Here is an 89,250-nt window from a genome sequence, read left to right as displayed (position 1 = left end):
GATCAATCCGGACGGCACCATCACCTTCGTGCCGAATGCCAACTTCAACGGCACCACGACGGTCACCTACACGATCAGCGACGGCAACGGCGGCACCTCGACCGCGACCGTCACGATCGGGGTTGCGCCGGTCAATGACGCGCCGGTCGACGGCAATGAAACGGCGATCACCACCGATCAGCCGGTCACCATCGACGTGCTGGCAAATGCGTCCGACCCGGATGGCGATCCGCTGACCGTGATCGAGGCGAGCGCCGATGTCGGCACCGTCACCATCAACCCGGATGGCACCCTCACCTACACGCCGGCGCCGGGCTTCACCGGCACGGCGACGGTCACCTACGTGATCAGCGACGGCAATGGCGGGTTCGTCACCTCGACCGTCACCATCCAGGTCGGCGCCTATATCGGCACCGACGTCAACGCGCTGCTCGAAGGCGATCCGTTCTCGAACGGCTTCGGTCCGTACATCGGCCTCCCGGCGAACGACGATACGCTGGATGGCGGATACGGTTTCGAAGGCGTGCCGCTGATCATCAGCGATACGGTCAATTCGTTCCGCTCGCTGAACTCGCTGCCGCCGCTCTATGGCGAACGGCCGCTGCTCGACAGCGTCAACGGGATCCGTTCGCTAAGCGGGCTCGGCGACCTGTCCGGTGCGGACATGCCGGTGATGCAGGTGGTCGAATATCTCGACAGCCTGCGCGACTATCGCTCCGATATCGACCGCCTGTTCGACCCGCAGCTGGGCGACTTCGTGATCGAGACGCTGACCGGTTTCTCGGTCCGCTCGCTCGAAGCGCAGGAAGCAGGCCTCATGATAGAAAGCGTCTCGCGCGACGACGTGCTCTACGTCGAGATGCGCGACGTCGGGGCGGACAGCGACCCGCGCTTCACCCGCTTCGCAGTGATCGGCGCGGACGGCGCGGCGCTGCCCGACTGGATCCGCGTGGACCAGCGCGGGCTGGCCATCATCGAACGGCCCGTCGGCCTCGACGAACTGCACCTCGTCATCATCGGCTATCGCGAGGACGGCACCCAGGTGCGCGTGCCCGTGGTGATCCAGGGCGAGACCGGCGAAATCCAGCTCGACGGTGCCATTCAGGGCGACAAGCTCTCGCACGCACAGACTCTCGGCAAGGCCACCGCGGATGCCCGCGATGGCGCCACCAACGAACAGCAGCGGCTGCTGGCCGCATTCGGCGAATAACGGAGTGGGCAAGATGAATACGATCAAACTTCTGGGCGGCGTCTCGGTCGCCATGCTGCTGTCGGCCTGTGCCGTCACGCCCGAACCGCTGACTCCCAGCGACCTGTCGGCGACTGCCGAACGGTTGCAGCGCGAAGTCGCCGCGAATCAGGAACCGGTCGCCGGTTCGATCGACCTCTACGAAGCGATGGCGCGCGCGCTGAAGTACAATCTCGACTACAAGGTCGCGATGATGGAGGAGGCGCTCAAGGCGCGTGAGGCCGACCTCAAGACCTACGACATGCTTCCGCAACTGGTCGCCAATGCAGGTTACGCCGGCCGCGCCAATTATTCCGGCGCAAGCTCGCTCTCGCTGATTTCCGGGCGCCAGTCGCTCGAACCGTCGACTTCGGCGGAAAAGGACATCTTCGCGGCCGACCTGTCGCTCAGCTGGGACGTGCTCGATTTCGGCCTGTCGAAAATTCGCGCCGAACAGGCCGCCGACCAGACGCTGATCGCGGAAGAGCGCCGCCGCAAGGTCGCCGGCCGCGTGATCGAGGAAGTCCGGACCGCCTACTGGCGCGCGGTCAGCGCCCAGCGCCTGCTCGACAAGCTCGGCCAGCTCGAAGGTTCGGTTTCCGAAACGCTCAGCAACAGCCAGCGGCTGGCGGAACGCCGCGTTTCGGCTCCGCTGACCGCGCTGACCTACCAGCGCGAACTCATCGACATTCAGGGCAACATCCGTGGCCTCCAGCGCGAGCTTGTCATCGCCAAGGCGCAGCTTGCGGCGCTGATGAACCTCGAGCCCGGAACCCAGTTCGAACTGGTGATGCCCGACCGCGGCGTTGCCATGCCGCAGGTTGGCTACAGCGCTGACGACATGATGCTTTCGGCGCTGCGGAATCGCCCGGAATTGCGGGAGGTCGCCTACCTCCAGCGGATCAACACGAAGGAACTGGATGCCGCCGCGCTTTCCGTCCTGCCGAACCTGCGCGGTTTCATCGGGCTCAATTACGATTCCAACGACTTCCTGTATAACAACGACTGGCTGAACTACGGTGCCCGCGCGAGCTGGAACGTGCTCAACCTGTTCCGCCTTCCGGCCCAGAAGCGTGCCATCAATGCAGAAGGCGACCTCGTGCGGCAGCGCGAGCTGGCGCTGGCGATGGCAGTGATGACGCAGGTGCACGTTGCCCGCGCACAGCTCGGCCACCGGATGCTCGAACTGGAGACGGCGCAGCAGTCGAACGACGTGCAGAACAAGATCCTGCGCCAGATCGACGGCGGATACCGCGCCGGTTCCATGAGCAAGCAGACCATGCTGCGCGAAGAGATGAACACGCTCGTCTCCGAAGTGAAGTACGACATCGCTTACGCCGAGGCGCAGAACGCCTATGCGAACCTCTACGCAGCCATCGGGCTTGATTCTTTCGGCCCGGATGTCACTGGCAGGGAAGATGTCGCCACGCTGGCAAACTCGCTGCGTGGCCTGTGGGATCGCAGGGCCAGCGCGCCGACGGTCGAGTGATAGGAACAACCTTCGATGGACGAGCCTTTCGTCGACGATAACGAAGCGACAACCGACAAGCCCGCCAACTGGAAATGGCTTGCCGGTGGGCTCGGGCTGATCGCGCTGGTGACGGCGGGGTATCTGTTCGCGGCCGGTGCCGACGGCGAAAGCTGGGGCGGTCAGGCGGACGAGGCCGACACCGTTGCCGAAGCCGAAGCGGTCCCCCCGCCGGTCGCCAAGCCGGTCGAGGAACAGAAGCTCGAAGCGCGCGGCGTGCTGCAATCGGCGAACGAGGCGACGATCGCCTCGCGCATCACGGCGCGCATCACGTCCATGCCCTACAAGGTCGGCTCGCGCTTCGGGCGCGGGGCGGTGCTGGCGCAGTTCGACTGCAGCCAGACGACCGCACAGCTGCGCGCCGCCGAAGCGGCCAGCGCGGCTTACCAGAAGACCTACGAAACAAATGTCGAGCTGGACCAGTACGAGGCGATCGGCACCAATGAAGTCGCCGTCTCCAAGGCCAATCTGGGCAAGGCGCAGGCAGAGGCGTCGGCGATCCGCGCATCGCTGAACGACTGCTCCGTCCGCGCGCCGTTCTCCGGCACCGTGGTCGAGGAAATCGCGCATCAGGGCGAAGTCGCGGCCAGCGGCCAGCCGATGATGAAAATCCAGAGCGGCGGCTCACTGGAAGCAGAGCTTATCGTGCCGAGCTCCTGGCTCACCTGGCTCACTCCCGGCGTCAAGTACCGCTTCGTGATCGACGAAACCGGCGAGGAAGTCGTCGGCTCGGTCAAGCGGCTGGGCGCATCCGTCGATCCGGTCAGCAAGACGATCCGTATCACCGGCGACGTCAGCCCCGGCGAAGGACTGGTCCTGCCCGGCATGAGCGGCACCGCCACTTTCGAGAAGCCCAAGCCCGCACCAAAGGAAACGCCCGCCGCCGAAAAGGCGGACAAGCCCGCCAATGGCTAGTCGCCAGCCCAAGGTGACAATCGACGCGGGTCAGGCGGCGACCGCCGCGGGTGCCCCTGCGCCCGATAGCGGACAGGCGGGCGGCACATCGCTCGTCCAGCTGTTGCAGTTCGAAGGCGACATTCGCCGACCGAAAGAGGTGATGGAACTGCTGTTCCTGCTCGCCAACGACACGCGTCGGGTGGTGCCTTACGACCAGCTGTTCATCATGCGCCAGGCGCGCATCGGCTCCGGCTTCGAAGTCGCGGCGGTGTCCAGCCTGCCGACCGTCGATCGCAACTCTCCGCTGATACAGGGCGTGGAGCGCACGCTTGACGAGTTTCTGGCGAAGAACGGCTCGTCTGCTCCGGCCCGCTTGCGCTGCCGTGGCGACGAGAACGATCTCGCGCTGCAGGAATACCCCTTCCCCAACTGGTACTGGCAACCGTTCCACGATGCCGACGGCCAGGTCTTCGGCGGAATGCTGTTCGCGCGCGAAAAGAACTTTGCCGACAATGACGAAGGCCGAATCGCCCGCGTCGGTGAAACAGCAAGCCACGCATGGCGCGCGCTGACGGGCGGCAAGCCCGTGCAGCGGATCCGCAAGCCGACCTCGCGCGAGAAGAAGGCGCTGCTGATCGCGCTCGTCATCGCATTGCTGTTTCCCGTCCGCCTGACCGCCATCGCCCCGGTAGAGGTGGTCGCAGCACGTCCCTTCGCGCTGACCGCACCGATCAACGGCGTCATCTCGCGCGTCGAAGTGGTGCCCAATGCGCCCGTGCGGCAGGGACAGCCGCTGGTGCGCTTCGACGACCTGAAGCTTTCGAACGAAGTCGATATCGCGCGCGAACGTGTCGCCGTCGCCGAAGCGCGCGCCGAACGCGCCAACAGCGAAGCGTTCGACGACCAGTCGCTTGCCCGCGAAATCTCGGTATCGCGCAGCGAACTGGAACTGGCCCGCGCGGACCTCGCCTACGCGCAGCAAATGGCCCAGCGCAGCGCCATTGCCGCACCGCGCAATGGGATGGCGATCTTCTCCGATCGCCGCGATCTCGAAGGGCGCGCGGTGCAGATTGGCGATCCGATCATGCAGATCGCCGATCCCGACGACGTCGTGTTCCGTATCGACCTGCCCGCCAAGGAACAGCTCAGCCTCAAGCCCGGCGGCCCTGTCGAGGTGTTCCTCGATTCCCAGCCGCTGTGGGCGATCAACGCGAAGCTCGAAACCGCCAGCTATCAGGCACGCATGACGCCAGAGGGGGTGATGGCCTTCGCCCTGACCGCGCGCGCGACCGACGGCTCGGCCCGGATCGGATCGCGCGGCACCGCCAAGGTCAGCGGCCGCTGGGTACCGCTGTTCTATTCGCTGCTGCGGCGCCCGATCGCATCGTTCCGGCAGACACTGGGCATCTAGGCCCGTGGCAAGCATCCCCGCCCTTCCCGCAGCGCCCGGTCCCGGCCTTCCCGGCCTGCGGCAGGAGCTGCGCATCGACCGCGGCGAACCCCAGCGTACCGGCGCGCCCAGCTGGACCGTGTTCGATCCGGTCGGCTACAAGTACTACCAGCTCGGCAAGGTCGAATTCCTCATCCTGTCGCACTGGGCCGACGAAACCTTGGCAGACCTCAAGCCCGCTTTAGCTAGCGAGGGATTGTCCGCAACAGAGGCGGAAGACGCCTTCAACGAGGTCATCCAGTTCGCCATGCAGCACAACCTCGTGCTGCGCCCGGCCGAGGACACGGCCCGCGCCTTCACCGCCCAACGCAATGCGATGAAGAAGACCTGGTGGCGCTGGCTGGTGGAAAATTACCTCTTCGTCCGCATCCCGCTGGTGAAGCCCGCAGGCTTTCTCGCGCGGACGCGGCACCGGGTGGACTTCCTGTACACGCCGGCGAGCGCGGTCGTTTTCGCGCTGCTCGCTTTCACGGGCCTATTGCTGGTGGCGAAGCAGTGGGACGCCTTCGTCGCGTCTTTCCTCTACTTCTTCAATCCGCAGGGCTTTGTCGCCTATGTGCTGGGCATCGCCTGCGTGAAGGTGCTGCACGAACTGGGCCACGCCTACACCGCGACCCGATACGGCTGCCGCGTGCCGGCGATGGGTGTCGCCTTCCTGGTGATGATGCCCGTGCTCTACACCGACACCACCGGCGCGTGGCGCATCCGCTCGCGCCGCAAGCGGTTGATGGTCGATTGCGCGGGCATGATGACCGAGATGATGGTGGCCACCATCGCCACGCTCGCATGGGTGTTCCTGCCCGAAGGAACGCTGCGCAGCGTTGCGTTCGTGCTGGCGACGACGAGTTGGGCGATGAGCCTGCTGGTCAACGTCAATCCCTTCATGCGGTTCGATGGCTATTACGTTCTTTCCGACGCGACCAACCTGCCCAACCTCCAGCCGCGTGGCTTCGCTCTGGCGCGCTGGAAGCTGCGCGAATGGCTGTTCGCGCTGGGCGAGCCTGCGCCGGAGGCCCTGCCGCGCCGCACCGTCGCGTGGATGGTCGTCTATGCCTACCTCACCTGGATATACCGCCTGGTGCTGTTCGTCGGCATCGCGCTGCTGGTCTATCATATGTTCTTCAAGGCGCTGGGCATCCTGCTGTTCGTGGTCGAGATCGGCGCCTTCATCGCGCGGCCGGTCTTTCTCGAACTGAAGGAATGGCACGCAAGGCGCGGGACCATCGCGCGTTCGCCCCGTGCGCGGACGCTCGGATTCGTGCTGCTGGCATTGGCAGTTCTGGTTTTGCTGCCGATCGACCGCCACGTCGAGGCACCGGCCGTTCTCGATGCGCGGGTCAATCAGCCACTGGTCGCAGGCGATCCCGCGATCGTGGAGGAAGTCCTCGTCCACAATGGCCAGCGCGTGGCCGCTGGCGCCCCGCTGATGCGGCTGCGCCTGCCGAACGTCGACCAGCAACTCGCCGCCGCGCAGTTGCGCCTCGCGCAGGTTCGCACGCAGGAAGGGCGCGCGACCTCGGATCAGGAGGATCGCGCCAATTTGCAAGTGCTCGGTCGCGAACGGGCCACGCTGGAGGCGGAGATCGCGGGCCTGAACTCGCAACAGGACGGGCTGGTCCTGCGGGCGCCGGTCAGCGGCCTCGTCACCGATATCCCGCGCGAGGTTCGTCCCGGCATATGGGTCTCGGCCCAGCACGAACTGGGCCGCATCGTCACGCCGGGCGACGTCGATGTGCAGGCCTTCGTGGCCGAAGAGGACATCTGGCGCATCGCGCCCGGCGCTGGCGCGATGTTCGTGTCCGACGATGCCGCTTCGCGCTCCACGCGTCTGCGTGTGAGCGAGGTCGCCAGCATTGCGAGCGAGCGGCTTGACCAGCCGATCCTTGCGTCGACGCAGGGCGGCCCGATCGCGGTCGAGGATGGCGGGCGCGATGAAGAGGCTCGCCCGCGCGAACCGGTCTATCGGGTGGGGCTCTCGCCGGTCGCCACCGGCACGGAGCGCCGCGTGGAACACACGACCACGGGCCGGGTCCAGATCGATGCCCGCGCCGCGAGCCCGGCGATGCGGTTCTTCAATCACGTATCCTCGGTGCTGCGCTCGGTCCTCTGACCGGCGGCAGCGGTCGTCATTCCACCGGCTTGCTGGAATCGAGCAGGTCGGGCCTGCCATCACTCGTCGCGGCGCGTTCGCGGGCGACCATGTCGGCGATCTCGTCGCGCGGGGCCACATCCTCCTGCGTGTCGGATGGTGCCGCGGAACGGGGCGCGGGCGCGGGTGAGGCCTGCCCCGCCGACTTGCCCGACGCCTCGATATTCTCGAACGGCAACGGTCCGGTGCGCGGGTCGAAGCGCAGGCGATAGATCGGCTCCGGCAGGCCGAAACCGCCATCCTCCAGCGCCCGCTTCACGTCCGCGATGGTGCGGCTTTTCGCGCGGTACCAGTCGGCATCGCGCTGATCGACCCAGCCCAGGAACTGGATCACGATATTGGAATCGCCCACTTGCACCGTGCGCGCTTCGGGGGCCGGATCGCTCAGCAGATAAGGCAGCGCGGCCATCGTTTCGCGCCCCAGCCGCCGCGCGGCGTCGGGATCGTCATCTGCATCGATACCCAGTTCGAAATCGAACCGGCGGTTGGGGTTGGTGGTGTAATTGAGGATTACCGCCTTGAAGACCTGCGCGTTCGGAATGCGCAGGTGGTTGCCATCCAGCGTCATCAGGATTGTCGCGCGGCTGGTCAGGCGGATCACCCTGCCTTCCCGGTCGTCGATCAGCACATGGTCGTTGGCACGGAACGGCTGGCGCAGCGACAGGAACAGCGAGGCGACGTAATTCTCCACCGTGTCGCGCATCGCGAAACCCAGCGCGAGCCCTATGACGCCCGCCCCGCCCAGCACCGCGCCAAGCAGGGTTCCCGCCCCGATCATGTCGAGACCGACCAGCAGACCGCCGACGACGAAGGCGAAGCGGATCGCGCTGCGAATGAGGTCGGAGAGGAAGCTGTTAGGCGCCAGCCGGTGCCAGATCCCCGCGAAGCTGGCGATGAGGTAACCGAACCCTGCGATGACCAATGCCACCACCAGCGCGGCCAGCGCCAGCGGCGCCATGTCGATCCAGCCGGACACGCGATCCTTGAAACCGCTCAACGCACCAATGCCGCTGTCGACGGAAGTGTCGCGCTCGATGCCGTTCTGCACTGTGACCACACCGGACACGCGCGAGGCGATCTCTTCCGCGCGGGCGATGTCTTCGCGTTCCGGCACGGTGCCGGACAACGACACTACGCCTGCATCGACTTCCAGCGTGACGTCGGCAAGCGCCGGTATCTCGGCAAAGATGCCGCGCAGGCGACCCGCTATGCGGTCGTCCGCGCCCGCGTCCGCTTCGGCGTCGATCGTTGCGGAAGGTGGCGCGGGCGTCGCTTCCGCTTCCGTATCGGGCGCGGAGGGCAGAAGCGCGTGGGCCGGCCCGGCGGAGAGAATGGCCAGCGCCAGCAGCAGCGCGCTCCACAACCGCATTGTCATTCGCCCGCAATCCTCATGCCGTCGATCCGCAAGGTCGGTACCGCGAGCGCTTTCCATGTTTCGAGATCGTCCGCCGGGACGAGCGCCGCGAACATATCGATAAGATTACCGGCAATGGTGAACTCCGCCACCGGCCCCGCGATCTCGCCGCCACGGATGCGGTAACCCGCCGCACCGCGGCTGTAGTCGCCGGTCACGGAATTGACGCCCTGCCCGATAAGTTCGGTCACGAAGACGCCGTCCTCGATATCGGCCATCAGCTCTTGCCGCGAGACGGTTCCGGGTCGAAGCGTCACGTTGCTGACTCCGATGCCCGCCGCGCCTGCCGATCCGCGCGAGGCGTGGCCGGTGGGCGCGATGCCGAGTTGCTCCGCGGCGGAGAGGTTGGTCAGCCAGCCCGTGGGGGCGCCCGCATCGACGAGCACGCGGTCCGCGGTCGGCAAGCCTTCGCCGTCGAAGGGGCGGGAACGCAGCCCGCGCTTGCGATGGGGTTCCTCGACCACGTGGATGCCACTGTCGAACAGGGTTTCGCCCATGCGTTCGAGCAGGAAGGTGCTGCGCCGCGCTGCTGCCGCCCCGCTCATCGCGCCGATCAGATGGCCTATCAGGCTCGCCCCGATGCGCGTGTCGAAGACGACCGGCATGGAGCCGCTCTTGAGCCGCCCGGAACCGAGCCGCGCGACCGTGCGCCGCGCCGCCTCGCGCCCGATATCGGCGGGCGCAGGCAGATCCTCCCGGTGGCGGGCCGCGCGCTGTTCGTAATCGCGCTGCTTGTCGCTGCCGCTGCCGCCGACGAGGCTGCAACCGATGACGTGGCTAGTTCCCGCCAGTTCGCCGACGAAGCCTTCGCTGGTGGCGATGGCGAGCCGCGCGCTGGAATATTCGCAACCCGCGCCGTCGCTGTTGGTTACGCCTTCGACGGCGCGGCCCGCGTCCTCGGCCTCTTCCGCGGCGGCACGCAATTCCTCCGGCGATGGTTCACGCGGGTCGGCAGCATCGCAATCGGCAAAGGGCGGCTGCGCCAGTTCGTCGGGGCGGGCGAGGCGGGCGTAAGGGTCTTCGGGCGCAGCCCTGGCCATGGCTACGGCGCGCTCCACCACTTCGGCCAGGTCCGCCTGCTGCCCGCTCAAATTGATCGACGCCGTGCGCGTCCCGACAAAGACGCGCAGGCCCAGTTCGTCCTCTTCGGAGCGCGATACGTCCTCCAGCGCTCCCAACCGCACGGAGACGCCCAGCGAGCGCGAGGAATGGGCAACCGCTTCGGCCGCATCGGCCCCTGCCTTGCGGGCGAGGTCGATAAGGCGGGCGCAGGTATCGGTGAGATCGGTGGTTGTCGTCACGGCAGTGGTTTCGTTCATGCCACCGCCCATCGCGCGCCTTGCAGCGCGTGGCAAGGTATCTCGCCCGTCAGGTCAGCCGAACGAGGCGAGGCCGGAGAAGATCGCGGTGAGCAGGAAAGGCAGGCCGATCGCCATGAGCCAGAGTCCGGTGAGATCGCGGCGAAAGCGGGAGCCGAGCCGAGGATCGTCCGCCTGCTCCGTGCCGATTGCAGCCCAGCGCTTCTCGAACGTCCGCAAGGCGGGGATGATGCCGCCCACCAGCACGATCAGCGAGAGAAACGGCAGGATCGACCCGCCCAGCCCCTTGATCGCGCTCATGGTCACGAAGATGTGGAGCCCGGTATAGACCAGCAGGGCGTAGGCGACATGGTCGCTCATGCGGCGGGCGTAGTCATGCTTGCGCGCCTCGCGCTGCTGCGCCCGGGTGTCGAATGCGGTGCTTGCGGCGACCTTGTCCATGTCGAGTCTCTCCCACTCTCTATTTGTCGCGAGTATTTCACCACTTGTCGCAGCAATCAAGTCCGCCCGGTGTCCGTCCCGCCGTGATGCGCGGAATGGCCATGCAGGAATCCTGCCAGTCGATGGTTTCGGGGGGTTCTCGTTAAGTTGCGATTTGCTAAGAGGCGCAGGATGAGTGCGCTCGACAACCCTCCCCCGGCCGGTCCGCAAACCGGCACCGGTACGCTGGACCAGCTGGCGCAGGTATCCGAGGACCTGCCCGCAAATGCCGCGCCGCCGATCCCGCAGGGCGGGCTGGAAGTCGTCTCCATCGCCAAGAGCTACGACAAGCGCAGCGTGCTGACCGATATCTCGCTGACCGTCGGCAAGGGCGAGGTGCTCGGTCTGCTCGGCCCCAACGGCGCGGGCAAGACGACCTGCTTCTATTCGATCATGGGCCTCGTAAAGCCCGATTCGGGCCGCATCCTGATGGACGGCGAGGACGTGACCCGCCTGCCGATGTATCGCCGCGCGATCCTGGGTCTCGGATACCTGCCGCAGGAGACCAGCATCTTTCGCGGCATGACGGTGGAACAGAACATCGACTGCGTGCTGCAGATGGTGGAACCCGACAAGCAGGTCCGCGCCAGCGAGCTGGAACGCCTGCTCGAAGAATTCGGCCTCACCCGCCTGCGCGAAAGTCCGGCGATGGCGCTGTCGGGCGGGGAACGTCGCCGCTGCGAAATCGCCCGCGCGCTGGCGGCCAAGCCGTCGATCATGCTTCTGGACGAACCCTTTGCCGGGATCGACCCGCTCTCCATCGGCGACATTCGCGATCTGGTGAAGGACCTGAAGCAGCGTGGCATCGGTGTGCTGATCACCGATCACAACGTGCGCGAGACGCTCGACATCGTGGACCGCGCCTGCATCATCTACGGTGGACAGGTGCTGTTTGCCGGAAGCCCGCAGGAACTCGTCGCTGACGAGAACGTGCGTCGCCTGTACCTGGGTGAAGGCTTCACGCTGTGAGGCACGGCGGAGGATAACGATGGCGCTCGGTCCCAGGCTCGACCTGCGGCAATCGCAATCGCTGGTGATGACGCCCCAGCTGCAGCAGGCGATCAAGCTGCTGGCGCTGTCCAATCTGGAAATCGAGACGTTCATCGGCGAAGCGCTGGAAAGCAATCCGCTGCTCGAAGCAGGCGAACAGCGGGTCGAGGATGCGCCCGAACCCGCCGCCGATGCTGCCGAAATTCACGATTCCACACCCGGAGACGGCGACGCCGCGCTCGACATCGATCCCGATTCCCTGGACCGGGACCGGGATACGGGCGACTGGTCGGCGGCGTCCGGTTCCGGCGGCATGAGCGACGATCTGCCGTCCATCGAGGACCGCGCCGAACGCTCGGAGACGCTGGCCGAACATCTCTACGCCCAGCTGGGGGCCGTCGCGCCGGACCCGCGCTGCGAGTTCATCGCCCACTATCTGATCGGCCTGCTCGACGAGGCAGGCTACCTCGCGACGCCGTTGCGCGGCGTGGCGCTGGATCTGCAGGCCGGCATCGACGACGTCGAGGCCGCGCTGGTCGTGGTCCAGAGCCTCGATCCGGCAGGTGTGGGCGCGCGCAGCCTTTCGGAATGTCTCGCCCTGCAGGCGAAGGAAGCCGACCGCTACGATCCCTGCATGGCGCGGCTGATCGACAATCTCGACCTGGTCGCGCGCGGCGATTTCAACCGGCTCAAGCGGATGTGCGACGTCGATGACGAGGATTTCGCCGAAATGCTGGTCGAACTGCGCGGTTACGATCCCAAGCCGGGCCTTGCCTTCGGACAGGGCGAGGCGAGTGCGGTGGTGCCCGATATTCTGCTCGACCGCGCAGCCCGGGGAGATGGCTGGGACATTCGCATCAACGAGGCGACCTTGCCGCGGCTGGTCGTCAATCGCAGCTATTACCTCGAACTGCGCGAAGGCTGTACCGACAAGGCATCGAAGGGCTGGCTGAGCGAAAAACTGGCCGACGCCAGCTGGCTTATCAAGGCGCTCGACCAGCGGCAGAAAACCATCCTCAAGGTCGCGGGCGAGATCGTGACGCAGCAGGCGGCCTTCTTCCGCGCCGGCGTATCGGGGCTGAGACCACTGACGTTGAAGACCGTGGCCGAAGCGATCGATATGCACGAAAGCACCGTCAGCCGCGTCACCTCCAACAAGTTTCTGCACTGCGAACGCGGGACCTTCGAACTGAAGTACTTCTTTACGTCCGGCGTGGGCAGCGCAGACGGCGAAGGTGCGTCGTCCGAAACTGTGAAGGCGCGCATCAAGGCGCTGTGCGATGGGGAGGACCCCCGCAAGATCCTGTCCGACGACAGCTTGGTGGACCTGCTCAAGGCCGAAGGGTTCGACATCGCCCGGCGCACGGTCGCCAAGTATCGCGAGGCGATGGGCATCGGTTCATCGGTCCAGCGGCGGCGCCAGAAGAAGCTGGCGGGCGCACTTTAACCACGCCGCCGCAGCCTGTGGATAAGTGTTGCTCAAAAGACTCAAGCATTCCGCCATTCCAAGGCTTTACGGCTTATTAACCTTTTTCCTTCAGACCTTGTGTGGTTAATGACTGTCAACACCCCTTTAGAGGGGGTTACCACAGGGGCACACGGGGGAACTACCATGCGGGTACTGCTGATCGAGGACGAGCCGACAACGGCACGCGCCATTGAGCTGATGCTTACCACCGAAGGCTTCAACGTCTACTCGACCGACCTGGGCGAGGAAGGCTTGGACCTTGGAAAGCTGTATGACTACGACATCATCCTGCTCGATCTGAACCTGCCGGATATGCACGGCTACGACGTTTTAAAGAAGCTGCGCGTCGCCAAGGTGCAGACGCCGGTGCTGATCCTGTCGGGCATTTCGGAAATGGATTCCAAGATCCGCAGCTTCGGCTTCGGTGCGGACGATTACGTGACCAAGCCGTTCCACCGCGACGAGCTGGTCGCGCGCATCCACGCCGTGGTGCGCCGGTCCAAGGGCCACAGCCAGAGCGTGATTCGCACCGGCAAGCTGGCGGTGAACCTCGATGCCAAGACCGTCGAAGTCGACGGCGCACGCGTTCACCTGACGGGCAAGGAGTACGCCATGCTGGAGCTGCTTTCGCTCCGCAAGGGCACCACGCTGACCAAGGAAATGTTCCTCAACCACCTGTATGGCGGGATGGACGAACCCGAACTCAAGATCATCGACGTTTTCATCTGCAAACTCCGCAAGAAGCTGTCGAATGCTTCGGGCGGAGAAAACTATATTGAAACCGTCTGGGGTCGCGGTTATGTTCTGAGGGATTCAGAGGAAAAGGCTGAAGCCGCCTGATCGGGCTTACCGGTCGAAGGTTTCAATTTTCAGACCCCAAAATTCCCCCCCGCGGCCTCGGCCACGGGGGGTTTTTTGATGGAGTTCTGCGGGGCGTTCAGCGTCCGTCTCTCCCGAATGGACCGGGACTGTACGAAACGTATAGATACAAGTCGCGCTAAGGCGGGCAGTTTGTACCGACAATTCCGACGCCTACGGAGAATCGGTCCCATGCAAGTTTCCGCAAGCACCAGCGCTTCCGCAAGCAGGCCCGTTCAACGCGACAACGCCAATGCCAGCGATGTCCAATACACCGTCCGGCGCGGCGATACGCTGGGCGCGATCGCGCAGCGCTTCGGCACAGATGTGTCGGCCCTGGTCGCGCGCAACGGAATCCGCAACGCCAATCTAATTTATCCGGGGCAGCGGCTGACCATTCCTTCTGCCGGGATGCAATTTGCCATCGTCGCGCGCGGTGATACGCTCGCCGGAATCGCTGCGCAGAGCGGCGTCTCCGTGGCGCAGATCGTCGCCGCCAATCCGCAGATCAGGAACGCCAACCTCATCTTTCCCGGAGACCGCGTCGCGATCCCGGCCGGCACGACGACCGCGCCCGCGACATCGCCGCGCGAGCCTTCTGCGCCGCGCGCTGTGGATCCCGTCGGCGAAACCCGGCTTTCCGGCGGAACATTGCGCCTCACTCAGACCGACATCGTCAATATCAAGAAGACCTTGCAGACCGAATGGGTCCAGACTGCGGGCGACGCGCAGGCGCACGGCATCATCGACACCATCCTCAATCGCACGGCATCCGGCCGCTGGGGGGACAGCGTTTCCGACGTCGTCAATGCGCGGTATCAATTCTCGGATATCAACGGACCCGTATCGTGGGGCAACAACCGGACCTCGGTCGAGCAGATCCCGATGTCGAGGGTGAGCGGGCGGGTCGATCGCCTGGTCGACGCCTATCTGGCAGAACGCGCCGGCGGGCGGCCCTCCTCGATCGGCACGCATCTCAACTACGCGAACCCCCACTACTCGAGTCCGCGCAATCTCGGCTGGATCATGGCGCTGGACGGTCCCGTGCTCGGAAGCGGGCGCGCAATCCATCGTCACGGTACCACGCCCGATCTGGAGCGCCACCGCCCCGATGCCTTTGCCCTCGCTCTGCCGGGTACTGCCGCGACCGCCCCGCCCGCAGCGGGGCCGGCGCTTCCGAACCGTCCTTTCGACGGGCGCGCCGTAGCCGCGGCCAACGGCGTGGAAATCAAGGGAGCATCCGTGAACATCTCCCGGCTCCAGCCCGAAATGGCGCCCGTCATCACAGCAGTCGCCGATGCAGCCCGCCAGCTCGGCCTTCCAACGCCTGTCATCACATCGGGCAATGACAGCAGACATTCGAGCGGCTCGCTGCACTACAGCAACGCCGCACTCGATTTCCGCGGGCGGAACATTTCGATTGCGCAAGGCAATGCGCTGCGCGAAGCGGTACAGCGGGCACTGGGGCCCGAATACGACGTCCTGTTCGAGACGTTTCCGGACAGCAACAACAACCATCTCCATGTGGAGTTCGACCCGAATTGACCACGCCGCACCCCTGTCGCCTGTTGCTCGCCGGGACACTTGCCTGCCTGACCATCGCAGCTTGCGATGCGCCCGACGCGGCTGTGGCGGCGGATGACGAACAGGGCCAGGTCGCGAATGCCGGAACATCGCTGGCCGCGCCCGGCACGAGTAGCGGGACTGTCGCCGGAACGGCGGGCGGGTTGGAAAGCGCGCAAGGCGACAGCCCGCTCGGTCATACCGGCACGCCAACGCAGCCGACGAGCGAGGGTCTGTTCGCCGCGAATTCCCGTGTGCTCGGCAAGCGCGATCGCCAGATGGTCGGCGGCGCGGCCTGCGAAATCACCTTCACCTATCCCGACTACCCGCCGCAGATCGTGATCTGGGAAGAACCCTGCAAAGCAGTCGACGCGCGCATCATGCGCCAGCCGCAGCTCGAGGAGTTCAATCGGTGGGAGCGGATCGACGAATACGGCCGCAAGGCCATCGCGGAGCGCACGGGCGGCGATGTACTCTATGTCGGCGGAAGCTTCTCTGCCTCGGTTTTCCCGATGGACTACAACCAACTGCCATTCGAGATTGCCGTCGCCGACTGAGCTTCGCGCGCTGGACGCGGGCGGCGAAGTTTTCTAACCGCCCGCCGCATGACCGCGCACAAACCCGGCGATCCGACCACGCTCAACCGACTCTACGGCCGGAGCCAGGGCAAGCCCCTGCGCGCCGGGCAGCAGGAACTGGTCGAACGGTTGCTGCCGCAGATCGCCGTTCCCGCCGACGGTCCCGTCACGGCTGACCGGCTGTTCGGCCACGACTGCCCGCTGCACTTCGAAATCGGCTTCGGGGCAGGCGAACACCTCGCCTATCGCGCGGACATGCTGCCCGACCACGGCTTCATCGGGGCGGAACCCTTCCTCAACGGGGTCGCCGGCGCGCTCGGCCATATCCGCGATGGCGGGCTTGCCAACATCAGGTTGCAGCATGGCGACGCGCTGGACGTGTTGCAGCGCATTCCCGACGGGTCGCTGAGTTTCGTCTACCTGCTCCACCCCGACCCTTGGCCCAAGGCCCGCCATGCAAAGCGGCGCATGATGAACGATGGGCCGGTCGATCTGATCGCGCGCAAGCTCAAGCCCGGCGGGGAGTTTCGCTTCGGCACCGATCACGCGGTCTACCTGCGCCATGCGCTGATGGTGATGCGGCGCTTCACCACGGCTGCCGAGGGACCGTTCGAATGGCTCGTCGAAAACCGGGACAGCTGGCATAATCGCCCCAGCGGATGGTGCGAGACGCGTTACGAGCACAAGGCCCGCACGGTTTTCGGGCACGAAGTCTGGTATTTCCGCTTTCGCAGGCGATAGCCTTTTCACAATAGACAACAGGCGCTTGGAATCTCACAAGCGGGCCTGACGCGACTCCGCCATCTTGCGAGCCGCGCTTTCGAGGTGCTGCCGATGCGCTGCGGATTTCTGCCGATATGATCGCTGCCTTCGTGGCGGAAAATTCCGCCGTGATCGGGCTGGTCGTGCTGCTTGGCCTGTTCATCGCATTCGCGCTCGAACGGCGCCCGCCGGTCGTCGTCGCCGTGTTCGGCGCAGCGCTGCTGATGGTCCTGCAATTCCTGTCCCCTGATGAGATGCTGGGGGTGTTCGGAAACTCCGCGCCGATCACGATTGCCGCCATGTTCATCCTCTCGGGCGCGCTGCTGCGGACGGGCGCGCTGGAGGGCGTTTCCGGCTGGGTCATCCGGCGCACCTTGCGAAAGCCACGGCGCGCGCTGGGCGAAATCGTCGGCGGCACGTTGTTCGCTTCTGCCTTCATGAACAACACGCCGGTGGTGATCGTGATGATCCCGATCGTCCGGCGGCTGGGGCGGGTACTCAAGATCCCGGCCACCCGCCTGCTCATCCCGGTCAGCTACCTCACCATCCTCGGCGGCACGCTGACCCTGATCGGCACCTCGACCAATCTGCTGGTCAACGGCGTCGCGCAGGAAGCGGGGCTGGAGCCGTTCGGCATATTCGAGATCACCGGTGTCGGCATCGCAAGCGCGGTCGCAGGGCTGCTGGTGATCGCGGTGCTCGGCCCCCTGCTGCTGCCCAGCCGCGGCCCGCGCAACATGGACGAAGAGCGAGAGAGTGACGTGTATCTCTCGCAGCTGACCCTGACCGAGGACAGCAAGTTGATCGGGCGGCGGCTGTCGAACACGCCGGTGTTCCGCCGGCCCGGCCTCGGCTTCCTCGCCCGCCTGAACGGTCGCGGGCTGGAACGCAACGGCGTGGGCGACGAGGTGCTTGAGGCGGGCCATAGCTACGTCGTGTCCGCCACGCCGGAGGAACTCGCATCCCTGGCAGAAGCAGCGGATTTCCGCACTGGGCTTGTCGGTATCGGCGGAGGCATCACCACCCGCACCGACGGCCGGCCCGAAGACCTCGTGATCGTGGAAGCGGTCGTCTCCGCCTCGCACCCCGTCATCGGGCGGAGGCTGGCGGAGATACCGATGCTGTCGCGCCTGAAGGTGCGCGTGCTCGGCCTGTCGCGACCCCGGCACCTCGCTGGCCCCACCCTGGCCGACGTACGGGTTCGCGCAGGCGACCGGCTGCTGATCGCCGCGACGCCCGATGCCGCGCAGGCGATCCAGGCGAATGTCCAGCTGACCGACGTCGCGCAAAGCACCATCCGGTCCTTCCGCCGGAGCAAGGCACCGCTCGCCATAGCGACGCTGGCGGCTGTGGTGATCGGCGCGGCGGCGTTCGGCCTGCCGATAGAAGCGATGGCGATCATGGGCGTCGCGCTGGTGCTGCTGACGCGCTGCCTCGAACCGGACGAGGCTTGGTCCAGCCTCGATGGCAATACGCTGGTGCTGATCTTCGGGATGCTCGCCTTCGGCAAGGGACTCGACAATGCCGGTACCATCGAACTGATCGTCGACTGGCTGCAACCTCTGATGGGCAAGGGTTCGCCGATCCTGACGCTGATCGTCATCTACGCCGTCACTAGCCTGCTGACCGAAATCGTCACCAACAATGCCGTGGCCGTCATCATGACGCCCATCGCGATCGCGCTGGCTCAGGCCGCCGGCATCGACCCCCGACCGCTGGTGATCGCGGTGATGTTCGGAGCGAGCGCCAGCTTCGCGACGCCCATCGGCTACCAGACCAACACGCTGGTCTACGGCGCAGCGAACTACCGCTTCACCGACTTCCTCAAGATCGGCGTGCCGATGAACCTGGGCGTCGGTGCGGCTGTCTGTGCGGTGCTTTCGACGATGCTGTAACGGTTTCGGAACGCCTTGCGTGGCGGCGCGCTGTTGCCATGAACCACGACCGCGAAAGGCATTTCACATGAGCAAGACCATCGTCATCCTGGGCGCATCGCGCGGCATCGGCCTCGGCCTTGCGAAGACCTTTCTCGAACGGGGCTGGAACGTGGTGGCGAGCGAGCGTTCGCGCAGCGACGAGCTCCATGCGCTGGACGACGACAGCTTGCGCATCGTGACCTGCGACGTGACCGAGCCGGAAAGCTACGCCGATCTCGGGCTGGAAGACGGCTCGGTTGACGTGTTGCTGGTCAATGCCGGCATTTCGGGCGCGAAGCACCAGTCGGCCTCGCAAGCCACGGCGGACGAGGTCGCGCACGTGATGATGACCAATGCCTACGGCCCGACGCGAGCGGCCAGGACGCTGCTGGGTGCGGTGCGCGACGGTGGGACAGTCGCCTTCATGTCGTCGCTGATGGGGTCCATCACCGACAGCTCCGGCGGCTACGAACTCTACCGCGCCAGCAAGGCCGCGCTCAACATGCTCGCCAAGGGCGTGGCGGAGCAGGATGCGAAGGGCCGCGACATCGAAGTGCTCGCCCTGCATCCCGGCTGGGTGCAGACCGACATGGGCGGTCCGAACGCAACGCTGACCATAGAACAGAGCGTCACCGGCCTGGCCGACGTAATGGAAGCGTCCGGTGGCGGCGGCTTCCGCTACGTCGATTACAGCGGCAAGGAACTTCCGTTCTAGGCGATCAGCCCACGACCCCGGCGCTCGCCAGCACGGCAAGCGTCAGCACGTCGGGCGCGATGGCGGTCATCGGGGCGATCTGCACCGGCTTCTCCATGCCCACCATCATCGGTCCGATGGTGGAAGCACCCGCCAGTTCGCGCAGCAGCTTGGCCGACAGGTTCGCCGATTGCAGGCCCGGCATGATCAACACGTTGGCAGGCGCCGAGAGGCGGCTGAACGGGTAGAGCGCCATGACCTTCGGATTGAGCGCGGCGTCAGGTGCCATTTCGCCTTCGTATTCGAAGCCCACGTCCTCTGCATCGAGAATGGCGACGGCTTCGCGGATGTTCTCCAGCCATTTGCCGCTGGGATTGCCGAACGTCGAATAGGACAGGAAGGCAACGCGCGGATCGTGGCCCAGCCGCCGCGCGACTGCCGCGGTTTCCTTGGCGATATGCGCCAGCTCTGCCGAACTCGGCCGTTCGTTGATCGTCGTATCGGCAAGGAAGACGGTGTAGTTCTGCCCGATCATCAGGTGGATGCCGAAGGGCACCGCACCGGGCTTGGGATCGAGCACGAGGTTCACCTCGCGCGCCGTCTGCGCGAAGGGGCGCGTAAGCCCCGAAATCATCGCGTCGCCATGGCCCATGGCGACCAGCAACGCGGCGTAGATGTTGCGTTCCTGATTGACCATGCGGCGCACGTCACGTTCCGTGTAGCCGCGCCGCTTGAGGCGTTCGTAAAGGTAGTCGACCATCGCCGGCACCTTTTCGCTGATCGCGGAGTTCTCGATCTCGAAACTGCCGGGATCGGACACGCCGAGCATGTGCAGCTTGTCGACCACGGCCTTGGTCCGGCCAACCAGGATCGGTGTGCCGTAACCGAAGTCGCGGAACTGGATCGCCGCGCGCAGCACAACGTCCTCTTCCGCTTCGGCGAAGACGACACGCTTGGGATTGGCCTTGGCATCCTCGTAAACGCGGGTGAGCACCGAGGTCGTCGGGTTGAGCCGCGCTTTCAGCGACACGCGATAGGCGTCGAAATCCGCGATCGGATCCTGCGCCACGCCCGAATCCATCGCTGCCTTCGCAACGGCGGAAGACACGACTTCCATCAGGCGCGGGTCGAACGGCGCGGGGATGATGTAGTCGGTACCGAACTTGTGATTGACGCCGTAAGCTGCGGCGACTTCTTCCGGCACGCGTTCGCGCGCGAGGGCGGCGATGGCCTGAGCGGCGGCGATCTTCATTTCTTCGTTGATGGCGGTCGCCCGCACGTCGAGCGCGCCGCGGAAGATGAAGGGGAAGCCAAGCACGTTGTTGACCTGGTTCGGATAGTCGCTGCGCCCGGTCGCGATGATCGCGTCGGGGCGTACGGCCTTGGCATCCTCAGGCCGGATTTCCGGATCGGGGTTGGCCATGGCGAAGATGATCGGGCGCTCGGCCATGTGCTCGACCCACTCGGGCTTGAGCGCACCGGCGGCCGACAGGCCGAGGAAGACGTCGGCGCCCTTCAGCGCTTCTTCCAGGCTGCGTGCCTCGGTTTCCACCGCGTGCGCGCTCTTCCACTGGTCGACATTGTCGCGACCGGGATAGATCGGGCCGGACCGATCGCACACGATCACGTTCTCGTGCCGAACGCCCATCGCCTTTATCAGCGCGGTACAGGCGAGCGCCGAGGCGCCCGCGCCGTTCACCACCATCTTGACGGTGTCGAGGTCGCGGCCCGTCAGGTGGCACGCATTGATCAGGCCAGCAGCGGAAATGATCGCGGTGCCGTGCTGGTCGTCGTGCATGACCGGGATGTTCATCCGGTCGCGCAGCGCCTGCTCGATCACGAAACATTCGGGCGCGGCAATGTCTTCTAGGTTGATGCCACCAAAGGTCGGCTCCATCAGGGCGACCGCTTCGATGAACTTGTCCGGATCCTCGGTGTCGAGTTCGATGTCGATCGAATCGACGTCGGCGAACCGCTTGAACAGCACCGCCTTGCCTTCCATCACCGGCTTCGACGCAAGCGCGCCGAGATTGCCCATGCCGAGGATCGCGGTGCCGTTGGAAATCACGGCCACCAGGTTGGAGCGCGCGGTGTATTTCGCTGCATTGGCCGGATCGTCGGCAATCGCCTGCACGGGCGCCGCCACGCCGGGCGAGTACGCCAGGCTGAGGTCGCGCTGCGTGACCACGGGCTTGCTCGGCACGATCTCGATCTTACCGGGCCTAATCGTCTCGTGATAAAACAAAGCTTCGCGTGTGGTGAAGCGGGTAGTTTCGTTCTCGTCCAAGCGATGCTCCTGTATCCGGTGCCGCCCCTAACCCAGCAACCGCGCAAACGGTAGGGGAAACCTTCGCCTGCGCCCTTTGCGCGAATCGATGCCGCGGCGCTACGCCCGCTGACACGATGGCCAGCGGCAATTCTTCCGGGGCGACCCCCATGATGGCGCAGTACCATGCGCTGAAGGAGCAGGCGGGCGAGTGCCTGCTGTTCTACCGCATGGGCGACTTCTTCGAACTGTTCTTCGACGATGCGAAGACAGCGGCGCAAATCCTCGACATTGCGCTGACCACGCGGGGCGAACACGGCGGCGCGCCTGTGCCAATGTGCGGCGTGCCGGTGCATTCGGCGGAAAGCTATCTTGCGCGCCTGATCCGCGCAGGCTGCCGCGTCGCGATTGCCGAGCAGGTGGAAACGCCGGACGAAGCCAAGGCCCGCGCCAAACGCGATGGCACGCCCAGTTCGAAGGCGCTGGTCGCGCGCGACATCGTGCGCTTCGTCACGGCGGGAACGCTGACCGAGGAAGCCCTGCTCGAACCGCGCCGCGCCAATGTGCTGGCGGCGGTGTGCGATCTGCGCAGCGGTATCGGCATCGCCTCGGTCGATATTTCCACCGGGCGGATGCAGCTGGAGGAATGCGACGCTGGCCGCGTCGCCGCAGCGCTGGCCCGGCTCGGCGCGAGCGAGACCGTGGCGCCCGACGACATGGCCGACGCACCGGAAGACGCGATTGCCCGGCCGCGCGGCGATTTCGCCAGCGATGGCGGGGAAGCGCGACTGAAGGCCATCCACGGCGTCGCCACGCTCGATGGCTTCGGCAGCTTCTCACGCGCAATGCTGGCGGCGGCGGGCGGGCTGATCGCCTATCTCGACCATGCGGGACGCGGCAAGCTGCCGCTGCTGCTGCCCCCGGAAATGCGCGCAGGCGAAGCGCACATGGCGATGGACGCAGCAACCCGCGCCAGCCTCGAAATCCTCGAAGCGCAAGGCGGCGGGCGCGCGGGCAGCCTGATCGCGAGCGTGGATCGCTGCGTCACCGGCGCGGGCGCGCGACTGCTGGCAGAAGACCTCGCCGCCCCGCTCGCCAACAAGCCCGGCATCGAGGCGCGGCTGGCGCTGGTGCAATATGTGCACGAGGACAGCCTGCTGCGCGGCGACCTGCGCGCCGTGATGAAGGGGCTGCCGGACATCGGCCGCGCGCTGGGGCGTGTGGTGGCCGGCCGCGGAAGCCCGCGCGACCTCGGCCAGATCCGCGACGGCCTGTCCGAAGCGCGGCGGCTGCGCGACCATCTGTCGAAGCGCGAAGCGCGCCCCGCCATGCTCGACGCGCTGCTGCCCGATCTTTCCGGTCACGGCGCGCTGGTCGACCTGCTGTCGCGCGCGTTGGTCCCGTCCCCGCCGACCGAGCGGCAGAACGGCGGCTTCATTGCGGAAGGCTACGACGCGGCGCTCGACGAATTGCGTGCCATGTCGGGCAGCGCGCGGCGCGCCATCGCTGCAATGGAAGCGCGATACCGGGCGGACACCGGCATCGCCTCGCTCAAGATCAAGCACAATGGCGTTCTCGGCTACTTCATCGAGGTGTCGGCGAAGCACGGCGATGCCTTGATGGCCCCCGACAGCGGCTTCACCCACCGCCAGACCATGGCCAATGCGGTTCGCTTCAATTCGCTGCAACTGCATGAGGAAGCCAGCCGCATCGCCGAGGCTGGCGGACGCGCGCTGGCCGCGGAGGAGGCGCATTTCGAAGAACTGGTGGAAGCGGTCGTGGCCGCGCGCATCGCCATCGCAGCCACGGCCGCGGCGCTTGCCCGGATCGACGTCGCCTGCGGTCAGGCAGAGCGCGCGGCAGAGGGTGGCTGGTGCCTGCCGCAAGTGGTGGATCACGCCTGTCTCGAAGTGACCGGCGGACGGCATCCGGTGGTGGAGACCGCGTTGGCCAAGACTGGTGAGCGGTTCGTGGCGAACGATTGCAGGCTCGGTCCGGACGATCGGCTGTGGCTGGTTGGCGGGCCGAACATGGGCGGCAAATCGACCTTCCTGCGGCAGAACGCGCTGATCGTCCTCCTGGCGCAGGCGGGCGGATACGTGCCGGCGGAAGCTGCGCGCATCGGGCTGGTCGACCGCTTGTTCAGCCGTGTCGGCGCCTCCGACAATCTGGCGCGCGGACGTTCCACCTTCATGGTCGAGATGGTCGAGACCGCCGCCATCCTCTCGCAGGCGACGGAGCGCAGCTTCGTTATCCTCGACGAGGTCGGTCGCGGGACTTCCACTTACGATGGTCTTGCACTCGCGTGGGCCGTGGCCGAGGCCGTGCATGAGAGCAACCGCAGCCGCTGCCTGTTCGCGACGCATTACCACGAAATGGCCCGGCTGGCCGAAAGCTGCGAGGCTTTGTCGCTGCACCATGTGCGCGCGCGCGAGTGGAAGGGCGATCTGGTGCTGCTGCACGAAGTCGCGACCGGCCCGGCGGACCGGAGCTACGGCCTTGCCGTCGCCAAGCTCGCCGGTGTTCCTCCGCAGGTCGTCGCGCGTGCCGACGCGGTGCTGGCCAAGCTGGAGAAAGGCAAGGCCGAAACAGGCGGTCTGGCAGCCGGGCTGGGCGATCTCCCGCTGTTTGCGGCGACGGCCGTCCCGACCGGGAAAGCGCGCAACCAGTTGCGCGAAAAGCTCGACAGCATCGATGCCGACGCACTCTCCCCGCGCGATGCGCTGGAATTGCTTTACGACCTCAAGCGCCTGTCGGCTTCAACCGAAGGTTAAACCTTTCGCGCTACCACTCCCCGCGTGAGCGGAACCGAACTCAAGATGCGCGGACCGGCACTGCTGTTCGCAGCGGCCGTGGTGGGCATGACCGCCTTCCTGGCGAGCGACGACGGCGTGCTGGAGCGCGCTGCCGGAGGAAAGGACGCGCCCAAAATCGTCGAAGGCCCGCAATCCGCAGGCAAGCCCGTCGCCGCGCCGAGGCCTTCTCCCTCGCCCGCGATCATCGAAGGCGATGGCAATGGCGGATGGACCGAAGACGGAGTGGACAACGCAGAGGGTTACGATCCGACCCCGGCGGAATGGTCCGACGACGGTGACGATAACAGCGACAGCAACGAAACCGAGCTGATCGAGCCGGACGTTATGGTCGAGGATGCACCGGGCGAACTCGGCGGTTCGGCCCTGCCCCCCGGCATCTAGGGAACCTTCCCGCGCGCGACCTGTCTTATCTGAAGGGCATGAGCGACAAGGATTCCAACGAACTCGCGGTAGAACGCACCGATCTGGCCGAAGATCGCACGGTCCAGGCGACCGAGCGCACGTTCGCCGGATGGATGCGGACGGCTTTTGCCGCCATCGGCATCGGCCTTGCCTTTCGGGCCGTGTTCGGGGAATTCGACCCGCCCTGGCTCGCGAAGGCCATCGCCACATTGTTCGTGATACTTGGCGCGACGATTGCGTGGACGGCTTATGGCCGGGCCTGCCGGACGTTCCGGCAACTCTCGACGCACCATGTCGACACGCCGAACATACCCAACATTCGCTGGATGAGCTGGTCGATCATCGTCGCCGCGCTGGTGCTGATCGCGGGCTTCTGGCTGCTCAACGACGGCAATCTCGCCGCCGAGTGAACAGCCAGAGGCGCGAAGGCGGCTAACTGTCGTCCTTCTCGAATTCGGCGTCGTGGCCTTCGCCATACTTGCCGGCGTCATCGTCGTGATTAGGCTCGCCGCGATAGGCACCCATGTCGATCCGGCCAGAGCTTTCCATATCGCGCATGTGATCGACGGTATCCTGCGTGGAATCGCCCATCAGGCCGCTCTTGTTCGGTCCCTTGGTGCTTTCCGTGGGGCTGCCGGTATCTTCGGTCAGCGCCTGCGCCTGCTTGGCAACTTCCTGCGCCTGGCTGCGGTGGTCGTCCTGCTCGTCATTATGCGTTTCGGGGGCGAGATCCGCCTGACGCTGCTCCTGGCTCAGGCCGTCTTCGTTCTTCTTGTCGGTCATTTCCGGTACTCCTTTGCCCCTTCAACGAGCGGCAAAGGCGCGCGGTTCCACGACCTCAGCGGTTCGCGCCCGGAGTCCAGAGCACGTCGCCCGCACCGCCGGCATTGATCGCGCGAGCCATGACGAAAAGGCAATCGGACAGGCGGTTGACGTAGGTCAGCGCCGCGGGATTTACCGGCTCCGCATCGGCGAGCGCGGCGAGCGCCCGCTCGGCCCGGCGCACGCAGGCGCGCGCGACATGGACACGCGCCGCCGCCTCGCTGCCGCCCGGCAGGATGAAGCTGGTGAGCGGGTGCATTGCCGCATTCATCGCATCGATGCGGGCTTCCAGCCAGTCGGTCTGCGAGGGCACCATGCGCAGGACCATTTCGGACGGTTCGAAGTCAGCCCCGCCCACATCCCCCAGCGGCGTGGCGATATCGGCGCCGCAGTCGAACAGGTCGTTCTGTATGCGGGTCAGCATCTCGGCATACTCGCCTTCCAGCGCGACGACCGCCAACCCGATGGCACTGTTCGCCTCGTCCACAACGCCGATCGCTTCGAACCGCGGATCGAATTTCGCCCGGCGAGAGCCATCGACCAGGCCGCTGGTGCCGTCGTCCCCGGTGCGGGTGTAGATCTTGTTGAGTTTTACCATCTGCCGGCAGCTATCGACCGAAGCGGGGGTTCGCAATAGCGACCGCCTTCACGCAATTGCCCGGCAACGTGATGAAAGCCTGACGAAGAGACGTGCGGGACCGATATGGAGGAAGATTAGTCAGTCTAGCTGTTGAGCGCGAGCAGAACGGCAACCACCACGATTGCCAGCGCCTGGTACTTGATACGCGCAAACATCGCCTTGTTCTGACGCAGCTGCATTTCCGTCGCGCCATCGCCCGGCGTCTCCAGATCGGCCTTCGACGTCTGCAAAAAGGCGACGATGCCGCGGATGAGCTGGAACAGGGCTGCCGCCATCAGCGCGATGAGCAGGATGATGAGGATTGCGTTCATGGCGACTATCTAGGGATTGCCGAGCGAAATGTCAGCGGGCAATTGCTGCAACCGCAGTTGCCGGGCGAGCAATTCACCGTCGTCACCGGCCAGCCGCCGCTCCGTAAGTCCCCAGCCCAGCTCTCCCGAGCCGCGCCGCTTGGCAAGTTTGCGGCCTTCCCGGTCCAGAAGCAGGGGATGGTGGTGCCAATGCGGCACCGGCAGATCGAGCAGCGCCTGCAGCAGGCGGTGGACATGGGTGCTTGCAAACAGGTCGGCCCCCCGCGTCACCAGCGTAACGCCGTCCGCGGCATCGTCGAGCGTCGCGGCGAGGTGATAGCTGGCGGGCAGATCCTTGCGGACCAGGACGACGTCGCCCATCGCCAGCGGGTTGGCCTTCTGCACTCCGGCGAGCGCGTCTTCCCATGTGAGTGGCCCCGTCAACTCCAGCGCCCTCGCGACGTCGAGGCGCCAGGCCGCGCCTTCCGGATCGACCGCGCGGTGGCGGCAGGTGCCCGGATAAAGCGGCCCGCCATCGCTATCGCGCGCTGTCGCTGCGGCCGCGATCTCCGCGCGGGTGCAGCAACACGGGTAGAGAAGGCCTTGTCCACGCAGTCGCTCCGCCGCTTCGGCATAGCGCTCCAGCCGCCCAGACTGCGCGGCGACTTCTTCCCATTCGAGCCCGAGCCACGCCAGGTCGGCACGAAACTGCTCCGCCAGTTCGGGTCGGCTGCGGGGGCCGTCGATATCCTCGATCCGCAGCAGGAAGCGCCCGCCCGCATCCTTCGCCAGATCGTGCGCGACGATGGCTGACCATGCGTGGCCCAGATGAAGGGGGCCATTGGGGCTTGGGGCGAAGCGGGTCACGATCATTTCGCCATCGCCATAGCGCATCTGGCCGCAACTCGCCGCAATTCCTGTGGATTTGCCTTTTGTCACAGGCTTGACGCTTTCCCGCGCAAATGCTCCCCTGCCGTCATCGGAGGGGACCCGAACTTATGTTCAAAGCCGATCTGATCGAACGCCAGGCCCGTTTCCGCAGTGCGGAAGGCGATCCGTCGCGCAGCCTCGACAGCTGTCCGGCGCTGGTGCTCAATGCGGATTACACGCCGCTTTCCTATTACCCGCTCAGCCTTTGGCCCTGGCAGACCGCCATCAAGGCCGTCTTCCTGGAGCGGGTCGACATCGTCGCGAGTTACGAGCGCGCGGTTCACTCACCCACGCTCGACATGCAGGTGCCGAGCGTGATCGCGCTGCGCCAGTACGTCCGCCCGAGCGAATTTCCCGCCTTCACCCGCTTCAACCTGTTCCTGCGCGACAGCTTTGCCTGCCAGTATTGCGGCAGCGGGAAGGATCTTACCTTCGACCACGTCATACCCCGGCGACTTGGCGGCAAGACGAGCTGGGAAAACATCGCCACGGCCTGCGCGCCGTGCAACATGAAGAAGGGCGGACGCACGCCGCAACAGGCGCATATGCAACTGCACCTGCGCCCGATCCGGCCGACCAGCTGGCAGTTGCAGCAGCGCGGCAAGAGCTTCCCGCCCAATTACCTTCACGAAACCTGGCGCGACTGGCTCTACTGGGACATCGAGTTGGAAGAGTAGCGCATACGAAAAAGGCGCCGCCCGCGGGCAGCGCCTTGTTTCCGTTCCGTCAGGATGGCTGCTTAGCAGTTGCCCTGTACGCCGTCGGCGCAGTCACCGACCGATTCGACGTCTTCGCCGAGGCCATCAATCGTGTTGCAAGCCGGCAGCAGAATGGCCGAGCCGCTGAGTGCGAGAATTGCCAGAAGCTTCTTCATAGGGGTTCTCCGTTGATGCAGACTGCATGGGGTCGCGCCAGCAGCATGGTGTCACGTTAACGCGCGGACAAACCGCTGGTTCCGCTGGGGTTCATCCCGGCGGCGTGGCGTCACGTAACGGCGGAGCGCTCAGCGAAGCGCGGCTCGCGCCATTCCCCCGTGTCGAGAATATCGCGCAGCGCCTCCACCGCGCGGGCGCATTCGGCGAAGCGCAGATAGGCCGGGGCGAAACCGAAGCGCAGGATGTCGGGGGCGCGGAAGTCTCCGATTACGCCGCGCGCGATCAGGGCCTGGCTCAGTTCGTAGGCGTTGGCGTGACGGAAACTCAGCTGGCTGCCGCGTTTCAGCGGGTCGGTCGGGCTGACAAGCGGCAGGTCGATGCCGGCTGCGTCCATACACTGCCGGAAGAATTCGCTGAGGTTGCGCGACTTGTCCCACAATGCGGTCACGCCGATGCGGGCGATCAGATCGACGCCTTCCTCCAGCGCTGCGAGGCCGAGGATCGGCGGCGTTCCGCATTGTAGCTGCTTTGCGCCCGCAGCCGGGGCATAGTCGTCGGAAAAGGCGAACGGCTGCGCGTGGCCGAACCAACCGGTCAGCGGTTGCTGAAGCTGCGCGTGGTGCCGTTCCGCGACATAGGCGAAGGCTGGCGCGCCCGGCCCGCCGCAGAGATACTTGTAGCCGCAACCGACCGCGAAATCCGCCTGTGCCGCGTTCAGTTCGACCGGCAGCGCCCCGACCGAATGCGACAGATCCCACAGCACCAGCGCACCCGCATCGTGCGCGGCTCGCGTTAGTGCGGCCATGTCATGCATCGCGCCGGTCTTGTAGTGAACGTGGGTGAGCAGCAGCAGCGCGACGTCATCGTTCAGCGCATCGACCAGTTGCCCGCGTTCCGCCAGGCGCCGCTCGGCCAAGCCCTGCGCCTCCAGTCCGGCGATCATGTAGAGGTCTGTCGGGAAATTGCCCGGTTCGGACAGCACCACCTTGCGCCCCGGCCGCATCGCGAGAGCGGCGGCGATCAGCTTGAACAGGTTTACCGAGGTCGAATCGCAGGCGATGACTTCGTGCGGTGCGGCTCCGATCAAAGGGGCGATCTTGCCGCCGATGCGCTGCGGCCAGTTTACCCATTCGGCATCGTTCCAGCTGCGGATCAGCCCTTCGCCCCATTCCTCGCGCACCAGCCGTTCCATCCGGGCAGGCGTCGATTTCGGCAGGCAACCGAGGGAATTGCCGTCGAGATAGACGACCACCTCCGGCACGGCGAACTGGTCGCGCCAGTGTGCCAGCGCGTCAGCGGCGTCGAGGCGTTCGGCCTTGTCCAGCATCACAAATCCCTCAGCACCGCACGGACCGGGGAGGCATCGCCGCCCACGATGGGCAGCGGCAGGGCGATCAGCTCGTACCGGCCCGCAGGCACGTCATCGAGCACCAGCCCTTCCAGCACCCGCATGTCCGCCGCCAGCACTGCCAGATGCGCATCCATGCTCTTGCTGTCCTGCGGATCGAGCGATGGGCCGTCCATCCCGATCAGGACCACTCCCGCCTCGGCCAGCGCCGCGACGGTGGCAGGCGCAATTGCCGAATGTTCTTCCTGCCATGCCTCGTGCGGAAACGCATCGTAGGTGCGAAACAGCACCCGGCGCGCACCATCCAGCGCCGGCAGATGGCGCGGTTCGACCAGCGCCCCGCACCCGCGCGCGTCGACCACCAGGCACTCGCCCAGGAACGGCTCCAGAGGCACGGTCGCGATGTCGGGCGCGCTCGCAGAATAATGCAGCGGCGCGTCGGCATGGGCGCCCGTGTGGGTCGACAGGGTCAGCTTCGACACGTTGACCGGCGACCCTGCGCCCATGTCCCACGTCGCCTGACCGGAGAACGGCGTGTCGCCCGGCCACACCGGGACGCCCGGATGGAGCCGCTGCGAGATGTCCCGGATGCGCCGTTCCGCCATCAGATCGCCGTCCTCACGCTGAGCAGTTCGGGGAAGAACACCTGCTTCAGCACGCCTGCGAGATAAGGCACCCCCGGCGTGCCCCCGGTCCCGGTCTTGAAGCCGATGATACGCTCCACCGTCTTCAGGTGCCCGAAGCGCCAGCGCTGGAAATGGTATTCCAGATCGACCAGTTTCTCGGCCAGTTCATACAGATCCCAATAAGTTTCCGGCGCGCGATAGACCTGCGCCCATGCGGCCTCCACCTGCACCGATGGTTCCCAAGGGGCTGTCACTTCGCGTTGCAGCACGGACTGGGGAATGGCGAAGCCACGCCGCGCGAGCAGGCGCACCGTCTCGTCATAAAGGCTTGGCCGGGCCAGCTCGTCGCGCAGCTGCTGCGCCACCTGCGGCACGGCCTCGTGCATCGTCACCATGTCGGGATTGCGGCCGCCGAGCAGGAATTCCATCAGGCGATACTGCGCGGACTGGAAGCCGCTCGAATTGCCGAGATGCGGGCGCACGGTCGAATAATCGTGCGGTGTCATGGTGCTGAGAACGTCCCAGCTCTGAATGAGCTGACCCTGCGCGCGTGCCACCCGGGCGAGTTGCTTGAATGCGGGCCGCAGATCGTCCGCGATCACGCATTTGCGCGCTTCCATCAACTCGTGAAGGCACAGCTTCAGCCACAACTCGCTCGCCTGGTGGACGATGATGAACAGCATCTCGTCATGCGCGCCGGACAGGGGATGTTGCGCGGACAGGATGCGATCGAGATCGAGGTAGGACGAATAGGTGACGTCTGCATCGGTGGCTTTGTCGCGCGGAACTGTCATGCCCCCGGCCCTAGCGCGAAAGGTGCAATTGTAACTACCCCTCAATCACGCGGGTCTGCGGGTGGTGCTTGTCGAGATGCTTCTTGATGATCCGCAGGTTCTTGCTGTTGGAACGGTACACGAAGTCGAACAGGTCGCCGGCGACTGGCACTGCACCGAGGAGCGAGTCGAACGCGATGTGGCCGCCCATGCGCCAGAGCTGCCATTTCGGCAGGCCGAGGTTGCGCGCTTCCCAAACGATGTAGGCACCCATCGCCGCGGTGATGAAATCGCCGACCACCGGCACCAGGCCGACGATCGAGTCCAGCCCCACAGGCACGCGCGTGCCCGGAATGACGAAGCTGCGTTCGAGCAACTGCTCCATCGCCTCGATCCGCTTGCGGATGGAAACCGGGTCGGTCCCCACCGGTATTTCCGGCATCATCGGCCGGGGGCGTTGCGGATCTGGCATGAAACGGTGGCTCCTCTCTCCCGCCCTATCTGGGCATTTCGGCAAGCGGCGGCAAGGGATGGAAGGCCCAGATGTTACCGGCAAACCCTGTCACGTCTCCGCGAACCAGCGACCAGCGTATCGGCGCGCCGAGCGGGATGAACACATTGGTCGCATCGAACTGCACCTGCGCCTCGCCCAGCAGGCGGCGGCGTTCGGTATCGTCGGCGGTCCCGACCGATTGCTTTACCAGTGCATCGGCGGCCTGCGAACAGGCCCCGCGCGCCACGCTGCAATTGAACTGGTTGAGGAACCATCGCGCCCCGCCGAACCGCGCCACCCTGTCGCGAAGAACGAGATCGGCACTTGCGACATCGGCGGCACGTTGCGCCGGAACTCCGATTGCCAGCCATTGCTCGGCCAGTTGCGCGAACATGATGTCGGAACCCGGCCCTTCCGGCAAATAGACCCGCAACGGCCCAACGGAGCCACCACCCGCCCGGAAATTCGCGATTCGCGCAGCGGCAGTGCCGCGACGTGCATCGAGAGCGATGCCGTCCCAGCGCGGCGGAACGCTCGTCAGGGCAGTGGGCACCACGCTGGTAGCCGACACCCAGCCGCCGATGGAGAACGGCGCGATCAGGGCTTCCCGGTCGAGCGCGAGCGATAGCGCCTCGCGCGTTGAGGCATCGCCCAGCACCCCTTCCGCCCGCACGACGTGGAGGCCGAAGAGCCCGATCGCCGGATCGAGGCGGACGGTCCCGCGCGAAAGCGGTCCGACCTCTGCCAGCGGCAGGTCCGACAGCGAACCGCCCAGCACGATATCCGCCTCCCCGTCCTTGAACCGCGCGGTCGCGGCCTCACTATCGCCGACGAACAGAGCGATCCTTCGCACCCGGTTGCGCCAGCCGTCCTCGGTCGGCAGGCCGCGCCGTTCGGGCGCCGCCATGTCAAGGGCGCGTTGCCCCTGCGGTGGGGCGTACAGGGTCATCGGAATCGAATCGGTGCCGGTCGGGGTCAGCGCCATTTCCGGCTGGGCGAGCAGTTGCAGGAAATCGGGCACCGGACTCGACAGGCGGAACTCGATCACGCCTTCGGCCATCGTGCGAACTTCGCGCACCGGAGCCAGGTCGAGCCCCAGCGAAGTTCCGTCCAGCGCGCGCAACCGGTCGCGAATGACGCCGCGGACGCTGTCGGCGGTCAGCGCCCGGCCATCGGGCCAGTCGCCATCGCGCAGGCGGAAGACATAGCTGCGGCCTTCGTCGGTCACGATCCAGCGGTCGGCAAGGCCGGGGGCGACCAGCCCTTCGGGATCGAGCGTGACCAGCCCCACGCTCTGCGCTGCGCGAAGATGCTGTGCCGCGCCGGAAAGGCGCAGGCCGGAGGCGTAGGTGCTGTCCGCCTCTCCGATCAGCGCAACTTCGAGAGGTCCGTCGTTGCCGCCCGAGCAGGCCGCAAGCAGGGCGCACAAGAGAGCAGGAAGGACGAAGCGACGCATTGCCGGCCGTCCTAGCACCGGCGCGGCGTCAGGTCAGTGGCGAAGTGGTCGCGAAACCGCGAAAGAATCAGACCTTGCGGAGCTTGGCCGGATCGGGCGCTTCGAATTTTGCCGTGGGCACGCGCAGGAAGCGCGGCGTCGTCTCGCCAGTCGCGGCACCGGGATTGGAGCGAACGAGGTCAGGGTCGATTTCCTGGGAAAAGGCAACGCCGAAGCGCGAGCCTTCGACCCATGCGACGGTCGAATCGATCGCGTCGATATTCTTGAGCTTCACGGAGATGCGCTCGCCGCGAACCACGTGCAGGCCATCGCCATCAGCCATCATGCCGCCCGGCGACAAATTGCGGACCTTCAGGCGATGCTGGCGGCCGTTGTGCTCGACTTCCGCGAACAGGAAGAAGCTGCTGCGGTTGACCTGCCTGGTGTCGACGCTGCTCATTGTCCTGCGGTCCTCAAATCTCGGCTTTCGTTTGCAGTTCGGGCTTTGGACAGTGCCTTAGACCCTGTTGGCAAACAAAGGTTTAACCGTGATCGCAAGATTTGCCAGCGGGCGCGGGCGGCAGCGTCCACCCGCTGCGCTCAGTCGTCGCGGCTGATGCGTTCTTTGCGCTCATGCGCCTGCTGCGCTTCCACGGTCATCGTCGCAATCGGCCGCGCGATCAGGCGCTGGAGGCCGATCGGGTCGCCGGTGACCACGCAATAGCCATATTCGCCTTCGTCGATGCGGCGGATCGCGGCGTCGATCTTGGCGATCAGCTTGCGCTGGCGGTCGCGGGTACGCAGTTCGATCGACCAGTCGGTTTCGCTCGACGCGCGGTCGTTCAGGTCGGAATCGCGGATCGGGCCGTCCTGCAACGATTGCAGCGTATTGTCGGCTTCCGTGTGAATATCGCGCTTCCAGTCCTTCAGCAGCTGGCGAAAATATTCGAGCTGCGCTTCGGACATGTATTCTTCGTCGGCCGCGGGCACGTAGCCGCCGTTACCCGCAGCCGGGCGGTGATCGGTTTCGGTCGATTTCGCGCTATTGGACGCCGAGGGCATCGCTTGCTTCTCCACCACATCGCCGTGATTTCCGTAAGGGCAACACCCCTTCGCAAACCGACCGGCGCGCCGCCCCCCGGCGGCTCGCGGCGGCCTATACGGACAGGCGCGGACCATCACAAGCGGACAATGGAAAAGGCCCCTAATCCTTGCCCGATTAAGGGCAGCCTAACGGCATTTGTGCGACTTGAACTTGCGAAATGGCAAGTATCGTTAACGGTTTGCTTACCATCTTGCGGAAGAACGGGGGTCGAAGGCGGCTGGGGGGCTGCCCGACATTTGGGGGTAAAAGATCATGCAACTCGTACAAATCACCGCTGCCGAACCGGCCACGATCATCAATGCCGATGGCGATCTGTCCATTGCCGGCTATCTTTCCGCCGCTGCCGACGGCTGCATCGAATCGCACTATCACCTCGGCGTCGCCTATTCGACGGGCAGCCATGGCCTGTCCTGCGATCTGATCGAAGCGCACAAGTGGTTCAATCTCGCCGCGACGCAGGGCCACGAAGAAGCCGCCTGGTGCCGTGCCGACGTGTCGGACGAGATGACCGCCCGCGAGATCGCAGAGGCCCAGCGCCGCGCCCGCGAATGGCTGTCCGCCATCAGCCGCCGCGCTGCCTGAACCTTCAGCCCTTGCGGAAGGGCGTGCGCGCGCTGAGGTAATTGCGGTCCGCCGCGATGCCCTCACGCTCCCGCACCAGGAACTCCGCCACCGCGCTGCGAAAGCCGGGATCGGCGATCCAGTGGGCGGACCGGGTCTGCACCGGCTCGTAACCGCGCGCCAGCTTGTGGCCGCCCTGCGCGCCCGCCTCGACCCGGTCGAGGCCGAGCGCAATCGCACTCTCTATGGCGCGGTAATAGCACAGCTCGAAATGCAGGAAGGGCTTGTGCAGCTTGCAACCCCAGTAGCGCCCGTAGAGCGCGTCCGGCCCGACGAAATTGAGCGCGCCGGCAATCGGCTCTCCGTCGTATAGCGCGAGATATAACAGCACCGCGTCGCCCATCCGCTCGCCGAACAGGTCGAACGCCTCACGCGTCAGATACGGGCTGCCCCATTTGCGCGATCCGGTATCCTGGTAGAATTCCCAGAACGCATCCCAATGCGTATCGTGTATTTCCGGCCCGCGCAGGGAGACAATCTCGACCCCGTCCTGCGCCGCGGCCCGTTCCTTGCGGACCGCCTTGCGCTTGCGTGACGACAGCTCGGCGAGAAACGCGTCGAAATCGGCGTATCCGCGGTTGGTCCAGTGGAACTGGATGTCGCTGCGGATCAGCCAGCCCGCATCCTCGAACAGCGGCAACTGCTCCGCCTCGACGAAGGTCGCGTGGGCGGAGGAAAAGCGATTGGCAGCGCAAATCTGCTCGGCAGCCTGCAGCAGCGGCTTGCCCAGCACGTCGTCGGCCAGCAGCAGGCGCTTGCCCGTCGCAGGCGTGAAAGGCGCGGCGATCTGGAGCTTGGGATAATAGTCGCCCCCGGCCCGCTCCCACGCGTCGGCCCAGCTGTGATCGAACACATATTCGCCCTGACTGTGTCCCTTGGCATAGCTCGGCATGGCGGCGACGAGGCGGCCCGCGTCGTCCTCGATCACGATCGGCGCGCTCTGCCAGCCGGTGCCGGGTCCGACGCTGCCCGAATCCTCCAGCGCCGTCAGGAAGGCGTGACTGGTGAAGGGGTTGCCATCGTTCAGCGCATCCCACGCTGACGCGTCGATCTCACCTACGGAAGAGACGAGGCGCGCGGTGTAGGAAGAGTCGGCCATATGAGCCGATGATAGGGATTCATCCGCCGATTGCGAGCCGCGCGCCGCTCAGCCCAGCCCGGCCCCCTCGGCAATCGGCGCATCGGCGTACTCGCCTGCAATCTCGGCCAACGCGGGCGAGCGCACCGTCCAGGTCAGCAGCGGCAATCCCCGCGCGCGCTGGGCGGCGGCAAATCCGCTCGGCAGGTCGCGCACATCGTAAGCCAGAAAGTGCGGCCGAGCGTGCCAAAGCGCGGAATGGCGGCTGAGCCTGCCCTGGAAGCTGCGCGCGTTCTCTTCCGTCACCACCAGCCCGCGCAAGACGCGCGGCGCGCGGGTGGAGAACCAGCGGCCAACGCGCGGGTCGAAGCTCATGATCGCCACGGGGCCGCGATAGCCTTCCAGTGCCCGGCGCACGGCCTTGCACAGCGTATTGGGCCGCCTCTCCCGCCGCGACTTTATCTCGATCAGCAAGGGCACCTTGCCGGCCACCTGCCGGAGCAGGTCTTCGAGCGAGGGCACCGTGCCCGACTGCTGGTTCAGCCGGATTGCGGACATTTCCTCCAGCGAACGCTCCGCCACGGCACCGGTTTGGTCCGTCAGCCGTTCCAGCGTCCAGTCGTGGAAGACGGCTGCCCGGCCGTCGCGCGTCAGTTGCACATCGCATTCGATACCATGACCCGCCGCGATCGCCGCCGCGAAAGCAGGGGTGGAATTCTCCAGCGCCTGTTCGCCATGCAGACCGCGATGAGCGTAAATGGTCCCGCCCATCCAGCCGACTCTGGCCGGATCGGGCGCGGGCGCGCGCAGCCGGTCGAGCCAGCCGAGCATCGCTGCCTCAGTCCTTCAGCTTCACCACCGTGTCGACCTCCACCGCCGCGCCGAGCGGCAGGTCGGGCACGCCCACGGCGGCGCGCGCATGCTTGCCCGCATCGCCGAACACCTCGACCATAAGGTCGCTCGCGCCATTGGCGATCTTGGGCTGATCGTGGAAATTCGCGACCGAGTTGACGAACACGCCGAGCTTCACGATCCGCTCCACCAAGTCGAGCGAGCCGAGTTCCTTGTGAAGCTGCGAGAGCACCATCAGCCCGCAGGCGCGCGCGGCGGCCTGTCCGCGTTCCATGCCGACATCCTCGCCCATCCGACCGCTCACGAGGGAGCCGTCGATAAAGGGCAACTGGCCGGAGACATACGCGAAACCGCCTGCGACCACGACGGGCACATAACTTGCCACCGGCGCGGCGGCGGGGGGCAGGATGATGCCAAGGTCGGAAAGCCGGTCGGCGATGCTCATGTCACGTTTTCCTCTTCCAGTTGCGCCAGCAGCCAGGGCAAAGCCTCGTCCCAGGTGTCGATGCGCGCTTCCGCATTGCCGGAGATATGCGCGCAATCGATCGCCGGAGCAATCGAGGGCTCGCCGCAGAAATGCAGCGTGGTGATGCCCGGCGCGTGTTCGCGGGCGGAACGGTGATGCTGGGCCAGGTCGTCGATGAAGATCGCGCGGCTCGGCGCGTATTCTTCGACGATGGCTTTCAGCGCCGGGCCTTTCGGCCCCTGATTGGTGAACACCCGTGCATCGATCCCGTGGCCGGCAAGCTGGTCGATACGCATGTCGCGGTGGCGGTCGTGAAGGTTGGTCAGGATGACCACATCGGCCTTCTCGCCCAGCGCGCCCATCGCCTCCACAGAGCCGGTGATCGGATGCTGGCGATGCATTTCGGTGTCGAAGAAACCGCGCAGCAGGCCCCAGATTTCCTTTTCTCCGACCTGCTCGCCGCTGTCCTTCCAGCGCATCGCTTCTGCGAAATTGTTGCCTTTCAGCTCGAAATCGACGCCTTGGCTTTCGCAGAGCCAGTCGCGGAAAGGCGCGATCATGTGCAGCAGCACTTCGTCGCAATCGGAAATGATCAGCGGGCGGCTCATGCGGACAGCTCCTGTGCGGCGGCGGCAAGCGTTGCGGGCGCGACATCGAGCGCTTCGGCCGCGCCGATGAGGTCGGGTTCGTGATTGGCGAGGAATTCCAGCACCGCGCCGATCACGGCGGGTTCGCGCAGCCCGGCGCGCAGGGCGTCCGGCGTCAGCCCGGTCAGCGTCAGCAAACGCTCGGCCCGGTCCTCGTCCTGCAACACCCAGCCCAGTGCGCCGAGGCCGAGCGCCATCGGGTCGGTGGCGGCGGCGGGGGACGAAGAGGACGCGCGAATTGTCACGAGGGGGCGGCTTACCTAAGGATGTGGGCGGAAGGAAATGTGCCAGTGGCAAAGAGAATCCTGGTTGTCGAGGACAACGATCTCAACCGCAAGCTGTTCTGCGACGTGCTTAAGGCGGGCGGCCACACGGTCGAGCCTTGCGCCGACGGGCAGGAAGCCTTCGCCCGTGCGCGCGATTTCGTGCCGCACCTGATCATCATGGACATCCAGTTGCCCAATGTCTCCGGCCTCGACCTGATCGCCCAGATCAAGGGCGACGCGACGCTGCGGCAGATCCCCGTCCTCGCCGTTACCGCCTACGCGGGCAAGGGCGACGAGGACCGTGTGCGCGATGCAGGCGCGGAATCCTACCTCGCCAAGCCTGTCTCCATCGGGCCCTTCATGGCGGCGGTGAACGGATTGCTGCAACCGGCGCAAGCTTGACTTTTGTCGCCCCAGCCCGCTTGTGCGCGGCTTGTCGCCCCACTCTCAGGAGCACCCTAGACCAATGGACAAATCCGCCGTCGACGCGCGCATTCGCGACCTGATCGAGCCTTTCAACAAGAAAGGCATCGCGATCACCGACACCACCAGCTTCCAGAACGACCTGGAATTCGACAGCCTGACGGTGATGGATTTCGTCGCTGCGATCGAGGATGAGTTCGACATCATCATCTCGATGAACCAGCAGGCGGAGATCGAGACCTACGGGCAGCTGGTCGACGCCGTGTGCAAGCTGGCAGGCGACTGAGGCAGGCATGAGCGAAGGCATCAGTCAGCCCGACCAGCCGCAGGACGTCGCGGGAGACAGCTCGGCCCCGGCGGGCGACCTGTTGAGCAAGTTCGATCCGCTGATCAAGCAGCGCGAGGATCTGCTGGCGGCGGGATACGAAGACCCGTTTAACCTGGTGATGGAGAAGGTCCTCTCCCCCACCCGCGCGATCTGCAACGGGCGCGACACGATCCTGCTCGGCACCTACAATTACATGGGCATGACCTTCGACCCCGACGTGATCGAGGCCGGGCAGCAGGCGCTTGCCACGTTCGGGTCGGGCACCACCGGCAGCCGCGTTCTGAACGGGACGTATCAGGGCCACAAGGAGTGCGAGGACGCGCTGAAAGAGTTCTACGCCATGGACCACGCCATGGTGTTCTCGACCGGCTATCAGGCGAACCTCGGCATCATCTCCACCATCGCGGGCAAGGGCGACTACATCGTCCTCGACATCGACAGCCACGCCAGCATCTGGGACGGGTGCGCGCTGGGCAATGCCGAAGTCGTACCGTTCAAGCACAACGACATCGAAGCGATGGAAAAGCGGCTGAAGCGCATTCCCGAAGGCGCGGGCAAGCTGGTCGTGCTGGAAGGCGTGTATTCGATGCTCGGCGATGTCGCGCCGCTCAAGGAAATGGTCCGCATCGCCAAGGAAAACGGCGCGATGGTGCTGGTCGACGAAGCGCACTCGATGGGCTTCATCGGCGAAAACGGGCGCGGCGTGGTGGAAGATGCGGGCGTGATCGACGACGTCGATTTCATCATCGGCACCTTTTCCAAGAGCGTCGGAACGGTCGGGGGCTTCTGCGTCTCCAACCACCCGAAGTTCGAGATCATGCGGCTGGTGTGCCGCCCCTATGTCTTCACCGCCTCGCTCCCGCCGAGCGTGGTCGCCACCGCCGCGACCAGTATCCGCAAGCTGATGCACGGCAGCGAAAAGCGTGCCCATCTCTGGGAAAATTCCAAGCGCTTGCACGGCGGGCTTAAGGCGCTGGGCTTCGAGCTTGGCACGGACGAGCCGCAAAGCGCGATCGTGGCCGTCATCATGCCCGATCTGGAGCGGGGCGCGGCGATGTGGGAAGCGCTGCTGAAGGAAGGGCTCTACGTCAACCTTGCGCGTCCGCCGGCGACACCCGCTAACATGACCCTGCTGCGGTGCTCGCTCTGCGCCGAGCACAGCGAGGAAGAGGTGACGATGATCCTCGGCATGTTCGAGCGTGCGGGACTGGCAGTGGGAATCATCGGCTAGGAACACTCCGGCCCTCTCCTGCGTCTATCGGGCAAAGGAGAATACGATGAAGACCACCAACACCGGCACCGCGAAATACGAAGGCCTCGGCAAGGGCGGGAAAGGCCATGTCTCGACCGGCTCAGGCGCGCTGGCCGATCAGCCCTACGGCTTCCAGACGCGCTTCGAAGACGCGGCGGGGACCAATCCGGAGGAACTTATCGCTGCCGCCCATGCGAGCTGCTTCACCATGGCGCTTTCGTTCAAGCTGGCCGATGCCGGTCATGAGGACGGCACGGTTGAAACCGATGCCGTAGTCACTCTGGAAAAGGACGGTGACGGCTTCACCGTGACCAAGTCGGCCCTTTCGACCAGGGCGAAGGTGCCCGGCCTCGATCAGGCGAAGTTCGAGGAACTGGCCGCCGACGCAAAGGCGAATTGCCCGATTTCCAAATTGCTCAACGCCGAGATCACGCTGGAAACCAGCTTCGAAGTCTAGGCGTTCGCCGGTTCCGATGCGGTGGCGGGCAAGTCGCACTGGCTTCCCGCCGCCTCGTCCGTCCCGCCGCCGAGCTGCGTCAGGGCGATGAAACCGCCGACGACCAGAACGACGAAAATCGTGGTGAGCGTGCCGAGATACTCGTCGATGATCCGCTTGATCGGCGCACCGAACAGGCGAAACAGGATCCCCACCGTCATGAAGATCAGCGCGCGGCCTGCCAGGCTCGCGAGCAGGAACGGCAGGATCGGCATCTCCATGAAGCCCGCCGTAATCGTCAGCAGCTTGAACGGCACCGGTGTCGCCGCGGCGATGATGACTGCGATTACGCCGTATTCCTCGAACGTACACTGCGCGGCGGGGAAACTTTCCGTCAGGCCGAGCGCCGCGATCAGCGGTTCGCCTACGGTATCGTACAGGCCCCAGCCGATCGCATAGCCGAACATCGCGCCTGCCACGGAGGCAAGCGTTGCGACACCTGCAAACCTGATCGCCTTCTTCGGTTCGGCAAGACACATCAGACCGAGCAGCGGGTGCGGCGGGATCGGGAAGAAACTCGACTCCATGAAGGAGAACAGGGCAAGCCACCAGACGGCATGGGGGTGTGCCGCCTTTTCCATGGTCCATTCGTAAAGGCCGCGCAGCCACTTCATCGGGTTCGTCTCCGTAGGAGCGGCGGCGGTTAGAGCAGCAGATGCGACCGCACAAGCGCCTTCGTTTAACCTGATTGGCACTTTTCTATTGACATCGTCACGCTGTTTGGTTAGAGAAACGGAACATCGCGAAATACCGATTCGATACGGGCGGCCCGCCGGCAAGGCGCTCCGCCCGTTTTCGCGTCTGCCGTGTGCAGGCGATACGCAGGAGGGCACATCATGGCGCGCAGCAAGCGAACCACCACCGGTGAGCGAAAAAAGCTCAGTCCCCACTGGCCGAAACATTTTCTCGAGGCTCTGGCGCAGACCTCCAACGTTACCAAGGCTGCCGAGGCGGCGGGCGCCGACCCGAGCGTCGCTTACAGGCGCCGCCGCACGGACCACCTTTTCGCCCGCGCATGGCACGCGGCGCTCGTCGAAGGGTACGAACACCTGGAAATGGACCTGCTCTCCCGGCTCCGCTCCGGCGAGGCGAAGGACGGACCGAAGCACGACAACGGAGCCGCGCTGCGCCTGCTGGCCCTGCATCGAGACACGATGGCGCAGGAACACGCCCAGCGCCGCAACATGGACGTCATCGCCGCCCGCGCGCTGATCGAACAGAAGCTCGACGAACTGCGCAGCCGCGTGCTGGCGCGGCGCGATGCGATGGAGGGCGAATGAGCGCCGAAGACCCCTTCGCCTTCGCGGGTGACGCAAGCGATGCCGATATTCACGACTTCAGCGAGACTCTCGACGAAGAGACGCTGTTCAGCCTTGCCCGATACTGGGACGGGCACTTTCCACTGTTCGCCCACGATGGCCAGCGCACGCCGCAGGGCGACTGGCGCATCTGGATGGTCATGGGAGGGCGCGGCTTCGGCAAGACCCGTGCCGGGGCCGAGTACGTCCGCGCGATCGCAGAGGGCGACCGCTTCGCGCGGATCGCGCTTGTCGGCGCAACGCTTGGCGAGGCGCGGCGGGTGATGATCGAGGGAGACAGTGGGCTGATCCAGTGTGCCCCGCCCGAACAGCGCCCCGAATTCGAGCCCTCGCTGAACCGCCTCACCTGGCCCAATGGCGCGCAAGCCTTCGTCTATTCGGCTGCGGAACCGGAGGCGCTGAGAGGCCCGCAACACAGCCACGCTGACTGGTCAGGCCCAGAAGGAATATACGGTCAATCAGGCCATCGCGCTGACCGACGCGCTGCTGCAGCCCGTGGTGCATGGACACGCCGACGCCCCGCCCTCAGGCGCTGCCGAAGGGGACGCATGGATCGTCGGCCCTTCCCCCGAAGGAGCTGGAGCGATCAGCCAGGCGCACTCGCCGTCCTTACCGAAAACGAGTGGAGATTCGTAAACCCGGTGGAGCGGATGCAGATATTCGATTCCACCGCAGGCAGCATCGCAGTCTGGCGCGACGGAGCGTGGTGGTGGCCCCAAGCCGTGACCTCTCCCACTGGCGGCGGAACGATAGATGCAGAGGCGCGCGCGGCGCTCGGGGCGCTGCAGGACGAGCTTCGCGCGGCTGGCATCCTGCCGACTTAGGGAGCTTTTCGCGGCACGCACCGTTGAAGAAGGCGAAACCGTTACCTTGTCGCAAAAGGATAAATGCATGCGCGCTCTCGCTCTCTTTCTCGCCGCCACGACTGCCCTCCCCCTGGCCGCCTGTGCCGACTACGGTTCGCTTTCCACAGAGCGGATCGGCAGCGCGCAGATGAAGTTCGCCAACGGATTGCCCGCAGGCACCGTGCAAATGTTTCGCAATGGCGACAATGTGCAGGTCACGGGCGCGCTGGCAGGTCTTTCTGCCGGAACCCATGCTGTCCACCTGCATACGACCGGCACCTGCACGGCGCCCGATTTCACCTCTGCCGGTGGCCATCTGAACCCGGAAGGCAATACCCATGGATCGCAGAGTCCGGGTGGCGCGCACTTGGGCGACATGCCGAACTTCACCGTCACCGCAAACGGAGCGGGCACATTCAATACGACGCTTGACGGGAGCTATTCTGAAGCCGTCGCGGCATTGTTCGATAACGATGGAACCGCGGTCGTGGTCCACGCCGGGGCTGACGATTATCGCACCGATCCCGCGGGCGACGCCGGCAGCCGGGTGGCCTGCGGCGTCGTGACGCAAGGCTGATCTCTCAGGCGGCGTAGCGGGTGGTGTCCGCCACCCCCGCTTCGTCGAAACCCTTGCGCCGAAGACGGCAGGAATCGCACAGTCCGCAGGCTAGCCCGCCGGGCTGCGGATCATAGCATGACCAACTCATCGCCGGATCGAGGCCGAGGCGGGCACATTCGCGCGCGATATCCGCCTTTGTCATATGCTGGAGCGGTGCGTGGATCGTAAATCCCGCGCCCTCGTCGCCCGCCTTGGTGCCGAGGCGAGCGGTCTCCGCGAAACTGGCTATGAATTCCGGGCGGCAATCGGGATATCCCGAATAATCCAGCGCATTGACCCCTATAAAGATGTCGCGCCCTCCGCTCGCTTCGGCGAATGCCGTGGTCAGTGACAAGAAGACGAGATTGCGCGCCGGAACGTAGGTGACCGGAATGTCCGCGCCCACCCCGTCCTTTGGAACGTCGATATCATCCGTCAGCGCAGAGCCGCCGAACTGTCGCAGGTCGAGTGGCAGTACGACGTGGCGCGATGCGCCGAGCATTGCGGCGATGGCTCTGGCCGATTCCAGTTCGCGACGATGGCGCTGGCCGTAATCGACGCTCAAGGCGTGCAGTTCGAAGCCCGCCTCTATCGCAAGAGCGGCGACCACCATCGAATCGAGGCCGCCCGACAGAAGCACTGCGGCTGCGCGTTTGTTGTCCGGTGTATTCGGCATGGCTGCGCAACTAGGCCGCAGCCGCAACTCGATCAAGCGTCAGCGGCAAGTTCCCGTAAGCCGGGCTTCGGCAGAGAAATGGAACGGGGCGCCGTCCTCGATACCCTGGCTTTCGATCTGGACGATCTCCCGGGTTTCGCGCTTGATCGTGGTGCTGCCGGATCCATGTCCCTCGCAGCTGTAATTGACGGTGGCGGTGCCGCCTTCGTCATTGACGACGAACGTGCGACATCTTGCGCCCTGGTGGCGCAGCTTCACCAGCTCGCGGCCGGTTTTCACGCAAAGTTTGCGTGGGGCACCGCCGTTACGGAACCGCAAGGTCCACTCGCCGCTTGCCAGCGAAGCAATGGTGCGGCCTTCCACCGGCTGCGCGGCAGACGCCGCGATCGATAAGCCGGCGCCCAGCACGACAGCCGTGCCCAAGCCGATCGCTGTCTTAATCCTGAGTCGCATATTCGTTCTTTCCGGAGTGTCCGCAGCATAGCATCAATTCGATGATGCGGACAGTAACACCGCAATCTTTGCCAAAAACTACATGGTGAGAGTAAATTCGCGGCTACAGAAAGCGCAATCGACGACAACGTTCCCGCCATCGTTGCGCATTTCCTTCTGTTCCGCTTCGGGAAAACGGCGGACGACGTCTTCGAAATGTGCGATCGAGCACCGGCATCCTCGGGTGATCGAAGCGCCTTTCAGCGTCCGAACTTCCTCCTCCTCGTGAAACAACCGCCAGACAAGGGCTTCCATCGTCAGGGCAGGATCGACAAGTTCCTCGTGCCGCAATGAGCCTCCCATCACCGCGACATGTTCCCATTCGGGGTGGTCAAGCTTGACGTGGAGTCGCTCGCGGCCCTCTTCGCCCTCGGCTAGATGCTGGAGGAGCATCCCCCCTGCCACGGTTCCCGCATCGCTGCTGCGCACTCCCACGCGAATGAGCGTCGGCACCTGTTCGGACTGAGCGAAATAGTTTTCGACCGCCTCGGCCAGGGAACGGCCTTCGAGCGGGACGATTCCCTGATACCGATTGCCGGTGGAAGGCACGTCGAACGTGACGGCGAGATAACCTTCCCCGAACAGGGATTGCAGCGTGGGGTTGCCGCCTACGTCGGCCAGCGCATCAGCATCGTGATCGACGTAGCCGCGCAGTTCGCCGTCGCGGTAGTCCACCACCAACAGGTTTACCGCCCCGCCCGTGGCCTGCGCCTGCATCGTCAGCTGCGCCCCTTCGCCCTTCAGGAGCCCACCGACCAGCGCGCCGAGCACCAGGGCTTCGGCCAGCAGCTGCCTGACTGCTGGTGGATAGTCGTGTGCGGCAAGGATAGTATCGAGCACCGGCCCCAGGCGCACCGCGCGGCCGCGCGCGTTTCGCTGCGGCAGCGTGAAGCCCAGCAGCCGGTCCTCGTGCGTTTCGCCGTCTTCGATCAGATAGTCGTCTTCCATGGCCCGCCATATGGGGGCGCGCCACGGGATTGGTAAGACGTCAGCCGATCACAGCAGACCGAAGCACCACAGCAGGACCGACTTCTGAGCGTGAATGCGGTTCTCGGCCTCGTCGAAGACCACCGATTGCGGTCCTTCGAAGACTTCTTCGCTGACCTCGTCGCCGACATGGGCAGGCAGGCAATGGAGAAACTTCGCATCCGGCGCAGCTCGGGCCATCAGCTTCGCATCGACCCGGAACGGCTCCATCGCGGCGAGCTTGTTGTGAACGTGCTCCTGCCCCATCGAAACCCAGGTGTCGGTCACGACGACATCGGCCCCGCTTGCCGCTTCTTCGGCATTGTTGGTCAGGGTTACCTTGCACCCGGCGGCCCGTGCCATCGCGACGAATTCGGCCTCCGGCTCGTAGCCCTGCGGCGTGCCGATCCTGACGTTGAACTTCATCAGCGAAGCCGCCTCCAGAATGGAGTGCAGCACGTTGTTGCCATCCCCCAGCCATGCCACTTCGAGGCCGGGCAGCGCCTTGCCATGCTCGATAGCGGTCAACAGGTCAGCGACGATCTGGCAGGGGTGCGACCGGTCGGTCAGACCATTGATCACCGGTACACCGGCGTGGCGCGCCATTTCCTCTACCTTGGCGTGATCGTCGGTGCGGATCATGATGGCGTCGCACATCCGCCCCAGTACGCGCGCGGTATCGGCAATGCTTTCCCCCCGCCCGAGCTGGCTGCTTGCTGCATCCAGGATCAGCGCGCTGCCGCCAAGCTGCCGCATTGCCATGTCGAAGCTGACACGGGTGCGGGTGGAGCTTTTCTCGAAGATCATCGCGAGCACGCGGCCTTCCAGCGGGCGGTCCGCGTCGGGCTTGCCCTTCGGCCAGTCCGCGCGCGCTGCCTTGCGGTCGATCGCGTCATTGATCATCGCCGCGATCGCGTCTCCGCCGGCGTCCGACAGGTCGAGAAAGTGCCGCACCGCCATCACGCCGCCTTTGCGTGCGCGTAACTGGCGGCACCTGCGGAAAGCTTGTCGAAGAACTCGTCGATTTCCGCGTCTCCGATCACCAGCGGCGGGAGAACGCGCAGCGTGTTGTCGCCGGCCGCAACGGTCAGCAACTGGTGATTGTCGCGCAGGTGGACGAAGAAGGGCCGGCTTTCGACCTTCATCTTGAGGCCCAGCATCAGACCTTTGCCGCGCACGAGTTCGAACAGGTCGGGATAGTTGCCGATGAACTGTTCCAGCCGACTGCGAATGCGCTCACCCTTCTCGCGCACTTCGGCGAGGAAGGCGTCGTTGGCCACCACGTCCATCACCGCGCTGCCCGCCGCCATGGCGAGCGGGTTGCCGCCATAGGTCGATCCGTGCGTGCCAAAGGTCATGCCGCGCGCGGCTTTCTCGGTCGCGAGACAGGCACCGAGCGGAAAACCGCCGCCAATGCCCTTGGCCGTCGCGAGGATGTCCGGCTCGATGCCGTACTGTTCGTAGGCGTAGAGCGTGCCGGTCCGTGCGACACCGCACTGCACCTCGTCCAGCACCAGCATCAGATCGTGCTCATCGGCCAGGGCGCGCAGACCTTGCATGAAGCCCTCGGATGCCGGGCGGATGCCGCCCTCGCCCTGGATCGGCTCGACAAGGAAGCCAGCGGTGCGCGGACCGATCAACGCCTTGGCCGCTTCCAGATCGTCGAACTCGCAATATTTGAACCCGGCGAGCAGCGGCGCGAAGCCGTGGTGCATCTTTTCCTGATTCGACGCGCTGATCGTCGCCATGGTCCGACCATGGAACGCGTTCTTGAAGGTGATGATTTCGAAGCGCTCGGCATCACCTTCGTCGCCCGCATTCTGGTGATAGGCGCGCGCCGTCTTGATCGCCGCTTCGACCGCCTCGGCGCCCGAATTGGTGAAGAACACCGTGTCGGCGAACGTATGATCGACCAGCGTCTGCGCCAGCTTCTCGCCTTGCGGGCTGCCGTAGAGGTTGCTGACGTGCATCAGCGTTTCCGCCTGGCGCTGGATCGCACCGATCAGACCGGGGTGGGAATGGCCCAGAAGGTTTACGGCAATGCCGCTGGCGAAATCAAGATAGCGCGTGCCATCCTCGTCGATCAGATGGCAGTGCTCTCCGCGCACGGGGCGGACGCCGCACCGGGGGTATACGGGCATCAGCGGAGCGATCGACATGGGCTTGGTCCTTCGTGAAGTCGTGAATTTCGTGTCAGGTGAAACGAGAAATGGCGGCTAGCGAGCCATAGCATCGCGAGCCGCCATTTCTAGCGTTGTGTCCGCCGCCGCAAGCGCGGTCGGCGCGGCAGGATCGGGTCAGCCCTGTACGGGGACCAGGTTCACTGCCGAATGCTTGCCTCGTCGGTCGACTTCGATGTCGAACTCGTAACGTTCGCCTTCGTTGAGGCCCGACAGACCCGAGCGTTCGACCGCGCTGATGTGCACGAAAGCATCGGGCGCGCCATCGTCGCGCACGATGAAGCCGAAGCCCTTCATCGAGTTGAAGAACTTGACCGTGCCGGCCGCCTTCTCACCGGTCAGCTCGCGCTGCGGCGCTGCGGGCCGGCTTTCGACCGCAATGACGTCACCGACGACCTGCAGGTCGGCAGCAGAGACCTTCCCGCCACGATCGACGAGATTGAACTGCAGCTCCTGCCCTTCGGCGAGGCCTTCGAGGCCCGCACGTTCGACCTGGCTGATGTGGACGAACACGTCCTCGCCGCCTTCGTCGCGCTGGATGAAGCCGAAGCCCTTCTGGGTGTTGAAGAACTTTACCTTGCCCTGGCCGGTACCGACGACCTGTGCGGGCATACCGCGGGGCGCGCCGCCACCGGCACCGCCCCGGTTGCCGCCGCCGAAGCCGCCGCGGTCGCCACCGCCGCCGCCGCCGCCATAGCCGCCGCGCGGGCCGCGATCACCGCCGCCGCCACCGAATCGGTCGCCGCCGCCGCCGCCGAAGCGATCGTTATTGCCGCCGCCGAACCGGTCGTTGTTACCGCCGCCGAAGTCGCCGCCGCCCTGGTAGAACGGATCGAAGCCCTCTTCACCGAAACCGTCGCGCTTGTCGCGCCCACGCCGGCGCCCTTTATCGTAACCCATGAACCTAAAACAAACCTTCGCTCCGCCCTGTAAGAACTCGTCACGAAGCCGGGCGAAGAGCTTCGAAACCTCGGGCCGATAGGCGAAATTTGGCCGCCGGACCCTTCCCTCGGCTGGTGGCTATAGCGCATCATCTTGTGCAGAGCGAACGTTTTAAGCGCAACTGTCGCGCGCCCTGTCCGCGCGATGCGTGCACGAAGGTGCTTGAACCGCGTGAATCGCTGCGCCAAAACTGGCGGCAATGGACATCATGCCTCTCCTATCGGACCCCGCCGCCTGGGCGGCATTGCTGACCCTGATCGCACTCGAGGTGATTCTGGGAATCGACAATCTGATCTTCATCGCGATCCTGTCCAACAAGCTGCCCGAACACCAGCAACAGCGCGCGCGTCGGATCGGCCTCAGCCTCGCGCTGATTATGCGAATCGGTCTGCTGTTGCTGATCGGCTGGCTGGTGACCTTGCAGACCCCTCTGTTCGATCTCGGCATCGTGGGGACAGAGAACCAGTATGGCGAACCCAGTTTCGAAACCGCCTTTTCGGGCCGTGACCTGATCCTGCTGGCAGGCGGCCTGTTCCTGCTGTGGAAGGCGACCAAGGAAATCCACCATTCGATGGTACCGGAAGACAATTCCGGCGACCTTCTCGACAAGACGCCCGGCGTGGCGGACGCGGTCAAGGCCAGCTTCGGCGCCGTGATCGCGCAAATCGTCGCCATCGACCTGGTCTTCAGCGTCGATTCGATCCTGACCGCCGTCGGGATGACGGATGACATCCCGATCATGGTGACGGCAGTCGTCATCACGGTCGGCATCATGATGGTCGCGGCCGATCCGCTGGCGAGGTTCATCGAAGCCAATCCCACGCTGGTGATGCTGGCTCTCGCCTTCCTCGTGATGATCGGGCTGGTCCTGATCGCAGACGGCTTCGGCTTCCACGTGCCCAAGGGTTACATCTACGTCGCCATGGGCTTCTCGGTCGGAGTGGAAATCCTCAACATGGTGCAACGCCGCCGCAAGATCGCGAAGAACGCCGCGGCATGACCGATTTTCGCGCCCTGTCCGAGACCATGCTCGCCAGCCCGCAGATCACCCCTGCCGATGTGGCAGAGGCGAAGGCGCAGGGCGTGACGCTGATCGTCAACAACCGTCCCGACGGTGAAGAGCCCGGCCAGACCCCCGGTGCCGAAATCGAAGCTGCCGCGCGCGAGGCGGGCCTCGAATACATCGCCATCCCGGTTACCAGCGCGGGCTTCAGCGAGCCGCAGGTCGCGGCGCTGGAGGAGGCGCTGGCGCAGGCGGAAGGCAAGGTGCTGGGCTATTGCCGTTCGGGCACGCGTTCCACGCTCTTGTGGTCGCTGGCACAAACGCGCGGCGGCGAAGACCCGCAGGCTGTCGCCGCGGCGGCGGCCAGCGCAGGATACGACGTGTCCCCCATTCGCCCGGCGATGGACATGTTTGCCGGACGGGCGCAATCCGAAGACCCGTCCTAAGGCTGACCTACTTGCGGTAATCGAGCGGCGGGTCGCGATCCCCGAGGAGGGAGCGGTACTCGTACCCCTTGCCGCGCGACGCTTCGAATTCGGCCCGCGCCTGTGTCCGCAACGCCTCGTTGGAGAACAGCTCGATCGCGGCCAGAGTCATGGCTTCCGCGGCCACCTGCGCGCCTTTGAAGCCGATTGTCGTGCCGCTGGCGGCCGCGGATTGCCAGCTATGCGCGCTGGTGCCCGGCACCCATGCAGCGGTCCGCACGCCCACTGTCGGCGTGGCCCAGCTGACGTCGCCCACGTCGGTCGAGCCGTAGCCGAGCGACTTCTCGTAGGGCTGGATCTGCGCCGCGCTTTCCAGAGGCTTAGCCGCATCGCCAAGGCTTTCGGACAGCTTGGCAGCGAACGCCCGCTCCTGCGCCGTATAATCGACGCCGCCGACCTGCCGCAGCTTCGTGTCCATCATCTTTGCCAGCGTCTCGTTCACCAGCAGCGGGTTGTTGCCGTGGATGATCTCCCATTCGACCTGCGTTCCCGTGCCGAGCGCAGCGCCGCGCGCGATATTCTCCAGCCGCTCCCACATCGCCTCCACCTCGCCGGTCTCGGAATGGCGGACGTAGTAGAAGACCTCGGCGAAGTCGGGGATGACATTGGGGGCGCTGCCGCCTTCGGTGATGACGTAATGGATGCGCGAATCCATGGTCGTGTGTTCGCGCATCATGTTGGCCATGATGTTCATCGCCTCCACCCCGTCGAGGGCGGAGCGCCCGCGTTCCGGCGCGCCGGCGGCATGGGCGGACTTTCCGCGAAAACGGAACTTGGCGGAGCGATTGGCAAGGCTGGTCTGCGCCGCGGCGCTGTTCTCGTCATCGGCGTGCCAGTGGATGGCGAAGTCGACATCGTCGAACAGCCCGTCGCGTACCATGTAGACCTTGCCCGAACCGCCTTCTTCCGCAGGCGTGCCGTACAGCCGGACCCGCCCCGGCGTGCCGCTGAGTTCGAGCCAGTTCTTCACCGCGATCGCCGCGCTGAGCGACCCGGCACCGAAGAGATTGTGTCCGCAGGCATGGGCGGCGGCGGCATCGCCACGCTCTTCGCGCACCGGCTCGTCAGTCTGCGAAATGCCGGGCAAGGCGTCCATTTCCGCGAGAATGGCGATGACCGGGCCGCCCTTCCCCCATTCCCCGACGAAAGCGGTCGGGATGCCCGCGACACCGGTTTCGACGGCAAAGCCTTCCGCCTTCAGCTGCGACTGAAGCAGCGCGCTCGATCGTTGCTCCTGATAGCCGACTTCCGCGAATTCCCAGATCTGGCGAGCAACCTCGGCCGTGCGGCCGGCTTCCGCTTCGGCCAGGGCAGCGCCGTCTGCGGACTGTGCCTGCAATGCGCTGGCAGACAGGGTTGCCGTTACGGCAAGCATGGTGGCAGCGGTCTTGAGCATCGTATCCTCCCGTTATCGCGCCAGTTCTACCGCACTCATCCCTCTCGGCAAGGCTCGACGGGCCTGCCGGCCTGTGCCAGCATGCGTCATGGCCACTGCCGCACAAATGCTGGGTTCGCTGCTCGCGATTCTCGCGCTGGCGTGGCTCGCGCAGCATTGGCAGCTTGGCGGGGACAGCCGCATCATTGACGACGCGCATGCCCGCACGCTGGCACAAGAGGCGCTTTGCGGCTTCGATCCGGTGGAAGTCGCCGTCGACCGTGCCGGACAGGGTGCGCTGCTGCGGGACGGTGCGAACCGTGTGCTCCTCCTTCGCAAACACGGCTCCCACTTCGCTGCGCGGCTGCTCGATTCGGAGAGCGAGGCGCGGCTGGACCGACACCTGCTCACCATCACCCCGGCGGAGCGAACCTTCGGCAGCGTGACCTTCGATCTGGGCGATGCGGCGGCGCACTGGGCCGCGCAATTCCGCCACGTCGGGAAGCCCGCCCATGCTTGACTTCAACCCCATCGACTATGCCGTGCCCGCCTTCGTGCTGCTGGTACTGCTCGAAATGCTGTGGGCTCGGCGGCGCAAGCCCGATGCGTATGAACCGCGCGACACGCTGGTCAGCCTCGCCTTCGGGCTGGGCAGCACGGTGGCGGGCATCGCCTTCGGGGGGTTGATCCTCGCTCTCTCGCTTTGGCTGTACGACTATCGCCTGCTGACCGTCGGGTGGGCGTGGTGGGCATGGCCATTGTGTTTCGTGCTCGACGATCTGGCCTATTACGCCTTCCACCACAGCGCGCACCGCGTGCGGTGGTTCTGGGCGAGCCACGTGAACCACCATTCGAGCCAGCATTACAATCTCTCCACCGCGCTGCGGCAGACCTGGACGGGCTTTTTCGCGGCGTCGTTCGTCTTCCGGTTGCCGCTGATCCTGATCGGATTTCACCCGGTGATGCTGGCGATCTGCGCGGGCTTCAACCTGATCTACCAGTTCTGGATCCATACGGAGGCGATCGGTCGGATGCCGCGCTGGTTCGAAGCGGTTATGAACACGCCGAGCCATCACCGCGTCCACCACGCGACCAATCCGCTCTACCTCGACCGCAATTATGCCGGCGTCTTCATTGTATGGGACAGGATGTTCGGCACCTTCCAGCCGGAGCTGGACGAGGAGCGGGCACGCTACGGCATCGTCCATCAGCTGGGCAGTTTCAACCTGCTGTGGGCCGCCTTTCACGAATGGATAGGCATTGCGCGCGACCTGCGCCGCGCGCCGTGGCGGCACAAGCTGTCCTACCTCTGGCGGCCGCCGGGGTGGAGCCATGACGACAGCCGCGAGGGGTCCGAGGCGATCCGCGCGCGCTGGATGGAGAGAACGGGTCGCTGACAGCGGTCCAGAGGAGAGAGCAGATGGACGAATTCGACATCATCGTGATCGGCGGCGGCAGCGGCGGCAGCGCGGTCGCGGGGCGGCTGGCCGAGGACGGCTCGCGCTCGGTCTGCCTGCTGGAGGCCGGGGGTCGCAACAACACCATGCTGGTCAAGACGCCCGGCTTCATGCCCTTCCTGCGCGGCGACGTGAACTATCGGTACGAAACGGTGCCGCAGAAGGGTCTGAACGGGCGCATCGGGTACCAGCCGCGCGGCAAGGGACTGGGCGGATCGAGCGCCATCAACGCGATGATCTACATCCGCGGCAATCGGTGGGACTACGACAACTGGGCGCAGCTTGGCTGCACCGGCTGGGCCTATGATGACGTGCTGCCCTACTTCCGTAAGGCCGAGCACAACGTGCGCGGCGCCGACGAATACCACGGCTACGACGGCCCGCTGTGGGTGTCCGACCAGAAATGGATCAACCCTGCCAGCCAGGCCTTCGTCGACGGTGCAGCGGCCTTGCAACTGCCGGTCAGCACCGACTTCAACGGCGAGAAACAGGCGGGCTTCGGCGTTTACCAGGTGACCCAGCGCATGGGTGAACGGTGGTCGGCGGCGCGCGCATATGTCGAGCCGATCAGAGGACGGCGCAATCTCGACATCCGCATCGGCGTGACCGTGCAGAAACTGGAGATCACCGACGGACGCGTCACCGGCGTCACCTACAAGGTCGGCAAGCGCGAGCGGACGATCACCGCGCGCGGCGGCGTGGTCTTGTGCGCGGGCGCGTTCAACACGCCGCAGATCATGATGCTGTCCGGCATCGGTCCGGCGGAGCACTTGCGCGAACATGCCATCGACGTGCTGGCGGACCGCGCGGCAGTCGGCTCCGACCTGCAGGATCACCCGGACTACGTCTCCGCCTTCGCAACGGAAAGCGACGAAACCATCGGCGATAGCCTGAAAGGCACGCTTCGCATGGCCAAGGCCATCGTCGAACACCGCCGCAAGCGCACCGGCATCATGACCACGCCCTATGCCGAAGCCGGCGGGTTCTGGAAGGTCATGGACGACGCCCCCGCTCCCGACGTGCAATGGCACTTCGTCCCCGCGATGCTGGAGGATCACGGGCGCGAAAAGGTGAAGGGCCACGGCTTCTCCCTTCACGCCTGCGTCCTGCGCCCGGAAAGTCGCGGCACGGTTCGGCTGGCCACGCGCGAGGCTGGCGATGCGCCGCTGATCGATCCCAATTTCCTCGACGACGACCGCGACATGGCAGTGCTGCGCGAAGGCGTGAGGCTGTCGCATCGCATCGTGGACACGCCGCCGCTCAATGCTTTCGGCCCGACCGACCGCCACCCCGTCGATTTGCAGGACGATGCCGCGCTCGACGAGATGATCCGCAACCGCGCGGACACGGTCTACCACCCGGTCGGCACCTGCCGCATGGGCGGCGACGATGCGAGCGTGGTCGACCCGAAGCTGAAAGCGCGCGATGTCGACGGCCTCTGGATCGCCGATGCCAGCGTGATGCCGCGCCTCGTCAGCGGCAATACCAACGCGCCCAGTATCATGATCGGCGAACGCTGCGCCGATTTCGTGAAGGCCGCGCTGGCCTAGCGCGCTGGCCTAGAGCCGCTTCACCATTGTCGCGAGCGGTACGGGAACGGCGCCGTTGGTGTCGAACCACTCGCTCTCGATCGTGTAGCCGCAGGTGAGATAGAACGGCACGCCCGCAGCGGTCGCAGCCATTTCCATGGCAGCGAAGCCCTCCGCGCGTGCGGCGGCCTCGGCTGCCTCGATGATTATCCGGCCCACGCCTTTGCGTACGTGATCTGGGTGGGTGTACATGGCCCGGATGCGGGCGCGCTCGGTTGCCGGGTCGAGCAGGCGCGGATCGCGGCCCGCGCTGTGATTGCCGCCGTACAGCGTTGCCCGCCGCGACCAGCCCCCGCACCCGGCCAGCGCATCGCCATCCTCGACGCAGAAATAAGTACCGTCCTCGATCAGCTGGCGATCGAGCCCCATCGCGGTTTTCGATGCCTCGATCTGTTCAGGGCTCAGGAAACCGCGCTGCAATTGCTCGATCGCAAGCGCCATCAACGCCGCGATGGCATCCACGTCCTCATCGGTGGCAATTCGCAAATGTAGCATCAGGGCTCTCCGCACGAAAAAGGGGCGACCCGCAGGCCGCCCCTCTTATTACGACAATCCGTGGGCGATCAGAACTCGTACCGTCCGCGGATGTAGTAGCTGCCGCCGTTGAAGCCGAAGGGCGAGCGCTCGCCATACTTCGCACCGACGATCCCTGCCCACGGGTTGAGCGTGGGATAGGTGTCGAACAGGTTCTGCGCGCCGACCGACAGTTCGAGCCCGTCGATGACTTCGTAACCGACTTCGGCATCCACCGTCACGCGCGCGCCGGCATCGATCGGCAGCGTGTCGTCTTCCAGGTGGGCTTCGTAATATTTGCCGAAGTAGTTGGCGCGAAGCAGGCCACGCACCCGGCCCTGCTCGTGCGTCAGGTTGAGGAAGCCCTTCCAGCGCGGCAGGCCTTCTTCCAGCTGGCGGGCACGCACCGGAGAGATCGTCGCGCCCAGATCGGTCACTTCGGTCTTGGTGTAGTTCACCGCCAGCGTTGCATTGGTCCGCCCGCCTTCGGTCAGGAAGAACCGCGCATTGGTGACGAAATCGACGCCTTGCGTACGCGTGTCGAAATCGTTGTTGAAGAAGGTGAAGGCCACCAGATCCTCGAACCCGGTGAAATCGGCCCGGTCGATCACCCCAGCTGCGTCAAGCTGCGTCAGCAGCTCTGCCGGAGCGGGCGTGAACGTGGCGGTGCAGTTGTTCGCCACCCCTTCGCGGTCTGCGAGATAGCAGAGCGCCGCCGGGAAATCGATCGTGGACGAACGCGAGATGCGGTCCTTCAGCTTGATGTTGAAGTAGTCCAGCGTGAAGCTGATCGCTCCGACATCTCCAGCCACGCCGAGAGTGAAGCTGTCCGCCTTCTCCGGCCCGAGAGTCGGACGGGCAAGACCGAGGCCGCCATTCGCGGTCGAATCGGAAATGTAATCCGATGCGATCAGGCCAGCCGGGCTGTTGAGCGGGAAGGTGCCTTCATCCTGCAGCTCGCCGTTCGAGAACTGCGTCGTCACGTTAATGACGTTGGCCTGCCCCGCAGTCGGCACATGGAAGCCGGTGGAGTAGGTGCCGCGCAGGCGGAAGGCATCCGACAGCTTATAGAGCGCCCCGACCTTCCAGGTGGTGGTGTTGCCGAAGCTCTTGGTGTCTTCGTACCGCACCGCAGCCTGCAATGTCAGCGCCTCGATCAGGTCGGCTTCGATATCGATATAGCCTGCCTTGTTATCTTCCTTGAAATCGCCGGCGCTGTTGGGGGCGAAGCCGGGGAAGCCGTTCGAGCTGGTCGAGAAACCCTGCCCCGTCGGATAGGCCGCGGTCGGCTGGGCGAGCGGGCCGAGCGCGTAGGACGCGGCATCGCCTGCCGTGATGCCGAAGGTTTCGTCGCGATATTCCGCACCTGCCGCGACATAGACCGAACCGCCGCCAAGCGGGACGTTGTAGCCGACGTCGAGGTTGAAGACGTTTTCGGTCTGCGAGTACGCCCCCGGGCTGAACCGCGTCGGCGTGTTGGGGCCGAGCGAGGCGTTGATCGTGTTGCGGATCTCGAAGAATGCCTTGTTGCGACCGTGACGGTAGCTGAGGTCGAAATCGAGTCCGCCAAGCAATTGGCCGCGCAGGCCCGTCGCGATCGAATAGTCGACAACGTCGCCGCCGAAGCGCGGGGTGAAGCCGCCGGGGAACAGTTCGACGAAGGAGAAGCAATTGTCGTCTGCGGTGACAGCTGCCAGCACGGTCGGGTCGGGGATCAGCCCGCCTTGCGTCAGTGGGATACCCGCCGGGCAATCGCCCGCCGTGGTGTTCGACAGATCGCCCACCAGCACCGACGGTACGGCATTCGGCGCGTTGGAGGCAAAGCCCGTGACCGGATCGACCATCGGACCGGCATAGACCCCGCCGCGATTGGTCGGATTGCGATAGAAGAACCCGCCGTCGACATTGCGCTCAGCATAGTTGCCGAAGGCGTACCAGGTGACGTCGTCGGTCAGGTCGAGGCCGAAGTTCGCATACAGCTTCAGATCGTCGTTGACGTTGGGCTGACCCCAGATCTGCGCCGGGTCGGCAACCGCGGTGTTGCCCGCCGCTATGAGCGCAGCGGCATCGTCGCGCTGGATCGAGCGGTTGGTCGCGTCGGATTCGCCATATTCGGCGCTGAGGTTGAAGAAGCCGCCTTCACCCAGCGGCACGCCGAGGTTCGCGGCAATGGTGTAGGTATCGCCATCGCCTTCGTAGGTTTCGCCCCACTTGGCGGTGACCTCCCCGCTGTCGGGGGAATCGCGCAGGATGAAGTTCAGCACGCCGGCAATGGCGTCGGAACCGTATTGCGAGGATGCGCCGTCGCGCAGGACTTCGAGCTGCTTGATCGCGATGGACGGGATGACCGAAATGTCAGGTCCCTGCGAACCGTCGGAGATACCGCCGCCGAGGAAGGAGATGACCGATGCGCGATGCATCCGTTTGCCGTTGACCAGAACCAGCGTGTTGTCCGGCGAAAGGCCGCGCAGGTTCGCCGGGCGCACCAGAGTGGCCGCGTCGGAAATCGGCTGGGTACTGACGTTGAACGAGGGCACCGAGATACGCAGCGCGTTGCCGATATCGCTCGACGCCTGATTAGAAAGCTCCGCGCCGGACACGATGTCCACCGGGGCGACCGTGTCCGCGGCCGAGCGATCTTGCTGGCGCGTACCGGTGACGATGATGACTTCCGCTTCCTCGTCCGCGTCCTGGGCGTAAGCCGGGGCGGAGAAAGCGAGCGATGCCGCGCCGCAGGCCAGGGCGGCCCGGCAGGCAGTGATGCGCAAACCCTTTTTCATGTTTCGAAACTCCCTCACTCGGTCGCAACAGATGCAACCCGTCGTTAGTCTTTCCATGAAACAAAAATGACACAAGGTTTTTGGCAGTTGTTGCGTCAACCGGCGCTTTGGCGTTGCATTGTTACAACACGCAAAAAAAGGGCCGGAGAAAACTCCGGCCCTTCAACAGTTTGTGTTCGTTCGCAGGAGGAACGTGGGTTAGCGGGGGGAGGGGGAGAGGAGAGAACCTCCCCCCGCCAATTCGGTCAATTCGGTACGGGGACATCGCGCGGCCCGTTTCCCCCCGTCCGCGCGATGCCACCCGATCAGTTGTAGGCGCGCTCTCCGTGGTCGGAGATGTCGAGGCCTTCGCGCTCGGCAGCCACGTCGACCCGCAGGCCGGTGACCATCTTGACGACGAAGGCAGTGATGGCGGTGCCCACGGCAGCCCAGGCAATTGCCACTGCCACGGCGATGATCTGCGTCATCACCTGCGCGCCCATGGCGGTCGAACCGTCGCCCGGTCCGCCGAAGCCCGGCTGGTAGACAATCCCGGTGCCGATCGCGCCGACGATCCCGGCTACGCCGTGGATGCCGAACACGTCGAGCGAGTCGTCATAACCGAACTTGGGCTTGAGCTTGGCCACCGCAATGTAGGCGATGATCGAAGCGACGATGCCGAGCACGATGGCGCCGAACGGGCCGGAGTTGCCGGCTGCCGGGGTGACCGCGACGAGACCGGCGATGAGGCCCGATGCGAAGCCCAGTGCGCTGCCCTTGTGGCCGGAGAAGCGCTCCATCAGCATCCAGGCCATGGCACCCGCCGCCGTGGCGACGAAGGTATTGATCATGGCGAGGCCCGCAACGCCGTCAGCTTCGAGTTCCGAACCGGCGTTGAAGCCGAACCAGCCCACCCACAGCAGACCTGCACCGACCAGCGTCAGCGTCAGGCTGTGCGGCGGCATCGGTTCTGCCGGGTAGCCCGTGCGCTTGCCGAGGAACATGCACAGTACCAGAGCCGAGACACCGGCATTGATATGCACGACCGTACCGCCGGCGAAGTCGAGAGCGCCCATTTCGAAGAGAAGGCCGCCGCCCGCCCACACCATGTGCGCGATCGGGAAGTAGACGATGGTCAGCCAGATGGCGGTGAACAGCATCGCGGCGGAGAACTTCAGCCGCTCGACCGTCGCACCCAGAACCAGCGCGGCGGTAATCGCGGCGAAGGTCATCTGGAAGCTGACGAAGACGTACTCGCTAATCACTTCATCGCTGAAGGTTGCCGCGGTCGTGTCCGGCGTAACCTGGCTCAGGAACAGATTGCCCCAGCTGAAGAAGGCGTTGCCTTCCGGACCGAAGGCGGTGGAATAGCCCCACATCACCCAGATCAACATGGCAAGACAGGCTGCACCGCCGACCTGCGTCATGGTGGAAAGCATGTTCTTGCCGCGCGTCAGGCCGCCATAGAACAGTGCGAGGCCCGGCAGGATCATCAGCAGGACCAGAATGGTGGCAGTCATCATCCAGGCGTTGTTACCCGGATTGGCGACGGCGGCGGCAGCTTCTGCCGCAGGCTCGGCCGCTTCCTGCGCGAAAGCGGCGGTGGCGGCGAACAGGCTGGCGCCCAGCGCCGCTGCACCGCAGATCGTTTTGCGGATCATCGTGTTACCCCTCGTTGCGTGAAACGCGCTCACAGCGCAGTCTCGCCGGTTTCGCCGGTGCGGATGCGCGTCGCTTCCGCCAGGTCGAAGACGAAAACCTTGCCATCGCCGATGCTGTCGGTGCTGGCGGCTTGCTGGATGGTTTCGACCACCTGCGCGGCCATGGCGGCGGGCACGGCGATTTCCAGCTTCACCTTGGGAAGCATATTGGTCGAGTATTCCGCACCGCGGTAAATCTCGGTCTGGCCTTTCTGGCGGCCGAAGCCCTTGACTTCGGACACGGTCATGCCGGCGACGCCGACCTGGCCAAGCGCTTCGCGCACCTCGTCCAGCTTGAACGGTTTGATAATGGCGATGATGAATTTCATCATGGACCCCTGCTGTTGCTTGACCGATCCCACGGCCAGCAAAACACAATGCAAGGGGTGTGCCAGTTCGGCAGTGCGTTAAGATTGCGGCAATAATTGCTGCGCCGCACCACGGCATTCGAGCCGATGCGCCGGAAAATGCGTCAGGCGCTGCCTATTTTTTGTGCAGAGTCAGCTCGGCATGGACCGGCAGATGATCCGATGCCTGTGCGCTTAGCCCGCTGTGATGGACCCCCGCCGGACCGCACTTCCAGTGTCTGCTGGCGATAATGCGGTCGAGGCAGGCGATCGGCCTGCGGCTGGGGAAGCTCTTGCCCGGCACCAGCGAGTGCCAGCCTTTGCCGAACTCGCGCATCGCGCCCGAGCCGTGCCCCCATTGGTTGAAATCGCCCATCAGCACGGTCGGTAGATCGCCGTCGATCTCTTCGAGATGCTTCAGGATCGCGCGGATCTGGTCACGGCGGCGCAGGCCCGACAGGTCGAGATGCGTGCCGATCACGCGCAGCCGCTTGCCCTCGACCTCCAGATCCACGCGCACCGCACCGCGTGGCTCCAGCGTCGGCAGCACTATCGCGGCATGGTCGATCATCCTGAAACTGCGCCGCACCAGCAGGGCGTTGCCATGCCAGCCGAGGCTTTGCGGGCGCCGCGCAACGGGTACCGGGCGCCACGGCGTGTCGTCCAGCGCGGCGCGCGGCAGCACGGTGGCACGTTCCCCGACGCGGCGATCGGCTTCCTGCAAGGCAATGACATCTGCATCCATCTCGCGCAGCACGCTGATGATGCGGTCATGGTCGCGCCGGCGATCGACGCCGACGGCCTTGTGAATGTTGTAACTGGCGAAGGTGAGCTGCAAGCGAGTTTCAGGCCTCGCCCGCGATATAACGATCGGTCGGGCGCGCTGGCAGGCCGTCGATGCTGCTGATTCGCAGCGACATCTTCGCGGCCCATTCGTCCGGATTGCTGTTGGCGTGGGCTTTCTTCAGCGTCGCACGCTCGTCGCGATATTCCATGAAAGGCACACCCCAGCCGCAGCTGGTTTGCACGCTTTCCACCGCGATGTCGAAGATCTGGCGAGTTCCGGGAAGAAGGGTGAAGTGCTGCGCCAGCCCTTCCCACTCCGCATCGGCGGGCAAAACGGCACGGCCCTTGCCGTAGATCCGCAGGATCAGCGCGGGTTGTTCGAAATTGCAGAACATGACGGTGATGCGGCCACCCTGGCCGTTATCGTCGGCCATGAGATGCGCGTTGGTCTCGTTCCCCGATCCGCCGAGGTCGAGATAAGCGACACGGTCCGGCCCGAGAACGCGGAAAGCATCGTAACCCTTGGGGCTCAGATTGATCCGCGCACCTTCCGCCGCCGTGGCGACGAAGAACACCGGCTGCTTCGCGATCATCGCGATGTGCCTGTCGTCCAGCGTGTCGAAGAAGTCGGCCATGGAAGCGAAGCTAAGCCATCGCGCTGCGCTTGTCACCGCTCCTTGGTGGCGGAGAATTTCAGTTCGGGGTTCTTTTCCTGCTGGTAGTTCACGTCCCAAGGGCTTTTCGCCATGAACACGAGATCGCCGTCGCGGTCCTTGGCAAGGTTGGCGCGATTGAACTTCTCGAACTCGTCGAGCGCCTTGGTATCCCCGCCGATCCAGCGCGCGGTGGCGAATGGCGAAGGCTCGAGCGCGGCTTCGACCTTGTATTCCGCGGAGAGGCGGCTGATCAGCACTTCTAGCTGAAGTTGACCGACCACGCCGACGATCCATTGCGCGCCGATCTCCGGATAGAAGACCTGGATAACGCCCTCTTCGGACAAGTCGTCGAGAGCCTTGCGTAGCTGCTTGGTCTTGGTCGGATCTTTCAGCTGCACGCGGCGCAGGATTTCGGGCGCGAAGTTCGGGAGGCCGGTGAAGCGAACCTCGTTCTTCTCGGAAAGCGTGTCGCCGACGCGCAGCGTGCCGTGGTTCGGTATCCCGATGATGTCGCCCGCCTGCGCGGTGTCCGCGATTTCGCGGTCCTGCGCGAAGAACAGGATCGGCGAATGAACCGCGATGGGTTTGCCGAGGCCGCTCGGCGTCAGTTTCATGCCGCGTCTGAAAGTGCCCGAAACCTGCCGCATGAACGCGATGCGGTCGCGGTGGTTGGGGTCCATGTTGGCCTGCACCTTGAAGATGAAGCCGGTTACCTCGTCGCGTTCCGGGCCGATCTTCTCGTCACCTGCCGGTTGCGGGCGCGGCGGCGGGGCGTGTTGCGCGATCGCATCGATGAGTTCGGTGACGCCGAAATTCTTGAGCGCCGATCCGAAATACACCGGCGTCAGATCGCCGTTGCGATAGGCTTCCAGGTCGAATTCGGGATAACCGATCTGCGCCAGTTCGGCATTCTCTGCCACGGCGTCGGGCAGGGCAAAATCGGCCACGCGCTTGCCGTGGAATTCTTTGGACGGACCTTCCGGCACGACGACCTCGCCGCTCGCGAAGTCGAGGATGCCCTGAAATTCGCCACCCATGCCGACCGGATACATCTGCGGCGACACGTCGAGCGCGAGCATGTCGGCGATCTCGTCCAGCAGTTCGAACACCGGGCGGCCTTCACGGTCGACCTTGTTGACGAAGGTAATGATCGGCACGCTGCGCAGGCGGCACACCTCGAACAGCTTGCGCGTCTGCGGCTCGATCCCCTTGGCCGCGTCAATCACCATGATCGCGGAATCGACCGCGGTCAGCGTGCGGTAGGTATCCTCGGAGAAATCCTCGTGCCCCGGCGTGTCGAGCAGGTTGAAGGTGATGCCGTCCCGCTCGAACGTCATCACGCTGGACGTCACCGAGATGCCGCGCTGCTGCTCGATCTTCATCCAGTCGGAACGCGCCCGCCGCGCCGCGCCGCGCGCCTTGACCTCGCCCGCAAGGTGAATCGCGCCGCCGGTCAGCAGCAGCTTTTCGGTCAGCGTGGTCTTGCCCGCGTCGGGGTGCGAGATGATCGCGAAAGTGCGGCGGTTGGAAGTCATGTGCTCTCTTGAGGGCGCGCCACGCGGAAGCCCGCGAAGTCCTGATTGACCGGCATGGGTTCGAGCCGGTTGATGTTGAGATGCGGCGGCAGTTCGGCCACCCACTTGATCATGTCGGCTATGTCCTGCCCGGTCATCGGGTTGGTGCCGCGATAGAGATCGTCGCTCGCCTGCTGGCTGCCGGTCCGCACCAGCGTGAACTCGGTCTCGACCATGCCCGGCTCGATACTGGTTACGCGCACGCCCGTACCGTGCAGGTCGGCGCGCAGCGCTAGTGTGAAGTGGTTCACGAAAGCCTTTGACCCGGCATAGACGTTGCCGCCCGGATAGATGTAGTTCCCCGCTACCGACCCGATCGCGATGATCGCGCCCTTGCGTTCGATCAGCAGCGGCAGCAGCAGCCTCGTCAGCACCACCATCGCCGTCACATTGGTGTCGATCATCGTATGCCAGTCGTCGAGGCTGGCTTCCTGTGCGGGCGACAAGCCTTGCGCGAGGCCGGCGTTGTTGACGAGCAGGTCGACCCCCGCGAACTCGGGCGGCAGCGCGGCGATCGCTGCGTCCATCGCGTCGGTATCGCGCACGTCGAAACAGGCCGCGTGGACCTTGTCCGCGCCAAGCTCACCGACCAGTGCGTCGAGCCTGTCCTGCCGCCGCCCGGTGGCGATGCAGCGCCAGCCGCTGGCGACCAGAGTGCGTACCGTTGCCTCGCCGATCCCGGCAGTGGCGCCTGTTACGAAAGCCGTTTTCATCCGCGTAGCTCCGCTCCGTGTTTCGCCGCTGCTGCGACGATCTTGTCCGACAACGCCTTGATTTCGGCATCGGTAAAGGTCTTCTCGCCCGGCTGGAGCACGACTTCGATCGCGACCGATTTCCTGCCCTCCGGCACGCCCTGCCCGGCGAAGACGTCGAACACTTGGGCGTCGGTGATCGCCTGCTTGTCCGCGCCGCGCACGGCCTTGACCAGATCGCCTGCAGCCAGATCGGCAGGGACGAGGAAGGCGAAGTCGCGGGTGAGCGCCTGCAGCGCGGGCGGCGTGTAGGCGGGCCGGGCGAAGCTGGCTGCGCCCTTCCTTGCCGGAATGCCGTCGAGGAACAGCTCCACCGCCACCACCGGCCCTTCGATGTCGAAGGCCTTGAGCGTCGCCGGATGCAAGGCGCCAAAGCGGGCAAGCACGTTCTTGGGGCCGAGCCGCAGCGTGGCGGACTGGCCGGGGTGGAACTGGTCGCCCGCCTCACCCATCACCATCAGGTTCGCGACCGGCGCACCAGCCGCTTCGAGCAGAGCCATCGCTTCCGCCTTCGCGTCGTAGGCGTCGAACGGGGAGGTCTTGCCGCTGTCCCAGCCGCGCGCGGTCTTCACACCGGACAGCACCACGCCGAGCGTCGGCTTTTCGTCACTCGCGCCATCGCCCTTGCGGAAATAACGACGCCCGATCTCGAACAGGCGCGAGCCATCCGACCCCCGATCGGCATTGCGTTTCGCCGCGGAGAGAAGGCCGGGGATGAGCGAGGGGCGCATGGCCTTCATGTCCTCGCTGATCGGATTGTCGAGCACCCAGAGCGGAGCGCCATCCGCGAAATGCTCGGCATCTGCGGTAGGGAGGAAGGACCAGGTCACGGCCTCGTGCAGACCGCGAGCCGCTGCCGTCCGGCGCAGCCTGCGTTCCATCACCTGCTGCGGCGAAGCGGTTGGCCGGGCGACGCCCTCTGCCCGCGGCAGCGCCACGCTTTCGACGCGGTCGAGACCATGAACGCGCACGACCTCCTCGACCAGATCGGCCGGTCCTTCGATGTCGTGGCGGCGCGGCGGGCAGGTCACCTGCCAGTTGTCGTCGACCCTGAAATCGAGCGCTTCCATGATGCGGCGCTGGTCCGCTTCCGGCACGTCGATACCGCCGAGACGGGCGGTCATGGCAGGATCGAACGCGACCACCTTCGGTTCCACCGGCGGAGCGCCGACGCGCGAAACCTCGCTCGCCTCTCCGCCGCAGAAGCGCAGGATGAGGTCGGTCAGCAGCGCCAGCCCGTCGTCGAGGAAGGCAGGATCCACCCCCCGCTCGAACCGCGTGCGCGCATCGCTGGCAAGGCCGAGCCTGCGCCCGCTCACCCCGATGCGTTCCGGGTCGAAATAGGCGATTTCCAGCAGGACATCGGTCGTCGTTTCAGTGACCCCCGTATCCTCTCCGCCCATGATCCCGGCGACGTCGTGGACGCCATTGTCGTCGGCGATGACGGTGATGCTGTCGTCCAGCGTGTAGGTTTTCTCGTTGAGTGCGAGCACCGTTTCGCCGTTGCGCGCGCGCCGCGCCACCATGGGACCGCTCAGCTTGGCGAGGTCGTAGGCGTGCGCCGGCCGCCCGAAAGCGAGCATGAGGTAATTGGTCATGTCGACCACGGCGGAGATCGGGCGCTGCCCCGCGGCCTTGAGGCGGCGCTGCATCCAGTCCGGGCTGGCCCCGTTCGAAACGCCGCGGATCACGCGGCCATAATACGCCGGCACACCTTCGGCATCCTCGATCCGGATCTCGACCGGGCACGCGCCCTTGCCGACGATCTGGGGAACCTCGATTGGCTTGAACGTGCCCACGCCCGCAGCGGCGAGATCGCGCGCGAGGCCCATCACGCCCATGCAATCGGGGCGATTGGGCGTGATCGCTACGTCGAACACCGGCGAGGCGTTGTGATATTCAGCGAAGCTCGCGCCAACCGGGGCATCGGCGGGCAGTTCGATGATCCCGTCGTGTTCATCGCCGAGTTCCAGTTCGCGCACGGAACACATCATGCCATTGCTTTCGACCCCGCGGATGGCGGATTTGCGAAGCTCCATCCCGTTGGCGGGCACCACTGCGCCGGGGAGGCCGAGCACGCCGGTCATGCCCGCGCGCGCATTCGGAGCGCCGCAGACGACCTGAAGCGGGTCGCCTTCGCCCGTGTCGACGGTCAGCACCTGCAACTTGTCGGCATCCGGGTGCTTCGCGGCGGTCAGCACCTTCGCGACCTTGAAACCGGCGAGCTTGTCCGCCGGATCCTCGATCCCCTCGACCTCGTGGCCGAGCGTGTTCAGCGCGGCCGCGATCTCCGCCACCGAGGCATCGGTGTCGAGAAAGTACTTCAGCCATTCCAGGGAAAACTTCATGCGCGTGCTCCTACGCCCGCGGACAGGGTCGGCTGGTCGAACGGCGAGAAGCCGTAATGCGACAGCCAGCGACCGTCGCCGTCGAAGAAGGCGCGCAGATCGTCCATCCCGTATTTGAGCATGGCGAGGCGGTCGACGCCGACACCGAAGGCGAAACCGGAGTATCTGTCCGCATCCACGCCAGCGAATTCGAGCACGCGGCGATTGACCATGCCGCTGCCCAGCAGCTCCATCCAGCCGTGACCGGGCGCATCGCCGTCACCGCCGAGGACACGGCGACCATCGACGTCCTGCCAGCCCACATCGACTTCGACCGAAGGCTCGGTGAAGGGGAAATAGCTGGGGCGCAGGCGCAGCACGATGTCCTCGCGCTCGAAGAAGGCCTTGAGGAAGGTTTCCAGTGTCCACTTGAGGTGGCCGAGGTGGATGCCCTCGTCGATCACCAGCCCTTCGACTTGGTGGAACATCGGCGTGTGGGTCGCGTCGCTGTCGGACCGGTAGACACGGCCCGGCGCGATGATGCGGATCGGGGCGCCCTGTTCGACCATCGAACGGATCTGCACCGGCGAGGTGTGGGTGCGCAGGAGCATCCGGCGACCTTTGCCGTCCTCGTCCGGGAAGTAGAACGTGTCGTGCATGGCGCGCGCGGGATGGGCTTCCGCCATGTTGAGAGCGGTGAAATTGTGCCAGTCGTCCTCGATCTCCGGCCCGGTGGCGACCGAAAAGCCGAGGTCGGCGAAGATTTCCGCCAGTTCGTCCATAACCTGGCTGACCGGGTGGACGCTGCCGCGCGGCGCGACCGGGGCGGGAAGCGTCAGATCGAGCGTCTCGCTCGCCAGCCTCGTTTCGAGTTCCGCCGCGTCGAGCTGCGCCTTCTTGGCGGCGATCGCGTCGGCCACGGTGCCGCGAAGACCCTGAATGAGGGGTGCCTGCGACTGGCGCTCTTCCGGCGACATCGCGCCGAGCGTCTTCATCAGCGCCGAGATCGAGCCCTGCTTGCCGAGATATTCGATCCGCAGAGCCTCCAGCGCGTCCGCGCCTTCTGCCTGTGCGATGCGCGCCGTCGCATCGCTGCCGAGTTGTTCCAGATTGCTCATGCCATTCCGCCTGAATTCCAAGCGGTCGCCTCTAGCGGGGCCGGGCGCTTAGCCCAAGCCCGGATTTCGCTGTTGCCAGGGCCTCGGCTTATTCGGCCGCGTCGTTGCGCGTCAGCCTTTGCTCCCGCTCCAGCGCGTCATAGCGCAGCACGGTGGGCAGTTCGATCGGCTTGGCCGCGCCCAGATCGGCCATCCGCGGTCGCATGATCGGGTTGATGATGGGGTGTGGCAGCTTGGCGTAATCGGACGGATTCATCCCCATGAACTGGTGAAAATCGCGATTGAACTGCGCCTGATCGTAATACTGCCCGTCGAGCGCGCTCGACCAGTTCTGGTTCGGCTCCAGCATGAATTGCGCGAGGCTGCGCAGGAAGCGCTGGCGGCGCAGCAGCAGGCTGGGCTTGAACCCGAAGTAGCGCTTGCACAGCCGGCCGAGCGACTTGGAAGACAGGCCGACGGCGCGCGCAAGGCCCGCGACATCGGCCAGATCGGGATCGCGGATCGCCTCCTGCACGGCGAAGATATCCTCCTCGTGCGGGACGGGCCGATGTTCCATGGCGAGCAGATGTTCGACGATCCGCCGCGCTTCCGCCGGGGCATCGGGCCGTTCGTCGAAAATAATGTCGGTCAATCCGGCGAAGGGCGCGAAGGCGGGCTCGACATTGCCGTCCACGATGGTGTCGGCAAGCGCGTCTGCGGGAACGTCGATGAACCTGGCCCAGCCCGCAGGTTGCAGACCGATGCCCCAGCACCGCGCCCGCGAGATACTGAACCACACGGACTGGCTGGTCGGTCCGTTGGCCGTGAAACGGTAGCGCTCTTCCAGCTCCCCCGCCCCCACCCGTCCACGCGGCGGGGTCGGATCGGTGAACCGCAACGCGGCACGTTCCGGATGGAGGTAATCGACGATCCATTCCCCATCGGGGACGTTGATCTCGGTGAGGTACAGAGCCGTCAGGTAGGGCTGCAACTCCGGCGGAGGTTGCAGGAAAGTGACAGCAATCGGCGATTGCTCTTCCGGCACGGGGCCCGACCCTTCGATTGTTCTAAACCAGCAGGAAATGCTGGACGAAAATACTATCCGAACCGGTCCATCGCGCAATTTCCAAGCAAATCCAAGGGTCAATTTGTCATGTCGGCAGGAGATGGCGTCCAAAACGGATGCAATTTCCAGCGCTTGGAACGCAAAACGCACGGAAACGGGATGCCCGTTCCGTGCGTTTCGTGAGCCTTGTGGCCCGTTGTCATTCGCCGCCGTCAGGCAGCGGATGCGATCAGGCGATGGCCTTCTTGGCTTCAGCGATGATCGTCTTGAAGGCGGCGCCTTCGTTCATCGCGAGATCGGCCATGACCTTCCGGTCCAGCTCGATTCCGGCCAGCTTCACGCCGTGCATGAACTGCGAATAGGTCAGGCCTTCTTCGCGCACTGCGGCGTTGATGCGCTGGATCCAGAGCGCACGGAAATTGCGCTTCTTGATCTTGCGATCGCGATACGCGTACTGGCCGGCCTTCTCGACCGCCTGGCGCGCAACGCGGATGGTGTTCTTGCGACGACCGCGATAGCCCTTGGCTTGATCGAGTAACCGCTTGTGCTTCTGGCGCGTGGTAACGCCGCGTTTAATGCGGGGCATAGTCTATATCCTCCTGCTTACTTGAGCCCGTAGGGGGCCCAGCTTTTCACGGCTGCCCAGTCGGCCTTGGCCAACACGTCGGTGCCGCGGTTCTGGCGGATATACTTCGCATTATGGCTGATCAGGCGGTGGCGCTTGCCGGCCACACCATGCTTGACCTTGCCGGTTGCGGTGATCTTGAAGCGCTTCTTCACACCGCTCTTGGTCTTCAGCTTGGGCATTTTCATCTCCTGTGTCAGAGACACGTCCGAACCAGCCCTGGCAGCCCTTGTCGCCAGGCCGGCACATGAATCACGTGTCGGTGAAGCGGGCGCCAATAGCGGATCGTGGCCAGAATGCAAGCCGCGCGAGCCGATCCGCACGGGTGCTCAGTCGGCGTAGATCATCTTGCGCGTCATACCGCCGTCGACATTGATATGCTGTCCGGTAACGAAGCCTGCGTCGATCAGCCACGCAACCGTCCCGGCGATGTCCTGCGGCGTGCCGACCCGGCCCGCCGGATGCTGCTCGCGGTCCTTCTTGCGGTGCGTGACCTCCTCGCGCAGGGACTGCTTCTGCCAGTCGCGCGTCTCGATCCAGCCCGGCCGGATTGCATTGACGCGGATGTCGGGGCCGAGCGAGACGGCCATCGCATGTGTCAGCGCATCGACGCCGCCCTTGGACGCAGCATAGGCGAAGGTTTCCGGCTCGCTCATCACCGCGCGGGTGGAGGATATGTTGACGATGCTCGCACCGCTGGCTCGTCGCAGCAGCGGAAGGGATGCACGGCTGCAAAGAAAGGCGGCGGTAAGCGAGGCGTCGATCCAGCCTTGCCAGTCTGTCAGGGAAAGGTCCTCCAGCGGACCGCAATAGGGATCGGCGATCCCGGAATTGTTGACGAGACACCGCAAGGGGTCGTTGCCGAGCCATTTCGCGAGCGTGGAGAAAGCGCTTTTCACGGCATTTTCCTGCCCGACGTCGGCCACGAGGGTGAGCAGCCTGTCGTCCGGCCATGCCGCTGCCAGTTCATTCAGCGCGGCCTCATCCTTGTCGAGCGCCGCAACCCGCCAGCCCTCGCCCAGAAAATGCAGCGCAACCGCGCGCCCGATCCCCGCGCCGCCGCCGGTAATAGCAATCGTGTCCGTCATGCCACTCCAACGCACATCTGCGCCGAGAGTGCCTCAACGTGCGCCTCAGCCGAGCGCTTCGACCACGTCCTCCAGCCGCGCCGGATCGCCGACCGCGATAACGTGGCCGTCCGAACCTGCGTGCAGCGGGTCACCCTGCCAGTCGCTCATCACTCCGCCCGCGCCTTCGACCACGGGCACCAGCGCGGCGAGGTCGTAGAGCTTCAGCCCCGCCTCGGCCACGATATCGACGTGCCCGCTCGCCAGCATGGCGTAGTTGTAGCAATCGCCGCCCATCACCATGCGCTTGTGATCGGTTTCTCCCGCGAGCTTCATGAAGCGGTCGCCTTGCTCGACGGTGAAATAATGCGGTCCGGTGGTGGCGATGGTAGCGGCAGACAACTCCGGGCAACTGCGAGTCCGCACTTCCGTCCCGTTGAGCGTCGTCGGCTGGCCAGCGACGCCGACCCATCGTTCGCCGAGGATCGGCTGGTCGATCACGCCGAGCACCGGAAAGCCGTCTGCCAGCAGCGCGATGAGGGTGCCGAAGAAGGGGCGACCGGCAAGGAAATTGGTCGTGCCGTCGATCGGGTCGAGCACCCACTGCCGGCCCGACCGCCCCTCGTGCTCGCCAAACTCCTCGCCCAGCACCGAATCCTGCGGGTACTCGGCCATCAGAATGCGGCGCATTGCTTCCTCGGCGGCGCGGTCCGCCTCGGTGACGGGCGAGGCATCGCCCTTGCGCTCGATATCGATCGGCTGGCGAAACCGCGGTCGGATCGCGTCACGCGCCGCGTCGGCAAGCCGGTGTGCTACTGCTAGTTCGGAAGTGAGTTTCATCGATGCGTTTCAAGATAGCGGTCAGGAATGGCGGGATCTCCCCACATGGTCGCAACCAGGCCGAATGCCAGCGCAATTCCGCCCAGGGCCACGAAAAGAGGAATGGTTCGCGAACGGATGTGCCAGCTCAGCGCGCAGGCGACGTGCACGAACAGCGAGGCTACCCCGAGGAAGTAGTAAGGCACGAAGAACGTCGCCAGCCCGGCGTGAAATCCCGCCGCTGCAAAGTGGTAATTGGTATCGAGGCCAAGCGTGAAACGACCGGCCAGCACCGCTATGACGTGGTTGAGGAGAAACAGGGCAAGCACGATGCCCGACCCGGCCTGAAGCCATGGAATATAGCCCGTCCGCGAACTGCGCGTCCGCCAGATCATCGCCAGCCCCGACCCGATCTGGAACACCAGCGCCGATAACAGCAGCGGCTCGACGAGCGCATTGCGGTAGAACGGTCGGACCCGTGACATCATCTCGATATGGGCTGCCTGCCCTGCGAACATGGCGAGGTGGTTCGCCATGTGTAGCGCCAGGAAGATCAGGATGAGCAGCCCGCTCGCCAGATGCAGCGGTCGGATGCGACGGTTGCGATCCGGACTTGCGTCCATCCGGCCGGGTCAGTCGAACAGGCTGGAGACGCTGCTTTCGTCCGCGATGCGCCGCACCGCCTCGCCGATCAGCGGCGCGATGGTGAGCGTGCGGATGCGGCTCGAATCCCTCGCGGCATCGCTGGCGAGGATGGTGTCGGTAATCACCAGTTCCTTCAGGGCGCTCTTGTCGACGCGTGCGACCGCCGCGCCCGACAGCACGCCGTGCGTGATGTAGGCGGCGACGCTGGAGGCGCCCTCGTCCAGCAGCGCCTGCGCCGCGTTGCAAAGCGTGCCGCCCGAATCGACGATGTCGTCGATCAGGATGCAGTGGCGGCCCTTTACCTCGCCGATGATGTTCATCACCTCGCTCTCGCCCGGACGGTCGCGGCGCTTGTCGACGATGGCGAGCGGCGCGTTGTCGAGCCGCTTTGCCAGCGCACGGGCGCGCACCACGCCTCCGACGTCGGGAGAGACGACCATCAGGCTCTGGTCGCCGTAGCGCGCCTGGATGTCCGCCGCCATGACCGGCGCTGCAAAGAGGTTGTCGGTCGGAATGTCGAAGAAGCCCTGGATCTGCCCGGCGTGCAGGTCGACCGAGAGGACGCGGTCGGCCCCGGCTTCGGTGATGAGGTTCGCGACCAGCTTGGCCGAGATCGGCGTGCGCGGGCCGGGCTTCCGATCCTGCCGTGCGTAACCGAAATACGGCACGACCGCGGTGATCCGCCGGGCCGAGGCGCGGCGCAGCGCGTCGATGCCGATCAGCAGTTCCATAAGGTTGTCATTGGCCGGGAAGCTGGTCGACTGGATCAGGAAGACGTCCTCGCCGCGCACGTTCTCGTGAATCTCGACGAAGATTTCCTCGTCGGCGAAGCGGCGCACGCTGGCATCGGTCAGCGGCATCTCGAGATAGCCGGCGATGGCGCGGGCAAGCGGCAGGTTGGAATTGCCGGACATGATCTTCATGGAGTCGAAATCCCGTCGGATGGAAGTTGCGCTGACGCCCTAGAGGCGCCGTCCGTGCCGCGCAAGATTGCCAGTCCCGGGCGCGGGGGATAGGGTTGGGCGATGGACACGCTGCCCATCATCCTGATTGTCGCTGGCGTGATGCTGATCGCCCTTCGCATCTGGCTGGGTCCGAACACGCCATCCGCAACGGCTGCCGTTCCGCCGTCGCCCGAGCTGGCCGACCCCGACCTGTGGAGCGCGGAGGCGCTCGCCGAACAAGGCACGTCCGACACGGTGGCCGAGCTGGCTGCTCAGGGGCGCGCGGACGAGCTGCGCGGTCTGGGCTACGAAGGCGACATTCCCGACCGATAGGCCCGTCGGCCCGGATCAGACGCGGTGTTCACCCTTGATCCACCGGACCGTGCCCGAGCTGGCGCGCATCACCACGCTTTCGGTCGTCATGGTGCCACCGCGAAGATACTTCACCCCGTCGAGCAGCGATCCGTCGGTGACGCCGGTTGCGGCGAAGATGCAGTCGCCCTTGGCAAGTTCTTCCAGCTTGTAGATGCGGCCGAAGTCCTTGTCTTCGATGCCCCATTTGCGGGCGCGCGCCTTTTCGTCGTCGTTGCGGAAGACGAGGCGTCCGTTGAATTGCCCGCCGACGCAGCGCAGCGCGGCGGCCGCCAGCACACCTTCGGGCGCGCCGCCGGTGCCCATATACATATCGATGGTCGTGTCGGGGTCGGTCACCGCGATGACGCCCGCCACGTCGCCGTCGCCGATCAGCACGACGCCGCAGCCCAGGTCGCGCAGTTCCGCGATAAGCTCGGCATGGCGCGGGCGGTCGAGCACGCACACGATGATGTCGCCCGGCTTCACGCCCTTGGCCTCTGCCACGGCGCGGACATTGTCGCTCGGCGACTTGGCGAGGTCGATGATGCCGTCGGGATAGCCCGGACCCACAGCCAGTTTTTCCATGTAGGTGTCGGGCGCATGGAGCAAACAGCCTTCTTCCGCCGCCGCCAGCACCGCCAGTGCGTTGGGTCCGGCCTTGGCAGTGATGGTCGTGCCTTCCAGCGGATCGAGCGCGATGTCGATCTTCGGACCTTTGCCCAGTCCCACCTTCTCGCCAATGAAGAGCATCGGCGCTTCGTCGCGCTCGCCTTCGCCGATGACGACGGTGCCATCCATGTAGAGTTCGTCGAACGCCTCGCGCATGGCTTCCACGGCGGCGGCGTCGGCGGCCTTTTCGTCGCCCCTTCCGACCAGCTTGGACGCGGCGATGGCCGCTGCCTCCGTCACGCGCACCATCTCCAGCACGAGGACGCGGTCGAGGATCTGGCTGCCGGTCGGCTTGTTCATCGGTTCACCTGCAATTCAGCGGTTGGAAAGGTAACTCGCGCGGGCGCTTAGATGGTGCGAAGGGGCTTGTCGAGAATGCGAAGGGCTGTCGTGCCGCTCTCTGTGGTCGTTTTGATGACAGCCGCGCCGCTATTCGCGCAGCAGAGCATTACCGCCGAAGACGCCCTGCGGCGCGCGGACGAGGTCTATGGCCCGCCCGACGTCCAGACGAGCGTCCGGCGCTGCGACGGAGAAAACCAGGAAGACCCGGACGTCATCGTCGTGTGCCGCAAGCTCGAGGAACAGCGCAAGTTTCGGGTGGGGTCGAGCACCGATCGCGGCGAGAACAGGAGCGACGGCATTCCGCGCGCGGAGGACATTCCCGGGGTGATCGGGCCAGGCATCTTCACCGGGCCTGCGACCGCTTCGGGTTGCGGCCTCGGCTGCCCGCCGGAAATGCCGCCGATGATCGACCTGAAGGCCATCCCCGAAGCGCCAGCGGGATCGGACGCCGACCGGGTCGCACGCGGAGAAAAGCGCGTCGATTGAGCGGGCGCGTCAGTCCTTGAGGACGTGCATCACCAGCGGCTCTTCGGTCAGGCTGTCGGAACCGCGCAGCGCATCCAGCGCCAGAGTGACGCAACGCTCCGGCCCTTCATGCGTGACGATGGCGATCAGCACCTCGCCCCCATCGTCGCTGCGGCCCTTCTGGATCAGGCTTTCGATCGAGACACCGGCATCGCGCATCGCGGCAGCGATTTCCGCCAGCACGCCGGGCTTGTCGGTGACCGTGAAGCGCAGATAGGCACGGCTGGTACGCTCGCCCGGATCGGCGGCGTCCATCACCTGCAACTGTGCGCAGGGCAGCGAGAAAGGCGGACCCACGTCGCCGCGGGCAATGTCGATCAGGTCGGCCACAACGGCGCTGGCGGTCGGGCCGTCGCCCGCGCCCGCACCCTGGAACAGCAGCCGGCCGGAGAAATTGCCTTCGGCCACCACGGCATTGGTGGGGCCATCGACGCTGGCAAGCGGATGATCGCGATGAACCAGCTGCGGTTGGACGCGCTGGAACAGCCGTTCGATTCCGTCCGCGCCCACCTGCGCCTGCGCCATGCCGATCAGGCGGATGACGAAGCCAAGGGAGCGGGCCTGCTCGATGTCGGCGGCACGCACGCGGGCGATGCCTTGCGTGATGACGGCGCCGAAATCGGGCTGCACGCCGAAACCGATGCCGGCAAGGATGGCGAGCTTGTGCGCGGCATCGACGCCCTCGATGTCGAAGGTCGGGTCCGCCTCGGCGAAGCCCAGCGCCTGCGCTTCCTTCAGCACATCGCCGAAATCGGCGCCGGTGTCCTCCATGGTGGAAAGGATGTAATTGCAGGTGCCGTTTAGGATGCCGTAAATACGCTCGATCGCATTCGCCGCGATCCCTTCGCGCAGGCCCTTCACCACCGGCACGCCGCCAGCGACGGCGGCTTCGAATTTCAGCGCGACGCCGGCGGCTTCCGCCATCCGCGCAAGCTCCAGCCCGTGATGCGCGATCATCGCCTTGTTGGCGGTGACGAACCCCTTGCCCGCGTTCAGCGTCGCACGCGCCAGAGCCAGCGCGGGACCGTCCGATCCGCCGACGAGTTCGGCCACGACGTCGACGTCCTCGCGCATGGCAAGGGCGGTCATATCGTCTTCCCAAGCGAAACGGCCCACGTCCACGCCGCGGTCGCGCGAACGGTCGCGCGCGCTCACCGCGACCACCTCGATCGGCCTTCCGGCGCGTCCGGCGATCAGGTCGCGATTGGCATCGAGCAGGCGGATCGCGCCCGCGCCGACCGTGCCGAGGCCGGCCAGCGCGACGCGCAGGGGTGCGGTAAAGGTTGTGCTTTGCGTCATCCCGCCGCCCCTAGCCCGAGGCGCAGGGCGGCGTGAACCAGTTTCTCTTGCCGCGCGCCTATCCGAAGTTGCGCGCGCACGGCCCCAGCGATTGCAGTACGAAGGCATAGTCCTGCTCGGCCAGCCGCCTCAGATCGAGCGAATCGCCAAGCACCGCCCCGCCGGGCAAGCGCGCAGGAAGGGCGCAGGCAAGGCGATACCACTCTATCGTGTCGCGCGCCGGAGCGCTCGCGGACTGGTCGACGATCTCCGAGAACGAGACACCCCAGGCAGGCTCCATGCCCGGCCGCCGGACCACGGTGATCGAGGCCGGATCGCCGCTGGCGGTTCGCAGGAATATCTGCGTTTCCGATTCTCCGGTCAGGTTGCCGAACACCGGCAGGGCATCGCGCACGCCGGTAATTGCTGGCGGCGTATCGGCAGCGGCAAGCTGGCGCAGAATGGGCAGCAGGCGCTGCTCCAGCGCCTGGGTCGCGGGTAGCTGCGCCATCGGCGCCACGAGCTGGAGCATCGTCGGCTTGCCGGGCACGGGCCGGGCGAACAGGACGACGTCCTGCTTCTTCAGCTTGGGCACCTTGCCCTTCGCGCTCAGCGGCACGTCCACGACATATTGCAGCGCCGATCCGATGGCGGACTGACCGGCGAGCAGCGACTGGGTCTCCGCCTCGATGTAGAGACGCGCCATCCCCGGCTTCAGGCCCGGCGCACGTTCGGCCTTCACGGTCACCTGATCCTTTACTTTGGCGCGCACGACCATGTCGGCCGCATCGCTCCACGCGGCGAGGTCGGCGTAGGTCGGGCCCGAATCCGCAAGCTGCGAGACCGAAGCAGGGGCCTGCGCCAGAAGCGGCGCGGGGGGCGCCATGCTGGCAGACGCGAGGGCCGCCAGCAGGGCAGTTCGAACAAGGGGTTTGCTAATCGTCATGGTCCTGTCGTCTTTCACATAAACCCGCGGAAAACAAACCGTCCGGGCACCGTTTTGCGCTTGCATAGTATCTCAGGAGCAACACCCGTGAATTGGGTCTTAACCGATAAAGCGTTTGCGCGGCTGTTGACTCCTCGTTAAGAGCAAGGCGAACGGAACCGAGGATCAGGAGAACACAGTCGGTTTCCGATCGGGCTCGCTTACGAACCGCGCAGGCTGTTTTCCAGCCATCGGTTCGCTTGGCGCCAGCAGGGAGGATAGGCCGACTAGCGTAGCGATGCGCGGCCTGTATTTGCGGGTGCCAGGTATAGGGGTCACACCCCCGAGACAGACAGTGGAGTGAAGGAACTGAATGGCTTACGCTGACCAACAGATGAGCGGCAATCGCATTATCGCTCTGATCATCGTTGCCCTGATTCACATCGTCATCGGTTACACGCTTGTGACCGGTCTTGCCTATTCTGCGGTGAAGAAAGCCGTTGAGCGCGTGACGACGGTGGACATCGAGGAACCCGAGCCGGAACCGGACGAACCGGAGCCGGAACCGGAACCCCAGCAGGAAGTGGCACCGCCACCCCCGGTCGCTCCGCCGCCGCCGATCAACGTCAGCGTGCGGCCGCCGGAAATCCAGACGCAGACGCGCATCCCGCCGCCAGCGCCGCCGGCTCTCGTGATTCCGCCGCCCGCGCCGGTCGCTGCGCCGCCGCCGCCCCCGCCCCCGCCGCCCGCACCATCACAGGCTCGCGGTGTGCAGCCTGACGGTCTCAACCGCTGGGCCGGCCGGATCCAGAGCAACTATCCCTCGCGCGCCGCTCGTGAAGAACGTGAAGGTCGCGTCGGTGTTGCCGTGCAGATCAATGCGGAGGGCCGCGTGTCGTCCTGCCGCGTCTCCAATTCGAGCGGTCACTCGGACCTCGATCAGGCAGCCTGCAAGGGGATGGAGAGCTATGCGCGCTTCAAGCCCGCGCTCAATGATGCCGGCAACCCGATCGCATCGAGCTGGTCCACCACGATCGTCTATCAGTTGAACTAATTTGCGTCGGCCGCCTCGCCGGGAGCGCGGTCAACCACCACACACAAGCGTTTTGAAGAGGACTGATTCCTATGTTTATTGAACTTCTTGCAGCAGCAGGTGCCGACACTCCGCAGAACCAGTTCGGTTTCTGGGAAGCCATGGAGCAGGGTGCTCCGATCTCCTACATCATCCTGGGCGTCCTGGTGATCATGTCGGTCGGTTCGTTCTACATTCTGATCACGAAGCTGCTCGAACAGCGCAAGATCATGTCGCAGTACTCGGGCGTTCGCTCGCACTTCTGGCGTGCCCCGACGATCCGCGAAGGCGCTGGCAAGCTCGAGAAGAACAGCGCATGGCGCCAGCTCGCCGACGACGCCCTGAAGGCCGAAGACGAGCACGCCAAGATGGCCGACCAGATGGAAGCTCACGACTGGATGCACGGTTCGCTGGCCCGCTCGGAAGCCTCGATCAACGCCAAGCTCGCAGGCGGCCTCCCGTTCCTCGCGACCACCGGCGCGACCGCACCGTTCGTCGGCCTGCTCGGTACGGTTATCGGTATCTACCGCGCACTGATCAACATCGGCCTCGCCGGTTCGGCATCGATCGACAAGGTCGCCGGTCCGGTTGGTGAAGCACTGATCATGACCGCCATCGGTCTGCTCGTCGCCGTTCCGGCGGTGCTTGCCTACAACTGGCTGCAGGCCCGCAACAAGCGCATCGCCGAAATGCTGAACGGCTTCTCGACCGACCTTCTCGCGAACATCAATTCGCGTGGCGCGGTCAAGCCTGCCCTGCTGACGAAGACCTCGACCCAGCAGGCCGGCAAGGCCGCCACGACCGCTCCGGCCCGTCCGGCTGCGGCTCCGAAGGCCTGATAGCCAGGCGACTTCGCATCAGGGGACGGCGCGCCGCCAGCGGTGGCGCGCCAGCCCTCTCAAGACCGAAAACATAAGTTAGGATCCAGATATGGCAATTTCGGCAGGTGGAGGCGGCAACGAAACGCCGATGTCCGACATCAACACGACCCCGCTGGTCGACGTGATGCTCGTGCTCCTCATCATCTTCCTCATCGCCGTTCCGGTCGCGATCCAGACCATCGAAAAGCTGGAAATTCCGGTGTTCGAATCGGTCGAATCGAAGGACAAGGTCGAAAACCTTCTGCTGACCGTCAGCACGACCGATGAGGGCGGCCTCAGCGCCGGCGAACCGGGCTTCCAGGGTGCATCGCGCAACGGCGAATGCCGCGTCTATTTCAACAATACGACGCCGGTCGATTCGCAGTCGCTCTATGACCGTGCTTTCCAGCGTCTCGACAACATCGTGAAGCGCGAAGGCGGCATCGAAGCGATCATGCAGGATCCGGAAAAGATTCCGCAGGTTCACATCCGTGCCGACAGGAACGCCCCGTGGCGCTGCGTCGCAGGTGCGGTCTACAACGTCCAGTCGGCGGGCTACCCTACGGTGGGCTTCATTTCGAACCCGGTCGACCCGAACGGCTGATGCCCCGGCATCACCCGGCTTAAGAATTCAGGAGTAACATCTCATGGCAATGTCAGGCGGCAAGGACGATGGTTCGCCGATGATGGAAATGAACACGACGCCGCTTATCGACGTCATGCTCGTTCTCCTCATCATGTTCATCATCACCATCCCCGTGGCTACGCACTCGGTCGATATCGATCTACCGCAGCCCGACCCCAACAGCACGCCACCGGAAGTCGATCCGATCAAGAACAAGATCGTGCTGACGCAGAACAACGAAATCCTGTGGAACGGCAGCACCATTTCGCAGGGCAATCTCGTCGCCAATTTGCAGCGTTCGCTGACCCTGCCCGTCGAGCCCGAACTGCAGTTCGAGCCTGAACCGTTCGCCAGCTACGATATCTCTGCCCGCGTGCTGCAGATCATCAAGCAGTCCGGCGTGACCAAGTTCGGCTTCGTCGGTAACGAGAAGTATCGCGCATTCGGCACCGGCGGCCCGGCCAACCCGGTCGGCTGAGGTCCAAGTCTAAATCGAATTGAAAGGGGCGGAGCAATCCGCCCCTTTTTCTTTGCCTGACGGTTTCGTCACCGGGTCCGATACAGCGCCGCCAGGCGCCACCATTCAATGCCTCTTGCCAACCCTCCTAGATTGTTACAGTATAACATTCAGAGGAGATTGCTCATGCGATTGAACGCCTATGCGCCGCCGGCTCGCTTCGCCCCCGCTCCGATGAAGGATCTGAACGTCACACCCTTCATCGACGTTCTCCTGGTCCTGCTGGTGATGCTGATCCTCACCATTCCCATCGCGACCCACGTCACCGACATTCCCCTGCCCAATGGCAAGGCCAGACCTGCGGACCCGCAGATCAACACCGTCAGCATCGACACTGCCGGCACCGTCAGCTGGAACGGAACACCCGTCAGCGAGGGCGAACTTGCCGCGTCCGTCGCGCAGGCCGCGGCGCTGCCCAGCCAGCCCGTTCTTCGCTTCGACCCGCAGGATGCCGCGCCCTACGACACATCGGCACGAACCATCGCTCTGATCCGACAGTCCGGTGCAGACAAGTTCGCCTTTGCCCGCCTGCACGAACACCGCGATTTCAGCACGGGAGGCTGAGTTGCGCGGGCCACACCTCCCTTACGATCACGGTCGCCCGATCGCGACACTCGCGCTCGCTCCTCTCGCTGGTGTGCTGTTGACCGTGGCGCTGGTCTTCCTGGCCTTGCGTCCGCCAGTCACGCACGCGATCGTGGTCGATCTGCCAGCACCCTATCCCGACGACTGGATGGTCGACCTCTCACCCAATGTGAACCGCCTGATAGTCACGGAGAGCGGCGAAATCCTCTGGAATAGTTCTGAAATTAGCCATGCCGAACTGCGCCATATCGTGATCTCAGGTTTCTCGCGTCCGGCCGTGGCGTTGCAATTCGACCCGGTCGAAAATGCGCCCTTCGAAGTCGTCCTGCCTGTGCTCGAAACATTGCGCGAGGTGGGCGCGCTCGAAAGCTGTTTTCGGTTTCTTCGCCTCAATCGCTACCGCAATTACGAAGCGGCCCCGGTCGATCTCGACCCCGAGCCGGCCGCTTCCTACGAGTGCATGGACCCAGCCTTCCTCTAATCCTCGAACACTTCCGGCGTATCGACGCGCATCGCCGTGCCCGCAAGCGTCTCCGCCTCCAGCAACAGTTCGTCATCGACCGCACCCTGTGGCGTGCGCTCGCGCCCGATCAGCGTCATTACCGGAACAGCCAGCGGACTGACCCTGTCGAGTTCGACATGGCACATCTGGTCCGCGGCAGTGTCGAGCAGATCGCCGAGGCGGCCGATGTCCGTCATCAGCGCCCGCGCATCCGCCCATGCCGCTTCGAGCAACAGATGGTCCGGCTCGTATTTTCGCAGCACGTCGTAAATCAGGTCGGTCGAGAAGGTGACCTGCTTGCCCGTCTTGCGCTTGCCGGGATGCTGCCGTTCGACCAGCCCGCCGATCACAGCGACCTCGCGGAAGGCGCGGCGGAGGAGGTGCGAATCCTGAACCCAGTCGATGAATTCATGCGCGAGGATATCGGGAGAAAGCAGCGGGCGCGGATCCGCCACCGGCTTCATGCTCCACACCGCGAGGCAATAGTCGTTGGCGTTGAAGCCCAGTGGCAGAAGTCCGCGCTCCTCCATGCGCTTGGTCACCAGCATCCCGAGGCTCTGGTTCGCGTTCCAGCCGACGAAGGTGTAATAGACGGTGTAGTGCTTGCCGCCGTGCGGGAAGCTTTCGACCAGCAGCGTGTCCGGACCCGGCATTTGACTGCGCCAGTCCTGCACTTCCAGCCACTCGCGCACATCGTCGGGAAAGCGCGACCAGCCCGCGCGGTCGACCAGCATCGCGCGCACCCGGTCGGCCAGATGGGTGGTCAGCGGCATCCGCTGGCCGCCGTAGCTCGGTATCATCGCCGCCTTGCTGCTGGCGCGCACCTGCAGCTCCATGTCCTTGATCTTCTCGACTTCGAGATTGATCCCGGCAAACTGGAAGGTGTCACCCGGCGAGAGCGCGGCGGCGAAGCGCTCTTCCACCTTGCCGAGCGAGCGTCCGTTGCGAAAACGCACGTCGAGCATCTCGGAATCGACGATGATCCCGGCATTGAGCCTATGGCGTGCCGCGTGCTCCGGGTGCGTGAGCCGCCACACGCCGTCCTTGTCGCGCACGATCCGCTTGAACTTGTCGTAGGCCTTGAGTGCGTAGCCCCCGGTGGCGACGAAGTTGAGCACTCGCTCCCAATGCTCCTGCGTCAGCCAGGCATAGGACAGGCTCGAGCGGACCTCGGCCAGCAGTTCGTCCTCGTGGAAGGGCGCGGCGCAGACGCAGGCCATGACATGCTGTGCGAGCACGTCGAGCGCGCCGGGGCGGAAGTCCTCGCCATCGCGCTGACCTTCGTCGACTGCTTCCTTCGCCGCCGTCGCTTCGAGGAATTCGAAACGATTGCCGGGCACCAGGATGGCGCGGCTGGGCTGATCGAGCCGGTGGTTGGCGCGGCCGACGCGCTGGAGAAGCCGGCTCGATCCCTTGGGCGCACCCATCTGAACCACGCAGTCGATGTCGCCCCAGTCAACACCCAGATCGAGGCTGGCGGTCGCCACGAGGGCGCGCAGTTCGCCGCGCGCCATCGCGCCTTCGACCTTGCGCCGCGCCTCTTTCGACAGCGAACCGTGGTGGACGCCGATGGGCAGATTGTCCTCGTTCGCATCCCACAGGTGCTGGAAGATGTATTCGGCCAGGAAGCGGGTGTTGGTGAAGACCAACGTGGTGCGATTGCGGCGGATTTCCTCGTAAAGCTGCGGGATCGACCAGGTCGCGGCATGGCCGCCCCACGGCACACGCTCCTCGTCCGGCAGCAGGATCTCGACCTGCGCGGGCGCGCCGGCCTCGCCCTCCACCAGCTGCACCGCGTCGATCTCACCCCAGGGGGCAAGCCATTCGCGAAACGATTCTGGCTCGGCCAGCGTCGCCGACAGGGCGGCACGCTGCATATCGGGCGCGATGGCCTGCAGGCGGCTGAGCGACAGTGCCAGCAGATCGCCGCGCTTGCCGGTGGCGAAGGCGTGGACCTCGTCGATCACCACCCGCTTCAGGCCAGCGAACAGTTCGAGGCTGTCGGGATAGCTGAGCAGCAGCGAGAGGCTTTCCGGCGTGGTCAGCAGCACATGCGGTGGCTTGATGCGTTGGCGCTTCTTGCGGTCAGAGGGTGTGTCGCCGCTGCGCGTCTCGACCCGGATCGGCAGGCCGATCTCTTCGATCGGGGTCAGCAGATTGCGCTGCACGTCATGCGCCAGCGCCTTAAGCGGACTGACATAGAGCGTGTGCAAGCCCTCAGGCGGCTTCGCATCGCCGAGCCGCGATGGCGCGAAATCCGCCAGCGTGGGAAGAAAACCCGCCAGCGTCTTGCCCGCGCCGGTATCCGCCACCAGCAGCGCGTGGCGCCCCGCATCGGCAGCATCGAGCATTTCGCATTGATGCCGCCGCACACGCCATCCGCGACCCGCGAACCAGTCGGCAATCTCAGGCGGAACGTGGGCGGCGGAGGAACTCATCGCCGCCCGATATGGGGACGATGCTCAGTCGTCCCAAGCCTCGGCGTTCTCGGCGTCGTCTTCCGACTCGTCTTCGGCGGCCATGGTCGTGAGTGCCGCGTGTTCTTCCAGCTCCGCCACCGTCTTTCCGACCGCCTTGGCGATGCGCGTCTTCTCGTCGGCGGAGAGGTCGGTGAAGCTGCGCTCAGCCGGAAGATCGGCCATCGCGGTCTTCATCGTTTCTTCCATGTTGCCGAAGCCCTGCATCATCAGTGGCATGGTCGACATCACCGCCGACATGACCTGCGGGTCGGAGAAGAGAGCCATCGATTCGGTGGCGTAAAGCTGTCCAGTCGGGGTTGCGAAAAATGTCGAGATGTCGGCCAGCTGATCATTGTCGAAGCGTACCGCATAGGCCCGCGAGAGGCCGTCGCGCATGGGCTGCTCCATGACGGAGAACATGTCGCCCATCATACCGGTCATCGCGCCCATCATTGCTTCGCCGCGCGTCTCGAAGGCCGGATCGAGCATGAGTGCGACTTCACGCTGTTGTGTTTCGCTCAGCGCCCCGATCTCGTCCTCGTCGAGGCCGAGCTTGCTCTGCAGTACCATGTTGGGACCGCCGAACATGCCGAAGATCGGCTTCATGGTCGATTCCATCACCTGCGACATCAGCTTGCCGTAGAAACCTTCGGGCATAATCGTGCCGACGACCGCGCTCGCCGCCGGAAGCCGGGCTTCCTGCGCCTGCGTCAGCGGCTCTGCCTGAAAAAGGCCGCTTATCATCTGCGAGAACTCGGCAAGCTTCGCCTCGTCCATGTCGACATTTTCGGATGTGTCGATGACGACTTCCGGTTCGTCGTGATGCTCTGCAGCGGCGGGTGAAGCCAGTGCGATCAGACCTGCCGCGCCGAACAGTGTAAAGCCTTTCAACATATTCCCCCCGTTTCTAAACCCTAGTGGCCCACGCTCTCGCCGCGCTCCAGCCCGCTCAGTTCGAGCTGTTCGTCGATCTGCGCGAGGAGACGGTTCAGGCCGTCTTCGCTGTCACTTTCGGCGCGTGCGACCAGCACATCCTGCGTGTTCGAGGCGCGAAGCAACCACCAGCCGTCATCATTGGTCACGCGCACACCATCGGTCGTGTCGGCCACCGCATCGCTTGCCGCAATCCGCTCGGCAATTTCGCCAATGGCAGCGAACTTCCTGCTTTCGTCGACCTGGAAACGCATTTCCGGCGTGTTGAGCATCTGCGGCATATCGGCGCGCAGCTGCGTCACCGATTTGCCGAGATGCGCGGAGGCCGCGATCAGCCGCACGCCTGCATAAAGCGCGTCGTCGAAGCCGTAATAGTCGTCGGCGAAGAACACGTGTCCGCTCATTTCTCCGGCGAGCGGGCTGCCTGTTTCCTTCATTTTGGACTTGATCAGCGAGTGGCCAGTCTTCCACATCAGCGGCTTGCCGCCGTACTGGGAGACGCTGTCGAACAGGGCGCGGCTGGCCTTTACGTCGGCAATCACCGTCGCGCCGGGGCGGTTGCGCAGCACGTCCTCGGCATAGATCATCAACAACTGGTCGCCCCAGATCACCCGACCTTCCCCGTCGATCGCGCCGATGCGGTCGCCATCGCCGTCGAATGCCACTCCGAAATCGAGGTTCTTGTCCGCGACGATGGCCTTCAGGTCGGCGAGATTGGCTTCCACTGTCGGATCGGGATGATGATTGGGGAAGTTGCCATCGACTTCGGTAAACAGCAGGTGATGTTCGCCCGGCAGGCGCGCGGCCAGCATTTCGAGCACCGGCCCCGCCGCTCCATTGCCAGCGTCCCACGCGACACGCAGGTCGGCCAGTTTCTCGGAAGCAATGCCATCGAGCGGGGTAAGCAGGCGCTCGACATACTCGAGCTGGATGTCCACGCTGTCCACGGCGCCCTTGCCGTCCGACCATTCGCCCGCCGCAGCCATCCGGCCGAGCGTCTGGATGTCCTCGCCAAAGAACGGGCGGCCCTGAAAGACCATCTTGAAGCCATTGTAGTTGGCGGGATTATGGCTGCCGGTTATCTGGATGCCGCCATCCATATCCTCGCGTGAGGCCTCGGCATAATAGAGCATCGGCGTTGGTCCCATGCCGATCTTCAGCACGTCGCAGCCGCTTGCCGTCAGACCTTCGACCAGCGCGTGTTCGAGGATGGGGGAACTGACCCGTCCATCATACCCCACCGCCACCTTCGTGCCGCCCGCTGCCCGCAGCATGGTGCCGAATGTGCGCCCGATCGCCCGCGCGTCGTCGGGGCCGAGGGTTTCACCGATGATCCCGCGGATGTCGTATTCGCGCAGGATGGTGGAATCGAATTGATAGCTCATTGCAGCGGCTTAACCGCCGCCGGGCAACTCGTCGAGCAGGATGTCGCGTGCCGCGTTCGCCTCGTGCACCTGGTCGTTGGTGCCGCCCCGGTCGGGATGGACGATGGCGATGAGGCGGCGGTGCGCCTCGATGATCTCGCCGCGCGGGGCATCGGCGCGCACGCCAAGCAGCTTGCGCGCGCGGAACACCGCCTGACTGCGGGTGGATTGCCCTTGCAGAAATTGCCACGGCCATTTGCCGGTAAGTACGCGGACGGCCAGGCAGATGACGCCCGCAATGAGTAGTAGCTTCGTCATGGCTCAGGCAGGTTCCAGCGCGGCGGGTGCATTGGAAGGCATCGGCAGCTTGAGGTTCGCCACCAGCTGGCGCAATTCCTGCCGCGCGACGATGTGGCTGGTGCCGAGCTCGCCCAGATGCCCGCGGTCGAGCAGGGTCAGCCCGCTCGGGAACAGCTCGCGATAGATTACGCGTTCCGACAGGCCTTGCGCCACGCGGAAGCCGACTCGCTTGCTGAGTTCGGTCAGCGCGTTGTCGACGCGGTACTGGTTTTTCGCTTCCATGTGATGCGTGCGGTTGCGTACCACGACCCAGTCCATCTCGCGCCGCTGTTCCTCGATCGTCGCGCGGCTGCGCTTCAGGCGCGCTTCCCAGATCAGTTCCGCATAGAAAGACAGGCGGCGCACCTTGAAGGTCTCCGCATCGACTTGCCCGATCAGGTCGAAATCAACGAAGCTGTCGTTCATCGGCGTCACCAGCGTGTCGGCCTGCGTCGCGACATGGCGCGCCAGCGGATCGTCGCGGCCCGGCGTGTCGAACACGATGAAGTCGCAGCCCTTGCCCAGTTCGCGCGCATGGGCGTCGAGCGCGTCGATATCGCCATCTTCGAACACGTCGAAGCGCGCACCGGGCAGGGTGATGTCTCGCCGCCGCTCCGTCTCGGCGCGGTTCTCAAGGTAGCGGAACAGTGTGCGCTGCCGCGGGTCGAGGTCGATCGCCGCCACTTTCGCGCCTTGATAGGCCAGCGCGACCGCGACGTGCACCGCCGTGGTGGATTTGCCCGTGCCACCCTTTTCGTTGGCGAACACGATCCGGTGGGGGCCTGCTTGGCTCTGCGACACGCTACTCGATATCCTTTTATAGTGCCGGTCGTTGCCAGCCGATTGCGGCGGCGGCTAGATGGCGGACCTGTCAGCGACATATACTGGATAGCAGCCACGCCATGCAAACCGTCACCACGCTCGAACCGTTGAGAACGCAAGTCGCCTCACTGCGCGATAGCGGCGGCACCATCGCGCTGGTGCCGACCATGGGCGCGCTGCATGAAGGTCACCTGACCCTGATGCGCGAAGCGCGGCGCCGTGCCGACCACGTCGTCGCGAGCATCTTCGTCAATCCCACGCAATTCGGCCCGAACGAGGATCTGGATGCCTATCCGCGCCAACTGGCCGAGGATTCCGCCATGCTGGAGGGCGAGGGCATTACGCTGCTATGGGCACCGACCGTGGACGTCATGTACCCCGACGGCTTTGCCTCCAGCATCAATGTATCGGGCGTCAGCGCGGATTTCTGCGGAGCCAGCAGGCCAGGCCATTTCGATGGCGTCGCGACGGTGGTGTGCAAGCTTTTCAATCAGGTCCGCCCCGACATCGCCCTGTTCGGGGAGAAGGACTATCAGCAACTCGCCGTCATCCGCACCATGGCGCGCGATCTGGATCTGACCCTGCCCCATGCTGACGCAATCCACGGCGTGCCCACCGTGCGCGAGGCGGACGGGCTCGCGATGAGCAGCCGCAACCGATACCTCTCGGAACAGGACCGCGCCGCCGCAGCCAACCTCCCGCTCGCCATGCGCGAGGCGATCCAGGCAATCACGATCGGCAGCGACGTTGCCGCAACCCTGGCAGCGCTGGAGGCTCATCTCTTGCAGGCCGGGTTCGACAGCGTCGATTATGCCGCCGTAGCAGACGCCCGCACGCTGGCCCGTCTGAATGAGACACCCAACACCCCCGCCCGCCTCTTGGTCGCCGCCCGCATCGGCGGCACGCGCCTGATCGACAACATGGCAGTCGCAGTGGAACTTTAGACGAAGGAAGAAACTGGCGCACCCGACAAGATTCGAACCTGTGACCTCTGCCTTCGGAGTGCAGAGTTTACGGACAATCCGAGACAAACTGAAACACCGAAGACGTTGAAATAAAGCCATTTCCTATCTCTGCTTGTTTCCAATAATCCCTGCATGTATTCCATACGCATTCCATACAAAACGGAATGAGGGAATTGGCAGTGGCATTGGACCTGAGCAAAGTCGGCAACCGGGAGCGGTTGAAAGTGCAACGCGAGCCGCACTGGCAACGGCTGCGCGCCGGGTGCTTTCTTGGCTTCCGGCCCTCCAAGCGCGGGGGCAAGGGCACATGGATTGCCCGCGTCTATGACGAGGACGCCAGCCGCTATCAGGTGAAGTCGCTGGGCGATTTCGGCACACTGCCCGGGAACGAGATGTTCGCAGCGGCCAAGAAGGAAGCCGAGAAGCTGGCTGAGCTTGTGGAATCCGGCGGCGAAATTCGCGCCAAGATTGAGACCGTTGCCGATGCCTGCCGTGAATATGCCAAGGACCGGCCAGAAGCAGAGCAGCGCTTCAAGCGTTACGTCTATGAGGATGCAATCGCCAAGGTGAAGCTGGACAAGCTACGCCGCCGTCACGTCAAGGAGTGGCGCGAGCGGCTGGAAGCACAACCGGCACTTGTGAGCCGACGCAAGAAGGGCGATCCGGTGGAGCGCGAGCGGGCACCATCTACCGTCAATCGCGACATGGCCGTGCTGCGAGCGGCATTGAGTAAGGTTCTGTCACCCGGCGCACCGAATAGCGAAGCGGCATGGCAGGAAGCCTTGAAGGCCATTCCCAACGCCAATGGACGCCGTACGCTCTATCTGGACCGCAAGCAGCGCAAGAAACTGATCGGAAGCACCGACGCAGAGGCAGCACCCTTTATCCGCGCCCTGTGTCTCTTGCCGCTTCGTGCCGGCGCTATGGCGGCACTCACGGTTGGCGACTTCGACAAGCGCACGGCGGAACTTACCATCGGCAAGGACAAAACCGGGAAACCACGCCGTATTCAGTTGCCGCAAGAGGCTGCGCAACTGCTCGCCAAGCAGGCCAAGAACAAGCTGCCAGGCGCACCGCTTTTCATGCGCGCCAATGGCAAGGCATGGGACAAGGATAGCTGGAAGCGGCCAATTGCAACCGCTGTGAGCGCCGCTGAGCTCCCGGCCGATGCCACCGCCTACACCTTGCGACATAGCACCATAACGGACCTTGTGAGCGCGGGCTTGCCGCTACTCACCATTGCGCAGATTTCCGGCACCAGCGCGGAAATGATCGAGCGCCACTATGGGCACCTTGCAAGTGATGCAGCGGTCAAGGCGCTTGGGGAACTGGCTCTGTGATCGGTATCGCAGGCCGCCATCGTGAGGCTTCCGAAAACGGCACGTAAAGATGATTGGATCGTTGAGGGATTATCTCGCTAAGCTCTGTACGACTGGGCGATTGGGACTGATCGAGGCAGCGAAACGCTGACGAAATACGCCAAAAACCGCAACTCTTCTGCGATCCGCAAGAACGCGAAAAGATATCTCGTGATTATTGGTGTTTATAACGAAGTGAGTGGCCTGCGGCTCAGCGCAAACCCGCTATACTCGTAGACGGGTTGATTCCGCTCAAAACGATATTTCAACGTGAATCCAAAGGCGTATCTCCCGAATTTGCGGGGTACGGTGTGCTCACGTTTCCAGTGACGGTGGAGTGTCCAGAAAAGCGAGACTAGGTGCTTGCGGCGCAACGCATCGCTTACAGTTGGATTTGCAGCCTCGCTGGCGTTTGAGGCTGCTTGTGGGCCGTAAGCTGACTGTCCGGTTCCAGTCATCAGAGGGCGGAAAGCTGCCGTTCGGCTTACGTTTAGAGTTTCGGACGCCGAGAGGCGTCGGAAAGTCGACGGTGCCCGAACCTGCGGGCCGCATGCGATGAGCTATGGGGATTTCGAGTTTGGGCTGGTCCTGGCGTCTGCTGACGACGC

At 65.0% G+C, this 89,250-nt stretch carries 94 protein-coding genes; 40 read left to right on the top strand and 54 right to left on the bottom strand.

The window, feature by feature from the left end; genetic code table 11:
* The 5 genes from ACXYN8_RS00470 to ACXYN8_RS00450 all read left to right on the top strand — a co-directional run.
* Nucleotides 1–1,210: cadherin-like domain-containing protein (locus tag ACXYN8_RS00470; RefSeq protein ID WP_458887301.1), on the top strand; the 1,210-nt coding region annotated here is incomplete at its 5' end.
* A gap of 13 nt (nucleotides 1,211–1,223) precedes the next feature.
* Nucleotides 1,224–2,717 carry a TolC family protein gene (locus ACXYN8_RS00465; RefSeq protein ID WP_458887300.1) on the top strand — a complete coding sequence of 498 codons (1,494 nt, stop codon included), beginning with the start codon at nucleotides 1,224–1,226 and terminating at the stop codon, nucleotides 2,715–2,717.
* A gap of 15 nt (nucleotides 2,718–2,732) precedes the next feature.
* On the top strand, nucleotides 2,733–3,671 hold the full coding sequence (locus ACXYN8_RS00460) for an efflux RND transporter periplasmic adaptor subunit (protein WP_458887299.1): 939 nt from the start codon (nucleotides 2,733–2,735) through the stop codon (nucleotides 3,669–3,671).
* Nucleotides 3,664–5,064, top strand: a complete 1,401-nt coding sequence (locus ACXYN8_RS00455; protein WP_458887298.1) for an efflux RND transporter periplasmic adaptor subunit — start codon at nucleotides 3,664–3,666, stop codon at nucleotides 5,062–5,064. The genes ACXYN8_RS00460 and ACXYN8_RS00455 overlap by 8 nt, the downstream gene beginning before the upstream one ends.
* A 4-nt stretch (nucleotides 5,065–5,068) precedes the next feature.
* Nucleotides 5,069–7,213, top strand: coding sequence for an HlyD family efflux transporter periplasmic adaptor subunit (locus tag ACXYN8_RS00450; RefSeq protein WP_458887297.1), 2,145 nt, complete (start codon nucleotides 5,069–5,071; stop codon nucleotides 7,211–7,213).
* Between the two features lie 16 nt (nucleotides 7,214–7,229).
* On the opposite strand, the gene ACXYN8_RS00445 is transcribed toward ACXYN8_RS00450, so the two are convergent.
* From ACXYN8_RS00445 to ACXYN8_RS00435, 3 genes are read right to left on the bottom strand one after another with little or no spacing between them, the layout of a single operon-like run.
* Nucleotides 7,230–8,627, bottom strand: a complete 1,398-nt coding sequence (locus ACXYN8_RS00445) for a mechanosensitive ion channel domain-containing protein (protein WP_458887296.1) — start codon at nucleotides 8,625–8,627, stop codon at nucleotides 7,230–7,232.
* Nucleotides 8,624–9,985 carry a TldD/PmbA family protein gene (locus tag ACXYN8_RS00440; RefSeq protein WP_458887295.1) on the bottom strand — a complete coding sequence of 454 codons (1,362 nt, stop codon included), beginning with the start codon at nucleotides 9,983–9,985 and terminating at the stop codon, nucleotides 8,624–8,626. The genes ACXYN8_RS00445 and ACXYN8_RS00440 overlap by 4 nt, the downstream gene beginning before the upstream one ends.
* 54 nt (nucleotides 9,986–10,039) lie before the next feature.
* Nucleotides 10,040–10,426, bottom strand: coding sequence for a hypothetical protein (locus ACXYN8_RS00435; RefSeq protein WP_458887294.1), 387 nt, complete (start codon nucleotides 10,424–10,426; stop codon nucleotides 10,040–10,042).
* A gap of 171 nt (nucleotides 10,427–10,597) precedes the next feature.
* On the opposite strand from ACXYN8_RS00435, the gene lptB reads away from it, so the two are divergent.
* The 8 genes from lptB to ACXYN8_RS00395 all read left to right on the top strand — a co-directional run bounded on the left by lptB (nucleotide 10,598) and on the right by ACXYN8_RS00395 (nucleotide 19,315).
* Entirely contained in the window at nucleotides 10,598–11,434 is an 837-nt protein-coding gene (lptB, locus tag ACXYN8_RS00430; RefSeq protein ID WP_458887293.1) for an LPS export ABC transporter ATP-binding protein, read from the top strand.
* 19 nt (nucleotides 11,435–11,453) lie between these two features.
* Nucleotides 11,454–12,902: an RNA polymerase factor sigma-54 gene (gene rpoN / locus ACXYN8_RS00425; protein WP_458887292.1), complete on the top strand. Its 1,449-nt coding sequence runs from the start codon at nucleotides 11,454–11,456 to the stop codon at nucleotides 12,900–12,902.
* A 165-nt stretch (nucleotides 12,903–13,067) separates the two neighbouring features.
* Nucleotides 13,068–13,763 carry a response regulator transcription factor CtrA gene (gene ctrA / locus ACXYN8_RS00420; RefSeq protein ID WP_458887291.1) on the top strand — a complete coding sequence of 232 codons (696 nt, stop codon included), beginning with the start codon at nucleotides 13,068–13,070 and terminating at the stop codon, nucleotides 13,761–13,763.
* A gap of 210 nt (nucleotides 13,764–13,973) precedes the next feature.
* Complete coding sequence (locus ACXYN8_RS00415) at nucleotides 13,974–15,326, top strand: LysM peptidoglycan-binding domain-containing protein (RefSeq protein ID WP_458887290.1); 1,353 nt, start codon at nucleotides 13,974–13,976, stop codon at nucleotides 15,324–15,326.
* Nucleotides 15,323–15,901: a hypothetical protein gene (locus tag ACXYN8_RS00410; RefSeq protein ID WP_458887289.1), complete on the top strand. Its 579-nt coding sequence runs from the start codon at nucleotides 15,323–15,325 to the stop codon at nucleotides 15,899–15,901. The genes ACXYN8_RS00415 and ACXYN8_RS00410 overlap by 4 nt, the downstream gene beginning before the upstream one ends.
* A 48-nt stretch (nucleotides 15,902–15,949) precedes the next feature.
* Nucleotides 15,950–16,663 carry a tRNA (guanine(46)-N(7))-methyltransferase TrmB gene (gene trmB, locus ACXYN8_RS00405; RefSeq protein WP_458887288.1) on the top strand — a complete coding sequence of 238 codons (714 nt, stop codon included), beginning with the start codon at nucleotides 15,950–15,952 and terminating at the stop codon, nucleotides 16,661–16,663.
* Between the two features lie 116 nt (nucleotides 16,664–16,779).
* The gene (locus ACXYN8_RS00400) at nucleotides 16,780–18,579 is read left to right on the top strand and encodes an SLC13 family permease (RefSeq protein WP_458887287.1); all 1,800 of its coding nucleotides are present in this window, start codon (nucleotides 16,780–16,782) and stop codon (nucleotides 18,577–18,579) included.
* A 67-nt stretch (nucleotides 18,580–18,646) separates the two neighbouring features.
* Nucleotides 18,647–19,315 (top strand): SDR family NAD(P)-dependent oxidoreductase, encoded by a 669-nt coding sequence (locus tag ACXYN8_RS00395; protein ID WP_458887286.1) that lies wholly within the window; start codon nucleotides 18,647–18,649, stop codon nucleotides 19,313–19,315.
* A gap of 4 nt (nucleotides 19,316–19,319) precedes the next feature.
* Here the strand turns inward: ACXYN8_RS00395 and ACXYN8_RS00390 are convergent, their stop codons facing one another.
* On the bottom strand, nucleotides 19,320–21,581 hold the full coding sequence (locus ACXYN8_RS00390; RefSeq protein ID WP_458887285.1) for an NADP-dependent malic enzyme: 2,262 nt from the start codon (nucleotides 21,579–21,581) through the stop codon (nucleotides 19,320–19,322).
* A gap of 149 nt (nucleotides 21,582–21,730) precedes the next feature.
* Between ACXYN8_RS00390 and mutS the strand changes: the two genes are divergently transcribed.
* From mutS to ACXYN8_RS00375, 3 genes are read left to right on the top strand one after another with little or no spacing between them, the layout of a single operon-like run.
* Nucleotides 21,731–24,334, top strand: coding sequence for a DNA mismatch repair protein MutS (mutS, locus tag ACXYN8_RS00385; RefSeq protein ID WP_458887284.1), 2,604 nt, complete (start codon nucleotides 21,731–21,733; stop codon nucleotides 24,332–24,334).
* A gap of 24 nt (nucleotides 24,335–24,358) precedes the next feature.
* Nucleotides 24,359–24,757: a hypothetical protein gene (locus ACXYN8_RS00380; RefSeq protein WP_458887283.1), complete on the top strand. Its 399-nt coding sequence runs from the start codon at nucleotides 24,359–24,361 to the stop codon at nucleotides 24,755–24,757.
* Between the two features lie 38 nt (nucleotides 24,758–24,795).
* Nucleotides 24,796–25,188, top strand: a complete 393-nt coding sequence (locus ACXYN8_RS00375; protein WP_458887282.1) for a YidH family protein — start codon at nucleotides 24,796–24,798, stop codon at nucleotides 25,186–25,188.
* 22 nt (nucleotides 25,189–25,210) lie between these two features.
* On the opposite strand, the gene ACXYN8_RS00370 is transcribed toward ACXYN8_RS00375, so the two are convergent.
* The 4 genes from ACXYN8_RS00370 to gluQRS form a co-directional block, all read right to left on the bottom strand.
* A complete protein-coding gene (locus ACXYN8_RS00370) occupies nucleotides 25,211–25,561 on the bottom strand; it encodes a hypothetical protein (RefSeq protein ID WP_458887281.1) in 351 nt (116 codons plus the stop codon).
* A 55-nt stretch (nucleotides 25,562–25,616) separates the two neighbouring features.
* Complete coding sequence (locus ACXYN8_RS00365; protein ID WP_458887280.1) at nucleotides 25,617–26,198, bottom strand: cob(I)yrinic acid a,c-diamide adenosyltransferase; 582 nt, start codon at nucleotides 26,196–26,198, stop codon at nucleotides 25,617–25,619.
* 125 nt (nucleotides 26,199–26,323) lie between these two features.
* The gene (locus ACXYN8_RS00360) at nucleotides 26,324–26,551 is read right to left on the bottom strand and encodes a hypothetical protein (RefSeq protein ID WP_458887279.1); all 228 of its coding nucleotides are present in this window, start codon (nucleotides 26,549–26,551) and stop codon (nucleotides 26,324–26,326) included.
* Nucleotides 26,552–26,560: 9 nt separating this feature from the next.
* Nucleotides 26,561–27,403: a tRNA glutamyl-Q(34) synthetase GluQRS gene (gene gluQRS, locus ACXYN8_RS00355; protein ID WP_458888873.1), complete on the bottom strand. Its 843-nt coding sequence runs from the start codon at nucleotides 27,401–27,403 to the stop codon at nucleotides 26,561–26,563.
* Between the two features lie 125 nt (nucleotides 27,404–27,528).
* Here gluQRS and ACXYN8_RS00350 point away from each other — a divergent pair, with 125 nt between their 5' ends.
* Nucleotides 27,529–28,137, top strand: a complete 609-nt coding sequence (locus tag ACXYN8_RS00350) for an HNH endonuclease (RefSeq protein WP_458887278.1) — start codon at nucleotides 27,529–27,531, stop codon at nucleotides 28,135–28,137.
* A gap of 62 nt (nucleotides 28,138–28,199) precedes the next feature.
* Here ACXYN8_RS00350 and ACXYN8_RS00345 read toward each other — a convergent pair whose 3' ends face one another.
* The 8 genes from ACXYN8_RS00345 to dksA all read right to left on the bottom strand — a co-directional run bounded on the left by ACXYN8_RS00345 (nucleotide 28,200) and on the right by dksA (nucleotide 34,072).
* Entirely contained in the window at nucleotides 28,200–28,334 is a 135-nt protein-coding gene (locus ACXYN8_RS00345; protein ID WP_458887277.1) for an entericidin A/B family lipoprotein, read from the bottom strand.
* Between the two features lie 110 nt (nucleotides 28,335–28,444).
* Nucleotides 28,445–29,662: a kynureninase gene (gene kynU, locus ACXYN8_RS00340; RefSeq protein WP_458887276.1), complete on the bottom strand. Its 1,218-nt coding sequence runs from the start codon at nucleotides 29,660–29,662 to the stop codon at nucleotides 28,445–28,447.
* Nucleotides 29,662–30,288 carry an arylformamidase gene (gene kynB / locus ACXYN8_RS00335; protein ID WP_458887275.1) on the bottom strand — a complete coding sequence of 209 codons (627 nt, stop codon included), beginning with the start codon at nucleotides 30,286–30,288 and terminating at the stop codon, nucleotides 29,662–29,664. The genes kynU and kynB overlap by 1 nt, the downstream gene beginning before the upstream one ends.
* On the bottom strand, nucleotides 30,288–31,103 hold the full coding sequence (locus ACXYN8_RS00330; RefSeq protein WP_458887274.1) for a tryptophan 2,3-dioxygenase: 816 nt from the start codon (nucleotides 31,101–31,103) through the stop codon (nucleotides 30,288–30,290). The genes kynB and ACXYN8_RS00330 overlap by 1 nt, the downstream gene beginning before the upstream one ends.
* Nucleotides 31,104–31,137: 34 nt before the next feature.
* Complete coding sequence (locus ACXYN8_RS00325; protein WP_458887273.1) at nucleotides 31,138–31,554, bottom strand: DUF4112 domain-containing protein; 417 nt, start codon at nucleotides 31,552–31,554, stop codon at nucleotides 31,138–31,140.
* Nucleotides 31,555–31,579: 25 nt separating this feature from the next.
* A complete protein-coding gene (locus ACXYN8_RS00320; RefSeq protein ID WP_458887272.1) occupies nucleotides 31,580–33,031 on the bottom strand; it encodes an ABC transporter substrate-binding protein in 1,452 nt (483 codons plus the stop codon).
* A 67-nt stretch (nucleotides 33,032–33,098) separates the two neighbouring features.
* Complete coding sequence (locus tag ACXYN8_RS00315; protein ID WP_458887271.1) at nucleotides 33,099–33,470, bottom strand: PilZ domain-containing protein; 372 nt, start codon at nucleotides 33,468–33,470, stop codon at nucleotides 33,099–33,101.
* A gap of 140 nt (nucleotides 33,471–33,610) precedes the next feature.
* A complete protein-coding gene (gene dksA, locus ACXYN8_RS00310; RefSeq protein ID WP_458887270.1) occupies nucleotides 33,611–34,072 on the bottom strand; it encodes an RNA polymerase-binding protein DksA in 462 nt (153 codons plus the stop codon).
* Between the two features lie 295 nt (nucleotides 34,073–34,367).
* Here dksA and ACXYN8_RS00305 point away from each other — a divergent pair, with 295 nt between their 5' ends.
* Nucleotides 34,368–34,697, top strand: coding sequence for a hypothetical protein (locus ACXYN8_RS00305; RefSeq protein WP_458887269.1), 330 nt, complete (start codon nucleotides 34,368–34,370; stop codon nucleotides 34,695–34,697).
* 4 nt (nucleotides 34,698–34,701) lie between these two features.
* Here the strand turns inward: ACXYN8_RS00305 and ACXYN8_RS00300 are convergent, their stop codons facing one another.
* From ACXYN8_RS00300 to ACXYN8_RS00280, 5 genes are read right to left on the bottom strand one after another with little or no spacing between them, the layout of a single operon-like run.
* A complete protein-coding gene (locus tag ACXYN8_RS00300; protein WP_458887268.1) occupies nucleotides 34,702–35,835 on the bottom strand; it encodes a GNAT family N-acetyltransferase in 1,134 nt (377 codons plus the stop codon).
* A 48-nt stretch (nucleotides 35,836–35,883) separates the two neighbouring features.
* Nucleotides 35,884–36,645, bottom strand: coding sequence for a glycerophosphodiester phosphodiesterase family protein (locus tag ACXYN8_RS00295; RefSeq protein WP_458887267.1), 762 nt, complete (start codon nucleotides 36,643–36,645; stop codon nucleotides 35,884–35,886).
* A 7-nt stretch (nucleotides 36,646–36,652) separates the two neighbouring features.
* Nucleotides 36,653–37,111, bottom strand: a complete 459-nt coding sequence (locus tag ACXYN8_RS00290) for a RidA family protein (protein WP_458887266.1) — start codon at nucleotides 37,109–37,111, stop codon at nucleotides 36,653–36,655.
* Complete coding sequence (locus tag ACXYN8_RS00285; RefSeq protein ID WP_458887265.1) at nucleotides 37,108–37,740, bottom strand: HAD family hydrolase; 633 nt, start codon at nucleotides 37,738–37,740, stop codon at nucleotides 37,108–37,110. The genes ACXYN8_RS00290 and ACXYN8_RS00285 overlap by 4 nt, the downstream gene beginning before the upstream one ends.
* Entirely contained in the window at nucleotides 37,737–38,024 is a 288-nt protein-coding gene (locus ACXYN8_RS00280; protein ID WP_458887264.1) for a DUF3572 family protein, read from the bottom strand. Before ACXYN8_RS00280 ends, ACXYN8_RS00285 begins: the two co-directional genes overlap by 4 nt.
* Nucleotides 38,025–38,069: 45 nt before the next feature.
* Here ACXYN8_RS00280 and ACXYN8_RS00275 point away from each other — a divergent pair, with 45 nt between their 5' ends.
* The 4 genes from ACXYN8_RS00275 (at nucleotide 38,070) to ACXYN8_RS00260 (ending at nucleotide 40,505) form a co-directional block, all read left to right on the top strand.
* A complete protein-coding gene (locus tag ACXYN8_RS00275) occupies nucleotides 38,070–38,447 on the top strand; it encodes a response regulator (RefSeq protein WP_458887263.1) in 378 nt (125 codons plus the stop codon).
* Nucleotides 38,448–38,511: 64 nt separating this feature from the next.
* Nucleotides 38,512–38,754, top strand: coding sequence for an acyl carrier protein (locus ACXYN8_RS00270; RefSeq protein ID WP_458887262.1), 243 nt, complete (start codon nucleotides 38,512–38,514; stop codon nucleotides 38,752–38,754).
* A gap of 7 nt (nucleotides 38,755–38,761) precedes the next feature.
* Nucleotides 38,762–40,027, top strand: a complete 1,266-nt coding sequence (spt, locus tag ACXYN8_RS00265; protein WP_458887261.1) for a serine palmitoyltransferase — start codon at nucleotides 38,762–38,764, stop codon at nucleotides 40,025–40,027.
* A gap of 46 nt (nucleotides 40,028–40,073) precedes the next feature.
* On the top strand, nucleotides 40,074–40,505 hold the full coding sequence (locus tag ACXYN8_RS00260; RefSeq protein ID WP_458887260.1) for an OsmC family protein: 432 nt from the start codon (nucleotides 40,074–40,076) through the stop codon (nucleotides 40,503–40,505).
* On the opposite strand, the gene ACXYN8_RS00255 is transcribed toward ACXYN8_RS00260, so the two are convergent.
* Entirely contained in the window at nucleotides 40,502–41,158 is a 657-nt protein-coding gene (locus ACXYN8_RS00255; protein ID WP_458887259.1) for a YqaA family protein, read from the bottom strand. The two genes, ACXYN8_RS00260 and ACXYN8_RS00255, sit on opposite strands and share 4 nt — an antisense overlap.
* A 222-nt stretch (nucleotides 41,159–41,380) precedes the next feature.
* Here ACXYN8_RS00255 and ACXYN8_RS00250 point away from each other — a divergent pair, with 222 nt between their 5' ends.
* The 3 genes from ACXYN8_RS00250 (at nucleotide 41,381) to ACXYN8_RS00240 (ending at nucleotide 43,285) form a co-directional block, all read left to right on the top strand.
* On the top strand, nucleotides 41,381–41,824 hold the full coding sequence (locus tag ACXYN8_RS00250; RefSeq protein WP_458887258.1) for a hypothetical protein: 444 nt from the start codon (nucleotides 41,381–41,383) through the stop codon (nucleotides 41,822–41,824).
* Nucleotides 41,821–42,687, top strand: coding sequence for a terminase large subunit domain-containing protein (locus ACXYN8_RS00245; protein WP_458887257.1), 867 nt, complete (start codon nucleotides 41,821–41,823; stop codon nucleotides 42,685–42,687). Before ACXYN8_RS00250 ends, ACXYN8_RS00245 begins: the two co-directional genes overlap by 4 nt.
* A 67-nt stretch (nucleotides 42,688–42,754) precedes the next feature.
* Nucleotides 42,755–43,285 (top strand): superoxide dismutase family protein, encoded by a 531-nt coding sequence (locus tag ACXYN8_RS00240; protein ID WP_458887256.1) that lies wholly within the window; start codon nucleotides 42,755–42,757, stop codon nucleotides 43,283–43,285.
* Nucleotides 43,286–43,289: 4 nt separating this feature from the next.
* Here ACXYN8_RS00240 and queC read toward each other — a convergent pair whose 3' ends face one another.
* The 6 genes from queC to ACXYN8_RS00210 form a co-directional block, all read right to left on the bottom strand.
* Complete coding sequence (gene queC, locus ACXYN8_RS00235) at nucleotides 43,290–43,982, bottom strand: 7-cyano-7-deazaguanine synthase QueC (RefSeq protein ID WP_458887255.1); 693 nt, start codon at nucleotides 43,980–43,982, stop codon at nucleotides 43,290–43,292.
* A 39-nt stretch (nucleotides 43,983–44,021) separates the two neighbouring features.
* Complete coding sequence (locus ACXYN8_RS00230; RefSeq protein WP_458887254.1) at nucleotides 44,022–44,435, bottom strand: hypothetical protein; 414 nt, start codon at nucleotides 44,433–44,435, stop codon at nucleotides 44,022–44,024.
* A gap of 78 nt (nucleotides 44,436–44,513) precedes the next feature.
* A complete protein-coding gene (gene hslO / locus ACXYN8_RS00225; protein WP_458887253.1) occupies nucleotides 44,514–45,422 on the bottom strand; it encodes an Hsp33 family molecular chaperone HslO in 909 nt (302 codons plus the stop codon).
* Between the two features lie 48 nt (nucleotides 45,423–45,470).
* On the bottom strand, nucleotides 45,471–46,400 hold the full coding sequence (gene argF, locus ACXYN8_RS00220; protein WP_458887252.1) for an ornithine carbamoyltransferase: 930 nt from the start codon (nucleotides 46,398–46,400) through the stop codon (nucleotides 45,471–45,473).
* Nucleotides 46,400–47,599, bottom strand: coding sequence for an acetylornithine transaminase (locus ACXYN8_RS00215; protein ID WP_458887251.1), 1,200 nt, complete (start codon nucleotides 47,597–47,599; stop codon nucleotides 46,400–46,402). Before ACXYN8_RS00215 ends, argF begins: the two co-directional genes overlap by 1 nt.
* 138 nt (nucleotides 47,600–47,737) lie before the next feature.
* The gene (locus tag ACXYN8_RS00210; protein ID WP_458887250.1) at nucleotides 47,738–48,520 is read right to left on the bottom strand and encodes a cold-shock protein; all 783 of its coding nucleotides are present in this window, start codon (nucleotides 48,518–48,520) and stop codon (nucleotides 47,738–47,740) included.
* Between the two features lie 241 nt (nucleotides 48,521–48,761).
* On the opposite strand from ACXYN8_RS00210, the gene ACXYN8_RS00205 reads away from it, so the two are divergent.
* Together ACXYN8_RS00205 and ACXYN8_RS00200 are read left to right on the top strand one after the other, a co-directional pair.
* Nucleotides 48,762–49,562: a TerC family protein gene (locus tag ACXYN8_RS00205; RefSeq protein WP_458887249.1), complete on the top strand. Its 801-nt coding sequence runs from the start codon at nucleotides 48,762–48,764 to the stop codon at nucleotides 49,560–49,562.
* A complete protein-coding gene (locus ACXYN8_RS00200; RefSeq protein WP_458887248.1) occupies nucleotides 49,559–50,011 on the top strand; it encodes a protein tyrosine phosphatase family protein in 453 nt (150 codons plus the stop codon). The genes ACXYN8_RS00205 and ACXYN8_RS00200 overlap by 4 nt, the downstream gene beginning before the upstream one ends.
* Nucleotides 50,012–50,018: 7 nt before the next feature.
* Here the strand turns inward: ACXYN8_RS00200 and ACXYN8_RS00195 are convergent, their stop codons facing one another.
* On the bottom strand, nucleotides 50,019–51,446 hold the full coding sequence (locus ACXYN8_RS00195; RefSeq protein ID WP_458887247.1) for an amidohydrolase: 1,428 nt from the start codon (nucleotides 51,444–51,446) through the stop codon (nucleotides 50,019–50,021).
* Between the two features lie 88 nt (nucleotides 51,447–51,534).
* Here ACXYN8_RS00195 and ACXYN8_RS00190 point away from each other — a divergent pair, with 88 nt between their 5' ends.
* The 3 genes from ACXYN8_RS00190 to ACXYN8_RS00180 are packed head-to-tail and all read left to right on the top strand — an operon-like array spanning nucleotide 51,535 to nucleotide 54,432.
* A complete protein-coding gene (locus ACXYN8_RS00190) occupies nucleotides 51,535–51,945 on the top strand; it encodes a hypothetical protein (protein WP_458887246.1) in 411 nt (136 codons plus the stop codon).
* Complete coding sequence (locus tag ACXYN8_RS00185; protein WP_458887245.1) at nucleotides 51,938–52,822, top strand: sterol desaturase family protein; 885 nt, start codon at nucleotides 51,938–51,940, stop codon at nucleotides 52,820–52,822. The genes ACXYN8_RS00190 and ACXYN8_RS00185 overlap by 8 nt, the downstream gene beginning before the upstream one ends.
* Before the next feature lie 23 nt (nucleotides 52,823–52,845).
* On the top strand, nucleotides 52,846–54,432 hold the full coding sequence (locus ACXYN8_RS00180; RefSeq protein WP_458887244.1) for a GMC family oxidoreductase: 1,587 nt from the start codon (nucleotides 52,846–52,848) through the stop codon (nucleotides 54,430–54,432).
* A 9-nt stretch (nucleotides 54,433–54,441) separates the two neighbouring features.
* Here ACXYN8_RS00180 and ACXYN8_RS00175 read toward each other — a convergent pair whose 3' ends face one another.
* The 17 genes from ACXYN8_RS00175 to ACXYN8_RS00095 form a co-directional block, all read right to left on the bottom strand.
* Nucleotides 54,442–54,966 carry a GNAT family N-acetyltransferase gene (locus ACXYN8_RS00175; protein WP_458887243.1) on the bottom strand — a complete coding sequence of 175 codons (525 nt, stop codon included), beginning with the start codon at nucleotides 54,964–54,966 and terminating at the stop codon, nucleotides 54,442–54,444.
* Nucleotides 54,967–55,034: 68 nt separating this feature from the next.
* Nucleotides 55,035–57,764 carry a TonB-dependent receptor plug domain-containing protein gene (locus ACXYN8_RS00170; protein WP_458887242.1) on the bottom strand — a complete coding sequence of 910 codons (2,730 nt, stop codon included), beginning with the start codon at nucleotides 57,762–57,764 and terminating at the stop codon, nucleotides 55,035–55,037.
* Nucleotides 57,765–58,069: 305 nt separating this feature from the next.
* On the bottom strand, nucleotides 58,070–59,404 hold the full coding sequence (locus ACXYN8_RS00165) for an ammonium transporter (protein ID WP_458887241.1): 1,335 nt from the start codon (nucleotides 59,402–59,404) through the stop codon (nucleotides 58,070–58,072).
* A 29-nt stretch (nucleotides 59,405–59,433) separates the two neighbouring features.
* Entirely contained in the window at nucleotides 59,434–59,772 is a 339-nt protein-coding gene (locus ACXYN8_RS00160) for a P-II family nitrogen regulator (RefSeq protein WP_458888872.1), read from the bottom strand.
* A gap of 154 nt (nucleotides 59,773–59,926) precedes the next feature.
* Complete coding sequence (locus ACXYN8_RS00155; RefSeq protein WP_458887239.1) at nucleotides 59,927–60,628, bottom strand: endonuclease/exonuclease/phosphatase family protein; 702 nt, start codon at nucleotides 60,626–60,628, stop codon at nucleotides 59,927–59,929.
* Between the two features lie 7 nt (nucleotides 60,629–60,635).
* A complete protein-coding gene (locus ACXYN8_RS00150; protein WP_458887238.1) occupies nucleotides 60,636–61,211 on the bottom strand; it encodes a pyridoxamine 5'-phosphate oxidase family protein in 576 nt (191 codons plus the stop codon).
* Nucleotides 61,212–61,243: 32 nt separating this feature from the next.
* Nucleotides 61,244–62,767 (bottom strand): peptide chain release factor 3, encoded by a 1,524-nt coding sequence (locus ACXYN8_RS00145; protein WP_458887237.1) that lies wholly within the window; start codon nucleotides 62,765–62,767, stop codon nucleotides 61,244–61,246.
* Complete coding sequence (locus ACXYN8_RS00140) at nucleotides 62,764–63,519, bottom strand: SDR family NAD(P)-dependent oxidoreductase (RefSeq protein ID WP_458887235.1); 756 nt, start codon at nucleotides 63,517–63,519, stop codon at nucleotides 62,764–62,766. The genes ACXYN8_RS00145 and ACXYN8_RS00140 overlap by 4 nt, the downstream gene beginning before the upstream one ends.
* Nucleotides 63,516–65,906: a phenylalanine--tRNA ligase subunit beta gene (gene pheT / locus ACXYN8_RS00135; protein ID WP_458887234.1), complete on the bottom strand. Its 2,391-nt coding sequence runs from the start codon at nucleotides 65,904–65,906 to the stop codon at nucleotides 63,516–63,518. The genes ACXYN8_RS00140 and pheT overlap by 4 nt, the downstream gene beginning before the upstream one ends.
* Nucleotides 65,903–67,003 carry a phenylalanine--tRNA ligase subunit alpha gene (gene pheS, locus ACXYN8_RS00130; protein ID WP_458887233.1) on the bottom strand — a complete coding sequence of 367 codons (1,101 nt, stop codon included), beginning with the start codon at nucleotides 67,001–67,003 and terminating at the stop codon, nucleotides 65,903–65,905. The genes pheT and pheS overlap by 4 nt, the downstream gene beginning before the upstream one ends.
* Before the next feature lie 88 nt (nucleotides 67,004–67,091).
* Entirely contained in the window at nucleotides 67,092–68,027 is a 936-nt protein-coding gene (locus ACXYN8_RS00125) for a helix-turn-helix domain-containing protein (RefSeq protein WP_458887232.1), read from the bottom strand.
* Nucleotides 68,028–68,277: 250 nt separating this feature from the next.
* The gene (gene rplT, locus ACXYN8_RS00120; protein ID WP_458887231.1) at nucleotides 68,278–68,634 is read right to left on the bottom strand and encodes a 50S ribosomal protein L20; all 357 of its coding nucleotides are present in this window, start codon (nucleotides 68,632–68,634) and stop codon (nucleotides 68,278–68,280) included.
* 17 nt (nucleotides 68,635–68,651) lie between these two features.
* Complete coding sequence (rpmI, locus tag ACXYN8_RS00115; RefSeq protein WP_458887230.1) at nucleotides 68,652–68,855, bottom strand: 50S ribosomal protein L35; 204 nt, start codon at nucleotides 68,853–68,855, stop codon at nucleotides 68,652–68,654.
* Between the two features lie 147 nt (nucleotides 68,856–69,002).
* The gene (locus tag ACXYN8_RS00110) at nucleotides 69,003–69,761 is read right to left on the bottom strand and encodes an SDR family NAD(P)-dependent oxidoreductase (RefSeq protein ID WP_458887229.1); all 759 of its coding nucleotides are present in this window, start codon (nucleotides 69,759–69,761) and stop codon (nucleotides 69,003–69,005) included.
* A gap of 45 nt (nucleotides 69,762–69,806) precedes the next feature.
* Nucleotides 69,807–70,580, bottom strand: a complete 774-nt coding sequence (gene hisN, locus ACXYN8_RS00105; RefSeq protein WP_458887228.1) for a histidinol-phosphatase — start codon at nucleotides 70,578–70,580, stop codon at nucleotides 69,807–69,809.
* Entirely contained in the window at nucleotides 70,577–71,182 is a 606-nt protein-coding gene (locus ACXYN8_RS00100; RefSeq protein ID WP_458887227.1) for a hypothetical protein, read from the bottom strand. The genes hisN and ACXYN8_RS00100 overlap by 4 nt, the downstream gene beginning before the upstream one ends.
* 9 nt (nucleotides 71,183–71,191) lie before the next feature.
* A complete protein-coding gene (locus ACXYN8_RS00095; protein ID WP_458887226.1) occupies nucleotides 71,192–72,127 on the bottom strand; it encodes a ribose-phosphate pyrophosphokinase in 936 nt (311 codons plus the stop codon).
* A gap of 102 nt (nucleotides 72,128–72,229) precedes the next feature.
* On the opposite strand from ACXYN8_RS00095, the gene ACXYN8_RS00090 reads away from it, so the two are divergent.
* The gene (locus tag ACXYN8_RS00090) at nucleotides 72,230–72,481 is read left to right on the top strand and encodes a hypothetical protein (protein WP_458887225.1); all 252 of its coding nucleotides are present in this window, start codon (nucleotides 72,230–72,232) and stop codon (nucleotides 72,479–72,481) included.
* 15 nt (nucleotides 72,482–72,496) lie between these two features.
* On the opposite strand, the gene glpX is transcribed toward ACXYN8_RS00090, so the two are convergent.
* Nucleotides 72,497–73,471: a class II fructose-bisphosphatase gene (gene glpX, locus ACXYN8_RS00085; RefSeq protein ID WP_458887224.1), complete on the bottom strand. Its 975-nt coding sequence runs from the start codon at nucleotides 73,469–73,471 to the stop codon at nucleotides 72,497–72,499.
* A gap of 75 nt (nucleotides 73,472–73,546) precedes the next feature.
* On the opposite strand from glpX, the gene ACXYN8_RS00080 reads away from it, so the two are divergent.
* Entirely contained in the window at nucleotides 73,547–73,999 is a 453-nt protein-coding gene (locus ACXYN8_RS00080) for a hypothetical protein (RefSeq protein WP_458887223.1), read from the top strand.
* A 9-nt stretch (nucleotides 74,000–74,008) separates the two neighbouring features.
* Here ACXYN8_RS00080 and ACXYN8_RS00075 read toward each other — a convergent pair whose 3' ends face one another.
* Both ACXYN8_RS00075 and ACXYN8_RS00070 read right to left on the bottom strand, forming a co-directional pair.
* Nucleotides 74,009–75,337 carry a homoserine dehydrogenase gene (locus ACXYN8_RS00075; RefSeq protein WP_458887222.1) on the bottom strand — a complete coding sequence of 443 codons (1,329 nt, stop codon included), beginning with the start codon at nucleotides 75,335–75,337 and terminating at the stop codon, nucleotides 74,009–74,011.
* Nucleotides 75,338–75,395: 58 nt separating this feature from the next.
* Complete coding sequence (locus ACXYN8_RS00070; RefSeq protein WP_458887221.1) at nucleotides 75,396–76,262, bottom strand: hypothetical protein; 867 nt, start codon at nucleotides 76,260–76,262, stop codon at nucleotides 75,396–75,398.
* A 352-nt stretch (nucleotides 76,263–76,614) separates the two neighbouring features.
* Here ACXYN8_RS00070 and ACXYN8_RS00065 point away from each other — a divergent pair, with 352 nt between their 5' ends.
* The 6 genes from ACXYN8_RS00065 (at nucleotide 76,615) to ACXYN8_RS00040 (ending at nucleotide 80,381) form a co-directional block, all read left to right on the top strand.
* Nucleotides 76,615–77,295, top strand: coding sequence for an energy transducer TonB (locus ACXYN8_RS00065; protein ID WP_458887220.1), 681 nt, complete (start codon nucleotides 76,615–76,617; stop codon nucleotides 77,293–77,295).
* 71 nt (nucleotides 77,296–77,366) lie between these two features.
* Complete coding sequence (locus tag ACXYN8_RS00060; protein WP_458887219.1) at nucleotides 77,367–78,152, top strand: MotA/TolQ/ExbB proton channel family protein; 786 nt, start codon at nucleotides 77,367–77,369, stop codon at nucleotides 78,150–78,152.
* Between the two features lie 91 nt (nucleotides 78,153–78,243).
* Nucleotides 78,244–78,777, top strand: a complete 534-nt coding sequence (locus ACXYN8_RS00055; RefSeq protein WP_458887218.1) for an ExbD/TolR family protein — start codon at nucleotides 78,244–78,246, stop codon at nucleotides 78,775–78,777.
* A 43-nt stretch (nucleotides 78,778–78,820) separates the two neighbouring features.
* A complete protein-coding gene (locus ACXYN8_RS00050; protein WP_458887217.1) occupies nucleotides 78,821–79,276 on the top strand; it encodes an ExbD/TolR family protein in 456 nt (151 codons plus the stop codon).
* Between the two features lie 165 nt (nucleotides 79,277–79,441).
* A complete protein-coding gene (locus ACXYN8_RS00045; protein WP_458887216.1) occupies nucleotides 79,442–79,879 on the top strand; it encodes an ExbD/TolR family protein in 438 nt (145 codons plus the stop codon).
* Nucleotide 79,880: 1 nt separating this feature from the next.
* Complete coding sequence (locus ACXYN8_RS00040; protein WP_458887215.1) at nucleotides 79,881–80,381, top strand: ExbD/TolR family protein; 501 nt, start codon at nucleotides 79,881–79,883, stop codon at nucleotides 80,379–80,381.
* Here ACXYN8_RS00040 and ACXYN8_RS00035 read toward each other — a convergent pair.
* From ACXYN8_RS00035 to ACXYN8_RS00015, 5 genes are read right to left on the bottom strand one after another with little or no spacing between them, the layout of a single operon-like run.
* A complete protein-coding gene (locus ACXYN8_RS00035; RefSeq protein WP_458887214.1) occupies nucleotides 80,378–82,840 on the bottom strand; it encodes a ligase-associated DNA damage response DEXH box helicase in 2,463 nt (820 codons plus the stop codon). The two genes, ACXYN8_RS00040 and ACXYN8_RS00035, sit on opposite strands and share 4 nt — an antisense overlap.
* Nucleotides 82,841–82,864: 24 nt before the next feature.
* A complete protein-coding gene (locus tag ACXYN8_RS00030) occupies nucleotides 82,865–83,752 on the bottom strand; it encodes a DUF2059 domain-containing protein (RefSeq protein ID WP_458887212.1) in 888 nt (295 codons plus the stop codon).
* 23 nt (nucleotides 83,753–83,775) lie between these two features.
* Entirely contained in the window at nucleotides 83,776–85,179 is a 1,404-nt protein-coding gene (gene pgmG, locus ACXYN8_RS00025) for a phosphoglucomutase/phosphomannomutase PgmG (RefSeq protein ID WP_458887211.1), read from the bottom strand.
* A 9-nt stretch (nucleotides 85,180–85,188) separates the two neighbouring features.
* Nucleotides 85,189–85,476 (bottom strand): J domain-containing protein, encoded by a 288-nt coding sequence (locus ACXYN8_RS00020; protein ID WP_458887210.1) that lies wholly within the window; start codon nucleotides 85,474–85,476, stop codon nucleotides 85,189–85,191.
* 3 nt (nucleotides 85,477–85,479) lie between these two features.
* The gene (locus ACXYN8_RS00015) at nucleotides 85,480–86,298 is read right to left on the bottom strand and encodes a division plane positioning ATPase MipZ (protein WP_458887209.1); all 819 of its coding nucleotides are present in this window, start codon (nucleotides 86,296–86,298) and stop codon (nucleotides 85,480–85,482) included.
* A 101-nt stretch (nucleotides 86,299–86,399) separates the two neighbouring features.
* On the opposite strand from ACXYN8_RS00015, the gene panC reads away from it, so the two are divergent.
* Together panC and ACXYN8_RS00005 are read left to right on the top strand one after the other, a co-directional pair.
* Nucleotides 86,400–87,263, top strand: a complete 864-nt coding sequence (panC, locus tag ACXYN8_RS00010) for a pantoate--beta-alanine ligase (protein ID WP_458887208.1) — start codon at nucleotides 86,400–86,402, stop codon at nucleotides 87,261–87,263.
* A 200-nt stretch (nucleotides 87,264–87,463) separates the two neighbouring features.
* Nucleotides 87,464–88,624 (top strand): tyrosine-type recombinase/integrase, encoded by a 1,161-nt coding sequence (locus ACXYN8_RS00005; RefSeq protein WP_458887206.1) that lies wholly within the window; start codon nucleotides 87,464–87,466, stop codon nucleotides 88,622–88,624.
* Nucleotides 88,625–89,250: the final 626 nt, after the last annotated feature.

The sequence above is a fragment of the Altererythrobacter sp. CAU 1778 genome, assembly GCF_054482795.1.
This window is presented reverse-complemented; position numbering and strand designations above follow the sequence as displayed.

Bases quoted from the DNA above. Each gene is read 5' to 3' on its own strand.
- ACXYN8_RS00080 (WP_458887223.1), top strand. From the start codon at position 73,547: ATGCGAAGGGCTGTCGTGCCGCTCTCTGTGGTCGTTTTGATGACAGCC.
- gluQRS (WP_458888873.1), bottom strand. From the start codon at position 27,403: ATGATCGTGACCCGCTTCGCCCCAAGCCCCAATGGCCCCCTTCATCTG.
- ACXYN8_RS00330 (WP_458887274.1), bottom strand. From the start codon at position 31,103: ATGACAGTTCCGCGCGACAAAGCCACCGATGCAGACGTCACCTATTCG.
- ACXYN8_RS00260 (WP_458887260.1), top strand. From the start codon at position 40,074: ATGAAGACCACCAACACCGGCACCGCGAAATACGAAGGCCTCGGCAAG.
- ACXYN8_RS00075 (WP_458887222.1), bottom strand. From the start codon at position 75,337: ATGACGCAAAGCACAACCTTTACCGCACCCCTGCGCGTCGCGCTGGCC.
- ACXYN8_RS00345 (WP_458887277.1), bottom strand. From the start codon at position 28,334: ATGAAGAAGCTTCTGGCAATTCTCGCACTCAGCGGCTCGGCCATTCTG.
- ACXYN8_RS00415 (WP_458887290.1), top strand. From the start codon at position 13,974: ATGCAAGTTTCCGCAAGCACCAGCGCTTCCGCAAGCAGGCCCGTTCAA.
- ACXYN8_RS00090 (WP_458887225.1), top strand. From the start codon at position 72,230: ATGGACACGCTGCCCATCATCCTGATTGTCGCTGGCGTGATGCTGATC.
- ACXYN8_RS00070 (WP_458887221.1), bottom strand. From the start codon at position 76,262: ATGACGATTAGCAAACCCCTTGTTCGAACTGCCCTGCTGGCGGCCCTC.
- ACXYN8_RS00455 (WP_458887298.1), top strand. From the start codon at position 3,664: ATGGCTAGTCGCCAGCCCAAGGTGACAATCGACGCGGGTCAGGCGGCG.
- ACXYN8_RS00205 (WP_458887249.1), top strand. From the start codon at position 48,762: ATGGACATCATGCCTCTCCTATCGGACCCCGCCGCCTGGGCGGCATTG.
- ACXYN8_RS00175 (WP_458887243.1), bottom strand. From the start codon at position 54,966: ATGCTACATTTGCGAATTGCCACCGATGAGGACGTGGATGCCATCGCG.
- ACXYN8_RS00190 (WP_458887246.1), top strand. From the start codon at position 51,535: ATGGCCACTGCCGCACAAATGCTGGGTTCGCTGCTCGCGATTCTCGCG.
- ACXYN8_RS00365 (WP_458887280.1), bottom strand. From the start codon at position 26,198: ATGGTAAAACTCAACAAGATCTACACCCGCACCGGGGACGACGGCACC.
- ACXYN8_RS00045 (WP_458887216.1), top strand. From the start codon at position 79,442: ATGCGATTGAACGCCTATGCGCCGCCGGCTCGCTTCGCCCCCGCTCCG.
- panC (WP_458887208.1), top strand. From the start codon at position 86,400: ATGCAAACCGTCACCACGCTCGAACCGTTGAGAACGCAAGTCGCCTCA.
- ACXYN8_RS00050 (WP_458887217.1), top strand. From the start codon at position 78,821: ATGGCAATGTCAGGCGGCAAGGACGATGGTTCGCCGATGATGGAAATG.
- ACXYN8_RS00150 (WP_458887238.1), bottom strand. From the start codon at position 61,211: ATGGCCGACTTCTTCGACACGCTGGACGACAGGCACATCGCGATGATC.
- argF (WP_458887252.1), bottom strand. From the start codon at position 46,400: ATGGCGGTGCGGCACTTTCTCGACCTGTCGGACGCCGGCGGAGACGCG.
- ACXYN8_RS00445 (WP_458887296.1), bottom strand. From the start codon at position 8,627: ATGACAATGCGGTTGTGGAGCGCGCTGCTGCTGGCGCTGGCCATTCTC.
- ACXYN8_RS00375 (WP_458887282.1), top strand. From the start codon at position 24,796: ATGAGCGACAAGGATTCCAACGAACTCGCGGTAGAACGCACCGATCTG.
- hisN (WP_458887228.1), bottom strand. From the start codon at position 70,580: ATGAAACTCACTTCCGAACTAGCAGTAGCACACCGGCTTGCCGACGCG.
- ACXYN8_RS00305 (WP_458887269.1), top strand. From the start codon at position 34,368: ATGCAACTCGTACAAATCACCGCTGCCGAACCGGCCACGATCATCAAT.
- ACXYN8_RS00370 (WP_458887281.1), bottom strand. From the start codon at position 25,561: ATGACCGACAAGAAGAACGAAGACGGCCTGAGCCAGGAGCAGCGTCAG.
- ACXYN8_RS00350 (WP_458887278.1), top strand. From the start codon at position 27,529: ATGTTCAAAGCCGATCTGATCGAACGCCAGGCCCGTTTCCGCAGTGCG.
- ACXYN8_RS00140 (WP_458887235.1), bottom strand. From the start codon at position 63,519: ATGAAAACGGCTTTCGTAACAGGCGCCACTGCCGGGATCGGCGAGGCA.
- pheS (WP_458887233.1), bottom strand. From the start codon at position 67,003: ATGAGCAATCTGGAACAACTCGGCAGCGATGCGACGGCGCGCATCGCA.
- ACXYN8_RS00020 (WP_458887210.1), bottom strand. From the start codon at position 85,476: ATGACGAAGCTACTACTCATTGCGGGCGTCATCTGCCTGGCCGTCCGC.
- dksA (WP_458887270.1), bottom strand. From the start codon at position 34,072: ATGCCCTCGGCGTCCAATAGCGCGAAATCGACCGAAACCGATCACCGC.
- ACXYN8_RS00180 (WP_458887244.1), top strand. From the start codon at position 52,846: ATGGACGAATTCGACATCATCGTGATCGGCGGCGGCAGCGGCGGCAGC.
- glpX (WP_458887224.1), bottom strand. From the start codon at position 73,471: ATGAACAAGCCGACCGGCAGCCAGATCCTCGACCGCGTCCTCGTGCTG.
- ACXYN8_RS00465 (WP_458887300.1), top strand. From the start codon at position 1,224: ATGAATACGATCAAACTTCTGGGCGGCGTCTCGGTCGCCATGCTGCTG.
- ACXYN8_RS00230 (WP_458887254.1), bottom strand. From the start codon at position 44,435: ATGCGACTCAGGATTAAGACAGCGATCGGCTTGGGCACGGCTGTCGTG.
- ctrA (WP_458887291.1), top strand. From the start codon at position 13,068: ATGCGGGTACTGCTGATCGAGGACGAGCCGACAACGGCACGCGCCATT.
- ACXYN8_RS00035 (WP_458887214.1), bottom strand. From the start codon at position 82,840: ATGAGTTCCTCCGCCGCCCACGTTCCGCCTGAGATTGCCGACTGGTTC.
- rpmI (WP_458887230.1), bottom strand. From the start codon at position 68,855: ATGCCCAAGCTGAAGACCAAGAGCGGTGTGAAGAAGCGCTTCAAGATC.
- ACXYN8_RS00060 (WP_458887219.1), top strand. From the start codon at position 77,367: ATGTTTATTGAACTTCTTGCAGCAGCAGGTGCCGACACTCCGCAGAAC.
- ACXYN8_RS00200 (WP_458887248.1), top strand. From the start codon at position 49,559: ATGACCGATTTTCGCGCCCTGTCCGAGACCATGCTCGCCAGCCCGCAG.
- ACXYN8_RS00395 (WP_458887286.1), top strand. From the start codon at position 18,647: ATGAGCAAGACCATCGTCATCCTGGGCGCATCGCGCGGCATCGGCCTC.
- ACXYN8_RS00170 (WP_458887242.1), bottom strand. From the start codon at position 57,764: ATGAAAAAGGGTTTGCGCATCACTGCCTGCCGGGCCGCCCTGGCCTGC.
- hslO (WP_458887253.1), bottom strand. From the start codon at position 45,422: ATGGAAGACGACTATCTGATCGAAGACGGCGAAACGCACGAGGACCGG.
- trmB (WP_458887288.1), top strand. From the start codon at position 15,950: ATGACCGCGCACAAACCCGGCGATCCGACCACGCTCAACCGACTCTAC.
- spt (WP_458887261.1), top strand. From the start codon at position 38,762: ATGAGCGAAGGCATCAGTCAGCCCGACCAGCCGCAGGACGTCGCGGGA.
- ACXYN8_RS00110 (WP_458887229.1), bottom strand. From the start codon at position 69,761: ATGACGGACACGATTGCTATTACCGGCGGCGGCGCGGGGATCGGGCGC.
- ACXYN8_RS00290 (WP_458887266.1), bottom strand. From the start codon at position 37,111: ATGAGCATCGCCGACCGGCTTTCCGACCTTGGCATCATCCTGCCCCCC.
- ACXYN8_RS00210 (WP_458887250.1), bottom strand. From the start codon at position 48,520: ATGGGTTACGATAAAGGGCGCCGGCGTGGGCGCGACAAGCGCGACGGT.
- ACXYN8_RS00255 (WP_458887259.1), bottom strand. From the start codon at position 41,158: ATGAAGTGGCTGCGCGGCCTTTACGAATGGACCATGGAAAAGGCGGCA.
- rplT (WP_458887231.1), bottom strand. From the start codon at position 68,634: ATGCCCCGCATTAAACGCGGCGTTACCACGCGCCAGAAGCACAAGCGG.
- ACXYN8_RS00240 (WP_458887256.1), top strand. From the start codon at position 42,755: ATGCGCGCTCTCGCTCTCTTTCTCGCCGCCACGACTGCCCTCCCCCTG.
- pgmG (WP_458887211.1), bottom strand. From the start codon at position 85,179: ATGAGCTATCAATTCGATTCCACCATCCTGCGCGAATACGACATCCGC.
- ACXYN8_RS00285 (WP_458887265.1), bottom strand. From the start codon at position 37,740: ATGAGCCGCCCGCTGATCATTTCCGATTGCGACGAAGTGCTGCTGCAC.
- ACXYN8_RS00400 (WP_458887287.1), top strand. From the start codon at position 16,780: ATGATCGCTGCCTTCGTGGCGGAAAATTCCGCCGTGATCGGGCTGGTC.
- ACXYN8_RS00315 (WP_458887271.1), bottom strand. From the start codon at position 33,470: ATGAGCAGCGTCGACACCAGGCAGGTCAACCGCAGCAGCTTCTTCCTG.
- kynB (WP_458887275.1), bottom strand. From the start codon at position 30,288: ATGGCGGAACGGCGCATCCGGGACATCTCGCAGCGGCTCCATCCGGGC.
- ACXYN8_RS00440 (WP_458887295.1), bottom strand. From the start codon at position 9,985: ATGAACGAAACCACTGCCGTGACGACAACCACCGATCTCACCGATACC.
- ACXYN8_RS00095 (WP_458887226.1), bottom strand. From the start codon at position 72,127: ATGAAGATCATGTCCGGCAATTCCAACCTGCCGCTTGCCCGCGCCATC.
- ACXYN8_RS00165 (WP_458887241.1), bottom strand. From the start codon at position 59,404: ATGATCCGCAAAACGATCTGCGGTGCAGCGGCGCTGGGCGCCAGCCTG.
- ACXYN8_RS00065 (WP_458887220.1), top strand. From the start codon at position 76,615: ATGGCTTACGCTGACCAACAGATGAGCGGCAATCGCATTATCGCTCTG.
- rpoN (WP_458887292.1), top strand. From the start codon at position 11,454: ATGGCGCTCGGTCCCAGGCTCGACCTGCGGCAATCGCAATCGCTGGTG.
- pheT (WP_458887234.1), bottom strand. From the start codon at position 65,906: ATGAAGTTTTCCCTGGAATGGCTGAAGTACTTTCTCGACACCGATGCC.
- ACXYN8_RS00270 (WP_458887262.1), top strand. From the start codon at position 38,512: ATGGACAAATCCGCCGTCGACGCGCGCATTCGCGACCTGATCGAGCCT.
- lptB (WP_458887293.1), top strand. From the start codon at position 10,598: ATGAGTGCGCTCGACAACCCTCCCCCGGCCGGTCCGCAAACCGGCACC.
- ACXYN8_RS00245 (WP_458887257.1), top strand. From the start codon at position 41,821: ATGAGCGCCGAAGACCCCTTCGCCTTCGCGGGTGACGCAAGCGATGCC.
- kynU (WP_458887276.1), bottom strand. From the start codon at position 29,662: ATGCTGGACAAGGCCGAACGCCTCGACGCCGCTGACGCGCTGGCACAC.
- mutS (WP_458887284.1), top strand. From the start codon at position 21,731: ATGATGGCGCAGTACCATGCGCTGAAGGAGCAGGCGGGCGAGTGCCTG.
- ACXYN8_RS00250 (WP_458887258.1), top strand. From the start codon at position 41,381: ATGGCGCGCAGCAAGCGAACCACCACCGGTGAGCGAAAAAAGCTCAGT.
- ACXYN8_RS00185 (WP_458887245.1), top strand. From the start codon at position 51,938: ATGCTTGACTTCAACCCCATCGACTATGCCGTGCCCGCCTTCGTGCTG.
- ACXYN8_RS00460 (WP_458887299.1), top strand. From the start codon at position 2,733: ATGGACGAGCCTTTCGTCGACGATAACGAAGCGACAACCGACAAGCCC.
- ACXYN8_RS00320 (WP_458887272.1), bottom strand. From the start codon at position 33,031: ATGCGTCGCTTCGTCCTTCCTGCTCTCTTGTGCGCCCTGCTTGCGGCC.
- queC (WP_458887255.1), bottom strand. From the start codon at position 43,982: ATGCCGAATACACCGGACAACAAACGCGCAGCCGCAGTGCTTCTGTCG.
- ACXYN8_RS00100 (WP_458887227.1), bottom strand. From the start codon at position 71,182: ATGGACGCAAGTCCGGATCGCAACCGTCGCATCCGACCGCTGCATCTG.
- ACXYN8_RS00300 (WP_458887268.1), bottom strand. From the start codon at position 35,835: ATGGCCGACTCTTCCTACACCGCGCGCCTCGTCTCTTCCGTAGGTGAG.
- ACXYN8_RS00325 (WP_458887273.1), bottom strand. From the start codon at position 31,554: ATGCCAGATCCGCAACGCCCCCGGCCGATGATGCCGGAAATACCGGTG.
- ACXYN8_RS00145 (WP_458887237.1), bottom strand. From the start codon at position 62,767: ATGACTTCCAACCGCCGCACTTTCGCGATCATCTCGCACCCCGACGCG.
- ACXYN8_RS00195 (WP_458887247.1), bottom strand. From the start codon at position 51,446: ATGCTCAAGACCGCTGCCACCATGCTTGCCGTAACGGCAACCCTGTCT.
- ACXYN8_RS00295 (WP_458887267.1), bottom strand. From the start codon at position 36,645: ATGCTCGGCTGGCTCGACCGGCTGCGCGCGCCCGCGCCCGATCCGGCC.
- ACXYN8_RS00160 (WP_458888872.1), bottom strand. From the start codon at position 59,772: ATGAAATTCATCATCGCCATTATCAAACCGTTCAAGCTGGACGAGGTG.
- ACXYN8_RS00360 (WP_458887279.1), bottom strand. From the start codon at position 26,551: ATGAACGCAATCCTCATCATCCTGCTCATCGCGCTGATGGCGGCAGCC.
- ACXYN8_RS00055 (WP_458887218.1), top strand. From the start codon at position 78,244: ATGGCAATTTCGGCAGGTGGAGGCGGCAACGAAACGCCGATGTCCGAC.
- ACXYN8_RS00435 (WP_458887294.1), bottom strand. From the start codon at position 10,426: ATGGACAAGGTCGCCGCAAGCACCGCATTCGACACCCGGGCGCAGCAG.
- ACXYN8_RS00215 (WP_458887251.1), bottom strand. From the start codon at position 47,599: ATGTCGATCGCTCCGCTGATGCCCGTATACCCCCGGTGCGGCGTCCGC.